At 62.9% G+C, this 112,601-nt stretch carries 110 protein-coding genes, 2 tRNA genes and 2 pseudogenes (2 of these 114 only partly in view); 61 read left to right on the plus strand and 53 right to left on the minus strand.

The window, feature by feature from the left end; genetic code table 11:
• Positions 1–174: the 5' portion of a GlsB/YeaQ/YmgE family stress response membrane protein gene (locus ISS99_RS14345; protein ID WP_204632276.1), read on the minus strand. 81 nt of this gene lie to the left of the window's left edge; 174 of the gene's 255 nt are visible here — the first part of the coding sequence; its start codon is at positions 172–174; the stop codon falls past the left edge of the window.
• A 221-nt stretch (positions 175–395) separates the two neighbouring features.
• Between ISS99_RS14345 and ISS99_RS14350 the strand changes: the two genes are divergently transcribed.
• Together ISS99_RS14350 and ISS99_RS14355 are read left to right on the plus strand one after the other, a co-directional pair.
• Positions 396–1,595 (plus strand): pyridoxal phosphate-dependent aminotransferase, encoded by a 1,200-nt coding sequence (locus ISS99_RS14350; RefSeq protein WP_204632277.1) that lies wholly within the window; start codon positions 396–398, stop codon positions 1,593–1,595.
• 64 nt (positions 1,596–1,659) lie between these two features.
• Positions 1,660–2,646: a malate dehydrogenase gene (locus ISS99_RS14355; protein WP_204632278.1), complete on the plus strand. Its 987-nt coding sequence runs from the start codon at positions 1,660–1,662 to the stop codon at positions 2,644–2,646.
• A 74-nt stretch (positions 2,647–2,720) separates the two neighbouring features.
• Here ISS99_RS14355 and ISS99_RS14360 read toward each other — a convergent pair whose 3' ends face one another.
• The 9 genes from ISS99_RS14360 to ISS99_RS14400 form a co-directional block, all read right to left on the minus strand.
• Positions 2,721–4,406 carry a ShlB/FhaC/HecB family hemolysin secretion/activation protein gene (locus ISS99_RS14360; protein WP_204632279.1) on the minus strand — a complete coding sequence of 562 codons (1,686 nt, stop codon included), beginning with the start codon at positions 4,404–4,406 and terminating at the stop codon, positions 2,721–2,723.
• A 118-nt stretch (positions 4,407–4,524) separates the two neighbouring features.
• Entirely contained in the window at positions 4,525–6,072 is a 1,548-nt protein-coding gene (locus ISS99_RS14365) for a collagen-like triple helix repeat-containing protein (protein ID WP_204632280.1), read from the minus strand.
• 279 nt (positions 6,073–6,351) lie between these two features.
• A complete protein-coding gene (locus ISS99_RS14370) occupies positions 6,352–7,077 on the minus strand; it encodes a UDP-2,3-diacylglucosamine diphosphatase (RefSeq protein ID WP_204632281.1) in 726 nt (241 codons plus the stop codon).
• The gene (locus ISS99_RS14375; RefSeq protein WP_239538046.1) at positions 7,074–7,733 is read right to left on the minus strand and encodes a peptidylprolyl isomerase; all 660 of its coding nucleotides are present in this window, start codon (positions 7,731–7,733) and stop codon (positions 7,074–7,076) included. The genes ISS99_RS14370 and ISS99_RS14375 overlap by 4 nt, the downstream gene beginning before the upstream one ends.
• Positions 7,734–7,892: 159 nt before the next feature.
• Positions 7,893–9,410, minus strand: coding sequence for a Ppx/GppA phosphatase family protein (locus tag ISS99_RS14380; protein WP_204632282.1), 1,518 nt, complete (start codon positions 9,408–9,410; stop codon positions 7,893–7,895).
• A gap of 126 nt (positions 9,411–9,536) precedes the next feature.
• Complete coding sequence (gene ppk1, locus ISS99_RS14385) at positions 9,537–11,657, minus strand: polyphosphate kinase 1 (RefSeq protein ID WP_204632283.1); 2,121 nt, start codon at positions 11,655–11,657, stop codon at positions 9,537–9,539.
• Positions 11,658–11,833: 176 nt separating this feature from the next.
• Positions 11,834–13,129, minus strand: a complete 1,296-nt coding sequence (phoR, locus tag ISS99_RS14390; protein ID WP_204632284.1) for a phosphate regulon sensor histidine kinase PhoR — start codon at positions 13,127–13,129, stop codon at positions 11,834–11,836.
• A gap of 103 nt (positions 13,130–13,232) precedes the next feature.
• Positions 13,233–13,922: a phosphate regulon transcriptional regulator PhoB gene (gene phoB / locus ISS99_RS14395; protein ID WP_115476890.1), complete on the minus strand. Its 690-nt coding sequence runs from the start codon at positions 13,920–13,922 to the stop codon at positions 13,233–13,235.
• Between the two features lie 108 nt (positions 13,923–14,030).
• Positions 14,031–15,734, minus strand: a complete 1,704-nt coding sequence (locus ISS99_RS14400; protein WP_204632285.1) for a M48 family metalloprotease — start codon at positions 15,732–15,734, stop codon at positions 14,031–14,033.
• 116 nt (positions 15,735–15,850) lie between these two features.
• Here ISS99_RS14400 and grxC point away from each other — a divergent pair, with 116 nt between their 5' ends.
• The 3 genes from grxC (at position 15,851) to ISS99_RS14415 (ending at position 17,721) form a co-directional block, all read left to right on the plus strand.
• Complete coding sequence (gene grxC / locus ISS99_RS14405; protein WP_204632286.1) at positions 15,851–16,114, plus strand: glutaredoxin 3; 264 nt, start codon at positions 15,851–15,853, stop codon at positions 16,112–16,114.
• Positions 16,111–16,497: a carboxymuconolactone decarboxylase family protein gene (locus ISS99_RS14410; protein WP_204632287.1), complete on the plus strand. Its 387-nt coding sequence runs from the start codon at positions 16,111–16,113 to the stop codon at positions 16,495–16,497. Before grxC ends, ISS99_RS14410 begins: the two co-directional genes overlap by 4 nt.
• A 210-nt stretch (positions 16,498–16,707) precedes the next feature.
• Entirely contained in the window at positions 16,708–17,721 is a 1,014-nt protein-coding gene (locus ISS99_RS14415; RefSeq protein ID WP_204632288.1) for an isocitrate dehydrogenase, read from the plus strand.
• Positions 17,722–17,784: 63 nt separating this feature from the next.
• Here the strand turns inward: ISS99_RS14415 and ISS99_RS14420 are convergent, their stop codons facing one another.
• The 7 genes from ISS99_RS14420 to ISS99_RS14450 form a co-directional block, all read right to left on the minus strand.
• Complete coding sequence (locus ISS99_RS14420; protein WP_204632289.1) at positions 17,785–18,249, minus strand: carboxymuconolactone decarboxylase family protein; 465 nt, start codon at positions 18,247–18,249, stop codon at positions 17,785–17,787.
• 38 nt (positions 18,250–18,287) lie between these two features.
• The gene (sigJ, locus tag ISS99_RS14425; RefSeq protein ID WP_204632290.1) at positions 18,288–19,187 is read right to left on the minus strand and encodes an RNA polymerase sigma factor SigJ; all 900 of its coding nucleotides are present in this window, start codon (positions 19,185–19,187) and stop codon (positions 18,288–18,290) included.
• A 61-nt stretch (positions 19,188–19,248) separates the two neighbouring features.
• Positions 19,249–20,172, minus strand: a complete 924-nt coding sequence (locus ISS99_RS14430) for an aspartyl/asparaginyl beta-hydroxylase domain-containing protein (RefSeq protein ID WP_284343746.1) — start codon at positions 20,170–20,172, stop codon at positions 19,249–19,251.
• A gap of 108 nt (positions 20,173–20,280) precedes the next feature.
• The gene (gene thiD, locus ISS99_RS14435; protein WP_204632292.1) at positions 20,281–21,069 is read right to left on the minus strand and encodes a bifunctional hydroxymethylpyrimidine kinase/phosphomethylpyrimidine kinase; all 789 of its coding nucleotides are present in this window, start codon (positions 21,067–21,069) and stop codon (positions 20,281–20,283) included.
• Positions 21,070–21,087: 18 nt separating this feature from the next.
• A complete protein-coding gene (locus ISS99_RS14440; RefSeq protein ID WP_204632293.1) occupies positions 21,088–22,467 on the minus strand; it encodes a PhoH family protein in 1,380 nt (459 codons plus the stop codon).
• Between the two features lie 82 nt (positions 22,468–22,549).
• Positions 22,550–23,011, minus strand: a complete 462-nt coding sequence (locus ISS99_RS14445; protein WP_204632294.1) for a peroxiredoxin — start codon at positions 23,009–23,011, stop codon at positions 22,550–22,552.
• A 139-nt stretch (positions 23,012–23,150) separates the two neighbouring features.
• Positions 23,151–23,714, minus strand: a complete 564-nt coding sequence (locus ISS99_RS14450; protein WP_204632295.1) for a glycine cleavage system transcriptional repressor — start codon at positions 23,712–23,714, stop codon at positions 23,151–23,153.
• A gap of 116 nt (positions 23,715–23,830) precedes the next feature.
• Here ISS99_RS14450 and dapA point away from each other — a divergent pair, with 116 nt between their 5' ends.
• Both dapA and ISS99_RS14460 read left to right on the plus strand, forming a co-directional pair.
• Entirely contained in the window at positions 23,831–24,724 is an 894-nt protein-coding gene (gene dapA, locus ISS99_RS14455) for a 4-hydroxy-tetrahydrodipicolinate synthase (protein ID WP_204632296.1), read from the plus strand.
• Between the two features lie 33 nt (positions 24,725–24,757).
• Entirely contained in the window at positions 24,758–25,348 is a 591-nt protein-coding gene (locus ISS99_RS14460; protein ID WP_204632297.1) for a hypothetical protein, read from the plus strand.
• A gap of 75 nt (positions 25,349–25,423) precedes the next feature.
• On the opposite strand, the gene fdxA is transcribed toward ISS99_RS14460, so the two are convergent.
• Both fdxA and ISS99_RS14470 read right to left on the minus strand, forming a co-directional pair.
• Positions 25,424–25,747, minus strand: coding sequence for a ferredoxin FdxA (gene fdxA, locus ISS99_RS14465; RefSeq protein WP_204632298.1), 324 nt, complete (start codon positions 25,745–25,747; stop codon positions 25,424–25,426).
• Between the two features lie 47 nt (positions 25,748–25,794).
• A tRNA-Glu gene (locus ISS99_RS14470) sits at positions 25,795–25,870 on the minus strand.
• A gap of 185 nt (positions 25,871–26,055) precedes the next feature.
• Here ISS99_RS14470 and pcnB point away from each other — a divergent pair.
• From pcnB to panD, 5 genes are all read left to right on the plus strand, one after another.
• Positions 26,056–27,405: a polynucleotide adenylyltransferase PcnB gene (gene pcnB, locus ISS99_RS14475; protein WP_204632299.1), complete on the plus strand. Its 1,350-nt coding sequence runs from the start codon at positions 26,056–26,058 to the stop codon at positions 27,403–27,405.
• Complete coding sequence (gene folK, locus ISS99_RS14480) at positions 27,402–27,884, plus strand: 2-amino-4-hydroxy-6-hydroxymethyldihydropteridine diphosphokinase (RefSeq protein ID WP_204632300.1); 483 nt, start codon at positions 27,402–27,404, stop codon at positions 27,882–27,884. Before pcnB ends, folK begins: the two co-directional genes overlap by 4 nt.
• A 55-nt stretch (positions 27,885–27,939) precedes the next feature.
• Positions 27,940–28,770 carry a 3-methyl-2-oxobutanoate hydroxymethyltransferase gene (panB, locus tag ISS99_RS14485; RefSeq protein WP_204632301.1) on the plus strand — a complete coding sequence of 277 codons (831 nt, stop codon included), beginning with the start codon at positions 27,940–27,942 and terminating at the stop codon, positions 28,768–28,770.
• A 24-nt stretch (positions 28,771–28,794) separates the two neighbouring features.
• Positions 28,795–29,643 carry a pantoate--beta-alanine ligase gene (gene panC, locus ISS99_RS14490; RefSeq protein ID WP_204632685.1) on the plus strand — a complete coding sequence of 283 codons (849 nt, stop codon included), beginning with the start codon at positions 28,795–28,797 and terminating at the stop codon, positions 29,641–29,643.
• A 119-nt stretch (positions 29,644–29,762) separates the two neighbouring features.
• Positions 29,763–30,149 carry an aspartate 1-decarboxylase gene (gene panD / locus ISS99_RS14495; protein ID WP_204632302.1) on the plus strand — a complete coding sequence of 129 codons (387 nt, stop codon included), beginning with the start codon at positions 29,763–29,765 and terminating at the stop codon, positions 30,147–30,149.
• Here the strand turns inward: panD and queG are convergent, their stop codons facing one another.
• Entirely contained in the window at positions 30,150–31,250 is a 1,101-nt protein-coding gene (gene queG / locus ISS99_RS14500; protein ID WP_204632303.1) for a tRNA epoxyqueuosine(34) reductase QueG, read from the minus strand. It abuts the gene before it with no gap.
• A gap of 33 nt (positions 31,251–31,283) precedes the next feature.
• Here queG and ISS99_RS14505 point away from each other — a divergent pair, with 33 nt between their 5' ends.
• The 5 genes from ISS99_RS14505 to ISS99_RS14525 all read left to right on the plus strand — a co-directional run bounded on the left by ISS99_RS14505 (position 31,284) and on the right by ISS99_RS14525 (position 37,829).
• Positions 31,284–32,768 (plus strand): NAD(P)H-hydrate dehydratase, encoded by a 1,485-nt coding sequence (locus ISS99_RS14505; RefSeq protein ID WP_204632686.1) that lies wholly within the window; start codon positions 31,284–31,286, stop codon positions 32,766–32,768.
• On the plus strand, positions 32,761–33,228 hold the full coding sequence (gene tsaE / locus ISS99_RS14510) for a tRNA (adenosine(37)-N6)-threonylcarbamoyltransferase complex ATPase subunit type 1 TsaE (protein ID WP_425490469.1): 468 nt from the start codon (positions 32,761–32,763) through the stop codon (positions 33,226–33,228). Before ISS99_RS14505 ends, tsaE begins: the two co-directional genes overlap by 8 nt.
• 182 nt (positions 33,229–33,410) lie before the next feature.
• Positions 33,411–34,979 (plus strand): N-acetylmuramoyl-L-alanine amidase, encoded by a 1,569-nt coding sequence (locus ISS99_RS14515; protein ID WP_204632305.1) that lies wholly within the window; start codon positions 33,411–33,413, stop codon positions 34,977–34,979.
• Between the two features lie 29 nt (positions 34,980–35,008).
• Positions 35,009–36,838 carry a DNA mismatch repair endonuclease MutL gene (mutL, locus tag ISS99_RS14520; protein WP_204632306.1) on the plus strand — a complete coding sequence of 610 codons (1,830 nt, stop codon included), beginning with the start codon at positions 35,009–35,011 and terminating at the stop codon, positions 36,836–36,838.
• A gap of 22 nt (positions 36,839–36,860) precedes the next feature.
• Positions 36,861–37,829, plus strand: a complete 969-nt coding sequence (locus ISS99_RS14525) for a DUF1684 domain-containing protein (protein ID WP_204632307.1) — start codon at positions 36,861–36,863, stop codon at positions 37,827–37,829.
• Between the two features lie 57 nt (positions 37,830–37,886).
• On the opposite strand, the gene ISS99_RS14530 is transcribed toward ISS99_RS14525, so the two are convergent.
• On the minus strand, positions 37,887–38,669 hold the full coding sequence (locus tag ISS99_RS14530; RefSeq protein WP_204632308.1) for an enoyl-CoA hydratase/isomerase family protein: 783 nt from the start codon (positions 38,667–38,669) through the stop codon (positions 37,887–37,889).
• A gap of 230 nt (positions 38,670–38,899) precedes the next feature.
• Here ISS99_RS14530 and bamJ point away from each other — a divergent pair, with 230 nt between their 5' ends.
• The 3 genes and pseudogenes from bamJ to ISS99_RS14545 all read left to right on the plus strand — a co-directional run bounded on the left by bamJ (position 38,900) and on the right by ISS99_RS14545 (position 41,318).
• Entirely contained in the window at positions 38,900–39,649 is a 750-nt protein-coding gene (bamJ, locus tag ISS99_RS14535) for a BamJ family beta-barrel-assembly machinery protein (RefSeq protein ID WP_239537940.1), read from the plus strand.
• Positions 39,650–39,691: 42 nt separating this feature from the next.
• A pseudogene (locus ISS99_RS14540) lies at positions 39,692–40,473 on the plus strand (CoA pyrophosphatase).
• Positions 40,470–41,318 (plus strand): sulfurtransferase, encoded by an 849-nt coding sequence (locus ISS99_RS14545; protein ID WP_204632310.1) that lies wholly within the window; start codon positions 40,470–40,472, stop codon positions 41,316–41,318. The pseudogene ISS99_RS14540 and the gene ISS99_RS14545 overlap by 4 nt, the downstream one beginning before the upstream one ends.
• 43 nt (positions 41,319–41,361) lie before the next feature.
• Here the strand turns inward: ISS99_RS14545 and ISS99_RS14550 are convergent, their stop codons facing one another.
• From ISS99_RS14550 to uvrA, 4 genes are all read right to left on the minus strand, one after another.
• Entirely contained in the window at positions 41,362–42,120 is a 759-nt protein-coding gene (locus tag ISS99_RS14550; protein WP_204632311.1) for an enoyl-CoA hydratase/isomerase family protein, read from the minus strand.
• Between the two features lie 81 nt (positions 42,121–42,201).
• On the minus strand, positions 42,202–43,671 hold the full coding sequence (locus tag ISS99_RS14555; protein ID WP_204632312.1) for a DUF4139 domain-containing protein: 1,470 nt from the start codon (positions 43,669–43,671) through the stop codon (positions 42,202–42,204).
• Positions 43,672–43,751: 80 nt separating this feature from the next.
• The gene (locus ISS99_RS14560) at positions 43,752–44,186 is read right to left on the minus strand and encodes an acyl-CoA thioesterase (protein ID WP_204632313.1); all 435 of its coding nucleotides are present in this window, start codon (positions 44,184–44,186) and stop codon (positions 43,752–43,754) included.
• Positions 44,183–47,080, minus strand: coding sequence for an excinuclease ABC subunit UvrA (uvrA, locus tag ISS99_RS14565; protein WP_204632314.1), 2,898 nt, complete (start codon positions 47,078–47,080; stop codon positions 44,183–44,185). The genes ISS99_RS14560 and uvrA overlap by 4 nt, the downstream gene beginning before the upstream one ends.
• Positions 47,081–47,297: 217 nt before the next feature.
• Here uvrA and ISS99_RS14570 point away from each other — a divergent pair, with 217 nt between their 5' ends.
• The 9 genes and pseudogenes from ISS99_RS14570 to ISS99_RS14610 all read left to right on the plus strand — a co-directional run bounded on the left by ISS99_RS14570 (position 47,298) and on the right by ISS99_RS14610 (position 57,401).
• Positions 47,298–47,825 carry a DUF2059 domain-containing protein gene (locus ISS99_RS14570; RefSeq protein ID WP_204632315.1) on the plus strand — a complete coding sequence of 176 codons (528 nt, stop codon included), beginning with the start codon at positions 47,298–47,300 and terminating at the stop codon, positions 47,823–47,825.
• A 223-nt stretch (positions 47,826–48,048) separates the two neighbouring features.
• The gene (rplU, locus tag ISS99_RS14575) at positions 48,049–48,363 is read left to right on the plus strand and encodes a 50S ribosomal protein L21 (RefSeq protein WP_204632316.1); all 315 of its coding nucleotides are present in this window, start codon (positions 48,049–48,051) and stop codon (positions 48,361–48,363) included.
• Between the two features lie 20 nt (positions 48,364–48,383).
• Entirely contained in the window at positions 48,384–48,641 is a 258-nt protein-coding gene (gene rpmA, locus ISS99_RS14580) for a 50S ribosomal protein L27 (RefSeq protein ID WP_204632317.1), read from the plus strand.
• Between the two features lie 197 nt (positions 48,642–48,838).
• Positions 48,839–49,927, plus strand: a complete 1,089-nt coding sequence (gene cgtA, locus ISS99_RS14585; protein ID WP_204632318.1) for an Obg family GTPase CgtA — start codon at positions 48,839–48,841, stop codon at positions 49,925–49,927.
• A gap of 26 nt (positions 49,928–49,953) precedes the next feature.
• Entirely contained in the window at positions 49,954–51,423 is a 1,470-nt protein-coding gene (locus ISS99_RS14590; RefSeq protein ID WP_204632319.1) for a DUF3375 domain-containing protein, read from the plus strand.
• On the plus strand, positions 51,410–52,081 hold the full coding sequence (locus tag ISS99_RS14595) for a DUF4194 domain-containing protein (protein WP_204632320.1): 672 nt from the start codon (positions 51,410–51,412) through the stop codon (positions 52,079–52,081). Before ISS99_RS14590 ends, ISS99_RS14595 begins: the two co-directional genes overlap by 14 nt.
• Positions 52,071–55,490, plus strand: a pseudogene (locus tag ISS99_RS14600) (ATP-binding protein); the annotation flags it as partial. The gene ISS99_RS14595 and the pseudogene ISS99_RS14600, both read left to right, overlap by 11 nt.
• 103 nt (positions 55,491–55,593) lie before the next feature.
• Entirely contained in the window at positions 55,594–56,646 is a 1,053-nt protein-coding gene (locus tag ISS99_RS14605) for a glycosylasparaginase (RefSeq protein WP_204632322.1), read from the plus strand.
• Entirely contained in the window at positions 56,646–57,401 is a 756-nt protein-coding gene (locus ISS99_RS14610) for a copper homeostasis protein CutC (RefSeq protein ID WP_204632323.1), read from the plus strand. The genes ISS99_RS14605 and ISS99_RS14610 overlap by 1 nt, the downstream gene beginning before the upstream one ends.
• 256 nt (positions 57,402–57,657) lie before the next feature.
• Here ISS99_RS14610 and rpsT read toward each other — a convergent pair whose 3' ends face one another.
• Positions 57,658–57,921 carry a 30S ribosomal protein S20 gene (gene rpsT, locus ISS99_RS14615; RefSeq protein ID WP_204632324.1) on the minus strand — a complete coding sequence of 88 codons (264 nt, stop codon included), beginning with the start codon at positions 57,919–57,921 and terminating at the stop codon, positions 57,658–57,660.
• Between the two features lie 247 nt (positions 57,922–58,168).
• On the opposite strand from rpsT, the gene murJ reads away from it, so the two are divergent.
• From murJ to pgaD, 6 genes are all read left to right on the plus strand, one after another.
• A complete protein-coding gene (murJ, locus tag ISS99_RS14620; RefSeq protein ID WP_204632687.1) occupies positions 58,169–59,761 on the plus strand; it encodes a murein biosynthesis integral membrane protein MurJ in 1,593 nt (530 codons plus the stop codon).
• Positions 59,762–59,777: 16 nt separating this feature from the next.
• On the plus strand, positions 59,778–60,731 hold the full coding sequence (locus ISS99_RS14625; protein ID WP_204632325.1) for a bifunctional riboflavin kinase/FAD synthetase: 954 nt from the start codon (positions 59,778–59,780) through the stop codon (positions 60,729–60,731).
• A gap of 192 nt (positions 60,732–60,923) precedes the next feature.
• On the plus strand, positions 60,924–63,779 hold the full coding sequence (gene ileS, locus ISS99_RS14630) for an isoleucine--tRNA ligase (RefSeq protein WP_204632326.1): 2,856 nt from the start codon (positions 60,924–60,926) through the stop codon (positions 63,777–63,779).
• A 134-nt stretch (positions 63,780–63,913) separates the two neighbouring features.
• A complete protein-coding gene (lspA, locus tag ISS99_RS14635; RefSeq protein WP_204632327.1) occupies positions 63,914–64,420 on the plus strand; it encodes a signal peptidase II in 507 nt (168 codons plus the stop codon).
• A gap of 414 nt (positions 64,421–64,834) precedes the next feature.
• The gene (gene pgaC, locus ISS99_RS14640) at positions 64,835–66,085 is read left to right on the plus strand and encodes a poly-beta-1,6-N-acetyl-D-glucosamine synthase (RefSeq protein ID WP_204632328.1); all 1,251 of its coding nucleotides are present in this window, start codon (positions 64,835–64,837) and stop codon (positions 66,083–66,085) included.
• A complete protein-coding gene (gene pgaD, locus ISS99_RS14645; RefSeq protein WP_204632329.1) occupies positions 66,082–66,519 on the plus strand; it encodes a poly-beta-1,6-N-acetyl-D-glucosamine biosynthesis protein PgaD in 438 nt (145 codons plus the stop codon). Before pgaC ends, pgaD begins: the two co-directional genes overlap by 4 nt.
• A 13-nt stretch (positions 66,520–66,532) precedes the next feature.
• On the opposite strand, the gene ISS99_RS14650 is transcribed toward pgaD, so the two are convergent.
• Positions 66,533–67,999 carry a GGDEF domain-containing protein gene (locus ISS99_RS14650; protein ID WP_204632330.1) on the minus strand — a complete coding sequence of 489 codons (1,467 nt, stop codon included), beginning with the start codon at positions 67,997–67,999 and terminating at the stop codon, positions 66,533–66,535.
• 206 nt (positions 68,000–68,205) lie between these two features.
• On the minus strand, positions 68,206–69,108 hold the full coding sequence (locus ISS99_RS14655) for a LysR family transcriptional regulator (protein ID WP_204632331.1): 903 nt from the start codon (positions 69,106–69,108) through the stop codon (positions 68,206–68,208).
• Between the two features lie 95 nt (positions 69,109–69,203).
• Here ISS99_RS14655 and ISS99_RS14660 point away from each other — a divergent pair, with 95 nt between their 5' ends.
• From ISS99_RS14660 to ISS99_RS14720, 13 genes are all read left to right on the plus strand, one after another.
• Positions 69,204–70,079: an aldo/keto reductase family oxidoreductase gene (locus ISS99_RS14660; protein ID WP_204632332.1), complete on the plus strand. Its 876-nt coding sequence runs from the start codon at positions 69,204–69,206 to the stop codon at positions 70,077–70,079.
• 257 nt (positions 70,080–70,336) lie between these two features.
• Positions 70,337–70,669 carry a hypothetical protein gene (locus tag ISS99_RS14665; protein WP_204632333.1) on the plus strand — a complete coding sequence of 111 codons (333 nt, stop codon included), beginning with the start codon at positions 70,337–70,339 and terminating at the stop codon, positions 70,667–70,669.
• Positions 70,670–70,743: 74 nt separating this feature from the next.
• On the plus strand, positions 70,744–70,989 hold the full coding sequence (locus ISS99_RS14670) for an XAC0095 family protein (protein WP_204632334.1): 246 nt from the start codon (positions 70,744–70,746) through the stop codon (positions 70,987–70,989).
• Positions 70,990–71,822: 833 nt separating this feature from the next.
• A complete protein-coding gene (locus tag ISS99_RS14675; protein ID WP_204632335.1) occupies positions 71,823–72,221 on the plus strand; it encodes a hypothetical protein in 399 nt (132 codons plus the stop codon).
• 49 nt (positions 72,222–72,270) lie between these two features.
• A complete protein-coding gene (locus ISS99_RS14680; RefSeq protein WP_204632336.1) occupies positions 72,271–72,546 on the plus strand; it encodes a hypothetical protein in 276 nt (91 codons plus the stop codon).
• A 186-nt stretch (positions 72,547–72,732) separates the two neighbouring features.
• Positions 72,733–73,152, plus strand: a complete 420-nt coding sequence (locus ISS99_RS14685; protein WP_204632337.1) for a hypothetical protein — start codon at positions 72,733–72,735, stop codon at positions 73,150–73,152.
• 1,479 nt (positions 73,153–74,631) lie between these two features.
• Positions 74,632–75,465 (plus strand): hypothetical protein, encoded by an 834-nt coding sequence (locus ISS99_RS14690; RefSeq protein ID WP_204632338.1) that lies wholly within the window; start codon positions 74,632–74,634, stop codon positions 75,463–75,465.
• A gap of 180 nt (positions 75,466–75,645) precedes the next feature.
• Complete coding sequence (locus ISS99_RS14695; RefSeq protein WP_204632339.1) at positions 75,646–76,098, plus strand: hypothetical protein; 453 nt, start codon at positions 75,646–75,648, stop codon at positions 76,096–76,098.
• A 508-nt stretch (positions 76,099–76,606) separates the two neighbouring features.
• Positions 76,607–77,917: an ABC transporter permease gene (locus ISS99_RS14700; protein WP_204632340.1), complete on the plus strand. Its 1,311-nt coding sequence runs from the start codon at positions 76,607–76,609 to the stop codon at positions 77,915–77,917.
• A gap of 10 nt (positions 77,918–77,927) precedes the next feature.
• Positions 77,928–79,166 (plus strand): ABC transporter permease, encoded by a 1,239-nt coding sequence (locus ISS99_RS14705; RefSeq protein WP_204632341.1) that lies wholly within the window; start codon positions 77,928–77,930, stop codon positions 79,164–79,166.
• 160 nt (positions 79,167–79,326) lie between these two features.
• A complete protein-coding gene (locus tag ISS99_RS14710) occupies positions 79,327–79,704 on the plus strand; it encodes a hypothetical protein (RefSeq protein ID WP_204632342.1) in 378 nt (125 codons plus the stop codon).
• Positions 79,705–79,791: 87 nt separating this feature from the next.
• The gene (locus ISS99_RS14715; protein ID WP_204632343.1) at positions 79,792–80,523 is read left to right on the plus strand and encodes a DUF695 domain-containing protein; all 732 of its coding nucleotides are present in this window, start codon (positions 79,792–79,794) and stop codon (positions 80,521–80,523) included.
• A gap of 103 nt (positions 80,524–80,626) precedes the next feature.
• Positions 80,627–81,118: a demethoxyubiquinone hydroxylase family protein gene (locus ISS99_RS14720; RefSeq protein WP_204632344.1), complete on the plus strand. Its 492-nt coding sequence runs from the start codon at positions 80,627–80,629 to the stop codon at positions 81,116–81,118.
• Positions 81,119–81,332: 214 nt separating this feature from the next.
• Here ISS99_RS14720 and ISS99_RS14725 read toward each other — a convergent pair whose 3' ends face one another.
• The 4 genes from ISS99_RS14725 to ISS99_RS14740 form a co-directional block, all read right to left on the minus strand.
• Complete coding sequence (locus ISS99_RS14725) at positions 81,333–81,716, minus strand: addiction module antidote protein (protein WP_204632345.1); 384 nt, start codon at positions 81,714–81,716, stop codon at positions 81,333–81,335.
• Between the two features lie 56 nt (positions 81,717–81,772).
• On the minus strand, positions 81,773–82,069 hold the full coding sequence (locus ISS99_RS14730) for a type II toxin-antitoxin system RelE/ParE family toxin (protein WP_204632346.1): 297 nt from the start codon (positions 82,067–82,069) through the stop codon (positions 81,773–81,775).
• Between the two features lie 264 nt (positions 82,070–82,333).
• Positions 82,334–82,419: transfer RNA gene (locus ISS99_RS14735), tRNA-Leu, on the minus strand.
• Between the two features lie 28 nt (positions 82,420–82,447).
• Positions 82,448–83,029, minus strand: coding sequence for a cysteine dioxygenase family protein (locus ISS99_RS14740; RefSeq protein WP_204632347.1), 582 nt, complete (start codon positions 83,027–83,029; stop codon positions 82,448–82,450).
• A gap of 140 nt (positions 83,030–83,169) precedes the next feature.
• Here ISS99_RS14740 and ISS99_RS14745 point away from each other — a divergent pair, with 140 nt between their 5' ends.
• Complete coding sequence (locus ISS99_RS14745) at positions 83,170–83,478, plus strand: hypothetical protein (RefSeq protein ID WP_204632348.1); 309 nt, start codon at positions 83,170–83,172, stop codon at positions 83,476–83,478.
• Positions 83,479–83,528: 50 nt separating this feature from the next.
• On the opposite strand, the gene metX is transcribed toward ISS99_RS14745, so the two are convergent.
• The 19 genes from metX to ISS99_RS14840 form a co-directional block, all read right to left on the minus strand.
• The gene (metX, locus tag ISS99_RS14750; RefSeq protein ID WP_204632349.1) at positions 83,529–84,629 is read right to left on the minus strand and encodes a homoserine O-acetyltransferase MetX; all 1,101 of its coding nucleotides are present in this window, start codon (positions 84,627–84,629) and stop codon (positions 83,529–83,531) included.
• A 51-nt stretch (positions 84,630–84,680) separates the two neighbouring features.
• Positions 84,681–85,739: a tetratricopeptide repeat protein gene (locus tag ISS99_RS14755; protein WP_204632350.1), complete on the minus strand. Its 1,059-nt coding sequence runs from the start codon at positions 85,737–85,739 to the stop codon at positions 84,681–84,683.
• A complete protein-coding gene (locus tag ISS99_RS14760) occupies positions 85,736–86,152 on the minus strand; it encodes a cytochrome c-type biogenesis protein (RefSeq protein WP_239538056.1) in 417 nt (138 codons plus the stop codon). The genes ISS99_RS14755 and ISS99_RS14760 overlap by 4 nt, the downstream gene beginning before the upstream one ends.
• An 83-nt stretch (positions 86,153–86,235) precedes the next feature.
• Entirely contained in the window at positions 86,236–86,778 is a 543-nt protein-coding gene (locus ISS99_RS14765) for a DsbE family thiol:disulfide interchange protein (protein WP_204632351.1), read from the minus strand.
• Positions 86,775–88,748: a heme lyase CcmF/NrfE family subunit gene (locus ISS99_RS14770; protein ID WP_204632352.1), complete on the minus strand. Its 1,974-nt coding sequence runs from the start codon at positions 88,746–88,748 to the stop codon at positions 86,775–86,777. Before ISS99_RS14770 ends, ISS99_RS14765 begins: the two co-directional genes overlap by 4 nt.
• Positions 88,745–89,215, minus strand: coding sequence for a cytochrome c maturation protein CcmE (gene ccmE / locus ISS99_RS14775; RefSeq protein WP_204632353.1), 471 nt, complete (start codon positions 89,213–89,215; stop codon positions 88,745–88,747). Before ccmE ends, ISS99_RS14770 begins: the two co-directional genes overlap by 4 nt.
• A 28-nt stretch (positions 89,216–89,243) precedes the next feature.
• Complete coding sequence (gene ccmD / locus ISS99_RS14780; protein WP_204632354.1) at positions 89,244–89,453, minus strand: heme exporter protein CcmD; 210 nt, start codon at positions 89,451–89,453, stop codon at positions 89,244–89,246.
• The gene (locus ISS99_RS14785) at positions 89,450–90,208 is read right to left on the minus strand and encodes a heme ABC transporter permease (protein ID WP_204632355.1); all 759 of its coding nucleotides are present in this window, start codon (positions 90,206–90,208) and stop codon (positions 89,450–89,452) included. Before ISS99_RS14785 ends, ccmD begins: the two co-directional genes overlap by 4 nt.
• 2 nt (positions 90,209–90,210) lie before the next feature.
• Positions 90,211–90,906: a heme exporter protein CcmB gene (gene ccmB, locus ISS99_RS14790; RefSeq protein WP_204632356.1), complete on the minus strand. Its 696-nt coding sequence runs from the start codon at positions 90,904–90,906 to the stop codon at positions 90,211–90,213.
• Entirely contained in the window at positions 90,899–91,534 is a 636-nt protein-coding gene (gene ccmA, locus ISS99_RS14795; RefSeq protein WP_204632357.1) for a cytochrome c biogenesis heme-transporting ATPase CcmA, read from the minus strand. The genes ccmB and ccmA overlap by 8 nt, the downstream gene beginning before the upstream one ends.
• Positions 91,535–91,555: 21 nt before the next feature.
• Positions 91,556–91,990 (minus strand): DUF3293 domain-containing protein, encoded by a 435-nt coding sequence (locus ISS99_RS14800; protein ID WP_204632358.1) that lies wholly within the window; start codon positions 91,988–91,990, stop codon positions 91,556–91,558.
• Positions 91,983–93,353, minus strand: a complete 1,371-nt coding sequence (locus ISS99_RS14805) for an FAD-dependent oxidoreductase (RefSeq protein WP_204632359.1) — start codon at positions 93,351–93,353, stop codon at positions 91,983–91,985. Before ISS99_RS14805 ends, ISS99_RS14800 begins: the two co-directional genes overlap by 8 nt.
• 87 nt (positions 93,354–93,440) lie before the next feature.
• Positions 93,441–94,202, minus strand: a complete 762-nt coding sequence (gene phbB, locus ISS99_RS14810; protein ID WP_204632689.1) for an acetoacetyl-CoA reductase — start codon at positions 94,200–94,202, stop codon at positions 93,441–93,443.
• Positions 94,203–94,271: 69 nt separating this feature from the next.
• Complete coding sequence (gene phaR / locus ISS99_RS14815) at positions 94,272–94,772, minus strand: polyhydroxyalkanoate synthesis repressor PhaR (RefSeq protein ID WP_204632360.1); 501 nt, start codon at positions 94,770–94,772, stop codon at positions 94,272–94,274.
• A 139-nt stretch (positions 94,773–94,911) separates the two neighbouring features.
• Entirely contained in the window at positions 94,912–96,465 is a 1,554-nt protein-coding gene (locus ISS99_RS14820; RefSeq protein ID WP_204632361.1) for a DHA2 family efflux MFS transporter permease subunit, read from the minus strand.
• 21 nt (positions 96,466–96,486) lie between these two features.
• Complete coding sequence (locus tag ISS99_RS14825; protein WP_204632362.1) at positions 96,487–97,674, minus strand: HlyD/EmrA/EmrK family protein; 1,188 nt, start codon at positions 97,672–97,674, stop codon at positions 96,487–96,489.
• Positions 97,661–99,220 (minus strand): efflux transporter outer membrane subunit, encoded by a 1,560-nt coding sequence (locus tag ISS99_RS14830; RefSeq protein WP_204632363.1) that lies wholly within the window; start codon positions 99,218–99,220, stop codon positions 97,661–97,663. The genes ISS99_RS14825 and ISS99_RS14830 overlap by 14 nt, the downstream gene beginning before the upstream one ends.
• The gene (locus ISS99_RS14835; protein ID WP_204632364.1) at positions 99,217–99,741 is read right to left on the minus strand and encodes a MarR family winged helix-turn-helix transcriptional regulator; all 525 of its coding nucleotides are present in this window, start codon (positions 99,739–99,741) and stop codon (positions 99,217–99,219) included. Before ISS99_RS14835 ends, ISS99_RS14830 begins: the two co-directional genes overlap by 4 nt.
• A gap of 94 nt (positions 99,742–99,835) precedes the next feature.
• Positions 99,836–100,621 (minus strand): TatD family hydrolase, encoded by a 786-nt coding sequence (locus ISS99_RS14840; RefSeq protein ID WP_204632365.1) that lies wholly within the window; start codon positions 100,619–100,621, stop codon positions 99,836–99,838.
• Positions 100,622–100,812: 191 nt separating this feature from the next.
• Here ISS99_RS14840 and ISS99_RS14845 point away from each other — a divergent pair, with 191 nt between their 5' ends.
• On the plus strand, positions 100,813–101,466 hold the full coding sequence (locus ISS99_RS14845; RefSeq protein WP_204632366.1) for a glycine zipper 2TM domain-containing protein: 654 nt from the start codon (positions 100,813–100,815) through the stop codon (positions 101,464–101,466).
• Positions 101,467–101,488: 22 nt separating this feature from the next.
• The gene (locus ISS99_RS14850; RefSeq protein ID WP_284343739.1) at positions 101,489–101,962 is read left to right on the plus strand and encodes a glycine zipper 2TM domain-containing protein; all 474 of its coding nucleotides are present in this window, start codon (positions 101,489–101,491) and stop codon (positions 101,960–101,962) included.
• 106 nt (positions 101,963–102,068) lie between these two features.
• On the opposite strand, the gene ISS99_RS14855 is transcribed toward ISS99_RS14850, so the two are convergent.
• Positions 102,069–102,503 carry a cell wall hydrolase gene (locus ISS99_RS14855; protein WP_204632368.1) on the minus strand — a complete coding sequence of 145 codons (435 nt, stop codon included), beginning with the start codon at positions 102,501–102,503 and terminating at the stop codon, positions 102,069–102,071.
• 442 nt (positions 102,504–102,945) lie between these two features.
• Positions 102,946–103,749 carry a CAF17-like 4Fe-4S cluster assembly/insertion protein YgfZ gene (ygfZ, locus tag ISS99_RS14860; protein ID WP_204632369.1) on the minus strand — a complete coding sequence of 268 codons (804 nt, stop codon included), beginning with the start codon at positions 103,747–103,749 and terminating at the stop codon, positions 102,946–102,948.
• Here ygfZ and ISS99_RS23330 point away from each other — a divergent pair.
• From ISS99_RS23330 to ISS99_RS14910, 10 genes are all read left to right on the plus strand, one after another.
• Positions 103,748–104,041, plus strand: a complete 294-nt coding sequence (locus ISS99_RS23330; RefSeq protein ID WP_239537941.1) for a DUF1674 domain-containing protein — start codon at positions 103,748–103,750, stop codon at positions 104,039–104,041. The two genes, ygfZ and ISS99_RS23330, sit on opposite strands and share 2 nt — an antisense overlap.
• 95 nt (positions 104,042–104,136) lie before the next feature.
• Complete coding sequence (gene sdhC / locus ISS99_RS14870) at positions 104,137–104,532, plus strand: succinate dehydrogenase, cytochrome b556 subunit (protein WP_204632370.1); 396 nt, start codon at positions 104,137–104,139, stop codon at positions 104,530–104,532.
• Positions 104,529–104,924 (plus strand): succinate dehydrogenase, hydrophobic membrane anchor protein, encoded by a 396-nt coding sequence (sdhD, locus tag ISS99_RS14875; protein WP_204632371.1) that lies wholly within the window; start codon positions 104,529–104,531, stop codon positions 104,922–104,924. The genes sdhC and sdhD overlap by 4 nt, the downstream gene beginning before the upstream one ends.
• A 5-nt stretch (positions 104,925–104,929) precedes the next feature.
• On the plus strand, positions 104,930–106,717 hold the full coding sequence (gene sdhA, locus ISS99_RS14880; RefSeq protein ID WP_204632372.1) for a succinate dehydrogenase flavoprotein subunit: 1,788 nt from the start codon (positions 104,930–104,932) through the stop codon (positions 106,715–106,717).
• 24 nt (positions 106,718–106,741) lie between these two features.
• Positions 106,742–107,524: a succinate dehydrogenase iron-sulfur subunit gene (locus tag ISS99_RS14885; protein WP_204632373.1), complete on the plus strand. Its 783-nt coding sequence runs from the start codon at positions 106,742–106,744 to the stop codon at positions 107,522–107,524.
• A gap of 173 nt (positions 107,525–107,697) precedes the next feature.
• Positions 107,698–107,946, plus strand: a complete 249-nt coding sequence (locus ISS99_RS14890) for an FAD assembly factor SdhE (RefSeq protein ID WP_204632374.1) — start codon at positions 107,698–107,700, stop codon at positions 107,944–107,946.
• The gene (locus tag ISS99_RS14895) at positions 107,918–108,343 is read left to right on the plus strand and encodes a protein YgfX (protein WP_204632375.1); all 426 of its coding nucleotides are present in this window, start codon (positions 107,918–107,920) and stop codon (positions 108,341–108,343) included. The genes ISS99_RS14890 and ISS99_RS14895 overlap by 29 nt, the downstream gene beginning before the upstream one ends.
• Before the next feature lie 141 nt (positions 108,344–108,484).
• Positions 108,485–109,732, plus strand: coding sequence for a lipoprotein-releasing ABC transporter permease subunit (locus tag ISS99_RS14900; RefSeq protein ID WP_204632376.1), 1,248 nt, complete (start codon positions 108,485–108,487; stop codon positions 109,730–109,732).
• A gap of 4 nt (positions 109,733–109,736) precedes the next feature.
• The gene (gene lolD / locus ISS99_RS14905; RefSeq protein WP_239537942.1) at positions 109,737–110,438 is read left to right on the plus strand and encodes a lipoprotein-releasing ABC transporter ATP-binding protein LolD; all 702 of its coding nucleotides are present in this window, start codon (positions 109,737–109,739) and stop codon (positions 110,436–110,438) included.
• Between the two features lie 89 nt (positions 110,439–110,527).
• Positions 110,528–112,601 carry the 5' portion of a DNA internalization-related competence protein ComEC/Rec2 gene (locus ISS99_RS14910; protein WP_204632378.1) on the plus strand. It continues 260 nt past the right edge of the window, so 2,074 of the gene's 2,334 nt are visible here — the first part of the coding sequence; the start codon lies at positions 110,528–110,530; its stop codon lies beyond the right edge, outside the window.

Raw genomic sequence — 112,601 nt, forward strand, 5'->3', positions numbered from 1 at the left:
CTGGCCTGGGGCGGGTTTGTTGAACATGGTGCCGATAAAGCCGCCGATGACCGAACCCACGATACCGACGATGGTGGTCATGATGAAGCCGTAGTGCGCTGCGCCCGGCACGATCCAGCGGGCAATGAGGCCGACGAAGAAACCAACGATGATGGACCAGATAAGGCTGAACATAGGCATCTTCTCCTTGAGTCTGTGTTGGCTGGCGATCAGATGACGTTCCTCCGCCCAGGTCTGCAGCGGCTTGGGGCGATGGCCCCCAGGACATCATGCCAGTGGGCGACATGGGCGCAATAGGAGTTTTTCAACGGGCTGGAAGGGGGAGGCGGTTGACGCACCGCCGCATGCTAAAATCACCCGGTTTGCTGCCCCAAGTCCCCCAATCCGAGGAAACCATGCCCCAGCTCGCCCAGCGTGTCGGCCGCGCCAAACCCAGCGCGATCATGGTCATCGCCGAAAAGGCAAAGCAGCTCAAGGCTGCCGGCCGCGACATCATCAGCTTCTCCATCGGCGTTCCCAATTTTCTGCCCGGCGAGCACGTCTATGCTGCGGCCCGCGAAGCGCTCTCGCACGACAGCGGCCAATACGGCAGCAATCGCGGCGCCGAGGTTTTGCTGGATGCTTTCCTCAAGCACATCGAGGCATTGGGTTTCACCGGCTACGCCCGCAACAACCTCTCGGTAGGCATCGGCGCCAAGCAGGTGCTGTACAACCTGGCCGAAGCGCTGCTCAACGAGGGCGAGGAAATCTGCTTCGCCGCACCGTACTGGACCACCTATCACGACATCGCCGATATCGTGGGTGCGAAGGTCAACGTGCTGCACTGTGGCCCCGCGCAAAACTACAAGCTCACGCCGGAACAGCTCGAAGGCGCACTGGCGCGCAAGCCGAAGGTGTTCCTGTTCAACAACCCGTCCAATCCTACCGGCATGGTCTATACGCGCGAGGAAATCGCCGCGCTGGCCGACGTGCTGGCGAAATATCCGGACACCTGGATCGTCACCGACGACATCTACAACTCGATGGTGTTCGACGGCATCGGTTACCACAACTTCGTGTTTGCCAAACCGGAATTGCGCGATCGCCTGATCTTCGTGGACTCGGTGTCCAAGACCTACGGCATGCCGGGCTGGCGCGTGGGGCTGATCGCGGGGCCGGAGTCGGTGGCCAAGGCGATCACCACGCTCAATTCCAACCACATCACCAGCGTGCCGGAAGTGATCACGGCTGCTGCGGTGGCAGCGTTCAGCGGTCCGCAGGATGTGCCTCAAGCCAAGTGCAAGGAATTCGCACACAAGCGCGACATCGTGCTGGCTGCGCTGGCAAAGATTCCCGGTGTGGTTTGCCCGCGCCCGCAGGGTGCGTTCTATGCATTCCCGGACGTCTCGGGCGCCTTCGGCAAGAGCCATGGCGGCAAGCTCATCGGGAACGACGTGGATCTGTGCGCCGTGCTGCTGGAAGCCAAGGGCGTGGCCTGCGTACCGGGTTCGGCGTTTGGCGAGCCGCGTGCGATGCGCATTTCCTACACCTGTCCCACTGCTCAGCTTGAACCCGGCCTTGCCCGCATCGTCGAGTTCTTCGCCGAATTGAATTGAATCCTCTAGCGGCCCGCGTCATACGATGCGGGCCTCGTTTTATGCACCTGAAGGAGTTGCCACGATGAAAGCCCCCGTTCGTGTTGCCGTGACCGGCGCTGCCGGCCAGATCGGTTACGCCTTGCTGTTCCGTATCGCCGCCGGCGACATGCTCGGTCCGGACCAGCCGGTGATCCTGCACCTGCTCGAAATCACGCCCGCGCTGCCTGCGCTGCAAGGCGTGGTGATGGAGCTCAACGACTGCGCGTTCCCGACCCTGGCTGGCGTGGTTGCCACCGACGACGTCAACGTCGCCTTCAAGGATGTCGATTACGCACTGCTGGTCGGCGCGCGTCCGCGCGGCCCGGGCATGGAGCGCAAGGATCTGCTGGAAGCCAATGGCGCGATCTTCTCGCCGCAGGGCAAGGCGCTGAACGATCACGCCAAGCGCGACGTGAAGGTGCTGGTGGTGGGCAACCCGGCCAACACCAACGCGCTGATCGCCCAGCAGAACGCTCCGGACCTGGATCCGAAGTGCTTCACCGCGATGGTGCGCCTGGACCACAACCGCGCCCTGTCGCAGCTGGCCGAGAAGACCGGCAAGCACACCACCGACATCAAGAAGGTCACCATCTGGGGCAACCACAGCTCGACCCAGTATCCGGACCTGCACCACGCCACCGTGGACGGCAAGGCTGCGCTGAGCCTGGTCGACCAGAACTGGTATCAGACGGATTTCATCCCGACCGTGCAACAGCGCGGCGCCGCCATCATCAAGGCGCGCGGTGCTTCGTCGGCCGCGTCGGCCGCGTCGGCCGCGATCGACCACGTGCGCAACTGGGCGCTGGGTTCGGCGGAAGGCGACTGGGTCTCGATGGGCATTCCGTCCGACGGTTCCTACGGCATCGCTCCGGGCGTGATCTACGGTTACCCGGTGACGGTGAAGAACGGCAAGTACGAAATCGTGCAGGGCCTGGAAATCAACGATTTCTCGCGCGCCCGCATGGATGCCACCGAGAAGGAACTGCGCGAAGAGCGCGCCGGCGTCGAGCACCTGTTCGCCAAGAAGTAAGTTTCGGCGTTACTGCAACGAAAACGAACGGCCACCCTTTGCGGGGTGGCCGTTTGCTTTGGTGCGATCGGTTTTCAGTGCAGTTGATAGCTGAACGAGAAATCCACGCGCGGCTCGCGATGCGGTGCGCCGATCGGTACGTCGCCCACCGGTTCGGCGACGGTGAGGTCGAATGCGTAAAAGCGTTTGTCGGTCCAGCGCACACCCACGCCAGCGGTGCCCAGTTCGTTCACGGTGGGCGCGCCGACGTTGAGGTAGACGCGCGCAAACTGCCCGATCAGATACGGCGTGACCTGTTTCACCCAGCGGGTGGATACGTCGTAGTGCCGGTTGAGTTCCAGCGAGGCGCCCCAGCCGCTGTCGCCTGCGGTTTCGCCCGGGTCGTAAGCCAATCCGTAACGCGGACCGCCGAAGCTGACTTGCTCAGTGGTCGGCAGGGTGTCGTTGCTGTATTGCCCGGTGATGTTGAATACGGTGCCAAAGCGCTGCGGCCACGTATTGCTCTGGGTAAAGGTGATGTCGTAGCGGGTGAACGCCGGGTCGGCCGGCGATACTTCGACGAGATTGCCCAGCCTGACCACCGTGCTTGCATTGGCACCCAAGGCATCCAGGCCGCGAGCTATTTCCACGTTGACCTTTTGCACACTGGTGTCGCTGGCTTTGACGTAATCCAGTTTGGTGTCGAGCACGCGCAAACCATATTGCTGGATCAATTTGCCGCCGTTGATCGAGTTGGTATAGATCTCGTCCAGCGTGGTGGCGTACGCGCCGCCCGTGGCAGTGAGGTTGGTGTGATTGTCCAGCAGCAGCGGATAGCTGAAGGAAAATGCGTATTGGTCCTGATGCAGATTCTGTTTCAAGTAATAGGGCAGCTGATTGTCCAGATCGGGATTGCCCTGGTAGTGCGAGCCGCTGACGTGCAACATCAGGCCGTCGGACCACAGTGGTTGCAGATACGTCAGTGCATACAGGCGCTGGTCGTCAGGCCCTGACGGCAACAGGGTGGAGAAGGCGATTTGTTCGGATTGCGACAACAGGCCGTTTTCCGTCACGCTGGTGAGACCTTGCACACCCGGATGGTTGAAGTCGATGCCGGTGCTGGCATTGAAGCGCGTGCGCTTGACGGTCAGTACCAGTCGGGTCGCGCCATCGGTGGTGGTGGGGGCGGGCACGTTGGCATCGATGTGCAGGCCGGGCAGCATGCCCAGTATTTGCAGATATCGTTCAAAGGTTTTCTGCCGCAGTGGGCGATCCTTGACGATGTGCCGTGCGACGGCGCGAATCTTCGCTTCCTCGTTGCCGGCATTGCCTTGGATATCGACCGCCGCGACATAGCCTTCGACGACGGTGATGCGCACCTCGCCGTTGGCGAAGTTCTGCATGGGCACAAAGCCGAAGGAGAGCGCATAACCACGCGCTTTGTAGATGTCGCCGATTTTGTTGGCGGCGGCCAGCACATCGGATACGTGTACGTTCTTGCCGGTCATCGGGCTGAACAGCGCGGCGACCTCTTTGAACGGTACGGCATGCACGCCGGTGACGTCGAAGCGACGCGGCGTGATCGGTGTCGCGAGCAGGGCGGCCAGGCGAGGATTCGGTGCCTGGGTTTGCACCTGGGTCTGTACGCGGGGCGTGACCGGCGTTTCCACGCGCGGCAGGTTTTGCAGCGGATTGGCGGTGACCGGCGTGCGTACCTGCGCCTGCACCTGCATCGATACCGCGATGGAAATGCCGAGTGCCGGGCCGATCCATGCCTTCATGCGATGCCCCCTGTTTTGTTGCCCTAAAGCGTGCAGTGCGAATCTGCGCGCCGTTGATACGCTGGAGGCGGCCGTGCGGCCGCCTCCACTTCAACGCGTGATGCTTTTTGTTTGTCCGTCAGTGCTTGCCGAGCAGGCCGCCCAATCCGTCGTTGCCGCTCTTGCCGCCACTGCTGGACGACGACCCCGACAGCGCCGAGCCCAACCCTCCGAGAAGGCCGCTGCTGCCACCGCTGCCACTGCCACTGCTGCCGGATAGGCCAGGCAGGCTGGTGAGATTGGCGACGCCGTTGACCACGTTGCTCAGCGCCTGGGTTACCGGAGTCAACGGGCCATTGACCGCGCCCGTGGTGCTGGTGCCCGCCGAAGCAACCGCGGCACCGGCGTTGTTGACCACCGAGCCGACCAGGCTGGTCACCGGATTCAGTCCCGCGGTCGGGCCGGTGCCCAGACTTGCCAGTGCCTGACCCGTACCCTCGACAGTCTGGCCGAGGCCGGCCACCGTGCTCGTTGCACCCGCCAGCGTCGTGCCGACCGAATTGCCCGTACCAGCATGGCCAAGGCCGGCGGTGACGCCGTTGCCCAGGGTCGTCACCGAACTGCCCACACCTTCCACGGTGCCGCCAAGCAGGGAGGTGACCGGTGCGGCAGGCGTGGACGCGCCGGTGCTGCTTATCCCCGAGCCCAGCGAGGAAACGGCCGAGCCTACGCCACTGGTGGTATTGCCGCCGGCAGTCGATACGGCCGCGACGAGATTGCCGGCGCCGCTGCCGCCGTTGCTGCCAGTGAGTCCGGTCGCAGGATTGAGTACATCGCTGGCCGTCTGTGTCACGGTCTTGAGGAGGCCGCTGTTCAACGAACCTTCCAGCGGGACGCTGCCGGCAGAAACGTCGTTGCCGATCGTGGAAACCAGGTTCCCGGCTCCCGACGTAATCGGTTCGATGGGCGAACCTTTGAAGTCGCCGACGCTGCCGACCGTCTCGCCGAGGTCGGTAACGGCCTTGCCGGTATCGTCGACCACGCCGCCCGTCCCGCCGAGGCTATCGACGGTAGTGCCGACCGGGTTGCTGCTATTGCCGACCTGGCCAAGGCCATTGGCTACGCCATTGCCCAGCGCGCTGACGGCATTGCCGGTGTTCTGGACCACGCCCGACAAACCTTGTGTGGTCGCGGTGTTGCCAAGCGGTGTATTGGTAAGTTGCGAACCGACCGTACTGACCGCGCCGCCCAAGGCGGTGACGACATTGCCAGTGCCCGTGGCGACCGCGCCAACCACGTTGGTCGGTTGCGGTGAGGGTGTGGGCGTTGGTGTCGGTGTTGGCGTGGGAGTTGGTGTCGGCGTGGGTGTAGGTGTAGGCGTTGGGGTCGGTGTTGGGGTGGGTGTCGGCGTCGGTGCGCCGGAACCATTGCCATTGCCACTGCCGTTGCCGCCGCTGCTGCCGGAAATGCCGGTGCTGCCGCCCGCGCCCGTGCCCGACGGGGATCCCGTCGACGAGCCCGAGCCACTGGGGCTGCCGCTCGACGGACTGGCCGAGCTAGAGCTGCCGGCAAACGGAGAGCGCACCGAACCGGAGCCGCCGCAAGCCGTCAATGAGACGAATGCCACGGCAATCAGGCTGGAAAGAAGGGTCCGCTTGAGAACTTTGCCCGAAGATATGCTACGCATGATCATCACTCCACGAACGCATTGCGTTCCACCTGTAGTGGGTGCGAGAAAGTAGACGTCTATCCTCCCGACCGGCTCATGCATGCCGGTGAATTGCAGCCGCGCGGCCGCTCCTTACGTGACGCCTAGATGCCTACATGAGTGGGGATCGGGCAGCTTGATGCTGCGAGCAGTCGCGTGAATGCCCTGTGCAGGATATGTGTAGGGCCGAAGTACGGAATGTGATGCAGTAACCGCAAATGGACTGCTAAAACCTGGATAGGCCCAGGTTGGCACGATTTATTCCCGGAGTGCCTTCAATTCGCGGCTTTCGGGGCCGATTTGCAGGACCGAACCCTGATCGTACCAGTCGCCAAGCACGATGCGTTCGGCCGCTTGGCCGTCCAGATCGAAATGGTGCACAGCGGGGCGATGCGTGTGGCCGTGAATCAGGTGCAGGGTGCCGGCGTCGTGCATGGCTTGGGCAACGGCAGCGGCATTCACATCCATGATGGTTTCCTGCGTGCTGCCGGTATGCGCGCGGCTGTCTTCGCGCGCCTTGGCGGCAAATGCGCGCCGCGCTTCCAGTGGCATCGAAAGGATCTGGGCTTTCCATTCGGGGGTGCGCACGTTGCGGCGCACTGCCTGATAGGCGACGTCGTCGGTGCACAGTGCGTCGCCATGCATCAGCAGGGTCGGCGTGCCGTAGAGATCGTGCACGGTGCCGTCGTCGAGCAGGGTGAAACCGGCGCGTTCGGCAAAGGCTTCGCCAAGCAGGAAGTCCCGGTTGCCGACCATGAAGTACACGGGAATGCCGGCATCGCGCACGGCGCGGGTTGCCCGTGCAATGCGCTGCGGCAGGTCGTCGTCGTCGTCGTCGCCAATCCACGCTTCTACCAGGTCGCCCAGGATATACAGCGCCTGGGCACGGCGAACTTCGTCGCTGGCGAGGTAGTGCTCAAACAACGAAGTGATGTGGGGGCGGCTGTCGTCGAGGTGCAGGTCGGCGATGAACAGCGTGCTCATGGGGACTTGTGCGAATCGTTGCCAGCAGCGGGTGCGGCGGGTACCGCTTCGCCCTCGACATTGACGCTTTCGATGATGACCGGCGGATTGGGCACGTCGGCGGCAAACGGGCCTTGGCCGCGCGTCGGGAGTGCGGCGATCTTGTCCACCACATCCATGCCCTTGACCACTTTGCCGAACACCGTATAGCCCCAGGTCAAGCCGCTCTGGTTGCCGACGTAATCCAGGCGACGATCGTCCACCAGATTGATGAAGAACTGCGAAGTGCCGGAGTTCGGATCGGCACCGCGTGCCACGGCCACGGTGCCGCGCAGGTTGGATAGGCCGTTGTCCGCTTCGCTGGGTACGGGCGAGTGCGTGCGGCGCGGCTGCAGATCCTTGGTATAGAGGCCGCCCTGGATCAGGTAACCGGGAATCGCGCGGTGAAAAACCGTGCCGGCGTAAAAGCCTTCGTGCACGTAGCGTAGAAAGTTGGCCACGCTCTTGGGCGACTTGTCCGCGAAGAGCTGCATGGTGATGTCGCCCTGCGAGGTATGCAGCACCACCGTCGGACTATCTGCCGCGGGAGCCTGCGCGGTTGCCGCCGGCTTGGCGGTCTGTGCGCTGGCCAACGGGGCGGCGAGCAGAAAGAGGGCGGTCAGCAGATGCTTGGGCATGACGGTCGGGTGGCGCGGCATAGACATCCGCCCATGATACGCGGCCGGGAGGCGCTGTGGCTTAAACGACAGGGAATCGAGCAACGGGAGTGGGGAGTTGCCAAGACAGGGCGCGTGGGGCCCTTCGCGATTTCCGATTCTTCGTTCTCGATGTCCGGCTCATGCCGCCGACAGCGTCAACCCCAGCCCCAGTTCGGACATCGGCGTGACTTCCTGTTCGAGGTCGGCCTGGCTGAGCGGATGCTGGTCCAGCCATCCGGACGGCAGCAGCAGGTTGAGCCGCTGGCTGGTGGCGGTGAGGTGCAGCGGTGGAATGGACTCCGCGCGTCGTGCGCGACGGAACAGCACGGCCAGGCGCAGCAGCGCCGTGATGTATTTGGCCAATTGCCGGTAGCGCTGGGGCAGGGTGGAGAAGGTGGCCTTGTCCGGCTTGCGGCGATGCGCTTGCACGATGGCGGCCAGCAGATGCTGTTCCTGCTTGGAAAAGCCGGCCAGGTCGGCATTGCGCAAAATGTAGGCACCGTGGTGGTGGTACTGGCTGTGCGCGATGGCCAGGCCGATCTCGTGCACGCGAGCGGCCCAGGACAGCCATTCGCGCGCTTCTGCATCGAGCTTCCAGTTGGCGGCGATCTGGTCGAACAGCACCAGCGCGGTGGACTCGACGCGGCGCGCCTGGGCGCGGTCCACGCCGTAGCGATTGGCCAGTGCATCGATGCTGGCCGTGCGCGGATCGCTGCCACCGGCGCGGCCGATCAGGTCCCACAACAGGCCTTCGCGCATCGAGCTTTCGCACACCTGCAGGCGCTGGATGCCGAGCGCGGTGAAGGCTGCCTCGAAAATGACCATCGCGCCGGCGAACACGGGAGCGCGTTCTTCGGCCAGCCCGGGCAGCTTGAGCGTGCTGATCTGTCCTTGCTCGAGCATGGCGTCGCGCAGGGTGGTGATGGATGCCAGCGTGACGCCGTGGTCGGACAGTTTCATCGCCTGCACCACCGCACCGATCGCCTTGGCGCTGCCGGAGGAACCATAGGCATCGGTCCAGCCGGCTTCCAGGTATTCCTCGGAAAACTGCTGCAGCAGTACGCCGATTTCGTCGCGCGCGCGCTGCCAGCGCTTGCGCGTCAGCTTGCCGCCCGGAAAGAAGCGCTGGGTGGACGCGATGCAGCCGACCTGCACGCTTTCGGTATGCAGCGGTGCCAGCCCGCGGCCGATGATGAATTCGGTGCTGCCGCCACCGATGTCGATGACCAGGCGCGGCTCGCGCGAGGCGGACAGATCGTGGGCCACGCCCAGAAAGATCAGGCGGCCTTCCTCACGGCCGGAGACCACCTCCACCGGATGCCCGAGCTCGGCTTCGGCGGCGGTGAGAAATGCCTGCGGCGATGCCAGCCGGCGCACCGAGTTGGTGGCCACGGCGCGCACGCGCATGGTGGGGATGCCGGCAATGCGCTGACCGAACTTGGCCAGGCAGTTGAGCGCGCGGGCGCGGTGCTCGGCATCGAGGGTGCCGTCCGCACGCAGGCCGGCCGCCATGCGCACGGTCTCGCGCAGGCGATCGATGACACGCGGTTCGCCGTGCTCCATGCGCGCAACGACCATGTGGAAACTGTTTGAGCCGATATCGACGGCGGCCATCAGCTCGCCATCCTTGATTTGCATCGGGTCGCCGAGGCTCATAGGAATGCTCTGTTCAAGGCGTTCACTTCCCTTGTGCCGGGAGGCAAGCGGATGGGTCGAGTTTGAAATCCGAGGATAGCTCAGATGACGCGCCGCATTTTCGCATGCTCGTGTGCGCGGCCAACATCAATTGCCGGTCGATGTTGCGAGATTGGTACCGCTCAGGCAGGCGAGCAGCGTTTCCTGCGCCGAGTGCGGCGGAAGGTCGCCGGGTGTGGCGCGCGTGTACTGTCCTTGGCTGTCCAGCAACCAGGCTTGCGTGTTGTCGGACAGATAATTGGCCAGCGTCTCTTCGTAGACGCGGCGGGCAAGCGTCGGCTCGAGAATGGGGAAGGCCACCTCGATGCGGCGCATCAGGTTGCGCTCCATCCAGTCCGCGCTGGCGCAGTAGAGTTCCGGCTCGCCGCCGTTCTCGAACCAGTACACGCGGCTGTGTTCGAGAAAGCGCCCGACGATGGAGCGCACGCGGATGCGCTCGGAAACGCCCGGCAGGCCGGGGCGCAAGGTGCAGGCGCCGCGGACGATCAGGTCGATTTCCACGCCGGCCTGGGCGGCCGCATACAGGGCTTCGATGACGTGGGTCTCGTTCAGCGCATTGAGCTTGGCCACGATGCGCGCCGGACGACCGCTGCGCGCAAAAGCGGCCTCCCGCTCGATCTTTTCGATCACGCTCCTGTAGAGCGTGAAGGGCGAATGCAGCAGACGCTTGAGACTGATCGAGGGCCCGAGTCCGGACAATTGCTGGAAGACCTTGTGCAGGTCTTCGCCGATCTCCGGGTGGGCGGTCATCAGGCCGATATCGGTATACAGGCGGCTGTTGGCCTGGTGATAGTTGCCGGTTGAAAGATGCACGTAGCGCCGCAGATGGCCGTCTTCGCGGCGCACGATCAGCATCATCTTGGCGTGCGTCTTGAAGCCGACCACGCCGTATACGACCTGCACGCCGGCTTCCTGCAGGCGTTCGGCCAGCCGGATGTTGGCTTCTTCGTCGAAGCGCGCGCGCAGTTCGATCACCACGGTGACGTCCTTGCCGTTGCGCGCCGCTTCCACCAGCAAGTCGACCAGCGGCGTGTCCTTGCCTGCGCGGTAGAGCGTCTGCTTGATCGCCAGCACGTCCGGATCCTGTGCAGCTTCGCGCAGCAGGTCGATCACGGTGGTGAACGATTCATACGGATGGTGCAGCAGGATGTCGCGCTGGCTGAGCGTATCGAACATCTTCTTCTTGCCGTTGCCGAATACGGCCGGCATGGCGGGCGTGAAGCGCGGGAATTTCAGGTTGGGGCGATCGATTTCGTCGTAGATCAGGCCCAGGCGGATGATGTTGACCGGACCGTCGCAGCGATAGACGTCGGTGTCTTCCAGTTGGAAGTTGCTGATCAGCATGGAGACGATCGATGCCGGGCAGTCATTGCCGATTTCCAGCCGCACCGGACGTGCGTAACCGCGGCCGATCAACTCTTCGCTCAGGGCGCGTGCAAGGTTGTCGACTTCCTCCTCCACGATCAGCTCGCTATTGCGAGTGACGCGGAACTGGTAGGCGCCGGCCACCTTGAAGCCGGGGAACATCGCGTCGACGAAGGCCTGCAGCAGCTCCGCCAGGAATACGAAGTGATCGCCCTGGCCGCTGACTTCATCGGGAATCCGGATGATGCGCGGCAGCGAACGTGGTGCGCGCACCAGCGCCATGTGTCCTTCGTGGCCGAAGGCATCGCGGCCTTGCAACACCACTGCGATATTGAGCGTCTTGTTGAGGATGCGCGGGAAGGGATGGGCCGGATCGAGGCCGAGCGGCGACAGCACCGGCAGCACTTCGTTTTCGAAATAGCCTTGCAGCCAGCGCCGCTGGCGCGTGGTCCACTGCTTGCGCGTGAGGAAGTGGATATTCTCGGCGACCAGCGCCGGGCCGAGCTCGTCTTGCCAGGTTGCGTATTGTGCGCTGACCAGGTCGAGCACGCGCTGGCGAATGTGTGTCAGCAGTTCGCCCGAAGCCATGCCGTCCGGCCCGGTGATGGCGGAGCCGATCTGGTGACGCTGCTTGAGCATCGCCACGCGCACCTCGAAGAACTCATCGAGGTTGCTGGCAACGATGCTGAGGTAACGCAGACGTTCCAACAGCGGCAAGCTCGAATCGCGGGCTTGCGCGAGGACGCGGAAGTTGAATTCGAGCGCGCCCAGTTCGCGGTTGAGGAACAGCTCGGGCTGGGGCGTTGCAGGAACGACGGGATGAATGGCTTGGCGGCGTGGCATCCGCCCATTCTTACTCACGTGCGCCGCTGCGGCTATGAATTTGTAAGAATCCGTTCAACGTTCTGTAATCAGGGCGGCCGGGCCGCATTTCGTAGTTTTGCTGCGTAGATCGCCGCATTTGTTGGGTTACCCCCGGATCAAGTCCGGGGTAACCCAACCTGCCGACGTACCGCTCGTCACTGGTTTTCCAGCGACCGGCTTTCGTGTATTTCCGGTGCCAGCAGCCGCTCGCGGCCGAAACAGCAGGTAAAGGTGGAGCCCTGGCCTGGCGTGCTGCGGATATCCAGGCGCGCTTGGTGCAGGCTCAGCACGTGCTTGACGATGGACAGCCCCAGTCCGGTGCCGCCGCTGTCGCGCGATCGGCTGGACGACACGCGGTAGAAGCGTTCGGTGAGGCGTGAGAGGTGATCGGCGGGAATGCCGTATCCGGTGTCGATCACCGAATAATTGGCGCCTTCGGCCGTACGCTCCCAGCGGATGGTGATGCGTCCGCCCGTGGGGGTGTAGCGCACGGCATTGCTGACCAGGTTGGACAGCGCGCTGTGCAGGTCTTTGGGCGAGCCGAGCAAATCCAGTTCGGCGCTGGATTCGACCGTCACGCTGTGGCGTCCCTGGCTGAGCGCTTCGGCTTCTTTGCGCAAGGTGGCAAGCAGCGGCGCCATCGGCACGCGCTCTTCGCCGACGTGATCCTGTGTTTCCAGGCGCGACAGCGTGAGCAGGTCTTCGACGATCTGCCCCATGCGCTTGGATTGCGCGCGCATTTCGCTGAGTACCGGAGCCAGATGCGGCACGTCTTCAGGATCGAGCAATTCCAGGTAGCCGTGGATGACGGTAAGCGGCGTGCGCAACTCGTGCGAAACATTCGCCACGAAATCGCGGCGGATCTGCTCCAGGCGCGACATGTGGCTGATGTCGCGTGCCAGCAGCAGGCGCTGGCGCTGGCCGAAAGGCAGCAGCGTCACATTGATGTGGCGGCTGGGCTGGCCCGGGGCGCTGACATCGTTCAACGGTTCGGGCGAGGCTTCCTGCAGCCAGCCGGCCAGTTCCGAATTGTGCAGTTTGTCTTTCAGCAGCACGCCGCGGTCCTGCGGGCGGCGCAGGCCGAGCAGGCTTTCGGCGGCGTGGTTGAACCAGCGAACGTGCTGGTCCTGGTCGAGCAGAACGATGGCGTCCGGCAGGCTGCCGGCGGCGCGGCGCAGATCGTGCAGATTGGCGGCTAGGCGTCGGGAGCGCATCATGAATCGGTCATGCCGGGGTTGATCGGGGTCAACATAGGGGGAGGGGGAACGCGAGCTCATCATGGACTTAGCAATGTGACGCAACTGCGTCAGCAGCAAGACAATCTCTGCGACAGCGACCAGTGCCACACCGGTGGCCACGTGGCCACCGGCGAACCAGCCGGCCAGACCGCCTGCGACGAGGCAGATAGTCAGCAGAAGAGGAAGTTTCCAGGTGCTCTGGGTTGCGGGCATGGTGGGCATCAACAGGAATAGGGCGGCTTGAGCCGGAAGAGGTGAAAGCGCTTCGGGTTGCCGCTTTTTACCATTCCCGACTCCCTATTCTCGATCCCCGGTATCAAGGACTGGCTGAGAATCGGTAGCCCGCGCCGCGCACCGTCTGCACCATGTCCTCGAGCTTCCACGGCTCGAGCGTCTTGCGCAGGCGGCGGATGTGCACGTCGACGGTGCGTTCCTCCACGTACACGCTGCCGCCCCAGACGTGGTCGAGCAACTGGGCGCGTGAATAGACGCGTTCCGGGTGGGTCATGAAGAAGTACAGCAAGCGGTATTCGGTGGGGCCGATCGGCACCGGCTCGTCGCCGGCGAACACGCGGTGCGCAGGGCCGTCGATGCGCAGGCGGCCCAGCTCGACCATGCCCGAACCGTCGTCGCCCTGGCTGCGGCGCAGCACGGCCTTGATGCGGGCGATCAGCTCGCGGGTGGAGAAGGGCTTGACTACGTAGTCGTCCACGCCGGCTTCCAGGCCGTTCACACGGTCCATTTCTTCGCCGCGCGCGGTGAGCATGATGATCGGCACTTCGCGGCTCAGCTCCTCCTTGCGCAGGCGGCGGGCCAGATCCAGGCCGCTGGTGCCCGGGAGCATCCAGTCGAGCAGGATCAGGTCAGGCACCTGTTCGGCGATGGACATCTGGGCGGTGCGTGCATCGGCGGCCTGCGCGGTATCCATTCCGGCCTTGCGCAGGGCGAAGGCGACCATGTCGCGGATGGAGGCTTCGTCTTCAACAATGAGGATGCGTTTGTGCACGCTAAGTCCGATTAGGGTGGCCTATGACGCAAATATTGCAGCGGCGAAATGTTACGCGGCAATGACAGTGTGTGAAAAAGCCGTCCCAATCTGAAAAATTAACTCACATCAGGGCCTGCCATTGCCCAGGCCGAAGCAGAGTTTGCCACTACAGACGCCGTTCGAGTCCAGTTGCTGCTGGCCCTGGTTGTTGCCATCCGGGTTGTCGTCGGTGGCCACCCGGCGCTTGCGCAGCTCCATCACCAGGGGGGTGAGTTCGGCGATGTGGGCCTGGATGCGGGCCCGGGCGTAGTAATCCAGGTCGCCGCGCTTGAGCAGCGTCTTGAGCTGCTCCATGGCGTCGAACGGCCGGCCCGACAGGTAGCTCGCCTGGGCGTAGGCCTCGCCGGCCCGAACGCTGTCCCCGGCTTTTTCACTGGCCTTGGCGTAGGCGGTGAACAGGTCGGGCTCGTCGGTATCCTCAAGCATCGGGCGCAGCATGTCGGCGGCCTGGGATGCCTGGGCTTTTGAGCCCCCTACGGTCAGCGCATGGGCATAGGCCACGCCGATCGCCTTGTTGCGCGGCGACTGCGTATTGAGGGTGCTGTAAAGGGCGAGCGCGGCGGCGCGCTCCCCGGCCTGGTAGCGCGCGTCGGCCATGGCCAGGCGCAGGACCAGGTTGTCGGGATATTTTTCCAGCAGCGGCTGCAATTGCGAAACCGCCTTGGCCCCTTGCCCGCAGCGGGTCAGGGCAAGGGCGTAGCCGTAGAGGTTTTCGGGTGTCTTGTTGCTGCCGTCCTGGCGGGAGAGCAGCGCGCCGTAGTAGGCGCTCGCGCGGAACGGATCATCGGACAATACCCGTACGCGCTCGCGCATCAGCAGGTAGTTGTTCGGGCCCGGGGCGGCGCTGTCGGACGCGAGCAGGGTGGTGGGGTCCTTCACGTAGGCGATCGGGGCGGTCTGCTGCGACCAGCTCTTTTTGTCGAGCAGGCTGCCGCTGGGTTGCGACTTCTGTTCGGCGATCAAGGCACCGGCACGGGATTTGGCATCGGCGATGCGCTGGGCCGTCACCGGGTGGTCCTGCAGCAGCGACGGTACGTTGATGCCGCCGGAGTCGGCGCTTTGCACGTCTTCCATGCGCTGGAAGAAATTTGCCATCGCGTTCGGATCGAAGCCGGCCTTGGACAAGGTCATGATGCCGGTGCGGTCGGCTTCGGCCTCGTCCTTGCGGGTGAAGTTGATTTCCTTCTGCATGATCGCGCCCTGGCCGCCCAGCAACGCGGCCGCGGCGGCCTGCCCACCGGCGGCGCCGCCGGCGGCGATCGCGCCCAGCGCCACCAGCGCCATCAGCGGGGTGTCCTTCTTGGCCGATTCGTAGGCGCGCTGCAGATGGTTTTGCGTGATGTGGCCGATTTCGTGCGCCATCACGGCTGCAAGCTCGTCTTCGTTGCGGGTGATGACGAGCAGGCCGGAATTGATGCCGATGTAGCCGCCCGGCGCCGAGAACGCGTTGATCACCGGATCCTTGGCGATGAAGAAGGCGAAGTGATCCTTCGGCTTGGCCGAATTGGCCACCAGGCGGAAGCCGAGGTTGTTGATGTAGTCGTCCAACAGCGGGTCGTCCACGACCATGTCGAGCGCGCGCATCTGCTGCAGCATCATGGCGCCGTAGTCCTGCGCCTCCTGCGGCGAAATCAGCGCGTTGGCCGAGCTGCCCAGGTCGGGCAGGCGGATATCGTCGGGCTTGTCCTGGGCGCTGGCGGCGAACGTGAGCGCGGCCAGCACCAGGGCAGTCAGCAGGTGTTTACGAAGGTGTCGTGGTGCCATGGTCATAGATCAATCACAATAGCAGCTGAGACCTTTCCAGAAGGTTGCAGTTCAGCATCAAACGGCTTGTTTTTAAAGGCCGTAATCGCCATTTAAGGCGCAAGTAATTTCGGAGTTTCGCAATGCCCAAGATCGAAGTCTATTCCAGCGCGGTATGCCCATACTGCGTGGCCGCCAAGAACCTGCTGAAGGCCAAGGGCCTGAACTGGGAGGAGGTACGCGTGGACACCGACCCGGCGCAGCGCGAAACCATGCTTCAGCGCAGCGGCGGCCGCCGTACGGTGCCGCAGATATTCATCAACGACCAGCACGTGGGCGGTTACGACGACCTGGTCGCCGCGGACCGCAGCGGCAAGCTGGCGCAGTTGCTGGGAGAGGCCGCATGAGCGCTGAAAAGGACCGCGTGGCCGAATTCACCGCCTTCCGCCAGCGCATGAACGAACGCATCCTGGGCGAAGACAACCAGGTGGTACGCCGCTTCTTTGCGCTCGACACGCAGACCTACAAGGCCGGCGCACTGGACGTGAAGACCAAGGAGATGCTCGGCCTGGTCGCATCCATGGTGCTGCGCTGCGACGACTGCATCAGCTACCACGTGGCGCAGTGCAAGGAGGCGGGTGTCAGCCGCGAAGAGTTCTTTGAAGTGTTCAGCGTCGGGCTGGTGGTGGGCGGCTCGATCGTGATCCCGCATCTGCGCCGCGCGGTGGATTTTCTCGACAAGCTGGAGTCGGGTGATGCGGCTGGTGCTGCATGTGGTGACCACGCATGAGCTTTGCTCCCTCTCCCCTCGGGGGAGAGGAGGCGAAGGCGAAGGGCGCATCGTTCGAATAAAAGCGATGCTGCATGCGAGTATTTGCAACGCTTCCGCGGCTCTCCGGGCTGTTCGCCGACAGGCGTATCAGCGATAATTGAGCGGATTTCCACCAGGCGCCGCCTCCCCGCGCGCCGGTTTTCCTGCTTCATTCCAAGGAGTTCCCCCATGAGCAAGACCATTGCGGTGATCCCGGGCGACGGTATCGGCCCGGAGATCATGAGCGCCACGCTGCGCGTGCTCGATGCGCTGGAATGCGGCCTGAGCTACGACACCGTCGAAGCCGGCATGATCGCGCTGGAAAAGCACGGCGATCTGCTGCCCAAGCCCACGCTCGATGCCATCGCCCAGCACAAAGTGGCGCTGAAGGGCCCGTTGACCACGCCGGTCGGCGGCGGCTTTACCTCGATCAACGTGACCCTGCGCCGTCACTTCGACCTCTACGCAAACGTGCGTCCGGCGATCAGCTTCCCGGGCACCAAGGCGCGCTACGAGAACATCGACATCATCACGGTGCGCGAGAACACCGAAGGCGCGTATCTGGCCGAAGGCCAGACGCTGTCCGAAGACGGCGAAGTCGCGACCTCGATGATCCGCAATACCCGCAAGGGCAGTGCGCGCATCGTGCGCTACGCGTTCGAGATGGCGGTGAAGAAGGGCCGCAAGAAGGTCACGGCCGTGCACAAGGCCAACATCATCAAGACCGCTTCGGGCCTGTTCCTCAACGTCGCGCGCGAAATCGCCAAGGAATACCCGCAGATCGAGTTCAACGAAATGATCGTGGACAACGCCTGCATGCAGTTGGTGATGCGCCCGGAACAGTTTGACGTGATCGTCACCACCAATCTGTTCGGCGACATTCTGTCCGACCTGTGCGCCGGACTGGTCGGCGGCCTGGGCCTGGCCCCGGGTGACAACATCGGCGAGCAGGCAGCGATCTTCGAAGCCGTGCACGGCTCGGCGCCGGATATTGCCGGCAAGGGCATTGCCAATCCGTGTGCGCTGCTGCTGGCGGCGGCGGACATGCTCGATCACCTGGGCATGGTGGAGAAGGGCACCAAGCTGCGCCAGGCGATCCGCGACACCATGACGAACGACCGTGATCACGTCACGCCGGACCTGGGCGGCAAGGGTTCCACGCAAAGCTTCGGCGAGGCGATCGCCAAGCGCCTGAAGGCCTGAGTTTTCCCGGTTCAGAAAAAGCCGCCCTTGGGCGGCTTTTTTTGTGTCTGGTGAAGCAGCGGCTCAGGCAACCTTGCGTTCTGCCGGCTTGAAACTTCCCGGTTCGGTCTTCGACGGCACGGCAATGCGGTTCCAGCCGTTGATCATGATCACCAGCAGGTTGAGGTCCATCAATTCGCGTTCGCTGAATTGTGTGCTTGCCTGTTCGTATACCTCGTCCGGCACGCCACGTACGGGATCGAGCCGGGTGACGGCTTCGCACCAGGCCAGTGCCGCGCGTTCGCGTTCGCTGTAGAACGGCGATTCGCGCCACGCCTGCAACAGGTACAGGCGTTGCTCGGTTTCGCCGTCGGCGCGGGCTTCCTTGCTGTGCATGTCCATGCAGTAGGCGCAGCCGTTGAGTTGCGATGCGCGCAGCATGACCAGGTGAACCAGATTTTTCTCCAGTCCGCTGCGGTCGATGTGGGTCTTCATCGCAAACAGCGGTTTCAGGGCTTCGGGATAGTTGTAATAAGAGAAACGCGACATGGGGAAGTCCTCGTATCGAGCGGTCGTTATTGGCCGTTTCAATGTAAGGACGGACCATCCGGCGATTTCGTGACAGCCGCCAGGCGGGCGAGTTTTTGCGGGTTGCGCAATGCGTGCAGGGCGACGATGCGCTCGCCGTCGCACTCGATCCAGGTGGCGGTGACGAGCTGTCCGTCGGCCCAGGTCAACATGACGGGGGCGCCGTTCAGTACGTGCAGGCGTCGACGCACATCGTGGCCTTCTTCCTGTTTGGCGACCTGGAAATACAGGCGCGCAATGCGCTCGCCGCCGAGCAGCGGGCGCAATGCCGCTCTTGCCAGGCCGCCGCCGTCGGAAACGTGCAAGGCGTCTTCGGCAAAAAGGCTGCGCAGGTTTTCCGTGGAAGGACGTTCCAGCGCCGCGGCAAAACGCTCCAGCAGGCGGCGCTGGGTTTGCGCGTTGGCGGTAAAGCGCACGCGTTCGTCGCGCAGCCGCTGCTTGGCACGGTGGGCGCGCTGGCGTGCGCTGTCTTCGGTAATGCCAAGCATGCCGGCCGCTTCGGCGTGGCTGTAGTCGAAGACGTCGTGCAGCAGGAACGCGGCGCGTTCGTCGGCGGTAAGGCGTTCCAGCATCAGCAGGAACGACAGGGCGAGCGTTTCGGCGCGCTCGGTTTTCGCCTCGGGGTGTTCTTCCGGTTCGATCAGCGGTTCGGGCAGCCAGGGGCCGGTATAGCTTTCGCGCTCTACCTTGGCGTGGCGCAGGCGGTCCAGCGCGAGGCGGGTGGTGACCGTCACCAGCCAGGCTTCCGGGTCATCCAGGCCGGCTTTGTCCTGGGCGTGCCAGCGCAGCCAGGCGTCGTGCAGTACGTCCTCGGCGTCGGCCGGGGTACCGAGCATGCGATAGGCCAGCCCGAGCAGGCGAGGACGGTGCTTCTGGAACAGTTCGGTATGCGGATCCATGGCGATTTCCCTCGGGAAGCTGCAACCAGGACGCGCGAGTCCGCGTATTCGTGACAGTTGCTCAGCGCACGAAGGGCCAGGGGGCCAGAAATACCAGCCAGATAAAAATCACCATGCCGATGTATTTCACGGTGCGGAACAACCTGGGGTATTTCTTCTTGAAGGCGCGGTTGCGCTCGCGGCTGCGCTGGTTGAGGGCGAACAGCCGGTTGACGAAGCCGGTCTGTTCTTCCGGCGATTCGGTATTCGGCGAGGCGGTGATCTTGCCCATGAAAGCCCCCACGCGGTGGTTGATGGCGTTCATCAGGCGCGTGCGCAGCGGGCGCTCCACGTCGGCGAACAGGATGACACGGGTCTGGTCGGTCTTGTTTTCCACCCAGTGCACGTAGGTCTCGTCGAACACCACATCCTTGCCGTCGCCCCAGGCGTGCTCCTCGCCATCGACGAAGATGCGGCAGTCGCGCGAATTGGGCGTGATCAGTCCAAGGTGGTAGCGCAACGAACCGGCGAAGGGATCGCGGTGCGGATTGAGCCGGCTGTGCGGCGCCAGCGTGGCGAACATGGCTGCCTTCACGCTGGGAATGGATTTGAGCAAGGCTACCGTTTGCGGGCAAAGCGCCTCGGCCGAGGCGAGCGGCTCGCCGTACCACTTCAGGTAAAAGCGTTTCCAGCCCTGCTTGAAGAAGCTGTTGAAACTGGCGTCGTTGTGGTTCTGGGCGGCACGTATGTGCCCTTCGTCGAACAGTTGCAGTGCTTCGTCGCGAATGGTCTGCCAGTTGGATTGCAGTAGATCCAGCTGAGGGAAGCCGCGGCGATCGAGAATCGGCCTGGCCGGCACCGCCGAGAACGCATACATCAGCAGGTTGTAAGGCGCGAAGATGGCCGAGTGGTCCACCAGTTGGCGATCGAAGCGCAATCGTGCACGGCCGCGCAAATGCACCAGCAGCACGCATAGCGCAAAGGCCAGCAGTACGTAGAGGACGATGAAGCGGGGACTGAGGAAATCCATCAAGAAAGCGGCTCGGATAACACCTTGGGCAAGGTCGGAGTATGTGGCCGGATGGCCGCAAGTCAACGATTTTACCGCAGGCGCTCAGTGCTCCAGGACGTAAGCGGCCCCGCCGCCAGGGCGATAGCCGCGTTCCAATGCCCGGTGGACATAGGTGGCAGCCCGGCGCACCGCGGAGCGTGGCGCGCGGCCCAGGGCGAGCTCGGCCGCGATCGCCGAGGCCAGCGTGCAGCCGGTGCCGTGGCCTTCGCGAGGCAGGCGGGCATGGCGGATTTCCACGACGCCTCGGTCGTCGAAGTAGCGGTCCGTCACCTCGCTTCCGCGCCCGTGCCCGCCTTTCAGCAGCACCCCGGCGGAGCCCATGGCGAGCAGATCGGTACCGGCGTCGGCCATTTGCCTGGCCGTGCGTAAGGGTCGGCCTAGCAGGGCTTCCGCTTCAGGCAGGTTGGGAGTGAGGACGTCGGCAAGCGGGATGAGTTCGTTCACCAGCGCGTCGATGGCATCTTCGTCCAGCAGGCGCGAACCGCTGGTGGAGATCATCACCGGGTCGACCACCAGCCATGCCGGCTTGCGTTTGCGCAAAGCGCTAGCGACCAGTTGCACCGTCCTGGCGTTGCCGAGCATGCCGGTTTTTACGGCGGCGATCGGGAAGTCGTCGAAAACGGCATCGAGTTGGCTGCGGATGTGCACGAGCGGAACCGGATGCACCGCCGTGACGCCTCGCGTGTTCTGCGAAGTGATCGCCGCGATCACCGACAGCCCGTGTACGTGGTGCGCGTGAAAGGTTTTCAGGTCGGCCTGAATGCCGGCACCACCCCCGGAGTCGGAACCGGCGATGGTGAGGGCAACGGGTGGAGTGGGCTTGTCTGGCACTTTGGTTCGTTTGCGGCGCTACAAGGCTTCGGACGCGAAATCCGCCAGCCGCGAGCGTTCGCCGCGCCGCAAGGTGATGTGCGCCGAGTGCGACCATTGCTTGAAGCGGTCGACGGCGTAGGTCAGGCCCGAGGTGGTTTCGGTCAGGTAGGGCGTGTCGATCTGCTCCACGTTGCCCAGGCATACGATCTTGGTGCCCGGGCCGGCACGGGTGATCAGCGTCTTCATCTGCTTGGGCGTGAGGTTTTGCGCCTCGTCGATGATCAGGTAGCGCGAGAGGAACGTGCGTCCGCGCATGAAATTGAGCGAACGGATCTTGATGCGCGAAGCCAGCAGATCGTTGGTGGCCTGGCGTCCCCAGCTGCCCCCTTCTTCCGGATTGGCCAGCACCTCGAGGTTGTCGGTGAGCGCGCCCATCCACGGCGTCATTTTTTCCTCTTCGGTGCCGGGCAGGAAGCCGATGTCTTCGCCGACCGACACCGTGGCGCGCGTCATGATGATTTCGCGATAGCGCTGCTGGTCCATCACCTGGGCCAGGCCCGCCGCCAGCGCGAGCAGGGTTTTGCCGGTGCCGGCGGTGCCCAGCAGGGTGACGAAGTCGACATCCGGGTCCATCAGCACGTTGAGTGCGAAATTCTGTTCGCGATTGCGCGCGGCAATGCCCCACACGCTGTGGTTGCTGTGGCTGTGATCGTCCAATAGCACCAGCGTGACGCGCTGCTCGTCCACGTGCAGCACGCGCAGTTCCACGTTGTCGTCGCCGGGCAGGAACAGGCACTGATTGGGATACCAGTCTTCTTCGTCGTGGCGGTCCAGCTTGTAGAAAGTGCGGCCGCGCTCGTTCCACGATTGCACTTCCGGGTGCTTGTCCCAGAAATTTTCCGGAAGCTCGGTGGAGCCGGTGTAGAGCAGGGCGAAATCGTCGAGAGCGCGATCGTTTTCGTAGTCTTCGGCATCGATGCCGTAGATCTTGGATTTGATGCGCAGGTTGATGTCTTTGGTGACCAGGATCACCGCGCGGTCCGGATTCTGTTCGCGCAGTTCGATCACCGCGGAGAGAATCTGGTTATCCGCCTTGCCTTGCCCGTTGCTGGTGCGCTGCTGGAAATACAGCCGGCCCACCGCCGCGCCGCGCTTGAGCGTAACGCCTTCGGGGCTGCTCAACTCCAGGCCGTTGCTGATGCCGTGGCCGTTGCCGCGTTCGATCAGTTCGTTGAGAAAACGGCTGACCTGGCGGCCGTTGCGCGAGACTTCCGAAGCGCCTTTCTTCTTTTCGTCCAGCTCCTCCAGCACCGTCATCGGAATGAAGACGTCGTGCTCTTCGAAGCGGAACAGTGAAGTGGGATCGTGCAACAGCACATTGGTGTCGAGAGCGTAGATGCGCTTGCTTCCGGTCATGCGGAAGGAACCTCACGTGGCAGGAGGTGGAAGGGGGCGTGCACGTTGGCTGGGACTTGATACGTGGAGATCACCGCAGGGGTCACACCTGGGAAATGGCGTCGAGCACTGCCTGCGCGTGCCCGGGCACTTTCACGCCGCGCCATTCTGCGGCGAGCTTGCCCTCGGGATCGATCAGGAAGGTACTGCGTACCACGCCCAGGTGACGTTTTCCGTACAGCACTTTTTCGTGGATCACGTCGAAGGCGTTGCACCAGGTTTCATCGGCATCGGAAACCAGCGGGAAGGGCAGTTCCTGCTTGCTGGCGAAATTGGCGTGGGATTTCACCGAGTCGCGCGAGACGCCGATGATTTCGGCGTGGCGTTTCTTGAACTTCGGGTAGAGGTCGCGAAAGTCTTTGGCCTCATTGGTACAGCCGGGTGTGCTGTCCTTGGGGTAGAAATAGATCACTACCCATTGGCCTTTCAGTGAATCGAGTTTCAGCGTGCTGCCGTCGCCGGTGACGCCTTGCAGCTTGGGGGCTTTCTTGCCGAGATCGGGCATGGGTTCTCCGGAAGCCAGACTTACTTTTTTCTGTGGCTGTGGCGGAGACTAGCGCGAGTGATGTGACGGAAACAGCCTTGTCAGGCGGGTTTCATCGGAGCATTCTTCACAGCCTGCACGGGGGCGACGCGAAGCGGCGTCAAAACTTCACCGGATCCATGATGGCGTCCAGATTCAGGCCATCGCAGAACTCGAGGAAATCGTCGCGCAAGGCGGCGATGTGCAATTTGTCCGGCACCCCGATCGTGAACTGCGCCTGGAACATGGCGGCGCCCGTCTGCATGGCCTGGTAGCGCATCGAGCTGAGCTGTTCCACGCTGATGTCGTGGCGGCTGAAAAAATCGACGATCTTGACCAGGATGCCGGGGCGATCGGACGACACTACTTCCACCAGATAGGGCAGCAGGTGGCCGCTGGGCTCGCGCAGGTTGGTGCGGTAGTGGGTGAGGCGCAGTTCCTCTTCGCGGCCCAGTTTGGTCAACGCCGTTTCCAGCTTGGCCACGGCATCCCAGGCGCCAGTGGCCAGCAGCGTGAGCGAGGTGTCGGCACCGATCGTGGAGACCCGCGCATCGGACAGATTGCATCCGGCATCGGCGATGCGCCGGGCCAGCAGCAACAGTGGCGTGCGCGACGCCGGCGTGAGCGTCTGGATCAGCAGTTGGTGGTCGTTGCTGGATCGCGCGGAAAAAGGGTTGATGGACATGGATGCTGGCGACCCCGCGTCGTGCGGGATGACGACGAACGATACGCCAGCTTACTTGCCCGTCCCGCGAGCCCGCAAGTAAGATGCTGGGTCTCATTTTTTGTGCGGATGACGCCATGAAGATCCACGGAAGCGTCTGCGCGCTGGTTACCCCGTTCGGATCGAATGGGGCGCTCGATATGGCAGCATTCGGCCGCCTGCTCGACTTCCAGATCGCGGGCGGCACCCAGGCGGTGGTCATTGCCGGCTCCACCGGCGAAGCTCACATGCTCGAAAACGATGAATACGAGCGCCTGCTGGCCTTCGCGGTCGAGCGCGTAGCTGGCCGTATCCCGGTCGTCGCAGGTACCGGCGAGGCAGGCACCGCCAAGACGGTGGCGCTCACCAGGCGGGCGCGCGCGTTGGGTGCGGATGTCGCGCTGGTTGTCGCGCCCTATTACGTGCGTCCCACGCAGGAAGGCCTGCGCCGCCACTTCCTGGAAGTGGCCGAGCAGGGCGGCCTGCCGGTGCTGCTCTATAACGTGCCTTCACGCACCGGCTGCGACCTGTTGCCGGAAACCACCTCGACGCTGCGCGACCATCCCGCCATTGTCGGCATCAAGGAGGCGCGCGGCGATGCCGAGCGCATCCGGCAGTCCGCGGAACTTGTGCGGCCGGATTTCGTCTATCTGTCCGGCGACGACGCCAGTGCGGGCGAGGCGATGCTCGCTGGCGCGGCAGGCACCATCTCGGTGGTGGCCAATCTCGTACCCAAGGCTTTTCGTGCGTTGTGCGACGCGGCCGCCGCGGGTGACCGGGCCGCCACGGCGCGCAACCACGCCGCACTCGACCCGCTGGTACAAGCGCTCAACTGTGCGCCCAACCCGATCGCGGTCAAGGCAGGATTGCCGGACCTGGGGCTGGGAACGGCCGTGCCGCGCCTGCCGCTGGTGGAGCTGGAACAGGGGCCGGCGCGCGAGCAGTTACGCAAGGCTTTGGCAACTCTGGCATCCTTGGCGGATGCCGCCTGACTCAATTACGGAACATCACGGAATCTCACTCACATGAAGAAAACGTCTCTCGCCGTTGCCCTGCCGGCCTTGGCTCTCACTGGCCTGCTGCTTTCGGGCTGCGGTATGTTCCGTTCCGAACGGGCGTGGCAGAACGCCAAGCAGGAATCGCCGCTGGAAATTCCCCCGGGCCTGGATACGCCTTCGGCCACGGCCGCCCTGGTAATTCCGCCGGCCGGTAGCAACCAGCCGTCGCCCAACGGCGCCACCGCCCGCGTGGGCAACACCCCGGGCACGATCACCGACGGCTTCATCCTGGCCAACAACGTGGACGAAACCTATCGCCGTGTCGGCGAGGCCTTGGCCAATGGCGACATCGGGACGCTGCAGAGCCACGACGATGCTGCACACACCTACACCCTCAGCGTGATGGCTTCCGATCAGCCGACAGAAAAAACCGGTTTCTTCGGTCGCATGTTCGGCAAGGGCAGCAGCTCCAATGGTCCTGCCGTGGCACCGCGTTCGGTGGTGGTGGCGGTCAACAGCAGCGGCCAGGGTTCCAGCGAAGTGCGCGCGCAGGGCGAAGCCGCTGCGGTGGCGAAGGTCGTCGACAGCCTGAAGTCGCGCCTGGGCGGCAAGGGCTGAGCCATTGGCTCAGTCCGCGACAACATGAAAAAAGCCGCCCTTTGGGGCGGCTTTTTTGCATCCGTTGAAGCCTGTTCAGCGCTCCAGCAGTTTGAACTTGTCCGGTTTGCCGTCCCATTCCTTGGCATCGGGCAGGGCTTCCTTGCGCGTGACGATGACCGGCCAGGCCTTGGCCAGATCCTTGTTCAACGCGGTGAAATGCTCCTGGCCGGCCGGCACGTCGTCTTCCGGGAAGATCGCATTGGCGGGGCATTCGGGCTCGCACAGCGTGCAGTCGATGCATTCATCGGGATCGATTGCCAGGAAGTTGGGGCCTTCGTGGAAAGCGTCGACGGGACAGACTTCAACGCAGTCGGTGTATTTGCATTTGATGCAGTTGTCGGTGACGACGAAGGTCATGCTGCCGTATGCCTCTGGGGATCGAAAAAACGATCATACAAGGAGGGTGGCGCTCCCAACGAGGTTCGAACTCGTGTTCCCGCCTTGAGAGGGCGGTGTCCTAGGCCACTAGACGATGGGAGCGTATTGTTGCGAGGCGCGGTAGTATATCTGAATTGTCTCATCCGGCAACGCCCGCGGGCGCCGGCCCCAAGACTGGGGAAACGCCCGCAGAACCGCGCTTACGGCCCGATGCAATGATTGCTCGGCAAGCCTGACGCGTTCGGCTTAGCCTCCGGAAGTTGGATACCCGCAAGGATTTCGATCGCTTGAATCCCAAAGCCAGGAACCCGCAAGCGCTGCACCTCATTCCGCGCGAGCAGCACACGATCTCCCGCAAGAACATCAGCAAGGCGGCCTTGCGCGTGCTCTATCGCCTGAATGAGGCCGGCTATAACGCCTATCTGGTGGGTGGCGCCGTGCGCGACCTGCTGCTGGGCGGGCACCCCAAGGACTTCGACGTGGCGACCAGCGCGACGCCCGACGAAGTCAAAAAACTGTTCCGCAACTGCCGCCTGATCGGCCGCCGGTTTCGTCTTGCCCACGTGGTCTATGGCAACGAAATCATTGAGGTGGCCACCTTCCGCGGCACCAGCGAGGAGCAGGGCGAGGGCGACCGCCACATCGTGGACGGGCGCATCGTCCGCGACAACGTCTGGGGCACCATCGAGGAAGACGCGCTGCGCCGCGATTTTCGCGTCAACGCGATGTACTACGACATCAGCGATTTCTCGGTGCGCGATTATGTCGGCGGCATCCAGGATCTGAATGATCGCGTGCTGCGGTTGATCGGCGATCCGGCCACCCGTTACCACGAAGATCCCGTGCGCATGCTGCGCGCGGCACGGCTTGCCGCCAAGCTCGACTTCCGCATCGATCCGGAAGCCTCCGCACCGTTCGCGGAATTGGGTCCGCTGCTGAGCAGCGTGGCGCCGGCGCGCTTGTTCGACGAGTCGCTGAAGATGTTTCTTACCGGGCATGGGCTGAAGAGTTTCCGCATGCTCGAGCAATGCGGCCTGCTGAAGTTCCTGTTCCCGGCTACGGCGCGCGCGCTCAAGCGCGGCGACGAGGCATTGCGCGTGTTGATCGAGCGTGGGCTGGAAAACACCGATGCGCGCGTGTCCGAGGGCAAGTCGGTAACACCGGCCTTCCTGTTCGCCGTGCTGTTGTGGGGCGAAGTGCGCGACTTGGCGCATAGCTGGACGGCGCGCGGCAAGGACGGCAATGAATCCTGGTCGCGCGCGGCCGCACACGTGGTGGCAGAACAGTGCCAGCGCGTGGCGATTCCACGTCGCTTTACCATCACCATGGAAGAGATCTGGTCGCTCCAGCCGCGCTTCGAGCAGATCCAGCGCAAGAAGGTTTTTCGTCTGCTGGCGCACCCGCGCTTCCGCGCCGCGTTCGATTTTCTGTTGTTGCGCAGTGCCGAATCGCCGGCGATGGGCGAACTGGGGCAATGGTGGGCACATGCCCAGCAGCTTCCGCATGAGACGCTGGCCGCTGCCTTGCCTTTGCATCATGCCGGTGGCGATGCCGGGCCTGACCCGGTCCGTGCCACCGCGCCGCGCAAACGCAAGCGCCGGCGCAAGCCGGCCGCAGGCAAATCCGGGGCAAGTTGATGCGCGCCTATGTTGCGCTGGGAAGCAATCTTGGCGATTCGCGGCGGCACCTGCTCGACGCCATGACGGCTTTGGCAGAATTGCCGAGCACGGAGCTGCTGCTGCGCTCGCATCTCTACCGCACGCCGCCGTGGGGCGTGCACGATCAGCCGGATTTCCTCAACGCCGTCGTTGCGCTGGAAACCTCGCTGCCGCCGCACGAGCTGCTCGATGCCTTGCTCGGCATCGAACGCGCTGCGGGCCGCGAGCGCCAAGGCGAGCGCTGGGGGCCGCGCACGCTGGACCTGGATCTGCTGCATGTCGCCGGCGAGGCGGTCGACGACGAACGCCTGACGTTGCCGCACCCGCACATTGCCCAGCGCGCGTTTGTCTTGCTGCCGCTGAACGAGCTGGCGCCGGAGCTGGAGATTCCCCGGCAGGGAAGGGTCGCCGACCTGCTGCGCGCCGTTGATACACGGGGCTGTGAAGTCATTGCTTGAGCGATGGCCATCCGGCACCGGATAATTGTTCACCGCAACATTGAAGGGAACGGCCGTGTACGTGGAAAACAGCAGCGCGCCCGCTCGCAAGCCGGTCACCGTACCGAGCCTGCACGCGATGAAGGCGGAAGGACGCAAGATCGTGATGCTCACGGCTTACGACACCAGTTTTGCCGCGCAGGTCGAGCATGCCGGCGTCGATATTGCCCTGGTGGGCGATTCGTTGGGCATGGTGGTGCAGGGGCAGCGCAGCACGCTGCCGGTGACGCTGGAGCAGATGGTCTATCACGTGACCATGGTGTCGCGCGGCCTGTCGGCCACCCTGCTGGCTGCCGATATGCCATTCATGGCCGATCGCAGTGTTGATTTTGCGCTGGAAGCCGGCGCCCGCCTGGTGGGCGAGGCCGGTGCGGCGATGGTCAAGATCGAAGGGGCGGCTCCGCACATTCTCGAGGCCATTCATGCGCTGACCGAGCGCGTGATACCCGTATGTGCACACCTCGGCCTGACGCCTCAATCGGTACACAAGTTCGGCGGCTACAAGGTGCAGGGCCGGGCGCAGGACGATGCCGAACGCGTGCTCAGCGAGGCGCTGGCCGTACAGCAGGCGGGCGCCAGCCTGCTGGTGCTGGAGGGCGTGCCCTCGGCGCTCGGCGAGCGCGTGACCAAGGCGTTGGACATCCCGGTGATCGGCATTGGCGCCGGCCCGCAGTGCGACGGCCAGGTGCTGGTGATTTACGACATGCTCGGCATCACGCCCGGCAAGCGGCCCAAGTTCAGCAAGGATTTCCTTGCCGGCCGCGCTTCGGTGGCCGAGGCGATCGGCGCCTTTGTGGCCGATGTGCGCAATGGTGCCTTCCCTTCAGCCGAACACAGTTACAACTAGTACAAGTTCAAGAAGGGCCACAACATCATGCAAACGGTGCAAGACGCAGCAGGCTTGCGCGCCACGGTTCGTGGCTGGCGCTCGCAAGGGCACACGGTCGGCTTCGTGCCGACCATGGGTAACCTGCATGCAGGCCATCACTCGCTGGTCAAACTGGCACGGGCGCGCACGGACCGCGTCGTGGCCAGCGTGTTCGTCAACCCCACGCAGTTCGGCCCGAACGAGGATTTCGAGCGCTACCCGCGCACCCTGGCGCAGGACCAGGCCGGGCTGGCCGAATCGGGCTGCGACCTGCTGTTCGCTCCTGACGTGGCGACCCTGTATCCCTTCGGCGCGGCCGGCAGCGTGAGCCTGCGCGTTCCGGAGATCACCGACACCCTGGAGGGAGCCCATCGGCCCGGCCATTTCGATGGCGTGGCGACGGTAGTCTGCAAGCTCTTCAACCTAGTGCAGCCGGATATCGCAATCTTTGGGCAAAAGGACTTCCAGCAGCTGAAAGTGATCGAGCGCATGGTGCGCGACCTTTCCCTGCCGGTGAAGGTGATGGGGGCGCCCACCCAGCGTGCGGACGACGGCCTGGCGCTCAGCTCCCGCAACCAGTACCTGTCGCCGCAGGAGCGCGCCGAGGCGGTGCAGATCTACCAGACCCTGCAGCAAATGCGCGACCTGATCGCCAAGGGGCATGCCCGCAAGGTGGTGGAGCAGGCCGCGGCGTCCAAGCTGGAGCGTGCGGGCTTCCTGCCCGACTACACCGCGATTCGTCGCGCCGACGACCTCTCCGAGCCCGCCGAGGGCGAAACCGAAGGCCTGGTGGCACTGATCGCCGCCCGGCTGGGCACCACCCGGCTGATCGACAACCTGTCGTTCGACTGAGCGGGGGATTGAACCGCCTGGGCCGGCCCCCATCTACGGGGCGCCGGCCGATGTTGCGGCGCAACGCCGGCGGCTCGATAATATTCCGACTACGCAGGCCGTTCCTGCTGGGTGAAGTCATGCAACTGAACATGCTCAAGGCGAAGATCCACCGTGCCACCGTGACCCACGCGGAGCTGCACTATGAAGGCTCGATCGCCATCGATGGCTTGCTGCTCGACGCGTCGGGCATTCGCGAGTACGAACAGATCCACGCCTGGAACATCAACAACGGCAAGCGCTTCGTGACCTACGCGCTGCGTGCCGAGGAAGGCTCGGGCATCATCTCGGTGAACGGCAGCGCCGCGCACCGTGCACAGCCGGGCGACCTGGTGATCATCGCCTCGTTCGTGCATCTGAACGAAGCGGAGCTGGAGCAGTTCCAGCCCACGCTCGTCTACGTCGACAAAGACAACCGCATCAGCCACACGAATCGCTCGATTCCCAAGCAGATGGCGGCGGCCTGATCAGTCGCGCTCTCCCGACCGGGAGAGCGCATCGTGTTTCGCCAGCGCCCAAGCCACGTGTTCGCGCACGATGGCCGAAGGGTGCTGCGCGCGCGTCAGCAATGCAGCATGGACGTCAGGCGACGATGGCGCGTTGCCAAGCGCCACCGCAATGTTGCGCAGCCAGCCTTCATAGCCGGTGCGGCGAATCGCCATGCCTTCGGTGCGGCGCAGGAATTCCTCTTCGCTCCAGGCGAACAGCTCTACCAATTTGGCGCCATCCAGGCGATGTCTTGGCGCGAAATCCGGCTCCGTCGCGTCCTGCGCGAATTTGTTCCAGGGGCAGATCAGCTGACAGTCGTCGCAACCGAAGATGCGGTTGCCCATCGGCGTGCGCAGCTCTTCGGGAATCGAACCTTTCAATTCGATGGTGAGATAGGAAATGCAGCGGCGCGCATCGAGCCGATACGGCGCCACGATGGCCTGGGTCGGGCAGATGTCGATGCACTTGCGGCACGTGCCGCAGTGCGCGCCTGCCGGTGCATCGACGGGCAACGGCAAATTCGTATACAGCTCGCCGAGAAAAAAGTAGGAACCGGCCTGGCGGTTGATCAGCACCGTGTGCTTGCCGATCCAGCCCAGCCCTGCATTGCGCGCCAGCGCTTTTTCCAGCACGGGAGCCGAATCCACGTAGGCACGGTAGCCGAAATCGCCGATCGCGCCGCGGATGCGCTCGGCCAGTTTTTGCAGGCGGTTGCGCATCAGCTTGTGGTAGTCGCGGCCCAGTGCGTAGCGCGCGACGTAGCCGGCCTCGGCATCGTTGATCACATCCCAGGCGAACGACGTGCCGGGCGGCATGTAGTCCATGCGCACGGAGATCACGCGCTGGGTGCCGGGCTCGAGCTCGTCCGGGCGGCTGCGGCGCGTGCCGTGGCGCGCCATGTAATCCATCTCGCCGTGGTAACCGTCATCCAGCCAGCTCTGCAGGTGCTGCTCGTCCTGTGCCAGCGACACGCCGCTGATGCCGGCCTCGGCAAAGCCGAGTTCCTTGGCCCAGCGCTTGATCTCGCTGGCCAGCGCGGCGTAATCGGGGGCGTCGGTGGACGGGCGTGGCGTGGACATGCGCCTAGTGTAATGGCTGCCTATAATCGGCCGATGCACGCTGCCAAGCATCATCGCCATCTCTATACCGTCGAACAGGTGCGCGCCCTCGACCGGCGCGCCATCGACGAACTCGGCATGACCGGTTTCGAATTGATGAGCCGCGCCGCTGCGGCCGCCTTCGCCCACCTTTGCCGCCATTGGCCCCAGGCACGGCACATTGCCGTGTTTTGCGGCCCCGGCAATAACGGTGGCGACGGCTATCTGCTCGCCAGCCTCGCGCACGACGCGGGCATGATGGTGGAGGTGGTCGAGCTGAGCGACGAGCCGCACGGCGACGCTGCTCGCGCAAGAGATGCGTGGCAACGACATGGCGCGTCGACTCGGCGCTGGCAACCGGACACCACGTTGCCGCGGGCCGACACATACGTGGATGCCCTTTACGGCACGGGCCTGAATCGTGCGCCGGAAGCCGCCATTGCCGACTTGATCGAATGTATCAACGCATCGGCGACACCCGTACTGGCGCTCGATGTTCCATCCGGATTGAATGCCGATACCGGACATTGCCCCGGCGTGGCGATTCGTGCCGCGCTCACGGTCAGTTTCATCGCGGCCAAGCGCGGTGCGCACACCGGACAGGCAGCGAGCAAGGTAGGCGTTTTGCAGCTCGACACGCTCGGCTTGCCGGACGTGCTGTGGCAAAACGTGCACGCCGATGCGAGCTTGCTCGAACCTTCGTGTCTTCCTCCGCGCGAGCGCGATGCGCACAAAGGCGATGCCGGGCACGTATTGGCGATCGGCGGGGACCATGGCACGGCCGGTGCCATTCGCTTGTGCGGAGAGGCGGCATTGCGTGGCGGCGCCGGCCTGGTCAGCGTGGCCACGCGGATTGAAAATCTCATGGCCTTGAACGCAGCACGCCCGGAGCTGATGGCGCACGGCGTGCATGGACCACAGGAATTGCAAGCGCTGCTGGATCGCGCCGACGTTCTTGCCGTCGGGCCGGGGCTGGGGCAGGGCGCGTGGGGACATGCCTTGTGGCTGACTGCGCTGGACAGCGGCAAACCGCTGGTGCTCGATGCGGATGGGCTCAACCTGCTCGCACGCGAACCGCGTCGATTCGCTGCGCCGGCCGTGCTGACGCCGCATCCCGGCGAAGCGGCACGGTTGCTTGGCAAGACGATCGCCGATGTGCAATGGGATCGTTTCGCATCCGCGCGTGCCTTGGCACAACGCTATGGCGCGGTCGTGGTGCTGAAAGGAGCGGGCAGCCTGATTGCCGATCCGAATGGACGTCTGGACGTCTGTATCTGGGGCAATCCCGGCATGGCCAGTGGCGGCATGGGCGATCTGCTTACCGGCGTGATCGCCGCATTGCTGGCGCAGGGGTGCTCGGCCTGGGACGCGGCGCGCATGGGGGTAGGCTTGCATGCGCGGGCTGGCGACATCGCGGCACGCAACGGCGAGCGAGGCCTGCTCGCCAGCGATCTGCTTGAACCCCTGCGTGCACTTTCCAATGGGATCGAACGTGACTGAGCTGCACTGGGAACTGGCCGACGAGGATGCCACCCGCGCCGCGGGCATCCGGCTTGCCGGAATGCTGGATGGCGGACTGGTGGTGTATCTGCACGGCGAATTGGGCGCGGGCAAAACCAGTTTTGCGCGCGCCTTGCTCACCGCGCTGGGCGTGGGCGAGCGCATCAAGAGCCCGACCTACAGCCTGGTCGAGGGCTATCAGGGCAGGCACCGACCTGCCTGGCACCTGGATCTGTATCGCATTGCCGATCCGGGCGAGCTTGAATGGCTGGGACTGGATGCCTTGTCCGATCCCGATGCCGTGGTGTTGGTGGAGTGGCCCGAGCGAGGGCGTGGGGCGCTTCCTGCAGCCGATCTCGAATTGCAGTTGAGCTATAGCGGCTTGGGCCGGCATGCGCGTCTGATTCCGCATTCGGGAAGGGGCGAGCGTTTGCTGCAAAGGCTCGCCTTGATCGCTTGAGCAAGCGCTAAGTATGTGTTCCGCCTGGGAAAACTGAACGGGCGGCAGAGGCCCGGCTTGCCTGCGAAATACGTGGCTTAGGGTCGATAGCTTGAGTCCATCTGACAAATGGGCTGCAGGTTATGGATATTTAAAGGAAAACCTCTTGCATTCAGGAAAGCGCTGCGCTTCAATGCCGCGCTATGAGGGGAATCCTTACTCGCGCTATCTGCCTGACTGCCACCGCGATCCTGACCGCGGTACCCGCCATTGCGCATGCTGCCGACGTCAAAGACGCCCGTGTCTGGGCCGGCCCGGACTACACCCGCGTCGTTTTCGACCTTTCAGCGCCGGCCAAGTACAAGCTCAGTCAGCAAGGCGACCAGGTGGTGCTGGAGCTCGGCGACAGCCGCGTCGCAGGCCGCCTGGCGCCATCGGCCCAGGGCCTGTTCAAGAGCCTGGACAGTAGCAATCAGGGCGATTCGTTGCGCCTTGCCGCTTCGGTGGCTTCGGGCAGCCAGCCCAAGAGCTTCCTGCTTGGACCTTCCGGTCAGTCGGGATATCGCCTGGTGCTGGATCTTTACCCGGGCACGGCCAGCGCATCCGTACCGGCCAAGGTGGCGACCGTCGACAAGCCGGCGGCTACCTCCCGTGCAGCGGTGACCCCGCACCAGCCGGCGCCGGCAGCTTCCAGCGAAGACGTGGCCGACGATACGTCGCCGGCTCCGGTCGTGGTCAATGCCAGCAGCAAACTTACCAGTCGCAAGGGCGTCACCACGCGCCAGGCAGCCGTACTGTTGAACAGCCAGCGGCAGGTCGTGGTGGCGGTCGACGCCGGGCACGGCGGCAAGGATCAGGGCGCGCACGGTCCGGATGGCACCTTGGAGAAAGACGTGACGTTGGCAGTCGCGCGCGATCTCGCTGCCCAGATCAATCGCCAGCCGGGCATGAAGGCGATCCTCACCCGCGACGGCGATTACTTCATCCCGCTCAAGCAGCGCTACGAAATTGCCCGGCAGAACCAGGCCGACCTGTTCGTGGCCATTCACGCCGACTCGTTCACCAGCAGCGACGCGCGCGGATCTTCGGTGTGGGTGTTGTCTCCGCGCGGCAAGAGCTCGGTGGCGGCGCAGATGCTGGCCGATCGCGAAAACAGCTCCGACCTGATCGGCGGCGTCTCACTGGCGGCGGAAAACGACAGTCTCGCTTCCGTGCTGCTGGACATGCAGCAGGGTTGGGCGGTGCAGGCCAGCGAAACGGTGGCGCAGAAGGTATTGAGCGCCCTGTCCGCCCTGGGCCCGACCCATCGCGGCTATGTCGAGCACGCTAACTTCGTGGTGTTGCGCTCGCCGGATGTGCCTTCGATCCTGGTCGAGACCGCCTTCATCAGCAATCCGATGGAGGAGCGCAAACTGCGCGATTCCGGGCATCAGCAGCAGCTCGCCACGGCCATCATGGATGGCGTGAAAGGCTATTTCACCTCCAACCCGCCGCCGGGCACCTGGTTTGCGGCAGAAGCTGCACGGCGCAATGGCGTGCTGCAGGGCAATGCCGGCGAAGTGGCGAGCGCGAGCAAGTCCTCCGACAAACTCGCCAGCGCCGCTGCGCCAGCCGACGCCGACGTGCGCGACATGCACCGCGTGGCCAATGGCGAAACCTTGCGCAGCATTGCCAAGCAATACGGCGTGAGCATCAGTTCGCTCAAGAGTGTCAACGGCATCAGCAGCAATAGCGTGCGCGTCGGCACCATGCTGGAAATTCCGGATAGTTGAGCCGTGGCGCGGCTGTTAAGCTTGCGCCCATGCCACGGATCAAACCCCTTCCTTCCGACCTCATCAACCAGATCGCCGCGGGCGAGGTGATCGAGCGGCCGTCATCGGTCGTCAAGGAGCTGGTGGAAAACAGCCTCGATGCCGGCGCCACGCGCATCGAAGTCGACATCGAACTCGGTGGCGCGCGGCTGATTCGCGTGCGCGACGATGGCGACGGCATTGCTGCCGACGACCTGCCGCTGGCGGTCACTTCGCATGCCACCAGCAAGATCGGCAGCTTCGACGATCTCGAGCACGTTGCCAGCATGGGATTTCGAGGCGAGGCGCTGGCGTCGATGTCCTCGGTGGCGCGTTTCGCCATGACATCTCGTCTGCGCGGCGAAGACCAGGCTTTTCGGATCGAAGTGGACAGCGGGCGCATGCAGGCGGCACGTCCTGCGCAGCATCCGCAGGGGACCAGCGTAGAAGTGCGCGACCTGTTCTACAACGTGCCGGCGCGACGCAAGTTTCTCCGCGCCGAGCGCACCGAGTTCGCCCACATCGACGACCTGCTCAAATCGCTCGCGCTGGCGCGCAGCGGAGCCGAGTTTCGCTTGAGCCACAATGGCAAATCGGTGCGCGTGTGGAAGGCAGCACGCGACGAGAATGCAATGTTGATGCGCGTGGCAGAAGTGCTGGGCGCGGAATTTCCGCAGCAGAGCTTGCGTATCGATCACGCCGCGGCCGGCATGCGCCTGTCCGGCTGGGTGGGATTGCCGACGGCCTCGCGGGCGCAGGCCGATTCGCAATATTTCTACGTCAATGGGCGCCTGGTGCGCGATCGCGTGGTGGCTCATGCGGTAAGGCAGGCTTATGCCGACGTGTTGTTCCACGGCCGCCATCCGACCTTCGTGTTGTATCTGGAGCTGGATCCGGTCGGCGTGGATGTCAACGTGCACCCGGCCAAAAGCGAAGTGCGCTTTCGAGAACAGCGGCTGGTGCACGATTTCCTGTTCCGCACCTTGCATGAAGCGCTGGCGGAAACGCGCGCCGGACAAACCGTTCAGCCGGAAAGCACGGCGTGGGATGGTGCATCCGTTGCGTCGACACCGGCGCCGGCCATGCAACTGGCAAGCCGATCCCACACTGGCTGGCAGGGTGCGGGATTCGCACAAAGCCGTCTGCAACTGGGCGTGCGCGAAGAACCCTTGGCCGACTATGCGGCGCTGCTTGGCGAAGCGTCGATGGACTCCACGCAGGCACCGCAGCCCATGCCGCCGGCCAACGACGGCGAGGCACCGCCGCTGGGCTATGCCATTGCGCAACTGAAGACGATTTATATCCTGGCCGAGAATGCGCACGGCCTGGTGCTGGTCGACATGCATGCGGCACACGAGCGCATTACTTACGAAAAGCTCAAGTCCGGCCGCGCTTGCAGCAATCTTCGCTCGCAGATTCTGCTGGTGCCGTTGTCGGTGGCGGTAAGCGCCAAAGAAGCCGCTGCTGCGGAAGAACACGGCGACGCGCTGGCCGATTGGGGCCTGGAGCTTTCGCGCAGCGGTCCCTCGGCCGTGGTGGTGCGCCGCATTCCTGCCTTGCTCGAAGGCGCCGACGTCGGCGAGCTCACCCGCAACGTGCTGTCGGAGCTGGCACAGCACGGCAGCTCGCGCCAATTGCAGGAGCTGGAAAACGAATTGCTTTCCACCATGGCCTGCCACGGTTCGGTGCGTGCCGGCCGGCGGCTCAGCGTGCCGGAGATGAATGCCTTGTTGCGCGAGATGGAAGCGACCGAGCGCTCGGGTCAGTGCAATCACGGTCGCCCGACCTGGGTCCAGCTGGGCATGACCGAACTGGATAAGCTTTTTCTCCGCGGTCGTTAGGTGCTGGTTGTTCCCTCCGCAAATGGACGTCCATACTGGACCTTCTTGGATTGAGCGGAGAGCCCACGTGTGGCGTAATGTCCTGATCGGAACAATCCTAAGTAGTGGAGTGGCTCTCGTGCATGCCCAAACCCCCAACCCCGCCGTTACGCCGGATGGCTACCAGCAAAGCATCGAGCAGTGGCGCACTCAGCGCGTTGCGAAGCTGACTGCGCCGGATGGCTGGCTGAGCCTCATCGGACTGGAATGGTTGCAGGAAGGTGCCAACAAGGTCGGCAGCGCTTCCGACAACGACGTGGTGCTGCAAGCAGGGCCTGCACATCTTGGCGTGGTCACGCTTGACGGGGCAGGGCAGGTGCACATCAAGCTCGCCCAGGGCAGTGATGCCAGCGTGGATGGCAAGGCCGTTCACGAGGCTGCGCTGATCGATGACGTGCACGTGGCGGAAGGTGCATCGCCGACCACGGTGGCGTTCGGTACGGCGAGCTTTTTCGTGATCGACCGCGATGGGCGAAAGGCTCTGCGCGTGAAGGATTCGACTGCCGTCGCGCGCCAGCATTTCCAGGGCATCGACTATTTCCCGATCGACCCGTCCTGGCGCATCGTGGCTGACTGGGTGCCGTTCGATCCGCCGCACGACCTGCAAATGGGTTCGGTGATCGGCACCATCGATACGGTGAAGGTGCCCGGCAAGGCGGTGTTTACCCGCGATGGCCACACCTACGAGTTGTTGCCGTATCAGGAAGAACCGGGCGGGGAGTTGTTCTTCGTGCTCGCCGACCGTACCTCCGGCCACGAAACCTACGGTGCGGCGCGTTTCCTGTATGCCGCGCTGCCACAGAACGGAAAAGTGGTGCTGGATTTCAACAAGGCCTACAACCCGCCTTGCGCATTCACGTCCTTTGCCACCTGTCCTTTGGCGCCGCCGGAGAATCGGTTGGATCTGCGCATCACGGCCGGCGAGAAGAAATACCAAGGCTCGCATCACTGACTGTTCATCGAGCCACTCCTCCCCTGCAAAGCAGGGGAGGAGACCTGATGCGGTAGCTCAGCGGCCCTTGAACGTCGCCTTGCGCTTTTCCAGAAAGGCCGTGGTGCCTTCCCGCATGTCTTCGGTCGCAAAGGCCAGCGCGAACGCCTGGGTTTCGAATTCCAGCCCCTGGTCGATCGAAGTCTCGCCACCCAGCAATACGGTGTCCAGAATCCCGGCGGCGGCCAGCGGCGCGGCGGCGGCAAGCTGATCGGCGAGCGCGTTCACGGCCTCGTCCAGGGCGTCAGGCGCAACCAGGCGATTGACCACGCCCAGTTCGTAAGCCCGTTGCGCGGTGATCGTGGCGCCGGTCAGGCACAGTTCCAGTGCTGCGCTGCGGCCGGCCAGCCGTAACAGGCGCTGAGTGCCGCCGAAGCCGGGGATCAGGCCGAGGTTGATTTCCGGCTGGCCGAACTTGGCCTTCTCGCTGGCAATGCGCAGGTGGCAGGCCATGGCGAGCTCCATGCCGCCGCCCAGCGCGAACCCCTGGATCCTGGCCACCACCGGCTTGCCCAGGCGTTCGATGGTGCTCATCAGGCGCTGCCCGGTGCGCGAAAAACTTTGCGCCTGTACCGGCGTATAGCCGTTCATTTCGCTGATGTCTGCGCCAGCCACGAAGGCTTTCTCGCCCGCCCCGGTCAACACCACGGCGCGCACGGAATCGTCCTGGGCGGCCTGGGTAAAGGCCAGGGTCAGCTCGTTCAAGGTCTCGCGATTCAAGGCGTTGAGCTTGTCCGGACGATTGACGACGATCGTGCGCACGGCGTCGCGGTTGCTGATCTCGAGGTTGCGGTAAGCCACGGGGCACTCCGTATTGAACGTGAAAAGGGGGATTCTAGATCGAGCCCCCGTGCTTCGCATGAGCCACGCGGTTCCTAAAGCCCGGTTTTCGCCGGCGGGAACCTTTATCGCCCCGCAGCTTTCTTAGACAAGTTCATACGGTTGCAACGAACGCCCGCGTAGCTGCAACAATCGGCTGAACCCCTTAGGATGGCGTCTTTGGCCCTATGCTTGCCGCCATGGAGAATCGAATGGCACACGTGCGTTGGCTGGTTCCAGGTTTGTTGCTGCTTGCCGCGTGCTCAGTGCAGGCGCAGCAACTGCCGGCTGCGCCCAATGTGAAGCCGGCAGCGGCGACCAAGATCGACAAGCACAAGCTTTCCTATGCGCTTGGCTATCGCATCGGCACGAAGTTCTCCGAGGGCGATTTCCCGATCGACCTGGCCGTGTTGCAAAAAGCCATCGAAGACGCCTACGCCAAGCGTCCGCCGGCGGTTCCGAAAGAAGAGATGTATCAGCAAATGCTTGCCCTGGACGCGCTCATGCGCGAGGAGGCATTGGCCGAATACCATCGCATCGCCACCGAGAATGCGCACAAGAGCGCCGAATTCCTTTCGCACAACGCGTCCCTGCCGGGCGTGGTGCAACTGCCGTCCGGGATTCAATACTCGGTGATCAAGAAGGGCGACGGCACCAACTCGCCCGGTATCGACAGCCTGGTCACGGTGAACTATCGCGGCATGCTCATCGATGGCACCGAGTTCGACAGCACCTGGGCGCATGGCGCACCGGTCAGCTTTACGGTGGACAAGGTCATCCGCGGTTGGCAATACGTGATTCCCCGCATGCACGTCGGCGATCGCTGGAAAGTGGTGATCCCGCCGGCCCTGGCCTATGGCGAGGGAGGGATGCTGCCACGCATCGGCCCGAACCAGGCACTGGTCTTCGATATCGAGTTGCTCGACATCAAGCCGCCCAATCCGCAGGCGGCGGGGCCCTGACGGAGCCGTGCTTCCCGGTCCGCGTGTTAACATCGCCGGCGCATGACCACTGATTCCCCCGTCCCCCTACAAGCCATCCTGAGCCCTTGCGTCGGCATTTGCCGGCTCGATCCGCATGGGTATTGCCTTGGCTGCTACCGCACCGGCGATGAAATCGCACGTTGGCGCGCCATGACCGACACCGAGCGCAATCATTACTTGAACGTGGTGCTGCCAGCCCGCGAGTCGACGTGATGGATGCGCTGTTGCGTGCGCTGCGCCCGCTATCGCAACCGCCTACGGCCCCGGGTTGGAATCACGCTTCGATGAAAGAACTGCTCGGCGACACGCCGCGCAGTCCTGCGTCCGTGCTGATCGGTTTGCGCGGCGAGGCGCATCCGCGCGTGGTGTTTACCGTGCGCACCGATCACCTGAGTTCCCATGCCGGGCAGGTGGCATTTCCGGGTGGCCGCATGGATCCGGCGGACGGCGATGCCTTGACCACGGCCCTGCGTGAGAGCGAGGAAGAGATCGGCCTGGATCGCACCCTGGTTACGCCGCTGGGTTATCTGGATTGCTTTGAAACCGTCAGCGGCTTCTGTATTACGCCGGTGGTGGCGCAGATTGCCGACGAAGCACGCTTTCATCCGGCACCCGATGAAGTGGCGGAAGTGTTCGAGGTGCCGCTGACGTTCTTTCTCGAACCGGGCAACACTCGGCGTTACCAGACGGAATACCGTGGGCATCGTCGCGAGATGGTGGAATTCCAGCACGACGGCCATCGCATCTGGGGTGCGACCGCCGCGATGCTGCAAAATTTGTTGCAGAGGATGGAGCAGGCATGAAAAACACGCTCGTTTCCGTAGCCGAACTGGCCGCGTTGCCATCGTCCGAAGTGCTGATCGTCGACTGTCGCTACGACCAGTTCGATGCGGGCAAGGGCGAACGCGATTACCTCGCCGAACACATTCCGGGCGCGGTGTTCGCCAGCCTTGATCACGATCTTTCCGATCTCAGTCGCATTCCCCTTGGACTTGGGCGTCATCCCTTGCCATCCGAGCAGGCTTTTTCTGCAACGCTGGGCCGCTGGGGCTGGCAACCTGGCTTGCAAGTGGTGTGCTACGACGCCGGCAACGGCGCGCTGGCCGCGGCGCGGCTCTGGTGGCTCTTGCGCTTGTGCGGCGTAAAACACGCAGCCGTACTCGACGGCGGTTATGCCGCGTGGAAGGCGAGCGGCCAGCCGGTTTCGACGGATGTTCCGCAGCGCGCACCGACGCAGGTCTCGCTGCACTACGACGCAGCCCAGGTCATGCTCGACCACGCGGTTGCGGGAGCGCTCACTCAGGATTTGCTGCTCGATGCGCGCGCCACGCCGCGCTACCTCGGCGAAGTGGAACCGCTCGATCGCGCCGCCGGCCACGTGCCTGGCGCGGCCAATCGTCCTTTTGCGGAAAATCTCGAGCCGGATGGCCGGTTCAAGCCGGCAAACGTGTTGCGGCAGGAGTTTCTGGCGGTGATCGGTCAGCACGCTCCGGACCAGGTCGTACACATGTGCGGCTCAGGCGTAACGGCCTGCCACAACCTGCTTGCCATGGAGCATGCGGGGCTGACCGGATCGCGACTCTACGCGCCGTCGTGGAGTGGTTGGGTGAGCGACTCGTCGCGACCGGTCGCAACCGGCCGCGAATAAAGCTGGGCAAAGCATCGGTACACCGATACTTTGCGATGCGAAGTTATTTCGCTTTGCTCTTCAGGCGAGCTACCAATTCCTGCAAGGTCTTCTGCGTCTCCGGATGGAAGAACGCATCGACAAACGTGTCGATCGGCAAGCTGTCGATATCGGCGTACGTGCTGGTCAGGTCGGCGCGGGCGATCCGGCGCGTAGCGAGCATGGCGTGTGACGGCAGTGCCAGCGTTTCGTTCAACCAGTGCAAGGCGCGCGTGGTGACTTGGTCCACCGCCACCAGTTCGTCGACGAAGCCGCAGGCCAGCGCCTGCTCGGCGTCGACCAGCGCGCCGGATACCAGCAAACGCTCGGCACGGTATGCACCTACGACACGGCGCAACACCATCTGGATGCAGTCGGGGGCCACCAGGCCGACCTGCACTTCGTTGAGGCCGATGCGATAAGGCCCCTGCGCCATTACGCGGTAATCGCAGAACAGGGAAAGCACTGCGCCGCCAGCCGGGCTGTGTCCCGTGATGGCGGCTGCCACCGGCACAGGAGCATGCGCCAGCGCAGCGCAGGTGGCGAAGAATTCGCGCCAGAATTCGCGTACGCCGGCACGATCCAGGGTAAGTAGAGCAGGCACGTCCACGCCGGCGGAAAACAGGCCTTGCAAGCCGGACAGCACGATGCCCCGGCTGTTGTCGCGCACGGCGTCGGCGAGCGCGCCCTGGATGGCGCGCAGCAAGTCGATATTGAGTGCGTTGACCGGCGGGCGCGCCAGCTGGATTTCAGTGACGGCGTCGTGCTTGACGAGGTTCAGCATGGTCGTACTCCGAAAGCGTAGTCGTGCATCATTTCACAAACCGTCACGGCGGCGAAGATCCGTGACGGTGTCTGCGCGCGATCAGGATTGCGGCTCGTCGCCGGCCGTCCAGGTGTAGTGCACGGCATAGTCGAGTACGGCCTTGCCGTTGGCAGGAACGTCAACCTTGAAATCCAGCGTATCGGTGCTCTGTTTGCTCGGCTTGGTACTGGAGGAAGTCAGCGCCCAGGTCCGCCAGCGATTGGGATGTTCGCGCACGGTGACGGTGCGTGCGTCGCTACCGGCATTGGTCAGCGTGATGCGGAAAGCTTCGTCCATGGTGCGGCCGGCCTTGTCGACGTGAAAGCTGGTGCGTTCGCGTTCGCCACGCAGGTCGAAGGCGCTGCCCAGGGTGATCGTTGCATCAGTGCCCTTGGGCGTGTCGTTGATGCGACCTTCGCCGATGAATTGCGGCACGCCGTTGCGATCGGCAGCGAGCACGCGCAGGTAGCCGGCCGGCAGGCTGTCGAAGGCGGTCAGGCGCAGCGTGCTGGTGATTTCGTTGTTGCCGGAGGCGTAGTCATCGCCGATCATCGGGCGCGGCGGAAGCCAGTTGCCGCCGTTTTCGTAAAGCGCCGTGCGCTCGCAGCTCACGCTGCGCGTGGCGTACAGCGGTACCTGGCTGATGCTGCCGTCGGGAAGATCCACGGGGGCGGGCAATACGTAGCTGCGGTATTCGTCCATCTGTACCTGCTCGGGCATGCTGGCCTCCATCGCTACCGGAGCCTTTGCGGCCATGGCTCTCATCATCATCGGGCGCGGGCCGCTCGGTTTGGCAAAGTTCGGTTCGCCGGCGATGAGCGTGAGCTTGGCATCGTGCCAGTCGCGGCCGCTGCGGTTGGCGATGCTGGCGCGCGATTCGAACTGCATGCTGCAGCTGCTGCCCGGCTGCAAGGTGGCGACGTAAGCGGCTCGCCAGCCGATGCCGGAGGTGGGATAGCTGAGCACCGCGGCGGCATTTCCGGAACGCGTGGCATCCACCCGCAGACGCAGGCTGGAACCCGCGGGGAACTGTCCGCTTTGCGTGTTTACCGCCGCATAGTTGCGTACCAAGGTGGTGCCGCCACCAGCATTGCTTACGATCAGGCCGTCGTTTCCGGCGCGCAGCAGGGTGCCGCTCGCCAGCGATTGCCCATTGGTGCCGAGCACGTTGATGTTGCTGCCGGTCAGGTTGGTCAGTGCTGCGTTCGCCCCCTGGCCGAGCAACAGGCGTTGCGAAATGACCTTGGCATCGCTGCCGGGGAAACCCAGCGCCAGCGCTTCGGCATCCAGGTTGTTGGGCAAGTCGCCCAGCACCACGTCGTGTACGCCGGACTGCAGATTCACGTCGCGCCGTTCGCGCACCACGGCGTATCCGTCATTGACGGCGTCTTCGTCGCCGTTGCTTGCGTAAAGGCTGGCGCTGTCGCTGCGATACAGCGTAATGGTCGCGTTGTCGGCGGCCTGGGCCAGCGATGCGCTGCAAAATACCGCGCAGGCGAGAGCCAGGGCGGTGCGGTGCTGAATCGTCATGGTGCGCTCCATCGGCAGGGATTCCACCCCATCATAACGAGCGCGCACGGGTGTCGCGTGTGCACGCGACGCCCGTTTAATCAGGCCGTTGCCGCGGCTTCACGAACGGCTTGCGGCAAGGCGGCGGCTTTACCGGTGGCCGGATCCATCCACACCATCACCACGTGCCCGTCGCAATAGAGCTTGCCGGCATCCGCCGCATCCACGATGCGATGGCCGATCGTCATGGAGCTGTTGCCCATGCGCGAGCAATACAGCTCCACGCTCAGCTGCGCCGGCCACTCGATCGGCAGGCGGTAGTTGATCTGGCTGGCGGCCATCACCGGCACGCAGTGCTCGTCCATCCAGTTGCCGCCAAGATGCTGCAGCCATTGCAGGCGCGACTCTTCGAGGAAGGTGAGGTAGCTGGAATTGTTGACGTGATTGAACGCGTCCAGGTCGCGCCAGCGCACGCTGATCGAAGCGGTGTGCAGCGGCGTTGCCGTTGCGTTGGAATCGTTGGAAACCGTGGTCATGAGGCTACTTTGCGTTTTTGTTTGGTCTTGCCGTTACCGCTTTCGGCCTTGGGGCGTACGGTCTTGGCAGGTTTCAGGTGCGAGGCGAGGAAGCGTCCGGTATGCGAGCCGGGTGTTGCCGCGACCGTTTCGGGCGTGCCTGTGACGAGGATCCGGCCGCCGCCCGAACCGCCTTCCGGCCCGAGGTCGACGATCCAATCGGCGGTCTTGATCACATCCAGGTTGTGTTCGATCACCACCACGGTGTTGCCCTGGTCGACCAGCTGATGCAGCACGTCGAGCAACTGCTCGATATCGTGGAAGTGCAGGCCGGTGGTGGGCTCGTCGAGGATGTAGAGCGTGCGGCCGGTTTCACGCTTGGACAGTTCCTTGGACAGCTTCACGCGCTGTGCTTCGCCGCCGGACAGCGTGGTGGCGCTCTGGCCGAGCTTGATGTAGTCCAGGCCCACGGCGCGCAGGGTATCGAGCTTGCGCGCGATCACCGGCACGTTTTCGAACAGCTTGGCGGCGTCTTCCACCGTCATGTCGAGCACGTCGGCGATGGTGTGGCCCTTATACAGGATTTCCAGCGTCTCGCGGTTGTAGCGCTTGCCGTGGCAGACGTCGCAGGGCACATACACGTCCGGCAGGAAGTGCATCTCCACCTTGATCATGCCGTCGCCTTCGCAGGCTTCGCAGCGGCCGCCGCGCACGTTGAAACTGAAACGGCCGGCGGTATAACCGCGCGAGCGCGCTTCCGGCACCTGCGCGAACAGTTCGCGCAGCGGCGTGAACAGGCCGGTATAGGTGGCGGGGTTGGAGCGCGGCGTGCGCCCGATCGGCGACTGGTCGATGTCGACTACCTTGTCGAACAGCTCCAGGCCTTCCACCGATTTGTGCGCTGCAGGCTGCACGCTGGAACCGTTCAATTCCGCCGCGGCCAGCGCGAACAACGTGTCGTTGATCAGCGTGGATTTGCCCGAACCCGATACACCCGTTACGCAGGTGAACAAACCGGCAGGGACAGCGAGGTCGACGTGCTTGAGGTTGTTGCCGCTGGCGCCTTTCAAATACAGCCACGAATCCTTGTCGAGCTGCTCGCGGCGCTCCGTGGGAACCTTGATCTCGCGCTTGCCGGAGAGGTATTGGCCGGTGACCGAGCGCGGCGAGGCGAGGATGTCTTTCAGCGTGCCTTGCGCCACCACTTCGCCGCCGTGCACACCGGCGCCGGGGCCGATGTCCAGCACGTGATCGGCGGCGCGGATGGCGTCTTCATCGTGTTCGACCACGATCACCGTATTGCCCAGATCGCGCAGTCGCGTGAGCGTGCCGAGCAGGCGCTCGTTGTCGCGCTGGTGCAGGCCGATCGAGGGCTCGTCCAGCACATACATCACGCCGACCAGGCCCGCGCCGATCTGCGAGGCGAGGCGGATGCGCTGGGCTTCTCCGCCCGACAGCGTATCGGCCTGGCGATCGAGCGTGAGGTAGTTAAGGCCCACGTCGTTGAGGAAGCTCAGGCGCTCGCGAATTTCCTTGACGATCTTCACCGCGATTTCGCCGCGCCAGCCGGTGAGCTTGAGCGTGTCGAAGAAGTCCAGAGCGTCGTCGATCGAGCGTGCGGTGAGCAAAGGCAGCGGCTGGTCGGCCACGAACACGTTGCGGGCGGAGCGGTTGAGGCGTTGGCCGCCGCAGTCGGGGCAGGGATGGTCGCTGATGTACTTGGCCAGCTCTTCGCGCACGGCCGGCGATTCGGTTTCTTTGTAGCGGCGCTCGAGGTTGGGCAGGATGCCCTCGAAGGTGTGCTCGCGCGTCACTTTGCCGCCGCGTTCGGTGAGATAGCGGAACGCAATCGCTTCGTTGCCGCTGCCGTAGAGCACGGCCTGCTGCACCTTGTTCGACAATTTTTGCCACGGCGTATCGACGTCGAAGCCGTAGTGATTGGCCAGCGACAGGATCAGCTGGAAATAATGGGCGTTGCGCCGGTCCCAGCCGCGCACCGCGCCGCCTGCCAGCGAAAGCTCCGGATGGCCGACTACTCGGTCGGCAGAAAACACCTGGGTCACGCCCAGACCATCGCACTTGGGGCAGGCGCCCACCGGCGAGTTGAACGAGAACAGGCGCGGCTCCAGTTCCGGCAGCGAGTAATCGCAGACCGGGCAGGAGTAGCGCGAAGAGAACAACTGCTCGCTCGCCTTGGGGTCATCCATGTCGACCACGATCACCAAGCCGTCGCCCAGCCGCAACGCCGTTTCGAACGATTCGGCCAGGCGCTGCTTGATGTCGTCGCGCGGACGGAAGCGGTCGATCACCGCTTCGATGGTGTGCTTCTGGCGCAGCGTCAGCGGCGGTACCGCATCCAGGTCGTAGACGGCGCCGTCCACACGTGCGCGCACGAAACCCTGTGCGCGCAACTGCTCAAACACCTGCACGTGCTCGCCCTTGCGTTCGCGGATCACCGGTGCCAGCAGCATGAAGCGCTTTTCCGGATCCAGCGCCAGCGTGCTGTCCACCATCTGGCTGACCGTCTGCGCTTCCAGCGGAATGCCGTGATCGGGGCAGCGCGGGGTGCCGACGCGCGCAAACAGCAGGCGCAGATAGTCGTAGACCTCGGTAATGGTGCCCACGGTGGAGCGCGGGTTGTGCGAGGTGGACTTCTGCTCGATCGAGATGGCCGGCGACAGACCCTCGATGTGGTCCACGTCCGGCTTCTCCATCATCGACAGGAATTGCCGCGCATAAGCAGACAGCGATTCCACGTAGCGCCGCTGGCCCTCGGCGTAAATGGTGTCGAAGGCCAACGAGGACTTGCCCGAGCCTGACAGGCCGGTGATCACGATCAGCCGGTCGCGGGGCAGGTCAAGGTCGATGTTCTTGAGATTGTGCGTGCGGGCGCCGCGAATGCGTATGGTGTCCATGACGCGTCGATATTGGGGAATCGGTCAATATAGCAAGTCGGTCCGCCCGGACTGTGATCAGGCGGGATGAGCATGCTGACAACGTTCTGTCAGCAGAAACGTTTAGACCCTCACTGAGGCCTGCCCGCACCTTTGCTAACAGACCCTAGGCAGCGCGCGGACGGGCCCCTATGCTCGGCCGCTGTTTCCCGATTTCCATTTCAATGGAGAGTGCGACATGTCGGCTGGCAAATGGGTTCTGGGTCTGGGTGTTTGTCTGGCGTTGGCGGGGGTTCCCGCGATGGCGGCCCAACCCAGCGAGGCGCAGGTGCGCCAGTTGATGCAGGTGATGGACGTGCCCGGCCAGTTCACCGTCATGAACAATCAGATGGCCGCGATGATGAGCCAGCAGCTCCCTTGCGTGCCGGCCAGCTATTGGCAGACCTATATCGACAAGAACGGCGTGGCCCAGCTCGAGACGGCCATGATCCCGGCCTACCAGCATCATTTCACCGCGGACGAGGTGGACGGCCTGATCAAGTTCTATAAGTCGACGCTGGGCCAGAAACTGGTGGCCCAAATGCCGGCGACCATGGCCGAGGCCGCCCAGGCCGGCCAGCAATGGGGGCGCCAGCGCACTTCGGACATGTTCTCGGAGCTGCAAAAGCAGGGCAAACTGGACGCCCAGGGCCGCTGCCCGGCGACCAGTTCCGACGGCGGGTCCGCCCAGCCATCCCCCGCGCCAGGTGCCGGCTCAGGGCAGTAAGCGTGGGACGCCCTTAGTAGTAGGTTGGGTTAGCGCAGCGTAACCCAACGTTTTTGCTGGCTTTGTTGGGTTACGCTCCGCTAACCCAACCTACAACGGCGGAGTCCAGGCTCATGCTGGTCAGTTGTTGACCAGTAAGTCCCTTTGTCGCTAAAATCCTCAGTTCGCTGCGCCCGATAGATGCGCTGCGAACCCAAGAGAATAACGACAGAAGGGCTCAAACATGAGTTATGCAGTCATCAAGACCGGCGGCAAGCAGTACCGCGTCCAGCAGGGCGACGTCCTGCGCGTGGAGTTGCTCAACGCCGAAGAAGGCGCCAGCGTGAAGTTCGACCAGGTGCTGCTGGTCGGCGCCGGTGAAACCATCACCGTCGGTGCCCCGACCGTGGCCGGTGCCACCGTGAGCGCCACCGTGCGCAAGCATGGCCGCGCCGACAAGGTCCGCATCATCAAGTTCCGCCGCCGCAAGCACCACAAGAAGCAGCAGGGACATCGTCAGCATTTCACCGAAGTCGAGATCACGGGCATCAACGCCTGATATAGCCGGAGTAAACAGTCATGGCACATAAAAAAGGCGTAGGTTCATCCCGCAACGGTCGCGATTCGAACCCCAAGTACCTCGGCGTGAAGGTGTACGGTGGCCAGGCCATCGAAGCCGGCAACATCATCGTGCGTCAGCGCGGCACCCAGTTCCATGCCGGCACCGGCGTGGGCCTCGGTCGTGACCACACCTTGTTCGCACTGGTCGATGGCAAGGTCGAGTTCAAAGTCCGCGGCGAGAACAACCGCAGGTACGTCAACGTGGTCAAGGCTTAAGCCTCCGCCACGTCCAAACGAAGGCCCCGCCCTGGCGGGGCTTTTGTTTTCTGGAAGCAGGGAACGGGGAACGTGCGGTTCTCCAGTTGATATGATCCCCGTCGGATGGTTCCCGGCTTCTTTCAAATATTTCGTTTCGCCCAGCTGCAGGTCGCTTTGCTTCCTGTTCCCCGTTCCCCGTTCCCCGTTCCCCAATCATGAAATTCGTCGACGAAGCAATCATCAAAGTCCAGGCGGGAGACGGCGGCAATGGCTGCATCAGTTTCCGCCGGGAAAAATTCATCCCGTTCGGCGGCCCCGATGGCGGCGACGGCGGTACGGGTGGCTCGGTCTGGCTGATCGCCGACGAGGGCCTCAACACCCTGATCGACTTCCGGCACCAGCGCAGCTTCAAGGCTCAGCGCGGCCAGAACGGCATGGGCAGCGACATGTACGGCAAGGGCGGTGACGACAACACCATCCGCGTGCCGGTCGGTACGGTCGTCACCAACGTCGACACCGACGAAACCATCGGCGACCTCACCACGCACGGCCAGCGCCTGCTGGTGGCGCAGGGCGGCAAGGGTGGCCTGGGCAATATCCATTTCAAGACGTCGGTGAACCGCGCGCCGCGCAAATCCACGCCGGGTACCCCCGGCGAAATGCGCGAGCTGAAGCTGGAGCTGAAACTGCTCGCCGACGTCGGTCTGCTGGGCTTCCCGAACGCCGGCAAGTCGACCTTTATCCGTGCGGTGTCGGCGGCTACGCCGCGCGTGGCTGACTACCCCTTCACCACGTTGCACCCCAACCTGGGCGTGGTCAGCCTCGGCACAGACCAGAGTTTCGTGATCGCCGATATTCCCGGCCTGATCGAAGGCGCTGCGGAAGGTGCGGGCCTGGGTATCCAGTTCCTGCGCCACCTGACGCGCACGCGCCTGCTGCTGCATCTGGTCGATATCGCGCCGATCGACGGTTCCGACGTCGTCGAGCAGGTGCACGCCATCGAGCACGAGCTGGAAAAGTTCGATCCCGAGCTGATGCAGCGTCCGCGCTGGCTGGTATTGAACAAGGAAGACGTACTGCCTGAAGACGAACGCCAGGCGGTCGCCGAAGACATCGTCAAGCGCCTCGGCTGGACCCAGCCCTGGTTCCTGGTTTCGGCCATCGCGCGCGAAAATACCTTGTCGGTGTGCCAGCAGGTGCAGCGCTTCTTCGAAGCGCAGCGCCAGGCACGCGAGGGCCGTACCGACATGCTGCCGGGCGACGTGCGCCTGCGTGGCGAAGCCGCGCGCGACGAGGGCGAATAATCCATCCGGGAGGGATCACGCAAGGCATGAAGTTGCAAGCACGTATCGCAGGCTATCGGCGCCTGCGTGATCAGCCCTTGTGGCGGCTGCTCGCCGCCGACCACGCTCCCGAACTCGTCGGATTGCTGCAGACCCTGTTGCTGGATGGCGAACGTCGCCTGCCGGGTTCGATCCTGCACGAGCGTCTGCAGCATCATCTGGATGCGATCAATGCCTCCGACCTGCCGCGCGAATTGCCGCGCACGGCCCAGGCCTATGTCGCGCATTGGCTGTCGCAGGGTTACCTGGAACGGCGCCTGCCCGAAGGCGCCAGCGAAGAGGAATACGAACTCTCCGCCCAGGCGACCCAGGCCGTCCGCTTCATCGCGGGCCTGGAAGCGTCGCGCAGCACGGCCACCGAGAGCCGCCTGTCGCTGGTCATCCAGCAGCTCGTGCAATTGGCCGAGCAGACCGAAACGGACCCGACCGCACGCCTCGACGCGCTCTACGCGGAACGCGATCGCCTGGACGCGGAAATCGCCCGCGCGAGTTCCGGCAAAGTAGCGGCCATCGACGGCAAGCGGGCAGTGGAGCGCACCCGCGAGATCATCCAGCTCGCCGACGACCTCACCGAAGATTTCCGCCGCGTACGCGACGACTTCGAGCAGCTCAACCGCGAATTCCGCGAACGCATCATCGACGACGAAGGCGAGCGTGGCGACATCCTCGACCGCCTGTTCGAGGGCGTGGACCTGATCGGCGACAGCGAAGCCGGGCGCAGCTTCAATGCGTTCTGGAGCCTGCTCAACGACGCCGAGCAAAGCGCGCAGCTGGACGCAGCGCTGGAAATGGTGCTGTCGCGCAACTTCGCACGCAAACTGCAACGTCACGAGCGGCAGTTCCTGCGCGGGCTTACCGGCGTGATGCTGGAGCGCGGTAGTCACGTCCACGACGTCATGCAGAACTTCGCCCGCAGCTTGCGCGGCTTCGTGCAAAGCCGCGGCTATCTGGAGCAGCGGCGCCTCAACCAGTTGCTCAAGCAGGCGCAGGCCGAGGCACTTCAATTGCGCGATTCGGTACAGGCGCGCCAGCGCACGCCTTATACCCTGCAACTGACGACCAGTCGCCTGCGTTCGCTTGCGCAGTGGCGTTTGCACGATCCCCGCCACGCACGCGTCGACGGCAGCATCGCACGCAGCGAAGGGGCGGCCATTTCGCTCGACAGCGTCGGCGACCTGGTGGCGCAGTCGGAAATCAACTACCGCGGCTTGCGCCGCGACCTGCACGAGCTGCTGGCCACGCACGAGCAGCTCTCCATCGCCGGCGTGCTCGCCCGGCGCCCGGCCGAACAAGGCTTGGGCAGCATCATCGGTTACCTGTCGCTGGCCACGCGGCATGGCGTGGTGGCCGATGGCGAGCACGAAGCCATTACCTGGCAGGGCAAGGACGGCAGTGAGCGTCACGCCCGCATTCCTCTCGTTTGGTTCCTGAAAGAGAAGCGCCATGAATTTGCTTGAGGACGATATCGTTCTTGCCGAACCCGTGGCGGAAAAGCCCAAGGGCGCCGCGCTGTTCGACGGCGACACCGGCAGCCTGCCGCTCGATGCGCGCCGCGCGCTGTGCATGCTGCTGGCCGGGCCAAGCCTGGATGCCGGCCGCCACAGCCAGCTCTGGACGGCGCTGTTGCGCCAGGAAGCGGCCATTCGCGCGCGCTTGTGCGAGCTGTTCCTGGAACTGGTCATCGACCGCGACGGCGGCGTGGCCTTTACCCGGCAATTCGACACCGGCGAACTGGAAACGCCGGTGCTGCTGCGCACCTCGCCGCTCACCTTTATCGATTCGGTACTGCTGCTGTATTTGCGCCAGCAACTGGCCGAAGCTGAAGCCCGCGGCCATCGCGCCGTGGTGGAAGAGGCCACCCTGGTCGATGCGCTGTCGGTCTACGAAAAAAGCGTATCCACCGACCGTGCCGGTTTTGCCAAGCGCGTGGCTGGTGCCATCACCAAGATGAAAGACAACCACATACTGGACAAGCTGCGCGGCAGCGACGAGCGCTACGAAGTGTCGCCAGCGCTGAAACTGCTGTTCTCGGCAGAAGACGTGCAGGCGCTGGCGCAGGCTTATCGCGAATTGCGCGAAGCGGACGAGGGTGAGGAGAAGCCGGATGGCGAATGAGAAGAGCGCGCCGCGAAAGACGCGCGCCAAGGCGGTGCGGGCCCCGAAGCCGGTGGTGCCATCGCTGTTTCTTTCCGATCTGCCCGATCCGCGCGACGAACAATTTCGCATGCGCCGCCTGCAGGTGTTCAATTGGGGCACCTTTACCGGCCTGGTCGACGTGCCGATCGCCGAAAAGGGATTCCTGTTCGTAGGCCGCTCCGGTTCGGGCAAATCCACGCTGCTGGATGCGATGTCGGCCCTGCTGGTGCCGCCCAACCTGGTCGACTTCAACGCGGCAGCGCGCGAGGCCGAACGTAGCGGGCGCGATCGCAGCCTGGCTTCGTATGTGCGTGGCGCGTGGGCCGATCAACAGGACAGCAGTTCAGGCGAAATCGCCACGCAGTACCTGCGCAAAGGCGCCACCTGGTCGGCGCTGGTGCTCGAATACCGCAACAACCTCGGCGCCACGGTCAGCCTGATCCGCATGTTCTGGATCAGCGGCAACAGCTCGGCCGCCGCGGACGTGCAGAAGCACTACATGGTGACCGAGCGTTCCTTCGACGTGGCCAAGGATCTGCAAGGTTTCGACCTGGATCGCCGCCGCCTGAAGACGCGCCTGGGCGAGGACGTGCATCACTTCGAGACCTTCGCCGCCTACGCCGAACGCTTCCGTCGCCTGCTGGGCATCGAGAACGAGATGGCCTTGAAGCTGCTGCACAAGACGCAGTCGGCCAAGAATCTCGGCGATCTGAATCAGTTCCTGCGCGGCTTCATGCTCGACGAGCCGGAAACCTTTGGTGCCGCCGATCGCCTGGTGACGGATTTCGGCGAGCTGGATGCCGCGCACAAATCCGTGGTGATCGCGCGCGAGCAGGTGGATACGCTGGTGCCGGCGCGCAGCTCGCACGAATCGCTGCAACAGTTGCGTCGCGCCACCAGCGAGTTGAAAGAGCTGCAGCAAGGCATCGACCTTTATCGCGAGCAGCGCCGCCTGGTCTTGCTGGATGCGCGCCTCGCCGACATACAGGTACAGGATCAGGCCCTGGCCGGCGAGCTGGCGCAGCGCCGCCAGTCGCTGGAAAACCACGATCAGAAGCTGGCCGATCTGGAACGGCAGCGGCGCGAGCAGGGCGGCGATGCGATCGACCAGCTCGAGCGCGAACTGGAACAGGTTATTCGCGAGCGCGACGAAAAGCTGCGTCGCCGCAACAAGGTCGAGCAGACCTGTCGCGAACTGGGCTGGACCATTCCAGGCACCGCGCATGGCTTTGCCGAACTGGCCGGACAGGCGCGCGAGCTGATTGATGGCGCACGTAGCCGCGCGGTGGCGCTGGAAGAGCGCATGGATACGCTCAAGCGCGAGCGCGACCAGGCTGCGCAGCGCTTCACGGAAGTGCGTTCGGAAATCGAAGCGCTGAACCGCAACCCTTCCAATATTCCTGCACCAACCCAGGCGATGCGTGCCCGGTTGTGCCAGGAACTGGGCCTGTCCGAGAACGCGCTGCCCTTTGTCGGCGAGCTGATGCAAGTCAAATCCGAGCACGCCGCCTGGCGCGGTGCCATCGAGCGCGTGCTGCACGGTTTTGCGCTCGGTCTGGTGGTGGACGAGAAGCACTACGGCGAAGTGTCGGGCTGGGTCAACAAGACCCATCTTGGTGGCAAGCTGGTGTACTACCGGGTGGGGCGCGGCGAGGTATTGAACAGCCGCAAGCTGGACGGCAAGTCGATGCTGCACAAGCTGGAGCTGCGCGACCACGCGCACCGCGACTGGCTGTCGGCGGAGCTGTCGCGTCGCTTCGACTATAGCTGCGTGGATTCTGCTGCAGCGCTGAAAAATGCGGACCGGGCGATCACCCGCGAAGGCCAGGTGAAACATCCGGGCGACCGCTATGAGAAAGACGACCGCCGCGCCGTCGACGACCGCCGCCACTGGGTGCTCGGCTTCGACAACCGCGACAAGCTTTCCGTTTACGAGAAAGAAGGACAGCAGTGGGCGCAAGCCATCGCCAAATCGGATGAAGGCTTGAAGGCGCTGCGTGAGGACAACGCGCGCGAAGGCGACCGTCGCGTGCTGGCCGGTGCGCTGGCCGGTGCAGAGTGGGAAGAGATCGACGTGGCGCCCAAGCTGCAGCGCCTGGGTGACATCGAGGCACAGCTGAAGCAACTGCGCGAAGGCGATGCCACGCTGCAGGAGATCGCGCAGCGCCTGGATACCGAGCGGGAACTGCGCCGCCGTGCGCAAAATGCGTTCGAAGATACGGCCGGGGAACGTAACGCCTTGCAGCGCGAACGCAACGGCCTCAACGAGAAGCGCGACACCTGCGAGCAGAAAGCCTCGCAAGCCGCGCTTACACCCTTGCAGGCGCGCGGCCTGCCCGAACGACTGCCGGCGCATCCGCCGCTCTCGCTGGACAATCTCGCCGACCAGTTCCGTACCTTGGAACGCGGTCTCCACGAGGCGCTGAACGGCCAGGTCGACGAAGACAACCGCCTGGTGCAGCAGACCGAGGAGTGCTTCCGCAGTTTCTGCCGTCGCTGGCCACAGGATAGCGGCGACTTCACACCCAATCTCGATTCGGCCGAAGGCTTCCTGGCCCGCCTGCGTCGCCTGGAACTGGATGGACTGCCCAAGCACGAGGCGCGCTTCTTCGAGCTGCTGCAAAGCCAGAGCAAACAGAATCTGCTGGTGCTGCAAAAGCACGTGGTCGAGGCGCGCAAGTCGATCACCCAGCGCATGGAAGAGGTCAACGAAAGCCTGGAGCGTGTGCCGTTCAACCGCGGCACCTTGCTGCAGATCGAGCTGACCGATCGCGGCCTGGCCGAAGTACGCGAATTCCAGCAGCAATTGCGCGACGTGCTTTCGCATAACCAGACCGAAGACCGCGCGCTGGCCGAGAATCAATACAGCGTCCTGCGGCAACTGGTAGCCAAGCTCGCCGCCGATGATCCGGAGCACAAGCGCTGGCGCGAGCTGGTGCTGGACGTGCGCCAACACGTCGAGTTCGTGGGCGTGGAAGTGGAGGCCGATACCCGTCGCCAGGTAGAGGTCTACCGCAGCGGCGCGGGCAAGTCCGGTGGCCAGCGGCAGAAGCTTGCCACCACCTGCCTGGCCGCAGCACTGCGCTACCAGCTCGGCGGCGACGACGGCCATTTGCCGCGCTATGCGCCGGTGGTGCTCGACGAAGCCTTCGACAAGGCCGACAACGAATTCACTGCGCTGGCCATGAACATCTTCGAGAACTTCGGTTTCCAGATGGTGGTGGCCACGCCGCTCAAATCGGTGATGACGCTGGAGCCGTTTATCGGTGGTGCCTGCTTCGTCGACATCACCGGCCGTCACGATTCGGGCGTGTTGCTGATCGAATACGATCAGGCCGAGCGGCGGTTGGCATTGCCGGAGCGCGCACGCGAAGCGGAAGCCGTGGTTTGACCCATCGCGCGCGCGACCTGTGGCATAAGACGATAGCCCGAACGGCATGGAGCGTTCGGCAGATGCCGTTTGGATTGTCACCGTCACCGAGAGAGCACCGATGAGCAACCGCCGCGACTTCCTGAAAACCTCATTGCTGGCAACGTCCGCACTGGCGCTGCCGCGCTTGTCGCGAGCCGCCCTTTCGGTGTCCGGTTCGGTACCGGGCGGCGTGGGAGCGCGAGTGGTCTCCACCTGGGATTTCGGCGTGCCGGCGAACCAGGCCGCATGGACGGTGCTGGGCAAGGGCGGCAAGCCGCTGGATGCAGTGGAAACCGGCGTGTTGATACCGGAAGCGGACTTGCACAATCACAGCGTCGGCCGCGCGGGTTACCCCGACCGCGACGGCAAGGTCACGCTGGATGCCAGCATCATGGACGGCGACGGCCGTTGCGGTGCCGTCGCCGCACTCGAACACATCGCGCATCCGATCAAGGTGGCGCGCAAGGTGATGGAAGACACGCCGCACGTGCTGCTGGTCGGCGACGGCGCGCTGGAATTTGCCTTGCAGGAAGGCTTCACCAAGGAAGACCTGTTGACGCCGGAATCGGCAAAGGCGTGGCACGAATGGCTGAAGAAGGCCAAGTACACGCCGGTCGCCAATAGCGAGAACATCGATTACCACCGCAGCACGCAAAACCTCGGCATGCCGGGCGGCAAGAACAATCACGACACCATCGGCATGCTGGCCGTGGATGCGAACGGCCATCTTGCTGGCGCCTGCACCACCAGCGGCATGGCGTGGAAACTGCACGGCCGCGTGGGCGACAGCCCGATCATCGGCGCCGGTCTCTACGTCGACAACGAAGTAGGCGCCGCCACGTCAACCGGCGTGGGCGAAGAAGTGATTCGCAACGCCGGCAGCTTCCTGGTGGTGGAGCTGATGCGCCAGGGGCGCAATCCGCAGGAAGCCTGCGAGGAAGCCGTGCGGCGCATCATCAAGAAACGCCCCGAAGCGACCAAGGAAATGCAGGTCGGCTTTCTCGCCTTGCGCCGCGACGGCGAATGCGGTGCCTTTGCGATCCAGAAAGGCTTTACCTACGCCGTGTGCGACGTGCATCAACAAGATCGCCTGCTGGCTTCGCCCAGCGTCTACCAGACCACCTATACCTGATGCCGAAACAAGCTTTGCTGGAAATCGCCGCCGGTTCGCTGGCTTCCGCGCTCGCTGCGCAAGAGGGCGGCGCCGATCGCGTCGAGCTGTGCAGCAGCCTCGTCGAGGGAGGCATTACGCCGTCGTGCGGCATGCTGACCGTGGTGCGCGATCGCGTGCACATTCCGGTGTATGTACTGGTGCGTCCGCGCGGCGGCGATTTTCTCTACGACGACGATGAATTCGAGATCATGCTGCGCGATGTCGAGACCTGCGCGCGCCTTGGTTTCGATGGCGTGGTGATCGGCGCCCTGGATGCCGATGGGGTGGTCGATCCGCGTTGCCGCGAGCTGGTGGTGGCGGCCGGCAAGCTGGGTGTGACCTTTCATCGCGCGATCGACGCCAGTGCCGATTTGCGCAGCTCCCTGGAGTCTGTAATCGGGCTGGGCTGCGAGCGCGTGCTCACCTCCGGCGGGTGCGCCAATGCCCTGGCCGGCGCCAAGGCGATTGCCGGCCTGGTGGAGCAGGCTGCGGGGCGCATCACGGTCATGGCCGGCGCCGGCGTGCGCTCGCAGAACCTGGCCGAGCTGTCCAGGCTGAGCGGGGTGCACGAATTCCACGGTTCGGCCAAGGTGGGGCACCGCTCCGCCATGCGCTATTTGAACCCGTCGCTGCTGGATCTGTCGCCGGATACCGAGCGGACCAGCGTGGCGGAGGTGCGGGCGATGAAGGCGGCGCTTGCCTCATTGGCTTCCTCCCCTGCGACACGAAGCTAGTCCCGTGGGACGAAGTAGGGGAGGGTTGGGGTGGGGTAGATGCTTGAGGACGCGCTTCACCTGAGATGTGTCGCAAGCTCGAACGACCCCCTCCCGGCCTCCCCCTGCTTGGGCAGGGGGAGGAGCAAAAGGCAGGCACGAAAAAGCCGGCGTTTCCGCCGGCCGCCGCTCCACTTGGGGGCGGTGGAAATCAAGCACGAAAAAGCCGGCGTTTCCGCCGGCTTTTAACGCCAACCCTCTACAAAAAGCCTCTGGCTTACGCCAGCTCGCGAATCTTCGCGTTCAGGCGGCTCTTGTGACGGGCGGCCTTGTTCTTGTGGATCAGGCCACGGGAGGCGTAGCGGTCGACCACCGGCTGGGCGGCTTCGAAAGCGGCCACGGCGCCAGCCTTGTCCTTAGCTTCGATGGCCTTGACGACCTTGCGGAGGGCGCTGCGCACCATGGAACGGGCGCTGACGTTGCGCAGGCGGCGCTGCTCGGACTGGCGCGCACGCTTCTTCGCGGACTTGATGTTAGCCAAGGTAGAACTCCGGAATGAAATACTGGGGTTGGAAAAAGGCGGCAATTGTGACGGTAATTTGTCGATGAGTCAAGTGGTTGGAAGCTTGCCGGCCACCCGAGCCGCCTATTCTACCGGTGTTTAGCGGGCCGTGGCTGGCTTTTTGCCCGCGAATCGTCGCTGGAATGCTGTTTCCCAGCCACGGATGGCTGTCAAACTACGCCCCGTTTCGATCCAGGACACCACCCCGACGATGAAGCCACCCAGCATGTTACGCGGGCTGCTGTCGTTCAGCAGCATGACCATGGTGTCGCGCGTGCTCGGCCTGTTGCGGGACATTTCGATCAGCCACGTGTTCGGCGCCAATGTCGCTACCGATGCGTTCTGGGTGGCATTCCGCATTCCCAACTTCATGCGCCGCATGTTTGCGGAGGGCTCGTTTTCCACCGCCTTCGTGCCGGTGTTTACCGAGGTGAAGGAGAAGGGCACCCATGCGGAACTGAAGGAGCTGATGTCGCGCGTGTCGGGCACCCTGGGCGGTGTGTTGCTGGTGGTGACGGCGTTGTGCGTGCTGTTTGCACCGCAGGTGGCAACGGTGTTCTCGCCCGGTGCCGTGGACGAGCCGCACAAGTTCGGCTTGACCGTGGAATTGTTGCGGCTCACTTTTCCGTTTCTGCTGTTCGTATCGCTCACGGCGCTTTCCGGCGGCGCGCTCAACAGTTTTCATCGATTCGGCTTGCCGGCACTGACGCCGGTCATCCTCAATCTGTGCATGATCGCGGGCGCGTGGTGGTTGTCGCGCCATCTGCAAACACCGATCCTCGCGCTGGGTTGGGCGGTGTTTGCCGCCGGCATCTTGCAAGTGCTGTTTCAATTGCCGGCGCTGCGCAAACTGGATTTGCTCGTGCGTCCACGCTGGGGCTGGCACCATCCGCAGGTGCGCCGGATCATGAGTCAGATGCTGCCAACCTTGTTCGGCTCCTCGGTCTCGCAGATCAATCTGCTGTTCGATACGGTCATTGCCTCGCTGCTGATTTCCGGTTCGCAGACGTGGCTGTCGCAGGCCGACCGCTTCCTGGAATTGCCCTTGGGCGTATTCGGCGTGGCGCTGGGCACGGTGATCCTGCCGTCGCTCTCGCGCCATCACGTTGCCACCGATCACGAGGGGTTTTCCAAAGCGCTGGACTGGGGGTTGCGCACCACCTTGCTGATTGCCGTGCCGGCGATGTTCGGGCTCATGCTGCTGGCGCAGCCGCTGGTGGCCACGCTGTTCCAGAACGGCCAGTTCCGGCCGTTCGATACGCGCATGGCAACGCTGTCGGTGACTGCGTTGAGTTTCGGCGTGCCGGCCTATGCGATGGTGAAAGTGTTGCTGCCCGCGTTTTATTCGCGCAAAGACACTCGCTCGCCGGTGCATGCAGGGGTGGCTGCGCTGCTGACCAATATGTTGCTCAATGCGGTTTTCCTGTTGCTGCTGTACGACGCGTGGGCGCCACCGGCCGTGAAGGCCGGTGCTTTATTCGACGGCTTGTCCAAAGTGCCCGGTCTGCACCTCGCGCTGGGCATGGCCAGTGCGGTGGCCAGCTACGTCAACCTGTTGCTGTTGTGGCGTGCGTTGCGCAAGGCCGATATCTATCAGCGCCAGCCCGGCTGGATGCGTCATCTGGTCCGCCTGGGCCTGGCGTGTGCGGCGATGATCGCGGTGCTGCTGGTGGGGCGCTGGTATTGGCCCGACTGGACGCAGATCGCCGTGTTCGGCCGGGTGTGGCGCCTGGCCGTGCTGGTGGGTGCCGGTGGTGCGACGTATGTCTTCATACTTTTCGCAACGGGCTTTCGTCTACGCGAATTGCACCACGACTGACCGCTATACTTGCGCCATGATGAAACTGTCCCGGGACGTTGCGGGGCCGTGCTTGGCCCCCCGCGGCAGTGTGCTTGCGGTAGGTGCCTTCGACGGCCTGCATCGCGGCCACCAAGCCTTGTTGAACGAAGTGCGCGAAAGAGCGCAAGCGCTCGGCTGCAAGCCGATCGTGGTGAGTTTCGAGCCGCTGCCCAGGGCCTTCTTTTCGAAGGACCCGGTACCGCGCCTGTCCAGCGTGCGCGAGAAACTGCTCGGCTTTGCCGCGGCAGGCATGGAGCGCACCTTGCTGATGCGCTTCAACCGGGCGCTCACCGCCATGTCGGCCGAGGATTTCGTGCAGCGGGTGCTGATCGAGCGGCTCAATGTGCGCGAAGTGTGGGTGGGGGCGGATTTCCGCTTCGGCCACAAGCGCGCAGGCGACGTGGCCATGCTGGAGCGCATCGGTGCCGAACGTGGATTCGTCGCCCACACCATGCCCGCGGTGCTGCTGGATGGCGAGCGTGTCTCGGCCAGCCGGGTGCGGGCGCTGCTGGGCGCCGGCAATTTCGGTGCGGCCGCCTCGCTGCTGGGACGTCCGTTCGTGATCGAGGGCAAGGTGGAATACGGCAAGCAACTGGGCCGTACCCTGGGGTTCCCCACCGCCAATATCCATCTGCGCGATCGCGCCACCCCAGTCCACGGCATCTTCGCCGTGCGGGTGGGGCTGGGCGAGGGCGCCTGCAGCTGGCCCGGCGTGGCCAGCCTTGGCACGCGGCCGACCGTCAACGAGGTCGCCGAACCCCTGCTGGAAGTGCATCTGTTCGATTTCGAGGGCGATCTCTACGGCCAGCGCATGGCGGTGGAGTTCGTGGCCAAGCTGCGCGACGAGATGAAATTCGACGGATTGGACGCATTAAAGGCCCAAATGAGTCATGATGCGCATTCGGCCCGGGAAATCCTGGGCATGAACCCGGTACTGATCGGCGAGTAAGGCCATGATCCTGCAACAGTCCATGTCCACCCTCCAGATCACGCCCGCAAACGCGGTCGTGGCGATCATTATTATTTGAAGCACCCGCCGAAGCGCGTGCGCTTGCCGCTCGCGCGCGGCGAGCAATAGCACGAGGCTTCGGTTCCCCTCCAGGCATCGAAGCGGTCCCCCCGTAGACACGGCTACCGAGCGATGACCCAGGACTACAAGAACACCATCAACCTTCCGCAAACCAGCTTCCCGATGCGTGGCGACCTGCCCAAGCGCGAGCCGGGCTGGCTGGCCGAATGGGAAAAGATCGGGCGTTACCACCAGATCCAGGCCAAGACAGCCGGTCGGCCGATGTTCGTGCTGCACGACGGCCCGCCCTACGCCAATGGCGCGATCCACCTGGGCCACGCGATCAACAAGATCCTCAAGGATGTGGTGGTCAAGTCCAAATGGCTGGCCGGCTTCCACGCGCCGTATGTGCCGGGCTGGGATTGCCACGGCATGCCGATCGAAATCCAGATCGAAAAGCAATTCGGCAAGAATCTTCCCACCGAAGAAGTGATGAGCAAGGCGCGTGCCTACGCGAGTGCGCAAATCGCCAAGCAGAAGGAAGATTTCAAGCGCCTGGGCGTGCTCGGCGAATGGGATCGTCCTTACCTCACCATGGCGCCGCAGAATGAAGCGGGCGAAATCCGTGCGCTGGCCGAACTGCTGCGCAAGGGCTACATCTATCGCGGCCTGAAGCCGGTGAACTGGTGCTTCGATTGCGGCTCTGCGCTGGCCGAAGCGGAAGTGGAATACGAAGACAAGACCGACATCGCCATCGACGTCGGCTTCGCCTTCGACGATCCCGATGCCGTGGCCAAGGCTTTCGGTCTTGCCAAGCTGCCCAAGCCGAGCGGCCAGATCGTGATCTGGACCACCACGCCCTGGACGATTCCCTCCAACCAGGCGCTCAACCTGCACCCGGAATTCAGCTACAGCCTGGTCGATACCGCCAAGGGCCTGCTGATTCTTGCCACCGAGCGCGTCGAGGAATGCCTCAAGACCTACGGCCTGGAAGGGCAGATCATCGCATCGGTGCCGGGCCAGGCGCTGGGCGATCTGAAGTTCCGTCATCCGTTGTATGCGGTCGATCCCGGCTATGCGCGTGTCGCGCCAGTGTACTTCGCCGACTACGTGACGCTCGATACCGGTACCGGCATCGTGCACTCCGCGCCGGCCTACGGCGTGGAAGACTTCCAGTCGTGCAAGGCGCACGGCATGAAGGATGCCGACATCCTCAATCCGGTGATGGGTAACGGCGTCTACGCATCGTGGCTGCCGCTGTTCGGCGGCATGTTCCTGTGGAAGGCCAATCCGAAGATCGCCGAGACGCTGGAGCAGGCCGGTTCGCTGCTGCATCAAAACAAATACGCGCACAGCTATATGCATTGCTGGCGCCACAAGACGCCGATCATCTACCGCGCCACCTCGCAGTGGTTCGCCGGCATGGACATCACACCCAAGGACGGCGGCAAGACGTTGCGCGAAACCGCGCTGGAAGGCGTGGAAGCCACGCAGTTCTTCCCGGCCTGGGGCAAGCAGCGCCTGCACAACATGATCGTCGACCGTCCCGACTGGACGCTGTCGCGCCAGCGCCAGTGGGGCGTGCCGATGGCCTTCTTCGTGCATCGCGAAACCGGCGAACTGCATCCGCGCACGCCGGAACTGCTGGAAGAAGTCGCCAATCGCGTCGAGCAGCACGGCATCGAAGCCTGGCAAAGCCTGCAACCCGCCGAACTGCTTGGCGCCGATGCCGAACACTACGAAAAGAACCGCGACACGCTGGACGTGTGGTTCGATTCCGGCACCACGCACTGGCACGTGCTGCGCGGCTCGCACGCCGACGTGCTGCGTTTCCCGGCCGATCTGTACCTGGAAGGCTCCGACCAGCACCGCGGCTGGTTCCATTCCTCGCTGCTTACCGCGGCCATGCTCGACGGCCAGCCGCCGTACAAGCAATTGCTCACGCACGGCTTCACCGTCGATGCGCAGGGCCGCAAGATGTCCAAGTCGCTCGGCAACGGCATCGAGCCGCAGGACATCATGAACCGTATGGGCGCAGACATCCTGCGCCTGTGGGTGGCCTCCACCGATTACCGCTACGAGATGTCCTTGTCGGAGGAAATCCTCAAGCGCGTGGCGGACATGTACCGGCGCATCCGCAACACCGCGCGCTTCCTGCTCGGCAATCTGGACGGTTTCGATCCGGCCAAGCACCTGGTACCGGTGGAGCAGAGCCTGTTGCTCGACCAGTGGGCAGTAGGCCAGGCCTACGAAATGCAACAGGCAGTAGTCGCCGCTTACGAGCGCTACGACTTCCCCGAAATCGTGCAGCGCGTGCAGAACTTCTGCACCAACGAAATGGGTGCGTTGTACCTGGACATCACCAAGGACCGCCTCTACACCATGCCGACCGAAAGCCTCGGCCGGCGCAGTGCGCAGAGCGCGATGTATCGCATCCTGCAGGCGCTGGTGCGCTGGCTGGCGCCGATCCTGTCGTTCACCGCGGAAGAAATTTGGCAGCTGGTGCCGGGCGAGCACGGCGAGAGTGTGCTGTTCGAAACCTGGTACGACGGATTGGCCAACACCCAAGGTTCGCCGGAACAGCGCCGCTACTGGGCCGACCTGTTGGCGATGCGCGACACCGCATCGCGGGTGCTCGAAGACATGCGCAAGGCCGAGAAGATCGGCGCCGCGCTGGAAGCGAAATTGGTGTTGCATGCCGACCCGGCTATCACCGAGCGCTATGCGCAGACGGCGGATGAGCTGCGTTTCTTCTTCATCACCTCGGAGCTGAGCTTCGCGCCGCTGCAGCCCCGTCCCGACGATGCCGTGGCGTCGCCGTTGGAAGGTGCCGAAGTGTACGTGGCCGCCAGTGTGAGCGATGCCGCCAAGTGCGTGCGTTGCTGGCACCGCCGCGAAGACGTGGGCAGCAACCCGGCGCATCCGGAACTTTGCAGCCGTTGCGTCACCAATGTGGAAGGGCCGGGCGAAGATCGCCGCTGGTTCTAGTTGGTACCCTGGCCGGGTAGGTTGGGTTAGCGCAGCGTAACCCGACACACTCTCGTTGCTTCGATGAAAAATCGTTGGGTTACGCCGCGCTAACCCAACCTACGGCGGCGGCAAGCGCCGCGCTGAGGATGATGATGAGTTCCAAACCCAACGCACTCCCCTGGCTGCTGGTCTCCGCCCTCACGATCGGGCTGGACCAGCTCACCAAATGGTGGGCGGTCAGCGCGTTGCAGCCGGCCGGCATGCCGCATCCGGTCATCCCTGGGTTCCTCAACTGGACGCTCGCCTTCAACACCGGCGCCGCTTTCAGTTTCCTGGCCCAGAGCGGTGGCTGGCAGCGCTGGTTCTTCGCCTTGCTGGCGGTGGTGATTTGCGCCGCGCTGGTGGTCTGGCTGGCGCGCACGGTGCGCAACGACTGGCGTACGGCCTTGCCGCTCAGCCTGGTGATCGGCGGTGCGCTGGGCAACCTGATCGATCGCCTGCATGCCTCGCAGGTCACGGACTTCATCCAGGTCTATTACCGCGACTGGTATTACCCCACCTTCAACGTGGCCGATTGCGGCATCACCGTCGGCGCGGTGTTGCTGATCCTGTTCGGCATGCGTCCGCACCACCCCAAGGCGTCCTACCAGCCCAAGTGACGAGGGCGGTCGACCGTTGCAGGTCGCAATAGGACGCAGGCGGGCAGGGCACCTTCCAAGTTGAAAGAACCGCGTGGTTGCCCGTCTTGCGGGCGGTCTGCCCCTATCTGCGCGCCTGTTGCACGGGAAGATGGGTTACACCCGATTATTCAGTCACTTGCGGCAAAAATCTCAACGAAAAAACAGCACAAACTCCGCTAAAAATGCGAACTGCATCACATTTGGTCTGGATCTTGCCTGACCCTGCCTAAGGCAAGCGTGGGTAGCCGGCCGACAGGGGAAACCGGTTATCGCACGGGGGAGATTCCGTCGACTGACCTGATGCACGGCTGATGCAGGCGTTCGCATGTCTATCGAATTCACATTGAAAAGGCGCCGGGCGCCAGCACGACGCGCCGCCATGGAGCCATCGCGATGATCGATGGCGCGGTCCATGGGCTGTTGAAATTCGCCTTTTTCTATCCGCTGGCGATGTCGCTGCTGTGGATGAGCGGGGCGATCATCTATTTCCTGCGCTGGGAAAGGGGTGCGCCGGCGCGCGCCAAGCCGCAGGCGCTGGCTTCCTATCCGATGGTCTCGCTGATCGTGCCTTGCCACAACGAAGGCGAGCACGTGCGCGAAACCATTGCGCACCTGGCGGAGCAGAGCTGGCCGGATTTCGAAATCATCGCCGTGAACGACGGCTCCACCGACGATACCGGCCAGCAGCTCGATCAGCTGATGAACGAGTACCCAAATTTGCGCGTGCTGCACCTGTCCGGCAACCAGGGCAAGGCGATGGGTTTGCGCGCCGCCACGCTGGCGGCAAAAAGCGAATACCTGGTTTGCGTGGACGGCGATGCGCTGCTCGATCGCTACGCCACGCACTGGATGATGGTGCACCTGATGTCCAGCGCGCGGGTGGGGGCTGTCACCGGCAATCCGCGTATCCGCAATCGCTCCACGCTGCTGGGCAAGCTGCAGGTGGGCGAGTTCTCCTGCGTCATCGGGTTGATCAAGCGGGCGCAGCGCGTGTACGGGCGCATTTTTACCGTCTCCGGCGTGATCACGGCTTTTCGCAAAGTGGCCCTGCACGATGTCGGCTATTGGAAAACCGACATGGTCACCGATGACATCGACGTGAGCTGGCGGCTGCAGATGCGCCACTGGGAAATCCGCTTCGAACCCAACGCGCTGTGCTGGATCCTGATGCCGGAAACCTTCAAGGGCCTGTGGCGGCAGCGCCTGCGCTGGGCCCAGGGCGGCTCCGAAGTGCTGCTGCGCTACTGGCCGAAATTGTTGCACTGGCGGCAGCGGCGCATGTGGGTGGTTGCGCTGGAATACGTGACCAGCCTGGCGTGGTCCTACGTGATGGTGGCGACGGTGCTGCTGTGGCTGTTGCAAGGCTTCTTTCCGCTGCCGCCAGCCATGCGCGTGCCAACCCTGCTTCCGCAGTGGAATGGCGTGCTGCTCGGCCTGGTCTGCATGCTGCAATTCCTGGTCAGCTTGCTGATCGATCGCCGCTACGAAAAGCGCGTCGGCCGGTATTACTATTGGATGATCTGGTATCCGATCGCCTTTTGGATGCTGACCATCGCCACGTCCGTCGTCGCCTTGCCCAAGGCCATGTTCAAGCGCCGTGGGACCCGCGCCCGGTGGACCAGTCCAGATCGAGGTGTGAGATGAAAGCCGACCCCATCATCAGCCGCCCGGAGCGCCAGCAGCCCGCGCAGCGCATCGTCTTCACCTTCGTCACCATGGTGGCCTGGAGCCTCTGGGTATCGCTGTGGCTGCCGCTGATCACCTTGATCGCGTGGATGCTTGGCCTGCAGGACGTATACGTCAAGCTCGTGCTGGATCGCTCATTCCGCACCGCGAGCGACCTGGGTCTGGTGCTGCAAATGGCGGCGACCGCCGTGCTGTTGCTGGGCGGCTGGGCGTTCTACAACCACCTGCGTTTTGCGGGCAAGCAGAAGCGCCGCGCGAACCGCTTGATCGACATTAGTGAGATGGCGTTAGCGCTCGATGCATCGATCAGCACCGCACAGCAGTTGCGCGCACGGCGCCGTACCGTGTTGCACTTCAGCGAGCAGGGCGATGTGTATCTAAGCGCCGAATGAGCGCGGTTTCGCCTTACGCGGCCAGTTCGGCACGGTTGCGTCCGTTGCGCTTGGCGGTGTAAAGCGCGCCGTCGGCCGCGGAAATGAGGTCGTCGGCGGCAGTGCCTTCCTGCGGGATCATGCTGGCAATGCCTACGCTGATGGTGACGCCACCGGTAGGGCTGTCTTCGTGGGTGATTTGCAACTGGTTCACGCGCTTGCATAGCCGCGTGGCAACCTGCTGCGCACCGGCGCCGGGTGTGTTGGGCAGGATCAGCACGAATTCCTCGCCGCCGTAGCGGGCGAGCATGTCGCCAGGGCGGCGCAACGCGTGCTGCAAAACATCCGCGACCTGGCGCAGGCAAGCATCGCCGGCAAGATGTCCGTAGCGGTCGTTGTACTGCTTGAAAATGTCGATATCGACCAGCAACAAAGAAATGACGTGCTGCCCGCGCACGGCTACGCGCCATTCGCGATCCAGCGCCTCTTCAAACGCACGCCGGTTGGGTACGCCGGTCAAGCTGTCGCGCAAGGCCATTTCGGCGAACATGGTGCGGTCGTGTCGCAGCGTTTCTTCGGTCTCGCTCAAATGCACCTGGCTCAGCGTGCTGCGCAAGCCATAGCCCAGCACCGCGACGATGATGCCGGCAACACCGATGCCGAAATGGCGCGGAAGCAACAGCAACGCCACTCCCAGCACCGCGAGCGACAGCAGGATCGGGCTGCCGCTGCTGACGAAGCGAACCAGGCCGATCGGCGGCTTGAGCGTTTGCGAGAGCCGCGTCGGCCCATGCATGGCCAATATGGCGAACAGCAGGAACGGCACGTCCACGATCACGTCATACGTGCTGCCGATGTTCTTCGCCAGATCCATGGCGACATGATGGTTGTAGTACGCGGCAACCACGCCGTAGGAAAAGATGAAAGCGAACAGCACGCCGAAGAAGTGGCGCCGTTCCACCGTATCGGCCGACAAGAAACGGATCACCGTGGTAAGCACCAGATACGCGTTTTCCACGTCGAACATATAGGCGATCATCTGCGCCGATGTCGCGTTCGACGCCCCCTTCAAATCCACCCACGAAAACATCAGTTCGAAATACAGGTAGCCCAGTGCCAGCACCAGCACGGCATCGACCACGCGCTGCATGAGGCTGCCCGTGGCAGCGCCGACCGTGGCCACCGCGTAGGAAACCGGCACCCCGTACAGCACGTAGAACAACATGGTTTCGCCGGGCGCTTCGTTGCTGTTGGCCAGGAACAGATCCTGGCGAAGACTGCTGATCATGCCCAGCGTCCACAGCAACAGGCTGGCAGCGGCGAGGCTCCAGCCGCGGTCCAGCGCCAGGCCGGTGACATAGGCGCGGCGCATGGCCGCCACGAGCGCAAGCAAGGGCGCGGCAATCAAAAAGGCATAGGACGTCACGATGGCATGCCCGGGAATCAGCCAGACCAGGCACGCATGCAAAAGGGCGAATGCGATTGCGAGCAGCACCATCATGGTGGGTCAGCACCTCCGGTTGCGTTGGCAATACCTTAGTACACGTGGCGTGGAGGGTTCCGCAAGATGGCTATTGGGGCAGAGACACTTGCTGGAGCGTTCCCTCAAAGTCACCGTCATCCCCGCGAAGGCGGGGATCCAGCGCCTTTAACGCACCGAAGTCACCGGAGGGGATGACGACCGAAAAGCCGAGGGATACTCCAGCCCTATAACGCCCCCTCTTTGACGAGATCCACAAACGCCCGCAACGGTGCCGGTAAATTCCGGCGCCCGGGGTAATACAGAAACGGCCCCGAAAAGTGCTGCCACCACGGTTCCAGCACCGCCTCCAGGCTGCCTTGATCGAGATGGGGGCGCAGCAGATCCTCGTAGAAGTGGATGACGCCAAGCCCATCGATGGCACTGCCGATGATCAGGTCCATGGCCGCAGCCGGCTTCACCAGCAGCGGGCCGGATGGGTCCACGCGCACCACTTCGCCATCGCGCTCGAACTCCCAGATGGGCAGGGCGCCGCCGGCAAATTGCGCGCGCAGGCACGCGTGCGAAAGCAGTTCGCTCGGATGCTCGGGCCGGCCACGTGCAGCGAGATAACCCGGTGCCGCCGCCGTTGCAAAACGTTGGCGGCGAGCCCCGATCGGTATCGCGATCATGTCCTGCTCCAGCCGTTCGTCGTAGCGGATGCCGGCATCGCAGCCGGCGGAAAGCACGTCGACAAAGCTGTCTTCCACCACCACTTCAACACGGATGTCCGGGTAGGCTTTCAGGAAGGCGCTGAGGATGGAGGGCAACACCACTCGTGCGACACCGGCGGGCACATTGAGCTTCAAGGTTCCGGCGGGTTTGTCGCGAAAGCGGTTCAACACATCCAGCGCCGCTTCCACATCCGACAGCGCCGGGGCCAACCGTTCGATCAACCTGGCGCCCGCCTCGGTAGGCGCCACGCTGCGTGTGGTGCGGTGGAGCAGGCGCACGCCCAGCTTCGCCTCGAGCCGCCCCACGGCCGCGCTGAGGCCCGAGGCGGAAATTCCGCCGGCCCGTGCGGCGTCGCGAAACCCGCCGGCGCGGGCGACGGCCAGAAAGGCGGCGAGGTCGTTGAAATCCATAGCCATTGTTCAGTTTATTGTACAACCTGTGCACATTAAGCCTGATTATCTAACAAAGGCCGCTGCCGCATAGTAGGCCTACGCCCACCCAGGAGATCCCCATGTCAGCCGTTTCCCGCACCTACCCCTTCGCCGGTCGCACCGTAAACCGCATGGGCTACGGCGCCATGCAGCTTGCCGGCCCCGGCGTATTCGGGCCGCCCAAGGATCGCGATGCCGCCCTGGCGGTGCTGCGCCAGGCCATCGAGCAGGGCGTCAACCACATCGACACCAGCGACTTCTACGGCCCGCACGTCACCAATCAGCTGATCCGCGAAGCGCTTCACCCTTATCCCCAGGATCTGGTGATCGTCACCAAGGTCGGCGCCGTTCGCGGTGACGAGGGCTCGTGGTTGCCGGCAGCAGAGCCGGAAGCGATTCGTCGCGGCATACACGACAACCTGCGCAACCTCGGCGTGGACGTGATCGACGTGGTCAACATGCGCATCATGGGTGCCATCCATGCGCCGACCGAAAGCTCCATCGAAAAGCAGGTAACGGCGCTGGCCGAACTGCAACAGCAAGGCCTGATACGGCACATCGGCTTGAGCAACGTCACCGCCACGCAGGTTGCCGAGGCGCAGCGCATCGCCAAGATCGTGTGCGTGCAGAACCATTACAACCTGGTCCATCGCGACGACGACGCGCTCGTCGACGAACTGGCCGGGCAGGGCATCGCCTACGTGCCGTTCTTCCCGCTTGGCGGCTTTACGCCGATCCAGTCGACGGCACTGTCGGATATCGCCGCCAAACTCGGTGCAACCCCGATGCAAGTAGCACTTGCATGGTTGCTGCATCGCTCGCCGAATATCCTGCTGATTCCCGGTACGTCATCGGTTGCGCATCTGCGCGAAAACATGAGTGCCGCCGAGTTGAGGTTGCCGCAATCGGTGCTCGACGAACTCGAAGCACTGGAACAGCCCGTCGCAGCGCACTGATCACCACGATGTAACGCATCGGCCGGGGCGGCATGCTGCCCCGGCTTTTTTGTGCGTAGGCGAGTTCGGGATACCACGACGCGGCGTGCGCCGACATGAAACCCGATTTTCGACTTGATACTCTCGGTTCGTCATCGGCGCCGTCTTTCGGGGCAACACCGATGGCCATGGCAGCAATGCTGTGAAGAGCGCGGAACGTGAGAGCTGCGAACTCCCACGAACCGCTAACCAACCAACTAAGACTGAGGTTAGTTGATATGGCTGAGCCAGATCATACGTCACTGTCACGCCTGTCGGGTCTCCCCGACCACCTGTTCACCCATCTTCCCGGCGCTCTGCCGGATTTGGCAGACAACGACGAGGAATCGCAACTGGAAATGCACTCCGCGATGGCAGGCATCGCGGATGTAAAGCATGTCATCACCTGCCTACTCGCTGACAGTGATGCCTTTCGTGAGGCATTGGAAAGCGATCGTACGGTATCGCCACGTTTGTGGCCGCTACCCGCGATGGTCTACGGCAGCTTGCTGGTGGCAATCCATTTTCTCGACGAATGTGCAGGCATGCTTCGGCGTGATTTGCATAGGTAACGTGCCAGGGTCCGCATGATCGTTACCACGGCACACCCCCGGAGGCGGTGTGCCGTACCTGGCGGAGCATTGCTATGAAAAAGAAAGAAAAGGCGGCCTTGGCGTCGCCGGGATATCTATTGCCCGAATCACTGCACCAGCAACTCACGCTGCTGCGCGATCAGCTGCTGCTGACCATGGACTTTGTGTATGCCGTAACGCAGGAAGAAGAGGATGAGCTGCTGCAGATCAGGCGATCGATGCTGGGCAGGTTGTTCGAGTCGTATGGCTTGCAAGTAGATCAGGTGCTGGCGGGGCTGCAGCGAGCAAAGCATCATTGATCAAAACAACGCCGTCGTAGGTTGAGTTACCCCGGACCAAGTCCGGGGTAACCCAAGCGAGAACGCACTTTCAGAGAACACTCCCGCCAGTCTGTTCGGTTTTCTGGGTCCACCGGTCTCGGTTGGCCCAGTGGGCCTGCTTGGCTGGGCTTCGATGAATGCTCGAAAGAGAAATTGCACTATGACCTGGGTTTCGACCCCGATTTGAGGGGCGTTGGTGTTGACTGACAAGGGCACGCCATTCAGGCTTTCCCGTAGGCTGGGTATTCCGTCACTCTGATTGGGTCTGCTATCGACCCAAAGCGGACATGATGCAAACAGGGGCGATCATGAAGAACCGTTGGCTAGGCTCGGGCACTCTGTTGCTGTTCGCGGCGGCGTCCGCCTGTGCCTCACCCTTTGGTGGCAAGTTGGGAGGCACGATGCCGGCGGGGATCGCATGCGATCACCTCAGAACTGTTATCGGCAAGCAGCTCGGCGCGAAGCATGGTGACGATGAGTATCGCTGCGAAGAGGCGCAGATGGGGCCAAATGGTTACTACGTGTTCTCACTACGCTCTAACTATCCTGCACCAAAGGGAGCCGGGCCTGACTGGGTAGGGAGCGGACTAGTTGGCTGGTATGCAGTACGGGAATCCGACGGGCAAGTTCGAGATTGGAACATCGCAAATTTCACACTAGGGAGGGTGATCAGGTAACTAGGATTGGTTACTGCGGAATGTCCACCACCCAGAGCTGACATGCCGTAAGACGCGATTGGATATCGATAGGGGATCTAAGTGTCGAGACAGACGTTTCACCTTCCGCGGCCAAAGCCACTTCGGCTTATTGCGTTGGCAAGCATATTTATTGGAGCAATGTTCCTCGCAGGGGCACTTATTCCAGGTTTTTCGAACCTTCGCGTAGGCGAAAGAACGTTAGAATGGAGTGATCTCTGGCAAACCCGGATGGCTATCGCCGTGTTGTTGGGCGGCTTACTTATGCTTGTGATCGGATTCGGTATCGTTCGTCGGCAAGTGTGGGCGAGGAATGCACTGGTTGTTTTACCGGTTTTGCAGTGTCTTCCTTTTAAAATTGTTCATTTTATTTGGTTGGCGCCAGATCCTCTGCCATTTGATAAGGGTAATTTGTTGGGGATTTTGATTTGGGTTGTCATCGGCTCAATTTATCTATTTGGTTTCAAAGCGGCTCGTGATCATTTCAAAGGCCAGGGCCTTACGGGTGCAGATTAGTGCTCGCTTTCGACCGATGGCAGACATCCGAGGCTGACTAGGAGGTTGCATGGATAGCAGTGACAAAGAAAGGGGCGAGCGCGGCGTCACCTGCAGCCTGCTGAGGATGTCCGACGGCCACCTTCGAGTAGTGCTGGACGATGTCAGAAATCTAGCGCCCGGTGAATCAGGGCCGTGGCGGCACGAAGTCTTCGTGACGTTCAAGGACTACGAGCAGGCGGAACTGTCTTCGTTGGATCTATCCGAAGAAGAGTTAGCGGCCTTCGGTCACTACGTTCTGGCGCGATTGCTCGCAATAAATGGTCTGCTACCGTCTGAGCCTTAAGGTCCGCTTTCGACCCAGAGCGGACTAGGCGAAATAAAGGGGGTATAACCGTTCGTTTTTGTCGGCAATAGGCAGGCGTTATGTGCCCCATTGTACCTCCATCGCGGCGTTTTCAGCGGCTTCAAATCAACGCGGACAGTCAAGAATTGGACCTTGGCATGTCTCTTTAGTAGCGGAGCCTCATTGATGAAATCACTTCTTCGATCAATGTTCATTCTGGCCAGTCTCCTGGCTTCTAATGCAGCTTGCAGCACCGACATTTCCGGCCAGTGGACGCTGTCCGTCGAGAATACCGAACACCATGTCGTTGCCACCCTCAGGGTTGAGTTCACGAACGAGAATGCAGCATCTTGTATGGGTGGCGAGTGGAAGGTCCTGAGAGTCATTTCAGCGACGGCGAAGGAAAAGGACTTTTTCCCAACGGCAGATCCACTTTCATATCAAGTTGATGACAGGAAATTGACGATTGGTCGCAACGAGGTATGCGATGCATACCTTTGGCTCCAAGGCGCACTCGGAGGAGCCTCGGTAAGGGGCGACTACTTCAGTCTAGGGCCGGGAGGAACCACTCCACTTGGGTACTTCAACTTGAGTCAGGGTAAATGACTGCGGAGCCGGCTATGAGACGCAGGCCGAGCGATTCCAGCAATGTGTTGTGCTGACCGGCTGAAGTCGCACACTAGAGCGGAAATTGACGACAGATATGATGGTGGAGACTACATGTTCTTCAGGTTGCTTGGAGTCATTTTGTTTTTTGCGCTATGCGGTTTCGCCTCTGCGGTTACTGGGCAGACGACCTCGTCAGTTGCACAAACACCATCCTGTGACAAAACGTGCCGACAACGGAAGGTGGATGTTGCTTTTGATGCCATCAGTGATGGGAAGTTTTCGAGGCGACCGAAGCCGAGCAGCTCGACTGAATGCGCTATGTACGATGGGCATGACCTATCAAATGTTCTGTTAGATGTGTGCGCCAAACTGAAGTACGTCCGATCGCTGCCTGTCGGTGATGCGCCCACATTCTACTGCCCTGGCGATATGAGGTCGCTCACCGGAATTCGAGCTCAAAGATTTGTTGCTATTTGGGGGACGCCAGACCTTGTGCAGAATGCGCCATCCGCCGGGAAAGGGAGCAGTGAATGGACGTATTTTCTTGGAAGTGCCAAACCCGGGTGGGCAGGCGGGGGATTTGCCGAGTTATCTCTCTATTTTGTCAATGGAGTCACGCGAAAATTTAATTGTGCGCTTGCGCAATAATATCTGCTTTCGACCCTGTGCGAATTTGGACGTTTGTGAAGTAGATGCGTGCGTGTTTCCGGGGGAAAAGTACGCGGGATGGGCGAGTGGTTTGGGACAGGCCAAGGCCGGAGTGCACTTGCCTACTGGTAGTGATCTTATGCTAGTGATAGAACGTGCATGCTGACACCGGTTTTCGCCTCCCGTCCGAGGCAAACTGCCCGGCAATTGAGGTGAATATTGCGATGGAAGACAAGGATATGGATGACCGGGCTCATTCTGTTTGGGGGATGTCGAAACGTGGGATGTGTGGCTTGTTCCGTCTGGCGGCCACAGTTTTATGCGCCAGCTATTGCGGATACGCATCGGCCCAAGACTCTACGCCTAACATCATGATGGACGCTTCACTAGCCCGAATTTTCGTGTTTCACGACTGCGAGTGGATTTCAGGACTTACCTGCAAAGTCTCCTATAACGGTAAGGGGCCGCTGCCGGCTGAAGTTTTCTTTGTAGAGCGGAATTTCAAGGGAAAGATTCTTGGATCACGCGTTCGGCTCATATACCCGGATTTGAAAGCTGGGGAGACCGGATACGCGACATTTCGCATTCATACGTCCGAGCCAGCTAGATTGGTGCTTCAAGCCAATTGGAAAGGTGCTTGGCGAAGTCCATAGTGCGTAAGGTCCAAATCGTGGCCAATGACGTAGCACGTCGTGGCCCCAGCCAAAGAAATCCGCTTTCGACTCAATGTCGCGGCCCTGGTGATGAACTGATGGCCACCTATCCAAAGAGGGCGTCGAAAAGTCCGTGGTATCTGCTCAATCACTTGACCTTGGGTAGGTGCTAAAAGTGCAACGACCGATCCCTCCTCGAATCCACGTATTACTGGCTCGCGACACTTCCGTTGCGGTAGTAATCCGCCGCGGCCCGTCGCGCCACACCGCTCTCATCGGGTGGGACCGAAAGACAGATAAATTCAAAATTGGGCAATGGTTGTACGGTCGAATCTACGAGCGTCGCTGCGATCTCTCCCCCAATGGAAAGCATTTGATCTACTTTGCAATGAATGGACGTTGGGACTCCGCTGAAAAAGGTGCGTGGACTGCCATTTCGAGGGCGCCCTACTTGAAGGCCGTCTCACTCTTTGCAAAGGGCGATTGCTGGCATGGCGGTGGGCTCTTTCGCACGCCAACCGACTATTGGTTGAATGATGGGCTTGGGCACGAACTGCAAAAGGAAGATCAAAGCCTACAAAGATCCACCGAGTTTCCATGGCACGAGCAATACGGTGGAGAGTGCCCAGGTGTGTACTACATCCGTCTGCAACGTGATGGTTGGCGACTAAAATACTCGGCGCCAGATGGAAAGGGAGGGCAAATGACTGTTTTTGAAAAGCGTGTCAACAATCACTGGACTCTCCGTAAGCGAGCCCACACCAGCCTGGGCCGTCTAGCGGGTCGCGGCGTCTATTTCGATACTCACGAGCTTTTCAACTCTCGAACTGAAGAGGTTGTTCCGAAGCTGGATTGGGAGTGGGCAGAACTTGATGGTGCTCGATTGATTTGGGCCGCCAAAGGGTGCCTGCATTCTGGGAGGCTTGACGCCAAGGGGCTGCACGGTGAGAAGTTGTTGCATGATTTTTCACCAATGACATTCGAAGCACTCACGGCGCCGTACCAATGATGACTCCGCTCGTTGAAGTGAAGCTGAGGTGCCCTTCCAAGGGCAAGATCGGAATCGGGTTAAATTGGTAGACCACAGTGATGATGGATCAAGGTTGGGCTCACGCCGCAGATCATCAAACGTGGACCTTGCCCAATCTGGCCCCCGATCTTCGCGCACCGTCAACGAAGGAGTTTCGCTTTGCAGTTTATTGAAAATAGTGTCTTCGGACTTCGTTCTGCCAGTTATCGCCTCAAGAGCCAGAACAACCCAGTCGAATTCCTGATTTTCCCCATGATTCACATCGGGACGGAGCGTTATTACCACGCCATTCAATCGGCGCTCGCCGATTGCGACGAGATTATTTTCGAAGGTGTTGCCTCGGCTCGAACAGCTTTGCTGACGACCAGCTATCGATGGGTTACCCGGCGGCGGCGTCTTGGGCTCGTAACCCAGGGGCAAGCTCTGCGATTGCAAGATTTGTCTGCCCGTTTAATCTGGGGTGACGTAAGCAGCGGTGAGTTCGACGCCGATTGGCGGAAAATTCCTTGGTATTTTCGCTTGATGGTGGTGACACTTACCCCCCCTTTTGGGAGCGTGGCTCTATGTGACCGCGACCAGGAGATCGCTGGCAAAGCGCCTTACGCTGGATGATCTGGAGAGCCGCGACGAAGTTCTTGATAAAGACACCATTCCGGGTTTTGAAAAGGCGTTCATTGAGACCAGGGATAATCGATTGATAAGTATGATCGAGGCCTCGTTAGCCCGGGCGGACGAGCCGCGGTTGGTCGTCATCACGTACGGGGCAGCCCACGTGCGCGCCGTAACGGATTACCTCATTAACGCACGCGGGTACCGCGTAGAAAAATCGGATTGGGTCGTCGTGATGGACTATGACGCGGATGGCTAGGGACGAATACTGGCTTTGATGGGTTATCCGGTGCATGAAAGGGAAGGGGATGAGCCCATGCGCATGTCTCTTTGAGTAGGCGCCTGTTGGAGCCACGCCTCTGTCCGCCTGTCCGCTCGGCGGTGTCCGCGGACAGGCGATCGTATCGATGGACACGCCCTAACTGATTGAATTCGAACGGTGCGGATCGCGGCGCTCGATGGCCCGTCGATTGCATACAAGACTGGGAGACGTGCCATCGAGTGACACCGGATGTTCGCTTACTACTTTCAGTTGGGCCTGCGCAGCCTGCGCCGCAATCCTATCCTCACCGCGTTGATGGTGATTGCGATCGGGGTGGGCGTTGCGGCTTCCATGACCGCGTATTCGGTGTTCCGCGTCGTGTCGGGAAATCCGATACCGGAAAAAGCTTCACAGCTTTACGCGGTGCAGATCGACAACTACGGGCCGCAGCACAATAAGAAAGGCGAGCCGCCGGATGAGCTGGACTACACCGATGCGCTGGCTCTGCAGCAGACGCACAAGGCGATCAGGGAGACTTCCCTCTATCCGGTATTGTTGTCGGTGATCCCTGCAAATGCGGATCTTCGGCCGATTCGCTCGAGCAGTTACGCGATGTATGCCGATGCGTTCAAGATGTTCGACATTCCTTTTCTCTATGGCCGCGGCTGGTCTGCCTCCGACGATCAGAATCGAACGCCGGTAGTGGTGATCGGGCGCGCGCTCAACGAACGCCTGTTCCATGGCGTCAACAGCGTAGGGCAGCAGATCGACCTCAATGGGCAGGAATACCGCATTACCGGTGTGATCGACAGCTGGGACCCGCAACCGCGGTTCTTCGATCCGATCAGCGTGGGACCGTTTGGCAATCCGATCCAGTTGTTTATCCCTATGAGCCGTGCCGTCGACCAGCAGCTCATCACGGCCGGCAATACGGACTGCCCCGACGAAAATAACGGCAACGGCTGGGATGCATTTCTGCACTCCGATTGCGTCTGGCTGTTGCACTGGGTCGAATTGCCGAGCACGGCCGATGCCCGGACCTACCGTCAGTACCTGCAGGATTACGCTGCCGAACAACAGCGCGTGGGTCGCTTCGAGTGGCCGCCCAATATCTGGCTGCGCAACGTCACGCAATGGCTGGATCACGAACACGTGGTGCCGCCGGAAACTTCGCTTTCGCTCTACGTATCGTTGGGTTTTTTGCTGATCTGCCTGGTCAACACCGTGGGCCTGTTGCTGGCCAAATTCCTGCGACGCGCGCCGGAGATCGGCGTGCGTCGTGCCCTGGGGGCATCGCGCCGCACCATCTATGCGCAATTCCTGCTCGAAGGTGCGGCGATCGGCCTAGCTGGGGGCGTGCTGGGCCTGCTGCTGACTGGGGTGGGTGTGTGGAGCATCGGCCTGGTCTTCGACGCGCGGGTCGCGCGCTTGGCCACCGTCGATCTGAAGTTGATGGCGTCGACCCTGGGCGTGGCCATCTTGGCCGCGGTGCTGGCGGCGCTTTATCCCACCTGGCGAGCGGCGAAAGTGCAGCCCGCCTGGCAGCTGAAAACCAATTGAGAGTACGTGCATGCTGCAGATCACTCCTGTTCTTGCCGCATTGAAGCGCCACAAGGTCGGCACCTTGCTGATCGGTTTGCAGATCGCACTGACCCTGGCGATCGTCTGCAATGCGCTGTTTATCATTCATCAGCGCGTTACGCGCGTGGACCGGCCTACCGGCGTCATCGAAGAAAATCTGCTGACGGTTCGCAACGAATGGACCAACGCCAAAGGGGCGGATCTCAGCGCACTGATTCGCACGGACATGCAAGCCTTGCGACAGCTACCGGGCGTGCAGGACGTGGCGGTGAGCTATGGCTATCCGCTACGTGGCGGCGGCTGGGACTCCAACCTGAGCATCAAGCCGGAAGATCCCAGCCGGGCGATTGATGCGGCGCGTTTCTTCGGTGACGAGCACGTGCTGTCGGTACTGGGCGCCAAGCTGATCGCCGGTCGCAATTTCCGCGCCGACGAAGTGCGCATGCTGGATTCGCACGACCTTTCTTCGCCTTCGGTGGTCATCATCACCAAGGCGCTGGCCGAGCGTCTTTATCCGGACGGATCGGCGCTGGGCAAGCCTGTTTATGTGGGCAGTTCCGCAACGCCCAGCACCATTGTCGGCATCACCGGCAATATGGCCGGGTTCTCGGCAGGTACCTGGACTGATGCGACTTACAATTACGTCCTGCTCGACCCGACGGTGCTTGTCGACAAGGCCAACGCCTACCTGATACGCACTCAACCCGGGCAACTGGATACGCTGACCAAGGCGGCGCCCGACGCGCTTTTCAAGATCAATCGCCTGCGCATTATTCCCGATGCTGAAAATGATGGGGTACGCACCTTTGCGGAGGTGCGCGCACAAGCCTACAAGGACGACCGCGGACTGGCACTGATGATGGGCGCCATCTGCCTGCTGTTGCTGATGATCACCGCGGCCGGCATCGTTGGGCTCACCAGCTTTTGGGTGGCGCAGCGTCGCAAGCAGATCGGCGTACGGCGCGCCCTGGGTGCTACGCGCAACGATATTCTTTCTTACTTCCTTACCGAGAACCTGGTGATCTGCGTGGGCGGGCTGGTGGTGGGGACGGTTTTGGCTGTCAGCCTCAGCCAGTGGCTGGTAATGCGGTTCGAAATGCAGCGCGTCTCGCCGCTTTATGTGCTGCTTGGCGCTGTCGTGCTACTGCTGTTGGGACAGGCGGCGACGTTGGCACCGGCGTTGCGCGCGTCGCGTGTGCCGCCGGTGGAGGCGACGCGCTCGGTGTGAGTGGCAATGCGTGCACCCGCCAGGGCGTGCTCACTTTTAAGATCTCGGCATCGCGAAAGGCGCCAACTGATCATTCGGCGTTGGCCGCTGGGTGCACCTGCGGCGTATTCGGGTTTTGTTGGCACGAGTATGATCCGAGACGAAACATCAGGGATGAGCTATGAAGAGACGAATATTGCACATTCTTGCTTTGGCTGCGGCGATGGGCTCGTGGTCCACGACCGCCTCGGCGAATCAATACGACGAAGTTACGCTGGGGGAAAAGGTTGCCAACTCTGACGTGGTTGTAATTGGTAAAGTTACATCTGTTTCGCTGACCAATTGTTTGAAAATGTACAGTTGTGCGGCCATCAAAATCGTTGAACAACTTAATGGCGCTAAAACTTCAAAGATCCTGGTTCTGTTCGATGGGCCGATTGCGGAAGAAAATCCAATCTGCTGCAAAGTTGGTGCAACATATCTGTTTTTCCTGAAGCACGCGCAGGGGCCGTATTTCGGCACAGTAAATGGCCCTTACGGTATCTATCGGACGAACTGACGGGTACGTTTGCAACACTGGCTTCCGCCGGGACGGCACGCCCGCCGGCGCTATTATTCAGTATCGTCATTCGACAGGGAAACGCAAATGTCAGACCAATGGGATTTCTACCGTCTGCTAGTCGACGATATGCCGGCATCGATCTTCGTTGACCTTGGAATTGCCAGTGGGGCACCGTTAGTCCAGTTTCCGAATTTGGCATTTTTAAGCGTTCGCATGCAACAGCCGAGACCGGATGGGTTGTCCAGTCAGGACGAATATGAGGCGCTAATCGCGCTCGAAGACGGCGTTTCCGAGTCCATCGGGCACAGCGGACGGTCGATCTATGTCGGGCGGAATACGTGTGGCGGACACCGCGACTTCTACTTCTATACAGACGACAGCACCATTGAGGCGGTTCTTCGGAACGCCATGGCCAAATGGCCTGATTATGAATTTGAAACCGGCACTCGCGCTGACGCGGACTGGTCCGTCTACTGGAACTTTCTTTATCCGTCTGCAGAGGATTTTCAGCGGATTAGCAACCGTAATTTGATAGATAAGTTACGAGAACACGGTGATCAAATTGAAGCGCCAAGGAAAATCGATCACTTTGCTATCTTTAAAACGCAAAGTGGAAGCGATGGTTTTGTTTCATATCTTCGCTCGAATGGCTACAACATATCGCACACGACTGGTGCATCTGGCGAACAATTTGACGTTGCATTTGACAGGGTCGACCAACCATCGCGAATGGACGAGGTCACGATTGAGTTGCATGGAGCCGCGCTGGGGCACAATGGCGAATACGATGGATGGGGTTGTTCCATCGTGAAGTAAGAGTCTATTGTGTGGGAGGCCCGTTTTCGACTCAAGTACAGACCTCACAGGCCCGAGGAAGCGCATTGGAGTGCGAGCACAGATGGATCTGGGAAGCCGAATCATGAAGGTGAACCACGCGGGCGAGTTTGGCGCGATTTCCATCTATACCGGCCAGATTTGGATGGCTCGATTGCGGGCACGCGACCTCGTTCCAGAACTTACGGAATTCAGGTCGCATGAACGTCGTCACCGGGCCATTTTTGCCGCTGAACTTGAGCGTCGGGGGCGGCCACGGTGCAAAAGCTATGCGCTCTGCGGCGCTGGTGGATTCTTGCTCGGCTTAATTACGGGGCTACTGGGGCATTCAGCAATAGCCGCGACAACGGTTGCGGTTGAAAGTGTGGTGCTAAGGCATTTGGAACAGCAATTGGAGCAACTTCGGGGTGTTGACGAAGCGGCGGTTTCCGCAATTTTCGTGATAGTTACGGAGGAAAGGGAGCATCATGATCGATCCGCTGCACACGTTTCAAGCGAAAGCTTTTGGTGTCGAACATTGCGCCCGGTTGTAGCCTTGGCTACAGAGTCTGTAATTTGGCTTGGAATGAGGCTTTAGATTTCCTCCAACTGCTTGGATCTCTGGTGATGGTGCACTTTCCTTGATCAGTTGAAACCTCCTTGGCTTCACAATCTTGGCCGGAGCGGGAAGCCTCGTTAATTAGCCTTCATGGTCAACCGTCATCAGTTCGGATGTTTGCCAATAGCGATCGCGTGAGGGCGGCAAAAAGCGCGCGCATCCCTGTATCGGATCATTTTGCGGAAGGGCTGAGTTAAGCAGCCGCGCGCTTCCGTGATGAAGTAGCAGCGGATTTGCCGCTTTTTTTCTTTGCCACACTTTTTCGGGTCGCTTTCCTGGGCTTTGGCTTGGTGCTCTCAACGACCAGCCGAAGATTTACGCCAAGCGCAGTAACCACTTTTGCAATGGTAAAGAATCCCGGTTTTGCACCAGGCTTGAGCGCTTTGTAAAGGCTCTCTCTACCCAGGCCACTGTTCTTGGCAACCTGAGACATGCCGCGCGCACGCGCAACGTCCGACAACGCGGACAGAAAGAGATCATCATCGCCCGTCGCGATGACTTCGTTCACATAGGCTGCAATGGCTTCGTCACTGTCGAGATATTCGGCAGCGTCGAACGCCGAGAATTTTGTAGGCATGGCCCAGCTCCTATTTAATCGTGAGAGGACTTGATTTGTGCCGTCATGAGCGGTGGTCAGGCATTTACATTCGCCGCGAAAATCTTCTTTGCTTTCTGAATGTCTTTGCCTTGGCTCGATTTGTCGCCACCGCACAACAACAGATAGACCGTATTGCCCTTCCTTGCCGTGTAGACCCGGTAACCAGGTCCATAGTCGATGCGCAGTTCCGTAATGCCATCGAAATGCTTTGCATCTCCTAGGTTGCCCTCGGCAAGACGCTTGATGCGCACGATAACCTTAGCCTTTGCGGTCTGATCCCGTAGACCTTTGAGCCAAGCCGCGAATTCGTCCGATTGCTGGATCGCGTACATGCGGAAAAATGTATCCATATGGATACATGGTGTCAATGTGACGACGGCCAGCCTTCTATTTCGGCCAAGCGGTGATGTTGCTCCGCTGAGATGGAATTACGACGGTGGTGGGCACTTCGTGCAGAAGTGATCAAAATTGCCGATGAGTGCCATCAGCTTACCGCGAGCTCACGAGGTTACTTGCGGGATTTCAGACACAAAAAAGCCCGCACTACTGCGGGCTTTTCGGCTTACTGAGTTTCGTTGCTGCTTGAAACTCGTCACTGGTACCGGTGATAGGACTCGAACCTACACGACATCGCTGCCAGTGGATTTTGAGTCCACCGCGTCTACCATTCCGCCACACCGGCACGTGAGCGAACGCCTATTATGCAGGTTTCAGTGGACCGGGTCGAGACTCAGTTGACGGTCGGAGCGCTCGTAGCCGTGGTCCTGGCCCTTGGGCTGGAAAACGGCACAGTGGGTCATGTTGCCGGAGTAGATGTGGAGGCTCACGGCCACGGCGTCATCGCTGGCGTTGCGGATGGTGTGGTACTCGTGAGGGGGGATCAGACTGCCGGCGGAGCCGGGGCCGGCCTGGATCGAGCCGACCGGCTGGAACTGGCACAGGCCGTCCTCGTCGGGCAGGCGCTCGTACTGCACCACTTCCAGGGCGCCGCTCCACACGCCTTCCACGCACCACATGCCGCAATGGTCGTGGATGGGGGTGCCTTGGCCGGGGCCCCAGGTCATGGCCACCACGCAGTAGCCGAGGTCGTCGCTGTGGTACAGCTCGCGGCGGGCGTAGCGGTTCTCGGCGGTCTCGAAGACGCAGGCGGGCAGCACGATTTCCTGGTTGCGGATCAGCTTGCACAGGCTGTTGCGCAGGCTGTCGGTGATCGCAGGCGTGGAGCCCTTGGCGACGGCTTCGTCGATGGCGTGGATGAGCTTCTGACAGCCGGGGAATTCCGTGGTGAGCATGGCGATCTCGGGTAAATCTGGGGGCCGCAGACAACCCCGAATGACAGAACGAACCGGCTGAAGCCTCGGCGAGGCATCTCTGCTAGCCTTCCTTATCGATCAATGCCTGATCAAGCCCAACGGGGGGATCCATGGGTACGATGGTGATTGTAGCTTACCGTCCGAAGCCGGGGTGTGCGGGGGCGCTGGAGGCGCTGGTTCGCGAGCACGTGCCATGCCTGCGCACACTGGGCCTGGTGACCGAGCGGCCGGCCCAGGCCATGCGGGCCAAGGATGGGACGATCGTGGAGGTGTTCGAGTGGGAACACGGGGCGATCGAGGCGGCCCACAACAGCTCGCGCGTGGCGGACTTGTGGGAGCGCTTCGCCAATACCTGCGAATACGTGCCGCTGGGCGAGTTGCCCGAGGCGGAGGCGATGTTCGCGGAGTTCGAGCCGATGCCGCTTTGACCTCATCGCTGCCATTCCCGAGAAAGCGGGAATGGCACGGGTGCGGTTGGCTACAGGCGTGAAAGAAACCCGCCGATGGCACGGCTGTAGTTGTCGATATCGACCAGGAACGCATCGTGGCCCTGCGGTGAATCCAGTGCCACGAATTCCACCTTTGCGCCGGCCGCTTCCAGGCCTTCGGCAATCTGTTCCTGCTGCTCCAGCGGAAACAGGATGTCGGTGCTGACGCCGATCACCAGGGCCTGCTCGATGTGGATGTGCTTGAGGCCTTCCTGCACGTGGCCGTTGCCGTATTCGCTGATGTCGAACCAGTCGCTGGCGCGCGAGAGGTAGAGATAACTGTTGGGATCGAAGGTGCGCACGAAGCGTTGCGCATGGCCTTCCAGGTAGGACTCCACCTGGAATTCGAAGCCGAAGGGTTGGTCTTCGCGCTGTTCCGGATCCAGGCGGATGCGTGCGAAGCGGCCGTTCCACTCCATCGCCGAGCGGTAGGTGATCACGCCGAGCTTGCGCGCAATGCTCATGCCGATATCGGGATATTGCGCGGCGTCGTATTGGCCGTCGTTCCAATGCGGATCGAGCCGGATCGCCTCGCGCTGCAGCGAGCGGATGGCGATGGCAAACGGCTGCGCCTGCGGGGCGGTGTCGACGCTGATGTGCGTGCGCACGCTGCCGGGGTGCAGCAGCATGTAGGCCAGCGCGCTCATGCCGCCCATGGAGCAGCCGATCAGGCAGGCGAGTGTGTCGATGCCCAGGCTGGCGACCATGGCGTGAGCCGCATGGGCCACGTCTTCCAGCGACAGGTCGGGAAAGCTCAGCCGGTAAGGCTCGCCGGTGGCGGGGTTGATCGATGCCGGGCAGGTGGAGCCTTTGTCGCTGCCCAGCGAGTTCACGCAGATGACAAACCAGCGCGAGCTGTCGATCGCCTTGCCGGGGCCGAGCATGCCTTCCCACCAGCCGGGGGTGGGGTCGGTATCGTTCGAAGCCGCATGCGCACTCGGCGAAAGGCCGGTGAGAATCAGCACGGCGTTGTCGCGCGCTTCGTTCAAGCGGCCCCAGGTTTCGTAGGCCACGTGCGCGCCATGCAGTGCGCCGCCGCGTTTCATCGCGAACGGCGAGGGCAGTTGGAAATATTGGCGTGCGTCGCTCATGACCTGTCCTTAGAAAAATGGCAGCTCCCTGCAATCAGGGAGTCTGCCCGATCAATCGTGTACTTTATCAATCACGATGTTGATCGGTGTTTTGCTGTCTGTCGCCACGACACCGGCATTGCCTTCCAGGTCGCCGGCCTGGGCCATGGCTTCCCCGTTGCGGCTGATGCGTGCGCCCACGAATACGCGCGGTACCGACGAAAGCTTCATCGAGGGCAGCATGCTCATCGCATCGCTCAGCGTCACCTTCGTTGGCAACTGCTTGGCGTCGAGCCGTGCCACGGCCAGCGGCATCGGCGGGCCGTTTTCGGCGCGAGCATAGACGAACAAAGTCTCGCCTGTCGCGAGCTTGGTTTTCAGTGCGGGCGCCAGCGCAACGTTGATTTGCAGGGCTACGCCGTTCGCACTGGCTGGCGCCGCCGCCGTGCTCGAAGCGGGTGCCGGCGCGCCGCTGGCGCGTGCATCCGCCAGGGCAATCTGCTTGGCGACGGCCTGAGCCACGCTGGAACCGGGCTGCAGCTGCGGTTGCAGCACGCGCCAGGTGGCGGCCGCATCGGCATATTGGCCTTGCTGGTAATCGCTGATGCCGAGCAGCCACAGCGCGCGCTGGTTGTCGGGTTCCAGTTTGACCGCCTGTTGCAGCAGGCTGCGGGCGCGGCCCTGGATCAGGTGATCCGGGCGTGTGGAAGCATCCGTTTCGGCCCAGCCCACCATCGCGACAGTGTCGTTCGGGGTGAGCTTGAGCACGTGGTCGAACGCGTCGCGGGCCTGTTCCGGCTGCTGCATTTCCTCGGTGGCCTGCGCCAGCAGCTTCCAACCGCGTGCGTCGTCGGGTTGGCTCGCCAGGTGTGCGCGCAGTTGATCCAGGGCCTGGTTGATGTCCATGGCCGTCTGCGTCTGGGTGGCTACGCCGCTAAGCGTGGAGGGCGTGCCGATCTTGAGGTAGAGCAGCGCCGAACCCACCGGCACGACCAGTGCGATAACCAGCATCAGCACGAATACGCTGCGCGGCCTGCCGGTGCGGCGGCCATGCCGCAGCAAGGGAAGCAGCAGTAAAGCCAGCGCCACAGCGATCATCACTGCGGCGGCTATGTAGAAAACCGATTTCACCAATCTTCCCCATTGTCGGTCGGTGCGGAAGGCGTGCCGGCCTGGCTTCGCTTGCGGATGGTGTAGCCGACCACCAAACCGCCGGCGATCAGAATCAGCAAGGGGCCGAACCACAGCAGCCAGGTGTGCGCGTTGACCGGCGGGTCGTAGAGCACGAAGTCGGAATAGCGATCGACCAGGTATTGCTTGATCTGCGCATCGCTCTGGCCTTCCTGCATCAGCTCGAACACTTTGTGGCGCAGGTCGCGGGCGAAGTCGGCGTTGGAGTCGGCCAGGTTTTCATCTTGGCAGACCAGGCAACGCAGTTCGCTGGTGAGATGCTGGAAGCGCAATTCTTCGGCGTGATCGCGAAACGGCAGCGGATCGATCGCCTGCGCCGATGCCGTGCTGCTGACGATCAACAGCGCGAGCATCAGGGTGGCGAGGGCGGCGATCCAGGTAGTGCCGGTACGGCAGGAAGAGACAGCGCTTCTTGGAAAGATCGCGTGCTGCAGCATCACGGCGCTTCCTTTTGCAGCGCCGCGATCGCCGGCTTGAGCTGCTGCGCAATGACGTCCGGCGTCAGCGGGCCGATGCGCTTGTAGCGGATCACGCCTTTGCCATCGATCAGGAAGGTTTCCGGTGCGCCGTAGACGCCGAAATCGATCGCCGTGTGGCCGGAGGGATCGGCGATCACCACGTCGTAGGGATTGCCGTGCTGGGCCAGCCAGGCTTTGGCGTCGGCGGCGTCGTCCTTGTAGTCGTAGCCGATCACCGGGATGCCCAGGGTTTTCGACTCGGCCATCAGCACCGGATGTTCTTCGCCGCAGGCAAAGCACCAGCTGGCGAAAACATTTACCAGATAAGGTTTGCCGAGCATGGATTCCTTGCTCACCATCTGCGAGGGAACATCCAGCTTGGGCAGCGCGAACGATGGCGCCGGCTTGTTGATCAGCGGCGAGGGTACGGCGGTGGGATCGTGCGAGCTGTTCCACCAGATGCCGAAGCCGAGCAGGGCGGCCAGCAGCACAAAGCCGAAGAACGGCAGCAAGCGGCTCATGCCTGCGCCTCCTGCGCGGACGTGGCGATGGGCTGCGTTGCTTCCGCCTCGCGCTTCACGCGAAAGCGGCGATCGGCGGCGCTGACGAATCCGCCCAGCATCATCAACAGGCCACCGCCCCAGATCCAGCGGATAAAGGGCTTGGTGTACAGCCGCAGCGCCCAGGCGCCCTGGATGCGGTTCGGATCCATCGGCTCGCCCAGCGCCACGTACAGGTCGCGGGTGATGCCCGGATCGACGGCCGATTCGGTCTGCACCTGCTCGTGCACATAGGTGCGCTTCTGCGGATGCATCACGGCAATGGTCGATCCATTGCGCGACACAGTGACCACGCCTTGCTCCGCTTCCCAGTTGGGACCGATTGCCTGCGTGACGCCGTCGAAACGGAATTCGTAACCGCCGACCACTGCGACCTGGCCGGGCGACATGCGCACGTCGCGGGTCACGCTGAGCGATTCGGACAGCAGCACGCCGATCACGAAAATCGCGACACCCACGTGGGCCAGCAGCATGCCGGCCATTTCGGCCGGATAGCGGCGTCCGCGCGGCATTTCACGCCAGCGCTTCAACGCATACAGCACCACGCCAGTGCCTACCCATACCGCGCAGGCCACGCCGGCAATGGCCTTCAACTGCCCTTGCACGAAGAACGCGGCCAATATCGCGCAGGCCACTGCCGCGATCCCCGTGCGCACCAGCACCTGTTTGAGCACCGGTACGTCGCTCTTGCCCCAGCGCAGAAAAGGCCCGAACGGCAGCAGCAGCATCACCGGCAACATCAGCAGCGGAAACAGCAGGCCGAAGTAGGGCGGACCGACGGAAATCTTGCCCAAGTTCAGCGCATCGCCCAACAGCGGAAACAGGGTGCCCAGCAGCACCATGGCGGCGGCGACGGTAAACATCAGGTTGCCGACCAGGATGCCGCTTTCGCGCGAAACCAGCGCAAAGGCTTTGCCACCGGCAACCTTGGGCGCGCGCAATGCATACAGCAGCAGCGAACCGCCCACCACGATGGCCAGGAAGCACAGGATGAACGTACCGCGGCGCGGATCGGAGGCGAACGCGTGCACCGAGGTGAGAATGCCCGAGCGCACCAGGAAGGTGCCCAGCAGCGACAACGAAAACGCGAACAGTGAAAGCAGGATGGTCCACGCGCGCAACGAGCCGCGTTTTTCCGTCACCGCTTGCGCGTGGATCAGCGCCACACCCACCAGCCACGGCATGAAGCTGGCGTTTTCCACCGGATCCCAGAACCACCAGCCGCCCCAGCCCAGTTCCGCATAGGCCCACCAGCTGCCCGCGACGATGCCGCAGGAAAGAAAACCCCATGCCGCATTGGTCCACGGGCGCGCCCAGCGCACCCAGGACTGTTCCATCGATCCGCCGAGCAGCGCGGCAATGGAAAACGCGAACGCCACCGAGAAGCCGACGTAGCCCATGTACAGCACGGGCGGATGGAACGTCATGCCCGGATCTTGCAGCACCGGATTGAGGTCGGCGCCGTCCGGCGGCATCGGCAGTAGGCGTCCGAACGGGTTGGAGGTAAACAAGATGAAGCACAGGAACCCGACCGAAATGATGCCGAGCACGCCGAGCACGCGCGACAAAAACACTTGCGGCAATTGCCGGCTGAACAGCGCCAGCGCAACGGTCCACACATTGAGGATCAGCACCCACAGCAACATCGAGCCTTCGTGCGCGCCCCACACCGCGGCGATGCGGTAGTACCAGGGCAGTTGCAGGTTCGAGTTGTCGGCCACGTATTGCACCGAGAAATCGAAGTGCAGAAACGCCCACACCAGGATGACGAAAGCCAGCGCCACGAAGACGGCCTGGCCGGTCGCCGCCGGCCGCGCCACCGCCATCAGCGCCTGATTGCCGCGCCACGCGCCGACCAGCGGCAGGATGCTTTGCGCCAGCGCCAGCATCAGCGCCAGGATCAGGGCAAGCTGGCCAAGTTCAGGTGTCATAGCTGCTGCTTGTCCTGGTTGACGGATTCGTCGATGTGCTTGCCAGCGTGCGCCTTGGCCATCGCGTCCTTCAGTTCCTTGGGCATGTAGGTTTCGTCGTGCTTGGCCAGCACTTCGGTGGCGACGAAACGCGCGCCGTCCAGATGCCCGGTGGCGATCACCGATTGGTTCTCGCGGAACAGGTCCGGCAGGATGCCGGTGTATTCCACCGGCATCGCGCCGCCGGCATCCACGACGGTGAAGGTGACCTTGAGCGAGTCGCTGCTGCGCTGGATCGAACCTTGTTTCACCATGCCGCCGAGGCGGAAGGTCTTGTAGTGCGTGGCATCACCGGCCTGCACCTGGCTGGGCGTGAACAGGTAGTTCATGTTCTGCTGCAAGGCGTAGACGATCAGCGCCGCTGCCACGATGACGGCCGCGAGTATGGCGATGACGAGAGTAAGTCGGCGTTGACGCGTGGGATTCATGGTTGCGCTGCAAGTCGGTGGCGTCGCATCAGGTGGATGCGGCGGAGTTTCGATGGGGACGTTCTTTGCGTGCTTCCTGTCGTGCGAGGCGCCCGCGCAATTCGCGCAACACGCGACGCTGCCTCCATTGCGGCGCCAGCCAGTCGATCAGCAGCACGACGAAGAACACGCCGTAGGCCGGCCACACATAAGCGGCATAACCGCCCATGGCGAAGAACGATTGCAGCGAACCGCTCATCGGCGCACCTCGCCTTCGGCGATCTGGCGCACCCAGTCCTTGCCGCTTTCCAGCGCCAGCAGGTCGGCACGTGCACGGCCGAACAGGCTGGCGACGTAATAGCACTTGGTGGCGATCATCATGGTGAGCAGCGGCCAGATCATCGAGGGTGCAATGGTGGAAGGGCCGAGCAGGCGGATGGTGGAACCCTGGTGCAAGGTGTTCCACCAGTTCACCGAGAAATGCACGATCGGTACGTTGACGATGCCGATCAGCGCGAGGAAAGCCGCCGTGCGCGCGCCCTGCCGGCGATCTTCGAACGAGTGATACAGGGCGATCACACCCAGGTACAAAAACAGCAGCACCAGTTCGGATGTGAGTCGCGCATCCCAGGTCCACCAGGTGCCCCACATGCGCTCGCCCCACAGCGATCCGGTCACCAGGGTGATGAAGGTAAACGCGGCACCGATCGGTGCCGATGCCATGGCCACCACTTCAGCCAGCTTGATGCGCCAAACCAGCGCGATGAAGGCGGCGATGCCCATCAGTGCGTAGATGAACAGGCTCATCCAGGCGCACGGCACGTGGATGAAGATGATGCGGTAGTCGTCGCCCTGCTGGTAATCCGGCGGTGCCAGCACCAGGCCGCCGTAAAGCGCCACCAGGCCAAGCACTAGCGCCAAGGCGATGGCCCATGGCCGCAGCGTACCCGCGAACCGGTAGAACACCGGCGGGGAGCTGAGTTTGTGCAACCACAAGGGGATCCAGTTGGCCATGGCTACGAATCCAGAGCTATTCGGAGTGCGGCCGCGCATGCCAAAGGAGCGAGCACGACGGCCAGGACGAGCGCCGCACCCAACCATGCGATAGGGGCGATCCACGGCAGCCCCTCCTGGGCGGCTGCCAAGGCCCCGGCGGCAAAGATCACCACCGGCACGCACAGCGGCAGCAGCATCAGCGCCAGGAGCATACCAGAGCGTCGCGTGCCGGCCGTAAGCGCTACCAGGATGCCGCCGAGCAGGCTGAGCAGCGGGGTCGCCAGCAGCAAGGCCAATACCAATACAGGTATGACGGAGGCGGGCAGGTGCAGCATGCTGGCCAGCAATGGCGCGATCACGATCAGCGGCACGGCGGTGGCCACCCAGTGCGCCAGGATTTTCATGCCGAGCATCAGCGACAGCGGCTGCGGCGCCAGCATAAGTTGTTCCAGCGAGCCGTCTTCGATGTCGCCGCGAAACATCGCATCGAGCGCGAGCAGCATCGCCAGCAGCACCGTTACCAGCACCACGCCGCCGGCGATCCGGCGCAGCAGGGCATCTTCCGGACCCAGCGCGAAAGGAAACAGCGACGTGACGATCAATGCATAGAGTACCGGCAGCATCACGTCGCCGCGCTGGCGCCAGGCCAGGGTGAGATCGCGGCGCAGTACCGCCACGCAGGCATGTCCCAAACCGGGACGTCGCGTGTCAGTCATGCAGGCGGATCCGTTGCGGCTCGCCGCCATGGAACTGCACGGCACCGTGGCTGGTGACCAAAGCGGCGCCGCCGTGCGCGACGTGTGCTTCCAGCAGGCCGTTCACCAGTTCGATGCCGGTGCGGTCCAGGTTGGCATAAGGTTCGTCCAGCAGCCAAAGCACGGCGGGGATCAGCAGCAGGCGCGCAAGCGCCACGCGCTTTTTCTGTCCGGCGGAGAGCTTGCGCACCGGTTCGTGCTCGTAGCCGGCCAGGCCGACCCGCGCCAGCGCATCGTCGATGTGGCTGTGTTCGCGATGGCCGTGCAGGCCGATGGAAAACGCCAGGTTTTCGCGCGGGCTCAATTCCGCTTTCAAGCCCAGTTGGTGCCCCAGGAAAACCACCTCGCCGTTGCAGCGCTCCCAGGTCAGCGGCTCGCCGCGCCAGTACAGCTCGCCTTCTTCCGGATGCAGCAAGCCGGTAAGGATGCGCATCAAGGTGGTTTTGCCGCTGCCGTTGTCGCCTTCGATCAGGGTGAGCTCACCGGCGTCGAGACGAAAATCCAGCGGGCCGAACACGGGTTCATCCTGGCGGTGAAAGCGCAGGGCACGGGCTTCTAGCAGGGGCGTGGCGGACGGGCTGGGATTCATTCCTGGCATTGTTGGAATGGTTCAGCCCGCTTGTCCATGCGGTGGTCTGTCACTGCTGAGGCGCAGGCGGGCGTACCCCAGCCCCAGGCCATGCACGTAGGCGTTCTGCTGGAATTGCTGCGCCAGCTCGTCGATGTCGGCCAAGTTGGGGCCGACCACGAACAGGCTGGCCTCGCGCCAGGCACCACCCACGCCGATGCCCGGCCGGATGGCGATGGTTCGCGGCAGGCGGCGCAGGGAAGCGAGCAGGGCATGTTGCGCAGCATGGTTCTGGGCGCGCGGTTGCGGCTGCGAACCCGGATTCCAGGCCGTGATGAAGGCCCAGTTCCGTTCGCCGATCAGCGTGTGCAAGGTGGAGGGCAAGGCGGCATCGACGTGGATGGAAACCCAGCCGCCGCGTGTGAGGCGCACCCGGTAGTCGGCGTGCCGGTAGGTATCGATCAGTGAATTATCCATGGCGTAATTGAGGTAGCGGAGGCAGCGTGGCTTGAAGCGTCGTCACGGCTGCATCGAGCTGCACATCGTCGGCGCTGGTCGAACCGTGCAGCAATTGTTCGAGCAGTATGTCCTGCGCGCGGCCGCGTTCAAACGCGTACGCATAAGGCAGGTGAGTGAAGGTGACCATGCGATAGCGTGCCATGAAATGCGTTGGCGCGCGTTCGGCCAGCCGTGCGCCCAGTTCGCGCTTGGCCAGGTAATGCGGATCGGCGACGGAGTCGCGCATTTCGATGTAGTTTTCCAGGGCCATCGCGGCGATCGCGTTGGCGTTGGGTTGCCGGATGCGCTGGAACTCGGCGAAGGCGTCGCCCGTGTCTCGTCCGGCTTCGGCCAGCAGGTTGGCCAGCACGACGGTGTCTTCGAAACCGCAATTCATGCCCTGGCCGTGGAACGGCACGATGGCATGTGCCGCATCGCCGATCAGCAGCGCGCGCCCGTCCACGTGCCAGCGGTCCAGGTAAAGCGTGGACAGGGTGCCCACCGGATGGCTGTCGTAGTCTTCGGCAAAACGCGGGATCAGCGGAAGCAGATCCGGGAAATCCTGGCGGAAGAAAGACGCTGCGGCAGCGGCATCCGTCAAGGTGTCGAAACTCGGATGAGGGCCGTGCGCGGGCAGGAACAAGGTGACGGTAAAGCTGCCTTCGGTGTTCGGCAGGGCAATGCACATGTAGCCGCCGCGGGGCCAGATGTGCAGCGCATGCGGCTCGATGGCGAAACGTTCGCTGCCGGTTCCGGGGGGAATTTCCAGTTCTTTGTAGCCGTGGCCCAAGGATTCGACCCGGATGCCAAGCGACTGGTAATCGTCCATCGCTGCGCGCAAGGCCGAACCGGCGCCGTCGGCACCGATCAGCGCTGGCGCGTCGTGCTGATGCAGCGTGCCGTTTTCGTCAGCCAGGACGATGCGTTTGCTGTGCAGATCGGCGGCGACCAGCGATTGGCCGAAATGCATTTTCACGCCGGCCGCTTCCGCCGCGTCGAGCAGCAGCATGTTCAGACCGCCGCGCGAGACCGACCAGATGACTTCGCTGTCGTCCACGCCGTAACGCTGCAAGCCGGAGGTGCCGCCGAGCGGATGCACCATGCGTCCGCGCATCATCACGGCGCGTTGCAGCACGTCTTCCGCGAGCCCCGCCGTGCGTAACGCCTGCAGGCCGCGCTCGGCCAGAGCGAGATTGATCGAACGTCCGCCGGTAAAGCCGACGCGGCGCGGATCGGGACGCTTCTCGAAGATTTCCACCTGGAAGCCGCGCTTGGCCAGTTGCTGTGCGAGCAAGGCGCCGACCAAACCGCCGCCGATCAAGGTGATTGCTTGCCGTGTCATGCTGCAGCCCGTGGGAGGAAGCACATCACTGTTCCGCAACTGGGCGTTTACTGCAAGTACGGTGCTGGCGGCAAATGACGGAAATCGTCAGAAGCTCATGAAATAGCCGCCGTTTACCGGCAGATTCGCGCCGGTGATGTAACTGGCGTCGTCGGCGGTGAGAAAAACCACGGCGCGCGCGATATCCGCGGGCATGCCCAAGCGGCCCACCGGAATATCGGCAATGATCTGCTGGCGGATTTCCTGCGGCACCGCGGCCACCATCGGGGTATCGCAATAGCCGGGCGAGACGGTGTTGACGGTGACGCCCTTGCGTGCGGCCTCCCGCGCCAGCGCCATGCTGAAGCCATGCACGCCGGCCTTGGCGGCGGAGTAGTTGGTCTGGCCGAACTGGCCGGTCTGGCCGTTGACCGAACTGAGGTTGACGATGCGGCCGAAATGCCGCGAGGTCATGCCTTCGATCACGTGCCGACAGGTGTTGAACACGCCGTCCAGGTTTACCCGCATCAGGTCGTGCCAGTGCTGCGGATCCATCTTGCGCAGACTGGTATCGCGGGTGATGCCGGCGGCATTCACCAGGATGTCGACGGCGCCGATGTTGCGTTCGACGTGGTCGATCAGGCCGCCGCAGGCTTTGAAATCGCTGACGTCGCAAGGCTCGAAGCGGATAGCGCTGCCGTAGGCGGCGACCTGTTCACGGAAGGCTTCGATGCGTTCGCCACGCGTGGCCAGGTCGACGGCTATTACCCGGCGGCCGGCGTCGGCCAGCCGCATGCAGATTTCGGTGCCGATGCCGCCGATGCCGCCGGTCACTACGGCCAGACGCGAGGCAGACGTTGACGAAGTCATCACGATTGGCTTCCCAGGCATGTCGCGCGGCAGCACGTGCTGTGCTGCAGCGGGACATGCCTATGAAGATCAGGGTTTTTTGGTGGTGCCGGGGCGCCCGGGCTGCCCGGGGCTCGGCGTTGCTTGCGAAGCGGCATCGAGAAAACCGCTCTGCATCGATTTCCAGGCATCCATATTGCGCTGCGTCAGGTCATTCAACATCGACCAGGGTGTTTGTCCCATCAGGCTGTTGAGCTGGGTGCGGAATTGCTGCTGCTGGTCCAGGAAGACCTGCAGGCTGCGCTCCAGGTACGGCCCCATGAACCCCTGCAGGGAATCGCCGTAGAAACGGATGATCTGGCTCAACAGCTGGGGCGACAGCATCGGCTGCCCCTTCTCCTCGTGCTCCGAAATGATCTGGAGCAGTACGGAGCGGGTCAGGTCCTCGCCCGACTTGGCGTCGCGGACCTCGAAGTGTTCGCCATCCAGAACCAGCTGACGGACTTCTTCCAGCGTGATGTAGCTGGAGATCTCCGTGTCGTAGAGCCGGCGGTTTGGGTACTTCTTGATGATTCGGTTTGCTTGTGCCATGCGGCACAAACTAACAGAAGGTATTGCGCCGCACCAGTCAGCACTCAGCTATTCATGCTGCACTCCGGGGTGCAGCAATGGTGTAGGGGTTGGGCGGGGGCAGGGAGGTTTTTCCTACCCCGGGTCTCGGTTTTCCCGGTCAATGCCCCATCCCGCCGCCTGCGCTGCCAAAGGGCGGGCGGGCGAACCACAGTACGGGCAGCAGCAGCACGAACAGCACGGCGCAGCCATAGAACACGTCATTGACGGCCAGGGTGTACCCCTCGCGGTCCACGATCTGGTTGATATAGCCCAGTTGCTGGCTGGCGCTCAGGCCCAGGTGCGACAACTTGTGCAGGAAATCGCCCGCCGCCGGGGCGTTCGGGCTCACGTATTCGGTCAGCGAGGCGTGGTGGTAGATGGCGCGGTGCTGCCACAGGGTCACCATCACCGCGGTGGAGACGCTGGAGCCGAGCGTGCGGAAGAAATTGGAAAGGCCCGATGCGCTGGCGATCTCCGAACCCGGCAGGCCGGAGAGGTAGATCTGGTTGAGCGGGATGAAGAAGCAGGGAATCGCCAGGCCCATCACGAAGCGCGGCACGATCAGCGCAGCGAACGACGCCCCGCTGTCGAAGGTCGAGAACCAGTACGACGTCCCTGCAAAGATGACGAATGCGATGGTCACCAGAACACGCAGATCGATCTTGTGCATGTTGCGCCCGATGATCGGCGAAAGCAGGAACGCCAGCACGCCGCTCGGCGCCGCGGCGAGGCCGGCCCAGGTCGCGGTGTAATTGATCGTGGTTTGCAGCCACAGCGGAAACACCACGTTGATGCCGAAGAAGGCGAACATGCCTAGCGACAGGCTGATTACACCGACGGTGAAATTGCGTTTCTTGAACAGCGAAAGGTCGATGACCGGATGCTTGGCGTGGATCTCCCACACCACCAGAAAGGTCAGGCACACCAGTGCGATCAGGCCCAGTGTCAGGATCAGCGGGGAATTGAACCAGTCGTGGTCGTTGCCGTTGTCCAACATGAATTGCAGGCAGCCGACGCCGACGACCAGCAAGATCAGGCCCACCGCATCGATCGGCGCCTTGGCCGTCTTGGTTTCGCGCTTGTGCAGCAAGCTCCAGGTGATGACGGCGGCAAGCACGCCGACCGGCGCATTGATGTAGAAGATCCACGGCCAGGAGAAGTTGTCGGTGATCCAGCCGCCGAGGATCGGCCCGAAAATCGGTGCGATCACCACGGTCATCGCCCACATCGCCAGCGCCACGCCCTGGCGTTCTCGCGGATAACTGGAAAGCAGCAGGGTGAGCGACAGCGCCACCATCGGTCCGGAGCCCGCACCCTGCATCAGGCGGGCGAAGACCAGCATCGGCATCGTGGTCGCCATGCCGCAAAGCATCGAGAACGTCACGAACAGCAGCACCGAGGTGACGAAGGTGCGCACTTCGCCGAAGCGCCGCGCGATCCAGCCGGTGAGCGGTTGCATGATCGCGCTGGCCAGCGAATAGGAACTGATCGTCCAGGTGCCTTCGTTCGGACTGACGGCAAGACTGCCGGCGATGTGCGGCACCGCGACGTTGACGATGGTCATGTCCAGCACCTCCATGAAGGTGCTGAACGCGACGGCGATGGTCAGCAGCACCAATGGTGTGCCGTGCAACGGCTTGAGCGGTGCTGCTTGGTCAGGATTAGCGGCCATGGAAGGATCGCTGGGCAGGAATCAGTGGGAAGTGCCGAGATTGGCGTCGATGATTTTTTCGGCCTGGGCGTCCGCCTGCGCCGCCACCTGGTCGTAAACCGACGTTTCGGCGGGAGGCTGTTGCGATGCGCTGGCCAGCACCGGTCCCTGGTCGTTGGTGATGTCGACCGTCACATCGGCCGACAGGCCCACGCGCAGCGGATGCTTGTCGAGTTCGCCGTTATCCAGCGCGATGCGCACCGGTACGCGCTGCACGACCTTGATCCAGTTGCCGGTGGCGTTTTGCGCCGGCAGCAGCGAGAACACGCTACCGGTGCCGGCGCCAAGGCCGATCACCTTGCCGTGATATTCGACGTCGCTGCCATACATGTCGGTGCTGATTTTCACCGGCTGACCGATGCGGATGTGGCCTAGTTGGTTTTCCTTGAAGTTGGCATCGATCCACAGATCGTGCAGCGGCACGATGGTCATCAGTTGCTGGCCCGGTGCGATGCTGGCGCCCAGTTGCACGCTGCGCTGTGCGACATAACCGCTGACCGGCGCGACGATGGTGTTGCGCTGGGCGGCGATCCAGGCTGCGCGGAAATTGGCGCGGGCCTGTTGCACGGCCGGATTCTGCGCGATGTCGACACCTTCGACCGTGGCGCGCGAAGCATCCGCTTGCGCCTTGGCCGTGTCCAGCGCTGCCTGCGCCTGTGCGACCGCGTCACGCATGTGCTGCACGATTTCCGGCGATTCGGCCTGCGCGGCGACCAGCGGCAGGTGGCGCTGCAAGTCGGCCTGAGCCTTGCGCAGATCGACCTGGCGTGCGGCCACCGTTGCATCGGCGCTGTTCACGGTATCCGTCTGCTGGCGCACCTGGCGCACGGCCTGCGCGAGCGCACTGCTGGTTTGACGCAAACGCACGTCGGCGTCGGTGGGATCCAGTTTCACCAATACCTGGCCGGCTTCGACGCGCTGCGTGTCGTCGGTGAGAATCGCCACGACCGTGCCGGACACCTGTGAAGACAGCGCAACCTGGTTGCCGCCTATATAGGCGTTATCGGTGTTTTCGCGTTTGGAGAAGACGAACAGCCAAAGCAGGAACCAGATCAGCCCCGCAAGCACGAACACCGCGGCGACGATAAACAGGGCCCGGCTGCGCTTGGCGGGATCCTTCGCGGCAAGGCCGCTGTCGTTGGCGTCTTTGGAGGTATCAGAGGCGCTCATGGTCGGGGGCTCCGGCGGAATTCGAGGTGGATGCGGTAGAAGAGGAATTGGGCGCTGCGGCAGCGTCGATGTCCGAGCGATAGCCGCCGCCTAGTGCCTTGATCAGCGCGAGGTCCGTGCTCAGCGCCTGCGCCCGCAGGCTGACGGCCTGGTCGCGCTGTTGCAGCAGCTGCGCTTCGGCTGCGAGGCTCTGGCGGGCGTCTTGCGTACCGCGCGCCTGGCGTGCGCGAGCGGAGGCGAGCAGTGCCTGGTTGGCGTTGATCTGCGTTTGTTGCTTCACGCGGCGGGCAGCAATCTGCTGCGCGGTAACCGCCTGCGTGCCGACGTCGCGCGCGGCATTGGTCACCGACACGTCGTATTGCGCAATGGATGCATCCAGCTGTGCGCGGCTGGCGCCGTAGTTGGCTTTCAATCGTCCGCCCTGAAAGATCGGCAGATGCACCGCCGGCGTAATGCCGAAGACGCGGCTGCCGGCCGTAAACAGGTTGCCGAGATCGCCCTTACTGCCGGTCATCAGGCCGGGAATCGAGGGGGAGCCTTGATTGGTGCTGGACAGTCCGGCCATCGCATTGATGCTGACGTCGGGGAAATATTCGGCGCGCGCGACGTCGACCTGCTTCAGTGCGGCTTCGATCTGCCAGCGGCTGGCGGCGATGTCCGGGCGGCGAGCGATCAAATCCAGTCGCACGTCATCGGGCAGGGCGCCTTCGACATCAGGCAGCGCGTGAGGCGTGAGCGCGGGCAGCTCCGACGGCGATACGTTGGCCAACGCCGCCAGGACCACTTTGCGCAATTGAACCGATCCTTCCAGGGTAACCTGCGCCTGTTGCGTGGCCGCCAGCTGCGCTTGCGCCTGTTGCACGGTGTCGGGCAGATCGACGCCCTGGTGCACGCGCAATTGGGCGATCTGCAGCAGTCTTGCCTGCACGGCGACCGACTGCCTGGCGAGAGTCAGCCGGCTCTCGTCCGCAAGCCAGCCGAAATAGGTGTCGGCGACCGCGTTCTGCAAAGTCAGTGCGGCGGCGCTGTGCTGGGCTTCGGCAGCGTGCGCCTGATCCAGGGCAGCTTCGATCGATTTGCGTTTCTTGCCCCACCAGTCGAAATCGTATTCGAGCTGTACGGCGAGGTCGGCCTGGTTGTACCAGTTGAAGCCGAGCAATGACGGCGGGATCAGTCCGTGGTCGCTCATGCGCTGTCGCGTGAGCTGCGCGCTGCCGTTGATGGTTAGGCCTTGCTGTGCCGCGGCAACGCGCACCGATTGTTCGGCCGTCTGTACGCGCGCATGCGCCTGGGCGAGATCCGGCGACTGTTTCATCGCCAGCGCGATCAGTTCGTCGAGCTGGGGATCGCGGTACACGCGCCACCAGTCGGCATCTGGCCAGCCGGCACGCGTGGGCGCCTGCAAGCCGGCCAGCGGTACGTCGTCGCGCAGCACCGGATGCTGCAGCTTCGCCGGGATCATGCAACCGGAAAGAGCGATCGCTAGCAGCGTGGCACACGCAGCGGGGCGAAGGCGCAGGGCGGTGCGGTAGGAAACGGCATTCATGGCGGATCACCCGCTTCGTATTCGAGATGGCTGAGGTTGTGGGCGAGCTTGCGCAACAGGCGACCCAGGTTGCGCTTATCGGTTTGGCTGAAGCCGGCGAAGATGAGCTGCAGGCGCGGAAACATCCCGGGCAACATCTTTTGCACGAAGCGACGTCCAGCTGCCGTGATTTGCATGACGACCTGGCGGCGATCGGCCGCGCTGGGTCCGCGTGTAATCAGCCCGCGCTTGACCAGCGCATTGGCGATACGCGTCATGTTGGTGGCGCCTTGCGAGGTGAATACGCACAGTTCGCCAGGGGTGGAGCTGCCGTCCGGGCGCGCAAACAGCATCACCAGCGTGCGGAATTCGCTGTCGTTGAGCTTGTAAGGCCTGAGCTTGTATTCGAATTCGGCATGCATGCGCTCGGAAAGCAGCAGCAGGACGCGGCAGAGCTTGGCGTCTTCGGGCAACTCCGGGATGGCTTTGCGAATGCCGTCGAAGCCTTCGTCGAGCCGTTTGAGGTGGTCGATCAGGGACATTTCATTGATGCATATTTCACTGATGAAATAAATGATGCGCCGAGGCCTGCGGCGTTTGCAAGTGCTGCCGTGCCCGCGAATGCCGGGTGAATGCTTACGCGTGACTGACCTGGGTGGAAATTCCGAACAGGCGCGCGACGTTGGCGCTGGTGGCTGCGGCGAGTTCCTGCGGGTCCTGATTGCGCAGGCCGGCGATGCAATTCAGCACATCGGGGAGATAGGAAGGCTCGTTGCGCTCTCCCCGGTGCGCGGCGCCCGGCTGGTCCGGTGCGTCGCTTTCGAGCAGCAGGTATTCGATCGGCATGTTGCTCACGATCCGGCGCAAGCGCTGTGCGCGTTCGTAGGTGACGGGCCCGCCGATGCCCAGGTGGAAGCCAAGCTTCCACAATTGTTCGGCCTGTTCCTGGCTGCCCGAAAAACTGTGGACCACGCCGCGCAGGCCGCCGGTCTTGCGCAGCGCGGCGGTCACTTCGTCGAGCGCGGCGCGCGCATGCAGGATGACCGGCAGGTCGAATTCGCGGGCCAGCGCCAGCTGTTGCCGGAAAAGGTCGCGCTGTGCCTGTGCGTCGTGATCCGGCAGATAAAAGTCCAGGCCGATTTCACCCACGGCAACGGGGTGCTGCGTTGCCAGCCAATGCGACAGTTGGTCGAGGTCTTCGGGCCGATGGTTGGCCATGAACATCGGGTGCATGCCGTACGCCGGGAATTGTCCGCTTCCGGGTGTACACAGCGCCCGGATGCGCGGCCAGCTGGCAGCCTCGGTGCCGGGAACGACCAGCACGTCCACGCCTGCCGCACGAGCCCGCTCGAGAATGGCCCGACGGTCGTCGTCGAAGCGCGCGTCGTCGAGATGAACGTGACTGTCAGCAAGTTTTGGCATGGTTTCTGGCGGCTCGTGGTTCCGGATTCAGCGGCTGGCAAGGTAGTCTTCGCGCCCGGCTTGCGGAGCGGTCGACAGTTTGATTTTTCGGTCTAGGCCTATTCAGCATCTTGGCGTTTCAATGCTCAGCGCAAGATATCGCGGGGACGCAGCACATGCTGCGGTCGTTTTTAGGTACAGGAGATTCAGCAATGAGTAAGTTCGTAGTCAATGCATTGTGCATGGGGCTGGCGACGTCTTTGGCGCTCAGTATGACCGCCTGCAACCGGCAGGCTAACGCCGACGCCAATGGCGCGGCCGCGGGCGCCGATCAGGCGGCGGCTATGCAGCAGGGTCAGCCGCAGGGTCAGCAGCCGGGCCAGCCGCCGGCAGGGCAGCCGCCGCAAGCGGCGGGCGATGACGGGCAGTATGCCCAGGTGGTCGCCGTAACGCCGGTTCGCCAGGACGTCAACAATCCCCAGCAGGTTTGCCACGATGTGGTGGTCAACCGCACCGTGCCGCCGAAAGACCAGCACCAGATCGCCGGCATGGCCATTGGCGCGGTGGCGGGCGGCCTGCTCGGTCACATGGTGGGTGCGGGCAAGGGCAACGCCCTGGCCACGGCCGCGGGCGCCGTCGGTGGCGGTTACGCCGGCAAGCGGATCGAGGAAAGCCACCAGCAGGCAAACGTTCAATCCCAGGTGGTTCACCGTTGCAGCACGGTTGCAAATAACAGCAGTAATATCGTTGCTTATGACGTGACCTACGTCTACAACGGAGTGACGCGCACCACCCGCATGGACCACGATCCAGGCAACCGCGTTAGGGTGCAGCAGAGCGTAAGCGTCGTCTCCGATGCCCAATGATCGATTTATCAAGGAGGTCGTCGTGAAAGTGAAATCCAGCAAGTTCGGTGTAGCCGCAGCACTGCTGGTGGGAATGGCGGCGCTGACCGGTTGCCAGACCCAGCCGGTCTATCAGGGGCAGACGACCTACGGTTATCGCGGTTGCCAGAGTTGCGGCGTCGTGCAGCAAGTGCAGCAGATCTACATCCAGCAGCAAGGCAGCAACAACTCCGTGCTCGGCACCGTGATCGGTGCGGTGGCCGGCGGCTTGCTGGGCAGCACGATCGGTCACGGGCGCGGCAACACGGCAACCACCGTGGTGGGTGCAGTGGCCGGCGGCGCGGTGGGTAACGCGATCGGCTCGCAGAACAGCACGCCCGGCGGCACCATGCCGGCCTGGCAAGTCGTGGTGCGCATGGACAATGGCCAGTATGCGACGGTTACCCAGGTTCCCAATCCTGGCGTGCGTCCCGGCGACTATGTCGTGATCAGCAACAATCAGGTGTATCCGCGCTGATTGGCGATGTTTTCAAATGGACGTCTAGACGTCCATTTGAATTGAAATTAAGGAAAACAAAAAGGCCCTCGGAAGAGGGCCTTTTTGTTTCTGATTCGCGATGGGATTAGTTGACCGTGTAGAACCGATGATCGCCGATGGTGACGGCGCTTCGGTTGTGCGACCAGGCCGGACTGACCGACACGGTGGCAAAGTGATCCGCATGCGGTACGAAGAAGCGACGTTCGTCTGCGGGAAGGTCCCAGTTGGTGATCGATTTGCCTGCGATATCCCAGGCTTTCTGAAACGCCGTGAGATTGTCGATCTGCTGGGTGAGAGGGGTTGTGGTGAGCGCAAACTGATGCGGTGATTTCACCACATCGCACACCGTGCCGCCCCATTGACCGCGTTCGCGTCGACGCATGGCAACTTCTGCCACGGCCATCTGACCGACCGTCGACTGGCTGCGTGCTTCCAGATAGACGGTGGTTGCCAGACAAGTCTGGTCTGCGAGCGGTTGGGGCAGTACGGACATCAGCCACAACAACATGGAAAGTTTCATATCTGCCTCCAGCTTGCAGTACGTCTCGGCACTTCATGCGTGCCTTGACGCCGTTGCGGTGGACGGGCGGGCAGGCCGTTCCACCTGGATATATCGCCGGCACCGAAACTTGTGGTGCAAGCGGTTAGCCACGACAAAGTGGCGGAATCGACCGACATGTCCGATGCCGGTCGCCATCGTTTTGGCAAATGACGCTGCGGGCCTGAAGCCTTGCTGTGCAGCGCTTTCGCGCATACGGCGAGTTGTCCTCCGGCAAGATTTCTGCCGGGTCGCGCCGATCCGGACCCCTCCGGTTCGTCGCGTATGTCGGCACCCTGTGGGCAGGCGGGGCCGAAAAAAAGTGTTGGCGGAATCTAGTGGGGCTTCCCCTTCTTTGCAAGTGCCTGGCTTGTTGGGTTCACATTTTGCTCACATTGCGCTCGTGCTTTTCGATAGTGCGCAGTCAATCCGCCCAGCTCTCCAGGATTCGCACTGCAACGCCATCATCGCTAGTGATGTCAGTGCTTTGCATCATGCTGTTTGCTGTCTCGTCGGGCATGATGGCGAGCGCTTCGATACTATCGGAGTGCGTCGTAACGGTTAGTAATCGCACGAACTCACGATTGTCGCGAAGCAGCTCCGCGCCATCCATCGCGGCCTTGGACAGTTGGATGCGATGCAGGTGCCGTTTGTTCCCGCCGCGATAGTGCAAACGCGCAACGATCTCCTGGCCTGGATAGCAACCTTTGTCGAGTGCTATCGCACCGAGTCGATGCAATGAAAGAGTGGGCGGAAGCCATTCGTTCAACGCGGTATCGGGAAGCCACGGCCAGCCTGCGCGCAGTTGTGCGAGTTGCCACGTTTCATCTTGCGCAACTCTCGCACCCAGTTGCAGCGAGTGCGTACCGCAACCCATTCGAACGACATCGCCTCGCGTATCGACAACGTGCATGGGAAGCGATTCGCCGGTTCCAAGTTTGCACTCGTCCAACACATTCAACTTCACGCGCGAACGAAAAACGAAACGACGCAAAGCATCCGCGAAATGTGTTGCGTCGCCGCCGCGCAGAAGCAGCAGCAGGCGATCATCGGCAAGTCGCGCCAGATGGAACAGGTTGCGCACGCGTCCTTGTGCATCGAGCCAACTGCTGAATTGCCACTGGCCGTCGGGCAGGGAGGCGACCTGGCTGGTGAATTGGCTTTGTGCGAAGGCGACGGCGTCAGGGCCTTCGAGGGTGACCGCTTGGGCGAGTTTGGATGTCGGCATGCGCGCTGTGATGGGGGCGGTGGGCGTATGGTGCAAGGCCGCAAGCGAATGCCTGCAACGCTTGGGGCGGTTCGTCAACTGGTTGTGCCGCTATGCCGCAAGTATTACGCTTTTGGCGATAACTATGCCCGACACGTCCTCCAAACCCGCAACCCGTCCCGAACCCGCAGCAACGGAGCGCGCCGTCACGCCCGCTTCGCCGGTGCAGGAGAAGGAACCGGCCGGGCGACCGGCTCCGGACCCCACGCGCTACGGCGATTGGGAAAAGAACGGGCGCTGCATCGACTTCTGATCCATCGCGCTTTCGTTGCGTCGTGGACGAAAGCGTTGGCACAGGGGCGCAGGTGGCAGTGCGGGCATCAAGCGATTCCACCCAGGATAGCCGCCATGGCAGACACGCAACGACCAATTTCTCCTCACCTACAGATATATAAGTGGCAAGTGCAGATGGTGACGTCCATCGTGCATCGCGCCACCGGCATCGCTCTGGCGGTGGGCATATTGATGATCGTTTGGGGCCTGCTCTCGCTGGCTGCCGGTGAAGACGCCTTCAATCAGTTCAAGATATGCATGGGCAGCCCGCTGGGTATCGTCCTGTTGATCGGCTGGAGCTGGGCGCTGTACTACCACCTGTGCAACGGCATCCGTCACCTGATCCAGGACACCGGCGCCGGTTATGCCATCCCGCAGTTCGTCCGCTCCAGCTGGATGACGGTGATCGGCAGCATCGTGCTGACGGTGATCACCTGGGCTTATGTGCTGACTGCCGGAGGTGCCGCATGAGCACGAACGCCAAGGATTTGCGCAATCCGCTCAAGCGCGCCCGCGGACTGGGTTCCGCTCAATCCGGCGTCGGGCACTGGTGGACTCAGCGTGTCACCGCTGCCGGCCTGGTCATCCTGGGCGTGTGGCTGGTGGTGCTGGTGCTGGGCCTGGTGCATTCGGACTATGCGACCGCCCGTGCAGCCGTCGCCAAGCCGTGGAACGCGGTCCTGCTGATCGCGTTCCTGATCACGGCTTTCTGGCATGCCGTGCTCGGCCTGCAAGTGGTCATCGAAGATTACGTGCACACCCGCTGGAAGGAAATCACGCTTCTGGTGGCAATTAAGTTCCTCGCGGTGCTGAGCGTGCTCGCGGGCTCGCTGGCTGTGCTGCGCATCGCATTGGGAGCCTGAGGTCGATGGAAGCCTACAAGATTCAGCAACACAAATATGACGTGATCGTGGTCGGCGCCGGCGGCGCGGGCTTGCGCGCCACCTTCGGCCTGGCCGAGAAAGGCCTCAAGGCCGCGTGCATCACCAAGGTGTTTCCGACCCGTTCGCACACTGTGGCGGCACAGGGCGGTATCGCCGCCGCGCTCGGCAACATGGGCGAGGACGACTGGCGTTTCCATTTCTACGACACCATCAAGGGGTCGGACTGGCTGGGCGACCAGGACGCGATCGAATACATGTGCCGTGAGGCCATCCCTTCGATTCTCGAACTGGAACACTACGGCGTTCCGTTCTCGCGTACCGACGACGGCCGCATCTACCAGCGCCCGTTCGGCGGCATGACCACGCATTACGGCAAGGGCACCGCGCAGCGCACCTGCGCCGCGGCCGACCGTACCGGCCACGCCATCCTGCATACGCTTTATCAGCAGGCGCTGGCGCACGACGCCACGTTCTTCATCGAATACTTCGCCATCGACCTGATCTTCGACGACGATGGCGTATGCCGCGGCGTGCTGGCGCTTGACCTGAACGAAGGTACCTTGCATCTGTTCCGCGGCCAGTCCGTGGTACTGGCAACCGGCGGCTACGGCCGCGCCTATTTCAGCGCGACCTCGGCCCATACCTGCACCGGCGACGGCGGCGGCATGGTGCTGCGCGCAGGCCTGGCGCTGCAGGACATGGAATTCGTGCAGTTCCATCCCACCGGCATCTATGGCGCCGGCTGCCTGATTACCGAAGGCGTGCGCGGCGAAGGCGGCTACCTCACCAATTCCAAGGGCGAGCGCTTCATGGAGCGCTATGCGCCGAGCGCGAAGGATCTGGCCTCGCGCGACGTGGTCAGCCGCGCGATGACCGTGGAAATCCGCGAAGGCCGCGGCGTGGGCGAACACAAGGACCACGTGCATCTGAACCTGATGCACCTGGGGCCGGAAGTGATTCACGAGCGCCTGCCCGGCATTGCCGAATCCGCGCGCATCTTTGCCGGCGTGGACGTCACCAAGGAGCCGATCCCGGTGCTGCCCACCGTGCACTACAACATGGGCGGCATTCCCACCAACTATCACGGCGAAGTGGTGCAGAAGAAGGGCGACGACGTCGACTCGGTGGTGCCCGGCCTGTTCGCCATCGGCGAAGCCGCTTGCGTGTCGGTGCATGGCGCCAACCGCCTGGGCTCGAACTCGCTGCTCGACCTGGTGGTGTTCGGCCGCGCGGTATCGCATCGCTGCGCCGAACTCATCAAGCCGGGCCTGGCGCACAAGGATCTGCCGGCTAGCGCGCTGGACAAGGCGCTGTCGCGCTTCGACGCCTTGCGCAATGCCAACGGCGGCACGCCCACCGCGAAGATCCGCATGAACATGCAGCGCACCATGCAGGACGACGCTGCGGTGTTTCGTACCGGCGAAACGCTGAAGGCCGGTTCGAAGAAGATCTCCGAGGTCTACGACTCGTTCAAGGACGTCCGCGTCACCGATCGCTCGATGGTGTGGAATTCCGACCTCATCGAAACCCTGGAGCTGTCCAACCTGCTGGGTCAGGCCGTGGCGACCATGCATTCGGCCGAGCAGCGCGAGGAAAGTCGCGGTGCGCACGCCCGCGAGGATTTCCCGGAGCGCGACGATCACACCTGGATGAAGCACACCCTGGTGAAGGTCGACGAAAACGGCAAGACCAGCTTCGACTTCCGCCCGGTGCACATGTACACCTTGACCCCCGAGGTCGAAGTGGTGCCGCCGAAGAAGCGCGTCTATTAAGCATTACCGACTGGAGAGCCAATCGTGGCCGAGTTCACGCTACCGAAGAATTCCAAGATCCAGCCGGGCAAGCACTACCCGGCGAAAGATGCGAAGAAACCACGTACGTTCCGCATCTATCGCTGGTCGCCGGATGATGGCCAGAACCCTCGCGTCGACACGTATGAGGTCGATCTGGCCTCGTGCGGCCCGATGGTTCTGGATGCTCTGCTGAAGATCAAGAACGAGATCGATCCCACGCTCACGCTGCGCCGTTCCTGCCGCGAAGGCATTTGCGGTTCGTGCGCGATGAACATCGACGGCACCAATACGCTGGCCTGCACCAAGGCCATCAGCGAGTGCCCGTCAGGCGACGTAAAGATCTACCCGCTGCCGCACATGCCGGTGGTGAAGGACCTGGTGCCGGATCTGACGCATTTCTACGCTCAGTTCGCGTCGATCAGGCCCTGGCTGCGCACGCAGAGTGCAACGCCGGACCGTGAGCGCCTGCAATCGCCGGAAGACCGCAAGAAGCTCGACGGCCTGTACGAGTGCATCCTGTGCGCGTGCTGCTCGACGAGCTGCCCGAGCTACTGGTGGAACGGCGACCGTTACCTGGGCCCGGCGATCCTGTTGCAGGCGTATCGCTGGATCGTCGATTCGCGCGACGAGGACACCGGTGCTCGCCTGGACGACCTGGAAGATCCGTTCAAGCTGTATCGCTGCCACACCATCATGAATTGCGCCCGCACCTGCCCGAAGGGTTTGAACCCGGCGAAGGCGATTGCGGAGATCAAGAAATTGATCGTGGAGCGGCGCGCGGCCTAAAGCTGCGTATGCCTCTTTCCCTTTGGAAAGGGGCGGGGTGAGGGGCCATCTCGTGCCGCGGGTGAGTCGAAGCTTGCTTCGATCCACGTCCGGCGCAGGCCCCGATCCCTCACCTCAATCTTCTCCCGGTGAGGGAGAATGGGCGAAGGAGGCGCTTCGCGCGTCATTGCTTTATGGATACTGCCCGCATCAAACGCCTGCAATGGCGCACCCGCCGCGGTACCCGCGAACTGGATGCCCTGTTCGGCGGCTGGCTGGAAACCTCGTTTCCGACGGCCGACGAAGCCCAGCGCCAGGCTTTCGACGAATTGCTCGACGTACAGGACCCGGACCTTTGGGACTGGGTCATGGGCCATGCCCGTGCGCCGCGCGCGGACTGGCAGGCCATCATCGATGACATCCGCGCCCGCCATCGGCTTTGAATACCGGCCTTCGCGCTGGGTTGCCGGCCTTTTGGTGGTCGTGACGCTGCTGACGCTACTGGCCGCCATCTCGTGTGGAGCGCCGTGGATGGTGCGGTCGGGTTTGGCGGTGCTCGCGGTCGTTTGCGGCGGCCGCGCCCTGCGCCGCTTGCGCCTGCCGATCTCGGCGGCGGGCTGGAACCGGGGCGGATGGACGCTGCGTGGTCTGGACGGCTCGGACGATCCGGCCGCCCTGATTTCCTCCAAGGTCATGCATGGCGTGGTGCTGCTGCACCTGGCCAGTCCGCGGCATGGCAAGCTGACCCTCTGGCTGATGCCGGACAACTCCGATCCGGATATCCGCCGACGTTTGCGCATGCGTCTGGCCGTTCTGGGGCAGGGCGAGGCCGCGCAGTAGGCCCCGCAGTCCCGGAAGGTTGCTGCCATGCGCGGCTTCGGGCACTCTGCGCGCGCGGCATGGTCCTAAGGATTCCCGGGATGATCGACGATCACCAGGCAACCGGAAGGCCTGCCATCCGACCTCACAAGCGACCCTTACATGTTCCGACCGCTCGAGCTCTACATCGGCCTGCGCTACACCCGTGCGAAACGGCGCAACCAGTTCATTTCCTTCATCTCCACGGTATCCATCGTCTGCATCACGGTCAGCGTGATGGCATTGATTACCGTGATGTCGGTGATGAACGGGTTCGACGACCAGTTGCGCTCGCGCATTCTGGGCGCCTTCTCCGACGCCACGGTCGCCGGCCTGCCGGGCGAAACCGTGCAGAACTGGCAGTACGCCATGAAGGTGGCGGAAGCCAATCCGCACGTGAAAGGCGCGGCTCCCTATGTGGAGATTCAATCCTTCATGCAGGCGCAGCGCTCCGGTGGCGCGATCGTGCGCGGTATTGATCCTGCGCAGGAGCCGAAGGTTTCCGATCTCAACACGCACTTGATTTCCGGTTCTTTCGATTCGCTGACGCCGCGCAGCTGGAACATCATTCTTGGCAAGGATCTGGCGTTGCAGCTCGGCGTCAATGTCGGCGACCGCGTCACCCTGGTGGTGCCGGTGTTGCGCGCAACACCGATGCTGGGCTCCTTGCCGGTGCTGCGCAGTTTCAAAGTAAGCGGCATCTTCGAGATGGGCATGGAGGAATACGATTCCGGGTTGGGCCTGATCAGCATGAGCGACGCCGAAGCACTTGCGGGCGTGCACGACCCCACCGGCATCCGCCTGAAACTGGACAACAAGGACAACGCCGATGCGGTCGCCCGCGAGCTGGCGAACACGCTCGGGCAGGTCTACTCGGTGACCACCTGGATGGATAGCCACAGCAATTTCTTCTCCGCCATTTCGATGGAGAAGAAGGTGATGTTCATCATCCTCTCGCTGATCATCCTGGTAGCCGTGATCAACCTGATTTCCATGTTGATGATGCTGGTGACCGACAAACAGGCCGATATCGCCATCCTGCGAACGCTGGGTTCCACGCCGCGCAGCATCATGGGCATGTTCATGGTGCAGGGCGTGCTGGTCGGCGTGGTCGGCATCGGTTTCGGGGTGATCTTCGGCTCGCTGCTGTCCTGGCAGTTGCCGGTCATCGTGAAGTGGATCGAGCACGTCACCGGCATCGTGTTCCTTTCGCCCGACATCTATTACATCAGCGAAGTGCCCAGCAAGCTCGACTGGCACGACGTGACCTGGGTGGCGGTGATCACCTTTGCTTTCTCCTTGCTCGCCACGCTGTATCCCGCCTGGCGTGCATCGCGGACCCAGCCGGCGCAGGCGCTGCGCTATGAATAAACCTATGACGAACGCCTCTACCGACATCGTGCTGCGCGCCAGCCACATCGCCAAGACCTATGAAGAAGGCGATCTGAGCACCACGGTGCTTACCGACGTGAACTTCACGCTCAAGCGCGGCGAAACGCTGTCCATCGTCGGCGCATCGGGTTCGGGCAAGAGCACGCTACTGCACATCATCGGCGGTCTGGATACGCTCACCCGCGGCGAAGTGGAGGTGGACGGGCAACTGCTTTCCAAGCTCTCCGATGCCGAGCGCGGGCGGGTGCGCAATCGCTCGATGGGTTTCATCTACCAGTTCCATCACCTGCTGCCGGAATTCACCGCGCTGGAAAATGTCTGCATGCCGTTGCTGATCCGCGGCGTCGGCATTGCCGAGGCGCAGAAGCAGGCCAAGGTGCTGCTTGGGCGCGTAGGTCTCGGGCAACGCCTGGAGCACAAGCCGTCGGAGCTTTCTGGTGGCGAGCGGCAGCGTTGTGCGGTGGCGCGCGCGTTGGTGACCCGTCCGGCCTGCGTGCTCGGCGACGAACCCACCGGCAACCTGGACGAAGACAATGCCGCCCACGTTTACGCCTTGATGCTGGAGCTCAATCGCGAGATCGGCACCAGCTTCATCCTGGTTACCCACGACACTCGCCTGGCCGCGCGCATGGACCGCACCCTGGTGCTGCACAACGGCGAGTTGATGGAGAAAGGCGGCAACTGAGTTTGCCGGGGCTTCATCCCCGCAAGAAGGTGGGGTGAGGCCCTACACGGGAAAGGCAAGGCCTGCATTACCTTCGTTCGGATCGAACGATGGAATGGCGGCACGTGCGGCACGCAGAAATCAGGCCCGGAGCAATTGCAGCAGCGCTCGCGCTGCTGAGCGGTGTGCTCGCAGCACAATGGTTGCCGGCATTGCCGCCGCGCTGGCTGTTGATCGCGTCATCGGCGCTTGCGCTGATCTTGGCGTGGCGCACTCCCCGTTGGCGCTGGCTGCTTATCGTAGTGCTGGGTTTTGCGTGGGCCTGCTGGCGTGGCGGAGCCGCCATGGATGCGCGTTTGCCCAGCGCTTGGGAAGGCCAGGATTTTGCCGTGAGCGGCACGGTTGAAGGTCTGCCATTGAGCCGCGCCGATGCAACCAGTTTCCTGCTCCGAATCGACCGGGCCGCACGCAACGGGCATACCGTTCCCTGGCACGGCCTTGCCCGCATGAGCTGGTATGGGAAGCCGCCCGCCGAACTCGCGCCCTGTTCGAGTTGGCATCTGCTCGTTCGGTTGCGTCGTCCGCGCGGCATGATCAATCCCGGCGGCGCCGATGGCGAGCGCAGTGCGCTCGCGCGTGGCATCGCCGCGGTGGGCTATGTGCGCGATGACTCGTCCAACCATTTGCAGGCGCATGCTCATGGATGTCTGGATGGCGTGCGTGCCTCGCTGGCCGGCGACATCCAGGCGCGCGTCGGGGATGTCCACGACGCGGCCTTGCTGCGTGCTTTTACCGTTGGCGATACGCGAGGCCTCGAAGAGCGTGATTGGGACATCGCGCGCGCCAATGGCGTGTCTCACCTGATCGCCATTTCAGGGTTCCACGTGGGTGTTGCCGCGATATTCGGGGTATGGCTGTGCCGGCTTGCGTATGGGTTTTGTCCATCGCTGGGTTTGCTTTGGCCGCGTCCGCAGACGCAGGCGATGGGCGCGTTACTGGTCGCCCTGGTGTACGCAGCGTTGGCGGGCTTCGGCATGCCGACGGTACGCACCGTGTTGATGATTGCAGCCGTCGCGCTGGCGCGGTGCAGCCGGCGCGGCGCGGGGCCGACCCGTGCCTTGGCGCTCGCGCTGATCGCGATCGTGCTGGTCGATCCGCTGGCGGTATTGGAGGCGGGGTTCTGGCTGTCCTTCGTCGGAGTGGGTTTTCTGATCTTGTGCCTGCAAAGCAGCGGGCACGGCGTGCTGGCCTTTCTGCGTGAACTCACCTTGGGCCAGTTGGTCATGACGGTTGCGCTGTTGCCGTTGACCTTGTGGTTTTTCGGCGAGGCTTCCCTGGTCGGTGCGTTGTCCAATCTCGTTGCGGTACCGTTCGTGAGTTTCGTGATCGTGCCGTGTGCGCTGGTCGGCCTTTTGCTGTTGTTGATGTGTCCGCCGTTGGCGACCCCGGCGTTGTGGCTGGCGGCCCGGCTGGCGCGCGCGCAATGGTGGCTGCTGGAACAGACGGCCAATTGGCCGGGAGCACACTGGTTCCTGCCGGCCGTGCACCTTGGCGCACTGGTGCTCGCCATGCTCGGCGCCGCGTGGCTGTTCATGCCGCGCGGCGTGCCGATGAGAGCGCTGGGCGCCGTGTTGTTCCTGCCGTTGCTGTGGCCCGCACGACAGGTACCGGACCAGGGCGCTTTCCAGGCATGGGTGCTGGATGTGGGGCAGGGTCTGTCGATCATTTTGCGGACCCGCCATCACACCATGGTTTACGACACTGGTGCGCGTTATCCCTCGGGTTTCGATCTGGGCGATGCCGTGGTGATTCCATCGCTGCATGCCCTCGGTATCGATCGGCTGGATGCGCTGATGGTGAGTCACGCCGACAACGATCACGCCGGCGGCGCGGCCGCGGTGGCGCAGGCGTTCCCGATGGCACGTCGTTACGGAGGCGAACCGGACCGCATGCCGTTGCCGATGGAGGCCTGTGTCGCCGGCCAGCATTGGGAATGGGACGGCGTACGGCTGAGTGTGCTCAGTCCTGCAGCGGCAGGTGCGGCGTCGACGGCCAACGATCGTTCCTGCGTATTGCTGGTCGAAGGCGCGGGTGGTCGCCTGTTGCTGACGGGGGACATCGCATCGGACACCGAGCCGCGCGTGGCGGCGGCGCTGGGATCGGGAGCGCCTCCCGTGCTCCAGG

Source organism: Dyella mobilis (assembly GCF_016904945.1).
In the GTDB taxonomy this organism is placed as follows: Bacteria; Pseudomonadota; Gammaproteobacteria; order Xanthomonadales; family Rhodanobacteraceae; genus Dyella_B; species Dyella_B mobilis.

What these genes read in the sequence shown, in the direction of transcription:
- ISS99_RS14350 (WP_204632277.1), top strand. Translation starts at nt 396, where the DNA reads ATGCCCCAGCTCGCCCAGCGTGTCGGCCGCGCCAAACCCAGCGCGATC.
- ISS99_RS14355 (WP_204632278.1), top strand. Translation starts at nt 1,660, where the DNA reads ATGAAAGCCCCCGTTCGTGTTGCCGTGACCGGCGCTGCCGGCCAGATC.
- ISS99_RS14360 (WP_204632279.1), bottom strand. Translation starts at nt 4,406, where the DNA reads ATGAAGGCATGGATCGGCCCGGCACTCGGCATTTCCATCGCGGTATCG.
- ISS99_RS14365 (WP_204632280.1), bottom strand. Translation starts at nt 6,072, where the DNA reads ATGCGTAGCATATCTTCGGGCAAAGTTCTCAAGCGGACCCTTCTTTCC.
- ISS99_RS14370 (WP_204632281.1), bottom strand. Translation starts at nt 7,077, where the DNA reads ATGAGCACGCTGTTCATCGCCGACCTGCACCTCGACGACAGCCGCCCC.
- ISS99_RS14375 (WP_239538046.1), bottom strand. Translation starts at nt 7,733, where the DNA reads ATGCCCAAGCATCTGCTGACCGCCCTCTTTCTGCTCGCCGCCCCGTTG.
- ISS99_RS14380 (WP_204632282.1), bottom strand. Translation starts at nt 9,410, where the DNA reads ATGAGCCTCGGCGACCCGATGCAAATCAAGGATGGCGAGCTGATGGCC.
- ppk1 (WP_204632283.1), bottom strand. Translation starts at nt 11,657, where the DNA reads ATGCCACGCCGCCAAGCCATTCATCCCGTCGTTCCTGCAACGCCCCAG.
- phoR (WP_204632284.1), bottom strand. Translation starts at nt 13,129, where the DNA reads ATGCCCGCAACCCAGAGCACCTGGAAACTTCCTCTTCTGCTGACTATC.
- ISS99_RS14400 (WP_204632285.1), bottom strand. Translation starts at nt 15,734, where the DNA reads ATGACCATGGCACCACGACACCTTCGTAAACACCTGCTGACTGCCCTG.
- grxC (WP_204632286.1), top strand. Translation starts at nt 15,851, where the DNA reads ATGCCCAAGATCGAAGTCTATTCCAGCGCGGTATGCCCATACTGCGTG.
- ISS99_RS14410 (WP_204632287.1), top strand. Translation starts at nt 16,111, where the DNA reads ATGAGCGCTGAAAAGGACCGCGTGGCCGAATTCACCGCCTTCCGCCAG.
- ISS99_RS14415 (WP_204632288.1), top strand. Translation starts at nt 16,708, where the DNA reads ATGAGCAAGACCATTGCGGTGATCCCGGGCGACGGTATCGGCCCGGAG.
- ISS99_RS14420 (WP_204632289.1), bottom strand. Translation starts at nt 18,249, where the DNA reads ATGTCGCGTTTCTCTTATTACAACTATCCCGAAGCCCTGAAACCGCTG.
- sigJ (WP_204632290.1), bottom strand. Translation starts at nt 19,187, where the DNA reads ATGGATCCGCATACCGAACTGTTCCAGAAGCACCGTCCTCGCCTGCTC.
- ISS99_RS14440 (WP_204632293.1), bottom strand. Translation starts at nt 22,467, where the DNA reads ATGACCGGAAGCAAGCGCATCTACGCTCTCGACACCAATGTGCTGTTG.
- ISS99_RS14445 (WP_204632294.1), bottom strand. Translation starts at nt 23,011, where the DNA reads ATGCCCGATCTCGGCAAGAAAGCCCCCAAGCTGCAAGGCGTCACCGGC.
- ISS99_RS14450 (WP_204632295.1), bottom strand. Translation starts at nt 23,714, where the DNA reads ATGTCCATCAACCCTTTTTCCGCGCGATCCAGCAACGACCACCAACTG.
- dapA (WP_204632296.1), top strand. Translation starts at nt 23,831, where the DNA reads ATGAAGATCCACGGAAGCGTCTGCGCGCTGGTTACCCCGTTCGGATCG.
- ISS99_RS14460 (WP_204632297.1), top strand. Translation starts at nt 24,758, where the DNA reads ATGAAGAAAACGTCTCTCGCCGTTGCCCTGCCGGCCTTGGCTCTCACT.
- fdxA (WP_204632298.1), bottom strand. Translation starts at nt 25,747, where the DNA reads ATGACCTTCGTCGTCACCGACAACTGCATCAAATGCAAATACACCGAC.
- panD (WP_204632302.1), top strand. Translation starts at nt 29,763, where the DNA reads ATGCAACTGAACATGCTCAAGGCGAAGATCCACCGTGCCACCGTGACC.
- queG (WP_204632303.1), bottom strand. Translation starts at nt 31,250, where the DNA reads ATGTCCACGCCACGCCCGTCCACCGACGCCCCCGATTACGCCGCGCTG.
- ISS99_RS14505 (WP_204632686.1), top strand. Translation starts at nt 31,284, where the DNA reads ATGCACGCTGCCAAGCATCATCGCCATCTCTATACCGTCGAACAGGTG.
- ISS99_RS14515 (WP_204632305.1), top strand. Translation starts at nt 33,411, where the DNA reads ATGAGGGGAATCCTTACTCGCGCTATCTGCCTGACTGCCACCGCGATC.
- mutL (WP_204632306.1), top strand. Translation starts at nt 35,009, where the DNA reads ATGCCACGGATCAAACCCCTTCCTTCCGACCTCATCAACCAGATCGCC.
- ISS99_RS14525 (WP_204632307.1), top strand. Translation starts at nt 36,861, where the DNA reads ATGGACGTCCATACTGGACCTTCTTGGATTGAGCGGAGAGCCCACGTG.
- bamJ (WP_239537940.1), top strand. Translation starts at nt 38,900, where the DNA reads ATGGCACACGTGCGTTGGCTGGTTCCAGGTTTGTTGCTGCTTGCCGCG.
- ISS99_RS14545 (WP_204632310.1), top strand. Translation starts at nt 40,470, where the DNA reads ATGAAAAACACGCTCGTTTCCGTAGCCGAACTGGCCGCGTTGCCATCG.
- ISS99_RS14550 (WP_204632311.1), bottom strand. Translation starts at nt 42,120, where the DNA reads ATGCTGAACCTCGTCAAGCACGACGCCGTCACTGAAATCCAGCTGGCG.
- ISS99_RS14555 (WP_204632312.1), bottom strand. Translation starts at nt 43,671, where the DNA reads ATGACGATTCAGCACCGCACCGCCCTGGCTCTCGCCTGCGCGGTATTT.
- ISS99_RS14560 (WP_204632313.1), bottom strand. Translation starts at nt 44,186, where the DNA reads ATGACCACGGTTTCCAACGATTCCAACGCAACGGCAACGCCGCTGCAC.
- uvrA (WP_204632314.1), bottom strand. Translation starts at nt 47,080, where the DNA reads ATGGACACCATACGCATTCGCGGCGCCCGCACGCACAATCTCAAGAAC.
- ISS99_RS14570 (WP_204632315.1), top strand. Translation starts at nt 47,298, where the DNA reads ATGTCGGCTGGCAAATGGGTTCTGGGTCTGGGTGTTTGTCTGGCGTTG.
- rplU (WP_204632316.1), top strand. Translation starts at nt 48,049, where the DNA reads ATGAGTTATGCAGTCATCAAGACCGGCGGCAAGCAGTACCGCGTCCAG.
- rpmA (WP_204632317.1), top strand. Translation starts at nt 48,384, where the DNA reads ATGGCACATAAAAAAGGCGTAGGTTCATCCCGCAACGGTCGCGATTCG.
- cgtA (WP_204632318.1), top strand. Translation starts at nt 48,839, where the DNA reads ATGAAATTCGTCGACGAAGCAATCATCAAAGTCCAGGCGGGAGACGGC.
- ISS99_RS14590 (WP_204632319.1), top strand. Translation starts at nt 49,954, where the DNA reads ATGAAGTTGCAAGCACGTATCGCAGGCTATCGGCGCCTGCGTGATCAG.
- ISS99_RS14595 (WP_204632320.1), top strand. Translation starts at nt 51,410, where the DNA reads ATGAATTTGCTTGAGGACGATATCGTTCTTGCCGAACCCGTGGCGGAA.
- ISS99_RS14605 (WP_204632322.1), top strand. Translation starts at nt 55,594, where the DNA reads ATGAGCAACCGCCGCGACTTCCTGAAAACCTCATTGCTGGCAACGTCC.
- ISS99_RS14610 (WP_204632323.1), top strand. Translation starts at nt 56,646, where the DNA reads ATGCCGAAACAAGCTTTGCTGGAAATCGCCGCCGGTTCGCTGGCTTCC.
- murJ (WP_204632687.1), top strand. Translation starts at nt 58,169, where the DNA reads ATGTTACGCGGGCTGCTGTCGTTCAGCAGCATGACCATGGTGTCGCGC.
- ISS99_RS14625 (WP_204632325.1), top strand. Translation starts at nt 59,778, where the DNA reads ATGATGAAACTGTCCCGGGACGTTGCGGGGCCGTGCTTGGCCCCCCGC.
- ileS (WP_204632326.1), top strand. Translation starts at nt 60,924, where the DNA reads ATGACCCAGGACTACAAGAACACCATCAACCTTCCGCAAACCAGCTTC.
- lspA (WP_204632327.1), top strand. Translation starts at nt 63,914, where the DNA reads ATGAGTTCCAAACCCAACGCACTCCCCTGGCTGCTGGTCTCCGCCCTC.
- pgaC (WP_204632328.1), top strand. Translation starts at nt 64,835, where the DNA reads ATGATCGATGGCGCGGTCCATGGGCTGTTGAAATTCGCCTTTTTCTAT.
- pgaD (WP_204632329.1), top strand. Translation starts at nt 66,082, where the DNA reads ATGAAAGCCGACCCCATCATCAGCCGCCCGGAGCGCCAGCAGCCCGCG.
- ISS99_RS14650 (WP_204632330.1), bottom strand. Translation starts at nt 67,999, where the DNA reads ATGATGGTGCTGCTCGCAATCGCATTCGCCCTTTTGCATGCGTGCCTG.
- ISS99_RS14655 (WP_204632331.1), bottom strand. Translation starts at nt 69,108, where the DNA reads ATGGCTATGGATTTCAACGACCTCGCCGCCTTTCTGGCCGTCGCCCGC.
- ISS99_RS14660 (WP_204632332.1), top strand. Translation starts at nt 69,204, where the DNA reads ATGTCAGCCGTTTCCCGCACCTACCCCTTCGCCGGTCGCACCGTAAAC.
- ISS99_RS14665 (WP_204632333.1), top strand. Translation starts at nt 70,337, where the DNA reads ATGGCTGAGCCAGATCATACGTCACTGTCACGCCTGTCGGGTCTCCCC.
- ISS99_RS14670 (WP_204632334.1), top strand. Translation starts at nt 70,744, where the DNA reads ATGAAAAAGAAAGAAAAGGCGGCCTTGGCGTCGCCGGGATATCTATTG.
- ISS99_RS14680 (WP_204632336.1), top strand. Translation starts at nt 72,271, where the DNA reads ATGGATAGCAGTGACAAAGAAAGGGGCGAGCGCGGCGTCACCTGCAGC.
- ISS99_RS14685 (WP_204632337.1), top strand. Translation starts at nt 72,733, where the DNA reads ATGAAATCACTTCTTCGATCAATGTTCATTCTGGCCAGTCTCCTGGCT.
- ISS99_RS14700 (WP_204632340.1), top strand. Translation starts at nt 76,607, where the DNA reads ATGTTCGCTTACTACTTTCAGTTGGGCCTGCGCAGCCTGCGCCGCAAT.
- ISS99_RS14705 (WP_204632341.1), top strand. Translation starts at nt 77,928, where the DNA reads ATGCTGCAGATCACTCCTGTTCTTGCCGCATTGAAGCGCCACAAGGTC.
- ISS99_RS14710 (WP_204632342.1), top strand. Translation starts at nt 79,327, where the DNA reads ATGAAGAGACGAATATTGCACATTCTTGCTTTGGCTGCGGCGATGGGC.
- ISS99_RS14715 (WP_204632343.1), top strand. Translation starts at nt 79,792, where the DNA reads ATGTCAGACCAATGGGATTTCTACCGTCTGCTAGTCGACGATATGCCG.
- ISS99_RS14720 (WP_204632344.1), top strand. Translation starts at nt 80,627, where the DNA reads ATGAAGGTGAACCACGCGGGCGAGTTTGGCGCGATTTCCATCTATACC.
- ISS99_RS14725 (WP_204632345.1), bottom strand. Translation starts at nt 81,716, where the DNA reads ATGCCTACAAAATTCTCGGCGTTCGACGCTGCCGAATATCTCGACAGT.
- ISS99_RS14730 (WP_204632346.1), bottom strand. Translation starts at nt 82,069, where the DNA reads ATGTACGCGATCCAGCAATCGGACGAATTCGCGGCTTGGCTCAAAGGT.
- ISS99_RS14740 (WP_204632347.1), bottom strand. Translation starts at nt 83,029, where the DNA reads ATGCTCACCACGGAATTCCCCGGCTGTCAGAAGCTCATCCACGCCATC.
- ISS99_RS14745 (WP_204632348.1), top strand. Translation starts at nt 83,170, where the DNA reads ATGGTGATTGTAGCTTACCGTCCGAAGCCGGGGTGTGCGGGGGCGCTG.
- metX (WP_204632349.1), bottom strand. Translation starts at nt 84,629, where the DNA reads ATGAGCGACGCACGCCAATATTTCCAACTGCCCTCGCCGTTCGCGATG.
- ISS99_RS14760 (WP_239538056.1), bottom strand. Translation starts at nt 86,152, where the DNA reads ATGCTCGCGCTGTTGATCGTCAGCAGCACGGCATCGGCGCAGGCGATC.
- ISS99_RS14765 (WP_204632351.1), bottom strand. Translation starts at nt 86,778, where the DNA reads ATGAGCCGCTTGCTGCCGTTCTTCGGCTTTGTGCTGCTGGCCGCCCTG.
- ISS99_RS14770 (WP_204632352.1), bottom strand. Translation starts at nt 88,748, where the DNA reads ATGACACCTGAACTTGGCCAGCTTGCCCTGATCCTGGCGCTGATGCTG.
- ccmE (WP_204632353.1), bottom strand. Translation starts at nt 89,215, where the DNA reads ATGAATCCCACGCGTCAACGCCGACTTACTCTCGTCATCGCCATACTC.
- ccmD (WP_204632354.1), bottom strand. Translation starts at nt 89,453, where the DNA reads ATGAGCGGTTCGCTGCAATCGTTCTTCGCCATGGGCGGTTATGCCGCT.
- ISS99_RS14785 (WP_204632355.1), bottom strand. Translation starts at nt 90,208, where the DNA reads ATGGCCAACTGGATCCCCTTGTGGTTGCACAAACTCAGCTCCCCGCCG.
- ccmB (WP_204632356.1), bottom strand. Translation starts at nt 90,906, where the DNA reads ATGACTGACACGCGACGTCCCGGTTTGGGACATGCCTGCGTGGCGGTA.
- ccmA (WP_204632357.1), bottom strand. Translation starts at nt 91,534, where the DNA reads ATGAATCCCAGCCCGTCCGCCACGCCCCTGCTAGAAGCCCGTGCCCTG.
- ISS99_RS14800 (WP_204632358.1), bottom strand. Translation starts at nt 91,990, where the DNA reads ATGGATAATTCACTGATCGATACCTACCGGCACGCCGACTACCGGGTG.
- ISS99_RS14805 (WP_204632359.1), bottom strand. Translation starts at nt 93,353, where the DNA reads ATGACACGGCAAGCAATCACCTTGATCGGCGGCGGTTTGGTCGGCGCC.
- phbB (WP_204632689.1), bottom strand. Translation starts at nt 94,202, where the DNA reads ATGACTTCGTCAACGTCTGCCTCGCGTCTGGCCGTAGTGACCGGCGGC.
- phaR (WP_204632360.1), bottom strand. Translation starts at nt 94,772, where the DNA reads ATGGCACAAGCAAACCGAATCATCAAGAAGTACCCAAACCGCCGGCTC.
- ISS99_RS14820 (WP_204632361.1), bottom strand. Translation starts at nt 96,465, where the DNA reads ATGGCCGCTAATCCTGACCAAGCAGCACCGCTCAAGCCGTTGCACGGC.
- ISS99_RS14825 (WP_204632362.1), bottom strand. Translation starts at nt 97,674, where the DNA reads ATGAGCGCCTCTGATACCTCCAAAGACGCCAACGACAGCGGCCTTGCC.
- ISS99_RS14830 (WP_204632363.1), bottom strand. Translation starts at nt 99,220, where the DNA reads ATGAATGCCGTTTCCTACCGCACCGCCCTGCGCCTTCGCCCCGCTGCG.
- ISS99_RS14835 (WP_204632364.1), bottom strand. Translation starts at nt 99,741, where the DNA reads ATGTCCCTGATCGACCACCTCAAACGGCTCGACGAAGGCTTCGACGGC.
- ISS99_RS14840 (WP_204632365.1), bottom strand. Translation starts at nt 100,621, where the DNA reads ATGCCAAAACTTGCTGACAGTCACGTTCATCTCGACGACGCGCGCTTC.
- ISS99_RS14845 (WP_204632366.1), top strand. Translation starts at nt 100,813, where the DNA reads ATGAGTAAGTTCGTAGTCAATGCATTGTGCATGGGGCTGGCGACGTCT.
- ISS99_RS14855 (WP_204632368.1), bottom strand. Translation starts at nt 102,503, where the DNA reads ATGAAACTTTCCATGTTGTTGTGGCTGATGTCCGTACTGCCCCAACCG.
- ISS99_RS23330 (WP_239537941.1), top strand. Translation starts at nt 103,748, where the DNA reads ATGCGCGCTGTGATGGGGGCGGTGGGCGTATGGTGCAAGGCCGCAAGC.
- ygfZ (WP_204632369.1), bottom strand. Translation starts at nt 103,749, where the DNA reads ATGCCGACATCCAAACTCGCCCAAGCGGTCACCCTCGAAGGCCCTGAC.
- sdhC (WP_204632370.1), top strand. Translation starts at nt 104,137, where the DNA reads ATGGCAGACACGCAACGACCAATTTCTCCTCACCTACAGATATATAAG.
- sdhD (WP_204632371.1), top strand. Translation starts at nt 104,529, where the DNA reads ATGAGCACGAACGCCAAGGATTTGCGCAATCCGCTCAAGCGCGCCCGC.
- sdhA (WP_204632372.1), top strand. Translation starts at nt 104,930, where the DNA reads ATGGAAGCCTACAAGATTCAGCAACACAAATATGACGTGATCGTGGTC.
- ISS99_RS14890 (WP_204632374.1), top strand. Translation starts at nt 107,698, where the DNA reads ATGGATACTGCCCGCATCAAACGCCTGCAATGGCGCACCCGCCGCGGT.
- ISS99_RS14895 (WP_204632375.1), top strand. Translation starts at nt 107,918, where the DNA reads ATGACATCCGCGCCCGCCATCGGCTTTGAATACCGGCCTTCGCGCTGG.
- ISS99_RS14900 (WP_204632376.1), top strand. Translation starts at nt 108,485, where the DNA reads ATGTTCCGACCGCTCGAGCTCTACATCGGCCTGCGCTACACCCGTGCG.
- lolD (WP_239537942.1), top strand. Translation starts at nt 109,737, where the DNA reads ATGACGAACGCCTCTACCGACATCGTGCTGCGCGCCAGCCACATCGCC.